This is a genomic window from Geodermatophilus obscurus (genome assembly GCF_900143215.1).
GTDB lineage: Bacteria > Actinomycetota > Actinomycetes > Mycobacteriales > Geodermatophilaceae > Geodermatophilus > Geodermatophilus obscurus_A.
Genome location: NZ_FRDM01000014.1, coordinates 1 through 106,909 on the forward strand (window position 1 = coordinate 1; position 106,909 = coordinate 106,909).

The 106,909-nt window shown below is 72.5% G+C and carries 119 protein-coding genes and 4 tRNA genes; 94 read left to right on the top strand and 29 right to left on the bottom strand.

The features are described 5' to 3' along the window. Positions 1 to 768: thiamine pyrophosphate-binding protein (locus BUB17_RS14020; protein WP_244277214.1), on the top strand; the 768-nt coding region annotated here is incomplete at its 5' end. Between the two features lie 141 nt (positions 769 to 909). Here BUB17_RS14020 and BUB17_RS14025 read toward each other — a convergent pair. Continuing rightward, positions 910 to 2,184 (bottom strand): isochorismate synthase, encoded by a 1,275-nt coding sequence (locus BUB17_RS14025; protein WP_083606334.1) that lies wholly within the window; start codon positions 2,182 to 2,184, stop codon positions 910 to 912. A gap of 35 nt (positions 2,185 to 2,219) precedes the next feature. On the opposite strand from BUB17_RS14025, the gene BUB17_RS14030 reads away from it, so the two are divergent. The 18 genes from BUB17_RS14030 to BUB17_RS14115 all read left to right on the top strand — a co-directional run bounded on the left by BUB17_RS14030 (position 2,220) and on the right by BUB17_RS14115 (position 23,251). Further along, positions 2,220 to 2,945 (top strand): demethylmenaquinone methyltransferase, encoded by a 726-nt coding sequence (locus BUB17_RS14030; RefSeq protein WP_072918964.1) that lies wholly within the window; start codon positions 2,220 to 2,222, stop codon positions 2,943 to 2,945. Positions 2,946 to 3,152: 207 nt separating this feature from the next. Further along, the gene (locus BUB17_RS14035; RefSeq protein ID WP_072918966.1) at positions 3,153 to 4,412 is read left to right on the top strand and encodes a geranylgeranyl reductase family protein; all 1,260 of its coding nucleotides are present in this window, start codon (positions 3,153 to 3,155) and stop codon (positions 4,410 to 4,412) included. Between the two features lie 46 nt (positions 4,413 to 4,458). Continuing rightward, a complete protein-coding gene (locus tag BUB17_RS14040) occupies positions 4,459 to 4,821 on the top strand; it encodes an NADH-quinone oxidoreductase subunit A (RefSeq protein WP_432416389.1) in 363 nt (120 codons plus the stop codon). An 11-nt stretch (positions 4,822 to 4,832) separates the two neighbouring features. Then, a complete protein-coding gene (locus BUB17_RS14045; RefSeq protein ID WP_072918970.1) occupies positions 4,833 to 5,513 on the top strand; it encodes a NuoB/complex I 20 kDa subunit family protein in 681 nt (226 codons plus the stop codon). Beyond that, positions 5,510 to 6,247: an NADH-quinone oxidoreductase subunit C gene (locus BUB17_RS14050; protein WP_072918972.1), complete on the top strand. Its 738-nt coding sequence runs from the start codon at positions 5,510 to 5,512 to the stop codon at positions 6,245 to 6,247. The genes BUB17_RS14045 and BUB17_RS14050 overlap by 4 nt, the downstream gene beginning before the upstream one ends. 10 nt (positions 6,248 to 6,257) lie before the next feature. Then, positions 6,258 to 7,580: an NADH-quinone oxidoreductase subunit D gene (locus tag BUB17_RS14055; RefSeq protein WP_141243028.1), complete on the top strand. Its 1,323-nt coding sequence runs from the start codon at positions 6,258 to 6,260 to the stop codon at positions 7,578 to 7,580. Beyond that, complete coding sequence (gene nuoE, locus BUB17_RS14060) at positions 7,577 to 8,644, top strand: NADH-quinone oxidoreductase subunit NuoE (RefSeq protein WP_072918976.1); 1,068 nt, start codon at positions 7,577 to 7,579, stop codon at positions 8,642 to 8,644. Before BUB17_RS14055 ends, nuoE begins: the two co-directional genes overlap by 4 nt. Before the next feature lie 3 nt (positions 8,645 to 8,647). After that, the gene (nuoF, locus tag BUB17_RS14065) at positions 8,648 to 9,976 is read left to right on the top strand and encodes an NADH-quinone oxidoreductase subunit NuoF (RefSeq protein WP_072918978.1); all 1,329 of its coding nucleotides are present in this window, start codon (positions 8,648 to 8,650) and stop codon (positions 9,974 to 9,976) included. Further along, on the top strand, positions 9,973 to 12,471 hold the full coding sequence (locus tag BUB17_RS14070; protein ID WP_083606335.1) for an NADH-quinone oxidoreductase subunit G: 2,499 nt from the start codon (positions 9,973 to 9,975) through the stop codon (positions 12,469 to 12,471). The genes nuoF and BUB17_RS14070 overlap by 4 nt, the downstream gene beginning before the upstream one ends. Then, positions 12,468 to 13,928 (top strand): NADH-quinone oxidoreductase subunit NuoH, encoded by a 1,461-nt coding sequence (nuoH, locus tag BUB17_RS14075; RefSeq protein ID WP_072918981.1) that lies wholly within the window; start codon positions 12,468 to 12,470, stop codon positions 13,926 to 13,928. Before BUB17_RS14070 ends, nuoH begins: the two co-directional genes overlap by 4 nt. Beyond that, positions 13,921 to 14,586: an NADH-quinone oxidoreductase subunit NuoI gene (gene nuoI / locus BUB17_RS14080; protein ID WP_280173880.1), complete on the top strand. Its 666-nt coding sequence runs from the start codon at positions 13,921 to 13,923 to the stop codon at positions 14,584 to 14,586. The genes nuoH and nuoI overlap by 8 nt, the downstream gene beginning before the upstream one ends. Beyond that, positions 14,583 to 15,416: an NADH-quinone oxidoreductase subunit J gene (locus BUB17_RS14085; protein ID WP_072918983.1), complete on the top strand. Its 834-nt coding sequence runs from the start codon at positions 14,583 to 14,585 to the stop codon at positions 15,414 to 15,416. Before nuoI ends, BUB17_RS14085 begins: the two co-directional genes overlap by 4 nt. Continuing rightward, positions 15,413 to 15,712 (top strand): NADH-quinone oxidoreductase subunit NuoK, encoded by a 300-nt coding sequence (gene nuoK, locus BUB17_RS14090; RefSeq protein ID WP_072918985.1) that lies wholly within the window; start codon positions 15,413 to 15,415, stop codon positions 15,710 to 15,712. Before BUB17_RS14085 ends, nuoK begins: the two co-directional genes overlap by 4 nt. Before the next feature lie 16 nt (positions 15,713 to 15,728). Continuing rightward, positions 15,729 to 17,624, top strand: coding sequence for an NADH-quinone oxidoreductase subunit L (gene nuoL / locus BUB17_RS14095; protein WP_072918987.1), 1,896 nt, complete (start codon positions 15,729 to 15,731; stop codon positions 17,622 to 17,624). 66 nt (positions 17,625 to 17,690) lie between these two features. After that, the gene (locus BUB17_RS14100; RefSeq protein ID WP_072918989.1) at positions 17,691 to 19,322 is read left to right on the top strand and encodes an NADH-quinone oxidoreductase subunit M; all 1,632 of its coding nucleotides are present in this window, start codon (positions 17,691 to 17,693) and stop codon (positions 19,320 to 19,322) included. Continuing rightward, entirely contained in the window at positions 19,322 to 20,866 is a 1,545-nt protein-coding gene (gene nuoN, locus BUB17_RS14105; protein ID WP_072918991.1) for an NADH-quinone oxidoreductase subunit NuoN, read from the top strand. Before BUB17_RS14100 ends, nuoN begins: the two co-directional genes overlap by 1 nt. Then, entirely contained in the window at positions 20,866 to 21,924 is a 1,059-nt protein-coding gene (locus tag BUB17_RS14110; protein WP_072918993.1) for a polyprenyl synthetase family protein, read from the top strand. The genes nuoN and BUB17_RS14110 overlap by 1 nt, the downstream gene beginning before the upstream one ends. 106 nt (positions 21,925 to 22,030) lie before the next feature. Then, entirely contained in the window at positions 22,031 to 23,251 is a 1,221-nt protein-coding gene (locus tag BUB17_RS14115; protein WP_072918995.1) for a PQQ-dependent sugar dehydrogenase, read from the top strand. 60 nt (positions 23,252 to 23,311) lie between these two features. Here the strand turns inward: BUB17_RS14115 and BUB17_RS14120 are convergent, their stop codons facing one another. Next, the gene (locus BUB17_RS14120) at positions 23,312 to 23,971 is read right to left on the bottom strand and encodes a pyridoxamine 5'-phosphate oxidase family protein (RefSeq protein WP_072918998.1); all 660 of its coding nucleotides are present in this window, start codon (positions 23,969 to 23,971) and stop codon (positions 23,312 to 23,314) included. Between the two features lie 91 nt (positions 23,972 to 24,062). Here BUB17_RS14120 and BUB17_RS14125 point away from each other — a divergent pair, with 91 nt between their 5' ends. Beyond that, positions 24,063 to 25,436, top strand: coding sequence for an aminotransferase-like domain-containing protein (locus BUB17_RS14125; protein WP_072919000.1), 1,374 nt, complete (start codon positions 24,063 to 24,065; stop codon positions 25,434 to 25,436). A gap of 237 nt (positions 25,437 to 25,673) precedes the next feature. Continuing rightward, positions 25,674 to 26,180 carry a hypothetical protein gene (locus BUB17_RS14130; protein WP_072919002.1) on the top strand — a complete coding sequence of 169 codons (507 nt, stop codon included), beginning with the start codon at positions 25,674 to 25,676 and terminating at the stop codon, positions 26,178 to 26,180. Positions 26,181 to 26,264: 84 nt separating this feature from the next. On the opposite strand, the gene BUB17_RS14135 is transcribed toward BUB17_RS14130, so the two are convergent. After that, entirely contained in the window at positions 26,265 to 27,356 is a 1,092-nt protein-coding gene (locus BUB17_RS14135) for a 2-oxoacid:ferredoxin oxidoreductase subunit beta (RefSeq protein WP_072919004.1), read from the bottom strand. Further along, positions 27,353 to 29,323, bottom strand: a complete 1,971-nt coding sequence (locus tag BUB17_RS14140; protein ID WP_072919006.1) for a 2-oxoacid:acceptor oxidoreductase subunit alpha — start codon at positions 29,321 to 29,323, stop codon at positions 27,353 to 27,355. Before BUB17_RS14140 ends, BUB17_RS14135 begins: the two co-directional genes overlap by 4 nt. A gap of 201 nt (positions 29,324 to 29,524) precedes the next feature. Between BUB17_RS14140 and htpX the strand changes: the two genes are divergently transcribed. After that, positions 29,525 to 30,397 (top strand): zinc metalloprotease HtpX, encoded by an 873-nt coding sequence (gene htpX, locus BUB17_RS14145; RefSeq protein ID WP_072919009.1) that lies wholly within the window; start codon positions 29,525 to 29,527, stop codon positions 30,395 to 30,397. A 266-nt stretch (positions 30,398 to 30,663) separates the two neighbouring features. On the opposite strand, the gene BUB17_RS14150 is transcribed toward htpX, so the two are convergent. Both BUB17_RS14150 and BUB17_RS14155 read right to left on the bottom strand, forming a co-directional pair. Next, entirely contained in the window at positions 30,664 to 31,110 is a 447-nt protein-coding gene (locus BUB17_RS14150; RefSeq protein WP_244277215.1) for a MerR family transcriptional regulator, read from the bottom strand. A 52-nt stretch (positions 31,111 to 31,162) separates the two neighbouring features. After that, entirely contained in the window at positions 31,163 to 31,525 is a 363-nt protein-coding gene (locus BUB17_RS14155; RefSeq protein WP_083606340.1) for an ArsR/SmtB family transcription factor, read from the bottom strand. Between the two features lie 96 nt (positions 31,526 to 31,621). Here BUB17_RS14155 and BUB17_RS14160 point away from each other — a divergent pair, with 96 nt between their 5' ends. Genes BUB17_RS14160 through BUB17_RS14170 form a run of 3 tightly spaced genes read left to right on the top strand, consistent with a single transcriptional unit; the run spans position 31,622 to position 34,889 of the window. Further along, positions 31,622 to 33,040, top strand: a complete 1,419-nt coding sequence (locus BUB17_RS14160; protein ID WP_072919013.1) for an FAD-dependent oxidoreductase — start codon at positions 31,622 to 31,624, stop codon at positions 33,038 to 33,040. A gap of 10 nt (positions 33,041 to 33,050) precedes the next feature. Beyond that, complete coding sequence (locus BUB17_RS14165) at positions 33,051 to 34,277, top strand: MFS transporter (protein ID WP_072919014.1); 1,227 nt, start codon at positions 33,051 to 33,053, stop codon at positions 34,275 to 34,277. A gap of 48 nt (positions 34,278 to 34,325) precedes the next feature. Then, on the top strand, positions 34,326 to 34,889 hold the full coding sequence (locus BUB17_RS14170; protein WP_208983401.1) for a DinB family protein: 564 nt from the start codon (positions 34,326 to 34,328) through the stop codon (positions 34,887 to 34,889). Positions 34,890 to 34,948: 59 nt separating this feature from the next. Here the strand turns inward: BUB17_RS14170 and BUB17_RS28570 are convergent, their stop codons facing one another. The 8 genes from BUB17_RS28570 to BUB17_RS14210 all read right to left on the bottom strand — a co-directional run bounded on the left by BUB17_RS28570 (position 34,949) and on the right by BUB17_RS14210 (position 39,948). Next, positions 34,949 to 36,064, bottom strand: a complete 1,116-nt coding sequence (locus tag BUB17_RS28570; protein WP_432416390.1) for an arsenate reductase/protein-tyrosine-phosphatase family protein — start codon at positions 36,062 to 36,064, stop codon at positions 34,949 to 34,951. After that, positions 36,061 to 36,855 carry an ACR3 family arsenite efflux transporter gene (arsB, locus tag BUB17_RS14185; RefSeq protein WP_280173881.1) on the bottom strand — a complete coding sequence of 265 codons (795 nt, stop codon included), beginning with the start codon at positions 36,853 to 36,855 and terminating at the stop codon, positions 36,061 to 36,063. The genes BUB17_RS28570 and arsB overlap by 4 nt, the downstream gene beginning before the upstream one ends. A gap of 14 nt (positions 36,856 to 36,869) precedes the next feature. Further along, positions 36,870 to 37,187: an arsenic resistance protein gene (locus tag BUB17_RS28575; RefSeq protein ID WP_280173882.1), complete on the bottom strand. Its 318-nt coding sequence runs from the start codon at positions 37,185 to 37,187 to the stop codon at positions 36,870 to 36,872. Beyond that, entirely contained in the window at positions 37,184 to 37,558 is a 375-nt protein-coding gene (locus BUB17_RS14190) for an ArsR/SmtB family transcription factor (protein ID WP_072919020.1), read from the bottom strand. The genes BUB17_RS28575 and BUB17_RS14190 overlap by 4 nt, the downstream gene beginning before the upstream one ends. Before the next feature lie 185 nt (positions 37,559 to 37,743). After that, entirely contained in the window at positions 37,744 to 38,379 is a 636-nt protein-coding gene (locus BUB17_RS14195; RefSeq protein ID WP_072919022.1) for a methyltransferase family protein, read from the bottom strand. Then, positions 38,380 to 39,090, bottom strand: coding sequence for a cation diffusion facilitator family transporter (locus BUB17_RS14200; RefSeq protein WP_072919024.1), 711 nt, complete (start codon positions 39,088 to 39,090; stop codon positions 38,380 to 38,382). Further along, positions 39,087 to 39,476, bottom strand: a complete 390-nt coding sequence (locus BUB17_RS14205) for an ArsR/SmtB family transcription factor (protein ID WP_072919159.1) — start codon at positions 39,474 to 39,476, stop codon at positions 39,087 to 39,089. The genes BUB17_RS14200 and BUB17_RS14205 overlap by 4 nt, the downstream gene beginning before the upstream one ends. A gap of 82 nt (positions 39,477 to 39,558) precedes the next feature. Further along, positions 39,559 to 39,948, bottom strand: coding sequence for an ester cyclase (locus BUB17_RS14210; RefSeq protein ID WP_072919025.1), 390 nt, complete (start codon positions 39,946 to 39,948; stop codon positions 39,559 to 39,561). A gap of 227 nt (positions 39,949 to 40,175) precedes the next feature. Between BUB17_RS14210 and BUB17_RS14215 the strand changes: the two genes are divergently transcribed. After that, a complete protein-coding gene (locus BUB17_RS14215) occupies positions 40,176 to 40,736 on the top strand; it encodes a hypothetical protein (protein ID WP_072919026.1) in 561 nt (186 codons plus the stop codon). A gap of 18 nt (positions 40,737 to 40,754) precedes the next feature. On the opposite strand, the gene BUB17_RS14220 is transcribed toward BUB17_RS14215, so the two are convergent. Beyond that, positions 40,755 to 41,246: a YajQ family cyclic di-GMP-binding protein gene (locus BUB17_RS14220; RefSeq protein WP_072919027.1), complete on the bottom strand. Its 492-nt coding sequence runs from the start codon at positions 41,244 to 41,246 to the stop codon at positions 40,755 to 40,757. A 105-nt stretch (positions 41,247 to 41,351) separates the two neighbouring features. Between BUB17_RS14220 and BUB17_RS14225 the strand changes: the two genes are divergently transcribed. Further along, positions 41,352 to 41,433: transfer RNA gene (locus BUB17_RS14225), tRNA-Tyr, on the top strand. 55 nt (positions 41,434 to 41,488) lie between these two features. Here BUB17_RS14225 and BUB17_RS14230 read toward each other — a convergent pair. Continuing rightward, positions 41,489 to 41,920, bottom strand: coding sequence for a pilus assembly protein TadG-related protein (locus BUB17_RS14230; RefSeq protein ID WP_072919029.1), 432 nt, complete (start codon positions 41,918 to 41,920; stop codon positions 41,489 to 41,491). A 1,239-nt stretch (positions 41,921 to 43,159) separates the two neighbouring features. On the opposite strand from BUB17_RS14230, the gene BUB17_RS14235 reads away from it, so the two are divergent. The 7 genes from BUB17_RS14235 (at position 43,160) to BUB17_RS26880 (ending at position 47,383) form a co-directional block, all read left to right on the top strand. Further along, positions 43,160 to 45,700 (top strand): putative bifunctional diguanylate cyclase/phosphodiesterase, encoded by a 2,541-nt coding sequence (locus tag BUB17_RS14235; protein WP_244277218.1) that lies wholly within the window; start codon positions 43,160 to 43,162, stop codon positions 45,698 to 45,700. Between the two features lie 71 nt (positions 45,701 to 45,771). Beyond that, a tRNA-Thr gene (locus tag BUB17_RS14240) sits at positions 45,772 to 45,844 on the top strand. 57 nt (positions 45,845 to 45,901) lie between these two features. Beyond that, a tRNA-Met gene (locus BUB17_RS14245) sits at positions 45,902 to 45,975 on the top strand. Between the two features lie 112 nt (positions 45,976 to 46,087). Further along, entirely contained in the window at positions 46,088 to 46,252 is a 165-nt protein-coding gene (rpmG, locus tag BUB17_RS14250; RefSeq protein WP_012950506.1) for a 50S ribosomal protein L33, read from the top strand. 65 nt (positions 46,253 to 46,317) lie between these two features. Continuing rightward, positions 46,318 to 46,764: an FAS1-like dehydratase domain-containing protein gene (locus tag BUB17_RS14255; protein ID WP_072919033.1), complete on the top strand. Its 447-nt coding sequence runs from the start codon at positions 46,318 to 46,320 to the stop codon at positions 46,762 to 46,764. A gap of 49 nt (positions 46,765 to 46,813) precedes the next feature. Further along, positions 46,814 to 47,245, top strand: coding sequence for a MaoC family dehydratase (locus tag BUB17_RS14260; RefSeq protein WP_244277219.1), 432 nt, complete (start codon positions 46,814 to 46,816; stop codon positions 47,243 to 47,245). Continuing rightward, a complete protein-coding gene (locus BUB17_RS26880) occupies positions 47,246 to 47,383 on the top strand; it encodes a hypothetical protein (RefSeq protein ID WP_175561366.1) in 138 nt (45 codons plus the stop codon). It abuts the gene before it with no gap. 115 nt (positions 47,384 to 47,498) lie between these two features. Here the strand turns inward: BUB17_RS26880 and BUB17_RS14265 are convergent, their stop codons facing one another. Continuing rightward, positions 47,499 to 48,740, bottom strand: a complete 1,242-nt coding sequence (locus BUB17_RS14265) for a pyridoxal phosphate-dependent aminotransferase (RefSeq protein ID WP_072919035.1) — start codon at positions 48,738 to 48,740, stop codon at positions 47,499 to 47,501. Between the two features lie 272 nt (positions 48,741 to 49,012). On the opposite strand from BUB17_RS14265, the gene BUB17_RS14270 reads away from it, so the two are divergent. The 5 genes from BUB17_RS14270 (at position 49,013) to rplA (ending at position 52,069) form a co-directional block, all read left to right on the top strand. Further along, positions 49,013 to 49,085, top strand: a tRNA-Trp gene (locus BUB17_RS14270). A gap of 106 nt (positions 49,086 to 49,191) precedes the next feature. Further along, positions 49,192 to 49,743, top strand: coding sequence for a preprotein translocase subunit SecE (gene secE, locus BUB17_RS14275; protein ID WP_072919037.1), 552 nt, complete (start codon positions 49,192 to 49,194; stop codon positions 49,741 to 49,743). A 39-nt stretch (positions 49,744 to 49,782) separates the two neighbouring features. Then, positions 49,783 to 50,676 carry a transcription termination/antitermination protein NusG gene (nusG, locus tag BUB17_RS14280; protein WP_244277220.1) on the top strand — a complete coding sequence of 298 codons (894 nt, stop codon included), beginning with the start codon at positions 49,783 to 49,785 and terminating at the stop codon, positions 50,674 to 50,676. A 93-nt stretch (positions 50,677 to 50,769) separates the two neighbouring features. Next, positions 50,770 to 51,198, top strand: coding sequence for a 50S ribosomal protein L11 (gene rplK / locus BUB17_RS14285; RefSeq protein ID WP_012950499.1), 429 nt, complete (start codon positions 50,770 to 50,772; stop codon positions 51,196 to 51,198). Between the two features lie 151 nt (positions 51,199 to 51,349). Continuing rightward, the gene (gene rplA / locus BUB17_RS14290) at positions 51,350 to 52,069 is read left to right on the top strand and encodes a 50S ribosomal protein L1 (protein WP_072919039.1); all 720 of its coding nucleotides are present in this window, start codon (positions 51,350 to 51,352) and stop codon (positions 52,067 to 52,069) included. Positions 52,070 to 52,196: 127 nt separating this feature from the next. Here the strand turns inward: rplA and BUB17_RS14295 are convergent, their stop codons facing one another. Then, positions 52,197 to 53,258: a Kelch repeat-containing protein gene (locus tag BUB17_RS14295; RefSeq protein ID WP_175561367.1), complete on the bottom strand. Its 1,062-nt coding sequence runs from the start codon at positions 53,256 to 53,258 to the stop codon at positions 52,197 to 52,199. Between the two features lie 404 nt (positions 53,259 to 53,662). Here BUB17_RS14295 and rplJ point away from each other — a divergent pair, with 404 nt between their 5' ends. From rplJ to BUB17_RS14315, 4 genes are all read left to right on the top strand, one after another. Then, the gene (gene rplJ, locus BUB17_RS14300) at positions 53,663 to 54,262 is read left to right on the top strand and encodes a 50S ribosomal protein L10 (protein ID WP_072919044.1); all 600 of its coding nucleotides are present in this window, start codon (positions 53,663 to 53,665) and stop codon (positions 54,260 to 54,262) included. Between the two features lie 17 nt (positions 54,263 to 54,279). Continuing rightward, positions 54,280 to 54,675, top strand: a complete 396-nt coding sequence (rplL, locus tag BUB17_RS14305) for a 50S ribosomal protein L7/L12 (RefSeq protein ID WP_072919047.1) — start codon at positions 54,280 to 54,282, stop codon at positions 54,673 to 54,675. 661 nt (positions 54,676 to 55,336) lie between these two features. After that, complete coding sequence (gene rpoB, locus BUB17_RS14310; RefSeq protein ID WP_083606338.1) at positions 55,337 to 58,846, top strand: DNA-directed RNA polymerase subunit beta; 3,510 nt, start codon at positions 55,337 to 55,339, stop codon at positions 58,844 to 58,846. Between the two features lie 118 nt (positions 58,847 to 58,964). After that, on the top strand, positions 58,965 to 62,870 hold the full coding sequence (locus BUB17_RS14315) for a DNA-directed RNA polymerase subunit beta' (protein WP_072919049.1): 3,906 nt from the start codon (positions 58,965 to 58,967) through the stop codon (positions 62,868 to 62,870). Positions 62,871 to 63,003: 133 nt separating this feature from the next. Here BUB17_RS14315 and BUB17_RS14320 read toward each other — a convergent pair whose 3' ends face one another. From BUB17_RS14320 to BUB17_RS14330, 3 genes are all read right to left on the bottom strand, one after another. Next, positions 63,004 to 64,047: an LLM class F420-dependent oxidoreductase gene (locus BUB17_RS14320; RefSeq protein ID WP_072919051.1), complete on the bottom strand. Its 1,044-nt coding sequence runs from the start codon at positions 64,045 to 64,047 to the stop codon at positions 63,004 to 63,006. 125 nt (positions 64,048 to 64,172) lie between these two features. Beyond that, complete coding sequence (locus BUB17_RS14325) at positions 64,173 to 64,388, bottom strand: hypothetical protein (RefSeq protein WP_072919054.1); 216 nt, start codon at positions 64,386 to 64,388, stop codon at positions 64,173 to 64,175. A gap of 160 nt (positions 64,389 to 64,548) precedes the next feature. Beyond that, positions 64,549 to 65,523, bottom strand: a complete 975-nt coding sequence (locus BUB17_RS14330; RefSeq protein ID WP_072919056.1) for a hypothetical protein — start codon at positions 65,521 to 65,523, stop codon at positions 64,549 to 64,551. A gap of 549 nt (positions 65,524 to 66,072) precedes the next feature. On the opposite strand from BUB17_RS14330, the gene rpsL reads away from it, so the two are divergent. From rpsL to truA, 37 genes are all read left to right on the top strand, one after another. Then, complete coding sequence (gene rpsL, locus BUB17_RS14335) at positions 66,073 to 66,447, top strand: 30S ribosomal protein S12 (protein ID WP_012950487.1); 375 nt, start codon at positions 66,073 to 66,075, stop codon at positions 66,445 to 66,447. Between the two features lies 1 nt (position 66,448). Continuing rightward, complete coding sequence (gene rpsG, locus BUB17_RS14340; protein WP_012950486.1) at positions 66,449 to 66,919, top strand: 30S ribosomal protein S7; 471 nt, start codon at positions 66,449 to 66,451, stop codon at positions 66,917 to 66,919. A 99-nt stretch (positions 66,920 to 67,018) separates the two neighbouring features. Further along, positions 67,019 to 69,118 (top strand): elongation factor G, encoded by a 2,100-nt coding sequence (fusA, locus tag BUB17_RS14345; RefSeq protein ID WP_072919059.1) that lies wholly within the window; start codon positions 67,019 to 67,021, stop codon positions 69,116 to 69,118. Positions 69,119 to 69,291: 173 nt separating this feature from the next. Further along, positions 69,292 to 70,485 (top strand): elongation factor Tu, encoded by a 1,194-nt coding sequence (tuf, locus tag BUB17_RS14350; protein WP_012950484.1) that lies wholly within the window; start codon positions 69,292 to 69,294, stop codon positions 70,483 to 70,485. A gap of 164 nt (positions 70,486 to 70,649) precedes the next feature. Further along, on the top strand, positions 70,650 to 70,955 hold the full coding sequence (gene rpsJ, locus BUB17_RS14355) for a 30S ribosomal protein S10 (protein WP_014742859.1): 306 nt from the start codon (positions 70,650 to 70,652) through the stop codon (positions 70,953 to 70,955). 15 nt (positions 70,956 to 70,970) lie between these two features. Then, positions 70,971 to 71,636 carry a 50S ribosomal protein L3 gene (rplC, locus tag BUB17_RS14360; protein ID WP_072919061.1) on the top strand — a complete coding sequence of 222 codons (666 nt, stop codon included), beginning with the start codon at positions 70,971 to 70,973 and terminating at the stop codon, positions 71,634 to 71,636. After that, the gene (gene rplD / locus BUB17_RS27835) at positions 71,633 to 72,607 is read left to right on the top strand and encodes a 50S ribosomal protein L4 (protein ID WP_244277221.1); all 975 of its coding nucleotides are present in this window, start codon (positions 71,633 to 71,635) and stop codon (positions 72,605 to 72,607) included. Before rplC ends, rplD begins: the two co-directional genes overlap by 4 nt. Then, entirely contained in the window at positions 72,604 to 72,906 is a 303-nt protein-coding gene (gene rplW, locus BUB17_RS14370; RefSeq protein WP_072919063.1) for a 50S ribosomal protein L23, read from the top strand. The genes rplD and rplW overlap by 4 nt, the downstream gene beginning before the upstream one ends. Positions 72,907 to 72,949: 43 nt before the next feature. After that, the gene (gene rplB / locus BUB17_RS14375) at positions 72,950 to 73,783 is read left to right on the top strand and encodes a 50S ribosomal protein L2 (RefSeq protein ID WP_072919065.1); all 834 of its coding nucleotides are present in this window, start codon (positions 72,950 to 72,952) and stop codon (positions 73,781 to 73,783) included. Between the two features lie 23 nt (positions 73,784 to 73,806). Beyond that, entirely contained in the window at positions 73,807 to 74,088 is a 282-nt protein-coding gene (rpsS, locus tag BUB17_RS14380) for a 30S ribosomal protein S19 (protein WP_012950478.1), read from the top strand. Positions 74,089 to 74,108: 20 nt separating this feature from the next. Beyond that, complete coding sequence (gene rplV / locus BUB17_RS14385; RefSeq protein ID WP_072919066.1) at positions 74,109 to 74,585, top strand: 50S ribosomal protein L22; 477 nt, start codon at positions 74,109 to 74,111, stop codon at positions 74,583 to 74,585. After that, positions 74,585 to 75,529 (top strand): 30S ribosomal protein S3, encoded by a 945-nt coding sequence (gene rpsC, locus BUB17_RS14390; RefSeq protein WP_072919068.1) that lies wholly within the window; start codon positions 74,585 to 74,587, stop codon positions 75,527 to 75,529. The genes rplV and rpsC overlap by 1 nt, the downstream gene beginning before the upstream one ends. Positions 75,530 to 75,533: 4 nt before the next feature. Then, positions 75,534 to 75,950 (top strand): 50S ribosomal protein L16, encoded by a 417-nt coding sequence (gene rplP, locus BUB17_RS14395; protein ID WP_012950475.1) that lies wholly within the window; start codon positions 75,534 to 75,536, stop codon positions 75,948 to 75,950. After that, positions 75,950 to 76,183, top strand: coding sequence for a 50S ribosomal protein L29 (gene rpmC, locus BUB17_RS14400; protein ID WP_072919070.1), 234 nt, complete (start codon positions 75,950 to 75,952; stop codon positions 76,181 to 76,183). Before rplP ends, rpmC begins: the two co-directional genes overlap by 1 nt. Then, entirely contained in the window at positions 76,180 to 76,479 is a 300-nt protein-coding gene (gene rpsQ, locus BUB17_RS14405) for a 30S ribosomal protein S17 (RefSeq protein ID WP_072919072.1), read from the top strand. Before rpmC ends, rpsQ begins: the two co-directional genes overlap by 4 nt. A 223-nt stretch (positions 76,480 to 76,702) precedes the next feature. Further along, the gene (rplN, locus tag BUB17_RS14410; RefSeq protein ID WP_072919076.1) at positions 76,703 to 77,071 is read left to right on the top strand and encodes a 50S ribosomal protein L14; all 369 of its coding nucleotides are present in this window, start codon (positions 76,703 to 76,705) and stop codon (positions 77,069 to 77,071) included. Positions 77,072 to 77,073: 2 nt separating this feature from the next. Further along, positions 77,074 to 77,439 carry a 50S ribosomal protein L24 gene (gene rplX, locus BUB17_RS14415; protein ID WP_432416391.1) on the top strand — a complete coding sequence of 122 codons (366 nt, stop codon included), beginning with the start codon at positions 77,074 to 77,076 and terminating at the stop codon, positions 77,437 to 77,439. 4 nt (positions 77,440 to 77,443) lie between these two features. After that, positions 77,444 to 78,028, top strand: coding sequence for a 50S ribosomal protein L5 (gene rplE, locus BUB17_RS14420; protein WP_072919078.1), 585 nt, complete (start codon positions 77,444 to 77,446; stop codon positions 78,026 to 78,028). Between the two features lie 20 nt (positions 78,029 to 78,048). Then, a complete protein-coding gene (locus tag BUB17_RS14425; protein ID WP_012950469.1) occupies positions 78,049 to 78,234 on the top strand; it encodes a type Z 30S ribosomal protein S14 in 186 nt (61 codons plus the stop codon). Between the two features lie 171 nt (positions 78,235 to 78,405). After that, entirely contained in the window at positions 78,406 to 78,810 is a 405-nt protein-coding gene (gene rpsH, locus BUB17_RS14430) for a 30S ribosomal protein S8 (RefSeq protein ID WP_425432555.1), read from the top strand. Between the two features lie 12 nt (positions 78,811 to 78,822). Continuing rightward, a complete protein-coding gene (gene rplF / locus BUB17_RS14435) occupies positions 78,823 to 79,362 on the top strand; it encodes a 50S ribosomal protein L6 (RefSeq protein ID WP_072919080.1) in 540 nt (179 codons plus the stop codon). Then, positions 79,362 to 79,772, top strand: coding sequence for a 50S ribosomal protein L18 (gene rplR / locus BUB17_RS14440; RefSeq protein ID WP_072919169.1), 411 nt, complete (start codon positions 79,362 to 79,364; stop codon positions 79,770 to 79,772). Before rplF ends, rplR begins: the two co-directional genes overlap by 1 nt. A gap of 40 nt (positions 79,773 to 79,812) precedes the next feature. Next, positions 79,813 to 80,427 carry a 30S ribosomal protein S5 gene (gene rpsE / locus BUB17_RS14445; protein ID WP_072919083.1) on the top strand — a complete coding sequence of 205 codons (615 nt, stop codon included), beginning with the start codon at positions 79,813 to 79,815 and terminating at the stop codon, positions 80,425 to 80,427. 1 nt (position 80,428) lies between these two features. Then, positions 80,429 to 80,611: a 50S ribosomal protein L30 gene (gene rpmD / locus BUB17_RS14450; protein WP_072919085.1), complete on the top strand. Its 183-nt coding sequence runs from the start codon at positions 80,429 to 80,431 to the stop codon at positions 80,609 to 80,611. A gap of 13 nt (positions 80,612 to 80,624) precedes the next feature. Continuing rightward, positions 80,625 to 81,068 (top strand): 50S ribosomal protein L15, encoded by a 444-nt coding sequence (gene rplO / locus BUB17_RS14455; RefSeq protein WP_072919087.1) that lies wholly within the window; start codon positions 80,625 to 80,627, stop codon positions 81,066 to 81,068. A 178-nt stretch (positions 81,069 to 81,246) separates the two neighbouring features. Next, complete coding sequence (secY, locus tag BUB17_RS14460; RefSeq protein ID WP_072919089.1) at positions 81,247 to 82,557, top strand: preprotein translocase subunit SecY; 1,311 nt, start codon at positions 81,247 to 81,249, stop codon at positions 82,555 to 82,557. After that, entirely contained in the window at positions 82,557 to 83,171 is a 615-nt protein-coding gene (locus BUB17_RS14465; RefSeq protein WP_072919091.1) for an adenylate kinase, read from the top strand. The genes secY and BUB17_RS14465 overlap by 1 nt, the downstream gene beginning before the upstream one ends. A 15-nt stretch (positions 83,172 to 83,186) precedes the next feature. Continuing rightward, entirely contained in the window at positions 83,187 to 84,047 is an 861-nt protein-coding gene (gene map / locus BUB17_RS14470) for a type I methionyl aminopeptidase (RefSeq protein WP_244277222.1), read from the top strand. Between the two features lie 285 nt (positions 84,048 to 84,332). Further along, the gene (gene infA / locus BUB17_RS14475; protein WP_012950459.1) at positions 84,333 to 84,554 is read left to right on the top strand and encodes a translation initiation factor IF-1; all 222 of its coding nucleotides are present in this window, start codon (positions 84,333 to 84,335) and stop codon (positions 84,552 to 84,554) included. Between the two features lie 70 nt (positions 84,555 to 84,624). After that, positions 84,625 to 84,738, top strand: a complete 114-nt coding sequence (gene rpmJ, locus BUB17_RS14480) for a 50S ribosomal protein L36 (RefSeq protein WP_012950458.1) — start codon at positions 84,625 to 84,627, stop codon at positions 84,736 to 84,738. Positions 84,739 to 84,752: 14 nt separating this feature from the next. Continuing rightward, positions 84,753 to 85,133 carry a 30S ribosomal protein S13 gene (gene rpsM, locus BUB17_RS14485; RefSeq protein ID WP_072919093.1) on the top strand — a complete coding sequence of 127 codons (381 nt, stop codon included), beginning with the start codon at positions 84,753 to 84,755 and terminating at the stop codon, positions 85,131 to 85,133. Between the two features lie 96 nt (positions 85,134 to 85,229). After that, positions 85,230 to 85,637, top strand: a complete 408-nt coding sequence (gene rpsK / locus BUB17_RS14490; protein WP_012950456.1) for a 30S ribosomal protein S11 — start codon at positions 85,230 to 85,232, stop codon at positions 85,635 to 85,637. A gap of 35 nt (positions 85,638 to 85,672) precedes the next feature. Beyond that, entirely contained in the window at positions 85,673 to 86,299 is a 627-nt protein-coding gene (rpsD, locus tag BUB17_RS14495; protein WP_072919096.1) for a 30S ribosomal protein S4, read from the top strand. Between the two features lie 204 nt (positions 86,300 to 86,503). Further along, on the top strand, positions 86,504 to 87,580 hold the full coding sequence (locus BUB17_RS14500; protein WP_072919098.1) for a DNA-directed RNA polymerase subunit alpha: 1,077 nt from the start codon (positions 86,504 to 86,506) through the stop codon (positions 87,578 to 87,580). 153 nt (positions 87,581 to 87,733) lie between these two features. Next, a complete protein-coding gene (gene rplQ, locus BUB17_RS28580; protein WP_072919101.1) occupies positions 87,734 to 88,417 on the top strand; it encodes a 50S ribosomal protein L17 in 684 nt (227 codons plus the stop codon). Then, complete coding sequence (locus BUB17_RS14510; protein WP_072919103.1) at positions 88,414 to 88,812, top strand: hypothetical protein; 399 nt, start codon at positions 88,414 to 88,416, stop codon at positions 88,810 to 88,812. Before rplQ ends, BUB17_RS14510 begins: the two co-directional genes overlap by 4 nt. Before the next feature lie 79 nt (positions 88,813 to 88,891). Continuing rightward, complete coding sequence (gene truA, locus BUB17_RS14515; protein ID WP_244277224.1) at positions 88,892 to 89,668, top strand: tRNA pseudouridine(38-40) synthase TruA; 777 nt, start codon at positions 88,892 to 88,894, stop codon at positions 89,666 to 89,668. A 7-nt stretch (positions 89,669 to 89,675) separates the two neighbouring features. Here truA and BUB17_RS14520 read toward each other — a convergent pair whose 3' ends face one another. Both BUB17_RS14520 and mobA read right to left on the bottom strand, forming a co-directional pair. Beyond that, a complete protein-coding gene (locus BUB17_RS14520; RefSeq protein WP_072919105.1) occupies positions 89,676 to 90,338 on the bottom strand; it encodes an SDR family oxidoreductase in 663 nt (220 codons plus the stop codon). A gap of 9 nt (positions 90,339 to 90,347) precedes the next feature. After that, positions 90,348 to 90,965, bottom strand: a complete 618-nt coding sequence (gene mobA / locus BUB17_RS14525; RefSeq protein ID WP_072919107.1) for a molybdenum cofactor guanylyltransferase — start codon at positions 90,963 to 90,965, stop codon at positions 90,348 to 90,350. A 31-nt stretch (positions 90,966 to 90,996) separates the two neighbouring features. Here mobA and fdhD point away from each other — a divergent pair, with 31 nt between their 5' ends. Further along, positions 90,997 to 91,842 carry a formate dehydrogenase accessory sulfurtransferase FdhD gene (gene fdhD / locus BUB17_RS14530; RefSeq protein ID WP_072919109.1) on the top strand — a complete coding sequence of 282 codons (846 nt, stop codon included), beginning with the start codon at positions 90,997 to 90,999 and terminating at the stop codon, positions 91,840 to 91,842. A 62-nt stretch (positions 91,843 to 91,904) separates the two neighbouring features. Here the strand turns inward: fdhD and BUB17_RS14535 are convergent, their stop codons facing one another. From BUB17_RS14535 to moeA, 4 genes are all read right to left on the bottom strand, one after another. Further along, a complete protein-coding gene (locus BUB17_RS14535) occupies positions 91,905 to 92,342 on the bottom strand; it encodes a DUF6578 domain-containing protein (RefSeq protein WP_348537045.1) in 438 nt (145 codons plus the stop codon). A 68-nt stretch (positions 92,343 to 92,410) separates the two neighbouring features. Then, positions 92,411 to 92,905: a MogA/MoaB family molybdenum cofactor biosynthesis protein gene (locus BUB17_RS14540; protein WP_072919113.1), complete on the bottom strand. Its 495-nt coding sequence runs from the start codon at positions 92,903 to 92,905 to the stop codon at positions 92,411 to 92,413. Then, entirely contained in the window at positions 92,902 to 93,372 is a 471-nt protein-coding gene (gene moaC / locus BUB17_RS14545) for a cyclic pyranopterin monophosphate synthase MoaC (RefSeq protein WP_072919115.1), read from the bottom strand. Before moaC ends, BUB17_RS14540 begins: the two co-directional genes overlap by 4 nt. Then, positions 93,369 to 94,562 (bottom strand): molybdopterin molybdotransferase MoeA, encoded by a 1,194-nt coding sequence (gene moeA, locus BUB17_RS14550; protein WP_083606339.1) that lies wholly within the window; start codon positions 94,560 to 94,562, stop codon positions 93,369 to 93,371. Before moeA ends, moaC begins: the two co-directional genes overlap by 4 nt. A 165-nt stretch (positions 94,563 to 94,727) precedes the next feature. Here moeA and BUB17_RS14555 point away from each other — a divergent pair, with 165 nt between their 5' ends. From BUB17_RS14555 to BUB17_RS14610, 12 genes are all read left to right on the top strand, one after another. Beyond that, entirely contained in the window at positions 94,728 to 95,282 is a 555-nt protein-coding gene (locus tag BUB17_RS14555) for a beta-class carbonic anhydrase (protein WP_072919175.1), read from the top strand. A gap of 120 nt (positions 95,283 to 95,402) precedes the next feature. Continuing rightward, positions 95,403 to 95,846: a 50S ribosomal protein L13 gene (gene rplM, locus BUB17_RS14560; RefSeq protein WP_072919118.1), complete on the top strand. Its 444-nt coding sequence runs from the start codon at positions 95,403 to 95,405 to the stop codon at positions 95,844 to 95,846. Next, positions 95,843 to 96,262: a 30S ribosomal protein S9 gene (rpsI, locus tag BUB17_RS14565; protein WP_072919120.1), complete on the top strand. Its 420-nt coding sequence runs from the start codon at positions 95,843 to 95,845 to the stop codon at positions 96,260 to 96,262. Before rplM ends, rpsI begins: the two co-directional genes overlap by 4 nt. Positions 96,263 to 96,273: 11 nt before the next feature. Next, positions 96,274 to 97,617 carry a phosphoglucosamine mutase gene (gene glmM / locus BUB17_RS14570; RefSeq protein WP_072919123.1) on the top strand — a complete coding sequence of 448 codons (1,344 nt, stop codon included), beginning with the start codon at positions 96,274 to 96,276 and terminating at the stop codon, positions 97,615 to 97,617. 75 nt (positions 97,618 to 97,692) lie between these two features. Further along, positions 97,693 to 99,555, top strand: coding sequence for a glutamine--fructose-6-phosphate transaminase (isomerizing) (gene glmS, locus BUB17_RS14575; RefSeq protein ID WP_072919124.1), 1,863 nt, complete (start codon positions 97,693 to 97,695; stop codon positions 99,553 to 99,555). A 145-nt stretch (positions 99,556 to 99,700) separates the two neighbouring features. Beyond that, the gene (locus BUB17_RS14580) at positions 99,701 to 100,093 is read left to right on the top strand and encodes a holo-ACP synthase (protein ID WP_072919177.1); all 393 of its coding nucleotides are present in this window, start codon (positions 99,701 to 99,703) and stop codon (positions 100,091 to 100,093) included. Further along, positions 100,090 to 101,547, top strand: coding sequence for a bifunctional ADP-dependent NAD(P)H-hydrate dehydratase/NAD(P)H-hydrate epimerase (locus BUB17_RS14585; protein WP_072919127.1), 1,458 nt, complete (start codon positions 100,090 to 100,092; stop codon positions 101,545 to 101,547). The genes BUB17_RS14580 and BUB17_RS14585 overlap by 4 nt, the downstream gene beginning before the upstream one ends. Positions 101,548 to 101,620: 73 nt before the next feature. Beyond that, positions 101,621 to 102,757, top strand: coding sequence for an alanine racemase (gene alr / locus BUB17_RS14590; protein ID WP_072919128.1), 1,137 nt, complete (start codon positions 101,621 to 101,623; stop codon positions 102,755 to 102,757). Next, a complete protein-coding gene (locus BUB17_RS14595) occupies positions 102,757 to 103,950 on the top strand; it encodes an alpha/beta fold hydrolase (protein WP_072919130.1) in 1,194 nt (397 codons plus the stop codon). The genes alr and BUB17_RS14595 overlap by 1 nt, the downstream gene beginning before the upstream one ends. After that, positions 103,947 to 104,570, top strand: a complete 624-nt coding sequence (locus tag BUB17_RS14600) for a uracil-DNA glycosylase (protein WP_072919132.1) — start codon at positions 103,947 to 103,949, stop codon at positions 104,568 to 104,570. Before BUB17_RS14595 ends, BUB17_RS14600 begins: the two co-directional genes overlap by 4 nt. Further along, positions 104,567 to 105,022 carry a tRNA (adenosine(37)-N6)-threonylcarbamoyltransferase complex ATPase subunit type 1 TsaE gene (gene tsaE, locus BUB17_RS14605; protein ID WP_072919135.1) on the top strand — a complete coding sequence of 152 codons (456 nt, stop codon included), beginning with the start codon at positions 104,567 to 104,569 and terminating at the stop codon, positions 105,020 to 105,022. The genes BUB17_RS14600 and tsaE overlap by 4 nt, the downstream gene beginning before the upstream one ends. Continuing rightward, on the top strand, positions 105,019 to 105,462 hold the full coding sequence (locus BUB17_RS14610) for an NUDIX domain-containing protein (protein WP_072919179.1): 444 nt from the start codon (positions 105,019 to 105,021) through the stop codon (positions 105,460 to 105,462). Before tsaE ends, BUB17_RS14610 begins: the two co-directional genes overlap by 4 nt. Here BUB17_RS14610 and BUB17_RS14615 read toward each other — a convergent pair whose 3' ends face one another. Both BUB17_RS14615 and BUB17_RS14620 read right to left on the bottom strand, forming a co-directional pair. Next, positions 105,463 to 105,879 carry a TA system VapC family ribonuclease toxin gene (locus BUB17_RS14615; protein ID WP_072919137.1) on the bottom strand — a complete coding sequence of 139 codons (417 nt, stop codon included), beginning with the start codon at positions 105,877 to 105,879 and terminating at the stop codon, positions 105,463 to 105,465. Positions 105,880 to 105,885: 6 nt separating this feature from the next. Further along, on the bottom strand, positions 105,886 to 106,107 hold the full coding sequence (locus BUB17_RS14620; protein WP_072919139.1) for an antitoxin: 222 nt from the start codon (positions 106,105 to 106,107) through the stop codon (positions 105,886 to 105,888). A gap of 75 nt (positions 106,108 to 106,182) precedes the next feature. Between BUB17_RS14620 and tsaB the strand changes: the two genes are divergently transcribed. Continuing rightward, the gene (gene tsaB / locus BUB17_RS14625; protein ID WP_072919141.1) at positions 106,183 to 106,821 is read left to right on the top strand and encodes a tRNA (adenosine(37)-N6)-threonylcarbamoyltransferase complex dimerization subunit type 1 TsaB; all 639 of its coding nucleotides are present in this window, start codon (positions 106,183 to 106,185) and stop codon (positions 106,819 to 106,821) included. The last annotated feature ends 88 nt before the right edge of the window (positions 106,822 to 106,909 follow it).

Here is a 106,909-nt window from a genome sequence, read left to right on the forward strand (position 1 = left end):
TCCCCGGGCGACACCGCGTGGCGGGACGCTGGCTCCCCGGGCGACACCGCGTGGCGGGACGCTGGCTCCCCGGGCGACACCGCGTGGCGGGACGCCTGGCGCGCGGCCGCGGACGGAGTGGGGACGGCGGTCGACGGCGTGCTCGACGCGCTGCCCGGGCTGACCGCCGGGCTGCTCGCCCGCGACCTCGTCGCCGCCCTGCCCGACGGCGCGCTGCTGGTGCTCGGCTCGTCGACCCCGGTGCGCGACGTCGACCGGCTGGCCGTTCCGCGCGCGGGGCTCACCGTGCTGGCCAACCGCGGGGTCGCCGGCATCGACGGCACGGTCTCCACCGCCGTCGGGGCCGCGCTGGTCCACTCCCGTGGCGATCTCCGCGGAGATCGCCGGGCGTTCGCGCTGCTCGGCGACCTCACGTTCCTGCACGACCTGCAGGGCCTGCTGGTGGGGGAGGGCGAGCCCCGGCCGGACCTCACCCTCGTCGTCCCGGACAACGACGGCGGCGGCATCTTCGCCCAGCTCGAACCCGGGCAGCCGCGGTACGAGGCCGGCTACCGGCGGGTGTTCGGCACGCCGCACGGCCGCGACCTGGTCGCCGTCGCGGAGGCGCTCGGCTGGCCGGCGGAGCGGGTGTCCTCGTCGGCCGAACTCCGGGACGCCGTCGCCGCGGGCGGACCCCGGGTGGTCGTCGTCCGCACCGACCAGCGCGCCGAGGCCGAGCTGGCGACCCGGCTGCGGTCGGGCGCCGCCGAGGCGCTGGGCGGAGCCTGAGTCCCAGGCGCCCGCGTCGCTGATCGAGTGTGCAGTTGCGGGGGGCGACACGCGCAGACGCTCCGTGCCGGGGGACCGCAACCGCCCACTCGGCAGCTCGACTCCTCTGCGCCAGTGCAGTCGGGGTGGGCGCCGCGCCGGTCAGCTCTCCAGCGCGGCCTGGAAGGCGGCGAACTTCGCCTGGGTCTCGGCCAGCTCGGCGGCCGGGTCGGAGCCGGCGACGATGCCGCAGCCGGCGAACAGCCGTGCCGAGGCCGGGTCCCGGTCCGAGAGCTCCGCGCAGCGCAGCGCCAGGCCGAACTCGCCGTCCCCGTGGGCGTCCACCCAGCCGACCGGGCCGGCGTAGCGGCCGCGGTCCATGCCCTCCAGCTCGCCGATCAGCGCGGCGGCGGCGTCGGTCGGGGTGCCGCAGACCGCGGCCGTCGGGTGCACCGCACCGACCAGCTCGAGCAGCCCGGCGCGGCCGCGGGCGCCGCTGCGGCGCTGGACACCGGTGACGTCGGTGGCCAGGTGCCGCACGTTGGCCAGCGTCAGCAGCTCCGGCTCGTCGGGCGCGGTGAGCGTCGTGCAGTAGGGCTCCAGCGCGCGCACCAGCGACTCGACGGCGAGGGCGTGCTCGGCGCGGTCCTTGGCCGAGGCGAGCAGGCCGGCGGCCAGCCGCTCGTCGTCGGCGCCGGCGCCGCGGGGGGCGGTCCCGGCCAGCACCCGCGACGACAGCTGCCGGCCGGTCCGGCGCAGCAGCAGCTCCGGCGTCGCACCGAGCAGACCGTCGACGGCGAAGGTCCAGCAGTCGGGGAAGCGGGCGGCGAGCCGGGCGAGCAGCGCGCGCGGGTCCAGCGGCGCGTCGGCGGTGACCAGCAGGTCGCGGGCCAGCACGACCTTGGCCAGCTCGCCGGCGTCGATCCGCTCGACGGCCGCGCCCACCTTCGCGCACCACGAGGCCGGGTCGAGCGCACCGTCGGCGTAGCGCAGCCGCCCCAGCGCGGACGGCGCGGTCGCGGGCGCGGCGGACAGCACGTCGGCGGGGTCGGCGTCCCCGGTGGTGGTCACCCAGGCCAGGCCGTCCCGCCGGCCGACGACGACCTCGGGGACGATGAACACCGACGTCCCGGCAGCCGGGTCGAAGGCGATGCTGGCGAACACGACCGGCCCCGAGCCGGGCACCCCGGCCCGGTCGTCGACGTCGAGACCGGCGCTGTGGGCCTCCCACCACGCGGCCGCCTCGGCCAGGGCCCGCGGGCCGGTGACCTCCAGCCGGGCCGCCTCCCCCCAGCCGACCAGGCCCTCGCCGCGGCGCACCCAGGACAGGGCGCCGGCGGCCGGGAGCCGGTCGAGCAGCGCGGGGGGGTCGAGCAGCGGGGTGGTCGTGACGACGGGCGTGACCGCACCAGGGGTGGTCACTGCTGCCACGCTCACCAGCCCAGAGTAGGCAGCCCGGTAGCGTCGCGGTCGTGGGAGACCGGCGAGACAGCGCACACACCGCCGGGGTCCGGGCCGGTCTGGACAAGCGGCCGGCCGACGTCGCGGCCATGTTCGACCGGGTCGCGGCGCGTTACGACGTCACCAACACGGTCCTCTCCGGCGGCCTCGACGCCTCCTGGCGGCGCGCCACCCGCGAGGCCCTGGATGCCCGCCCGGGGCAGACCGTGCTCGACGTCGCCGCCGGGACGGCGGTGTCCACAGTCGAGCTGTCGGCCGGCGGGGTGCACGCCATCGCCTGCGACTTCTCCCAGGGGATGCTGCGCGCGGGCGCGGCCCGGCCGGTGCCCAAGGTGGCCGGCGACGCCATGGCGCTGCCGCTGGCCGACGAGAGCGTCGACGGCGTGGTCATCTCCTTCGGCCTGCGCAACGTCGCCGACCCCGACGCCGCGCTGCGCGAGTTCGCCCGGGTCACCCGCCCCGGCGGCACGCTGGTGGTCTGCGAGTTCTCCAGTCCCACCTGGGCGCCGTTCCGCACCGTCTACACCGAGTACCTGATGCGGGCGCTGCCGCTGATCGCCCGCGCGGTCAGCAGCAACCCCGACGCCTACGTCTACCTGGCCGAGTCGATCCGGGCCTGGCCCGACCAGCCGGCGCTGGCCGCCCGGCTGCAGGAGGCCGGCTGGGCCGACGTCGCCTGGCGCGACCTCACCGGCGGCGTCGTGGCGCTGCACCGCGGCCGCAAGCCGCTCGCCTGAGTGAGGACCCCCTCCACCCCTCGCACGCTCGGGGCGGTACCCGGAAGGGGGCCGACGCTGGGGCGGGTGGGACGAGACGGAACCGTGACGTACCAATCCCAGGTGCCCACTTGTCACCAAGGTCACACCCCGGCCTAGAGTGGTGACCGGGCCGCCTTGTGAAGCAATTCACAAAGTGGCGGGGGAACTCGAACGGAGGGAGCCGAGGTGGACGACGGCGACCGGCGGGCCGACGTGCTCGTCGTCGGCGCCGGCCCGGCGGGGTCCTCGGCCGCCTGGCAGCTGGCCCGGGCCGGCCTCGACGTCGCCGTCCTGGAGAAGGCCCGACTGCCCCGCGAGAAGGTCTGCGGCGACGGGCTGACCCCGCGCGGGGTCAAGGCGCTCGACGACATGGGCGTCGACACCACCGGCTGGGTCCGCCACAGGGGGCTGCGGGTCACCGGCGGTGGCCAGGTGGTCGAGGTCGACTGGCCGGTCCTGGACCGCTGGCCGTCGTACGGCCTGATCCGCAGCCGCCGCGACCTCGACGCCCGGCTGGCCGACCACGCCGTCGCGGCCGGCGCCCGGCTGGTGCAGGAGGTCACGGTCACCGGCCCGCTGCTGGACGACGCCGGCCGGGTCGCCGGCGTGCACGCCGCAGAGGGTGCGGACCGGACGCCGGCCACCTGGCGCGCGCCGCTGGTGGTCTCCGCGGAGGGCCTCTCGGGGCGGCTGGCCAAGGCGCTGGGCCTGTTGCGGCGGGAGGACCGGCCGCTCGGCGTCGCCGTCCGCCGGTACGTGTCCTCCCCGCGCACGGACGACGAGTACCTCGACATCTCCTTCGACCTGTCCAGCGGCGGCCCGAGCGCGGACTCGATGCCCGGCTACGGCTGGGCGTTCGGCATGGGCGACGGCACCAGCAACGTCGGCTTCGGCCTGCTCGACACCCGCCGCGGCACCGGCGCCGAGCCGCGGGCGGTGCTGCGCGAGTGGCTGGCCACCCTGCCGGCCGAGTGGCAGCTCGGCGAGGAGCACGCGGTCACCCCCCTGCGCGGTGCGGGCCTGCCGATGGCCCTGCACCGCGGGCCGGCCTACACCCGCGGGCTGCTCCTGGCCGGCGACGCCGCGGGCACGGTCAACCCGTTCAACGGCGAGGGCATCAGCTACGCGCTGGAGACCGGCCGGATGGCCGCCGAGACCGCCGCGGAGGCGCTGGCCGCGCCGGAGGGGCTCGCGCGGGAGGCGGTGCTGCGCCGGTACCCGGCCCGGCTGCGCGCGGAGTACGGGCGCCACCACCGGCTGGGCACCGGCTTCCTGGCGCTGCTGGCTCGGCCGGACCTGGTCCGCTTCGCGACCGCGCACGGCCTGAAGCGACCGGCGCTGGTGGCCAGGGCGCTGCGGCTGATGGGCAACCTCTCCGACGGCCGGGACGGCGACCGGTTCGACCGCGCCGTCGCCGTCCTGACCCGCCTGGCTCCGGCGGTCTGACGTGACCGCTCCCGACCCGATCCCCGACGGCGAGAGGTAGACGCTGGTGCTCTCGGTGTACATGCCGATCGTCGGCCTGTTCGTGCTGGCCGCGGCGTTCGCGCTGTTCTCGGTGACGGTGGCGCCGTTCGTCGGCCCCCGCCGGTACAACCGGGCCAAGCTGGCCGCCTACGAGTGCGGCATCGAGCCGGTGGACCAGCCGCTCAGCGGCGGCCGCTTCCCGGTCAAGTTCTACCTGACCGCCATGTTGTTCATCGTCTTCGACATCGAGGTCGTCTTCCTCTACCCGTGGGCGGTCGCCAACGACGCGCTGGGGCTGTGGGGGCTGTTCGCGATGGCCGTGTTCATCGGCACCGTCTTCATCGCCTACGCCTACGAGTGGCGGCGCGGCGGGCTCGAGTGGGATTGAGGAGCTGACCTGTGGGACTCGAGGAGAAGCTGCCGAGCGGCGTCCTGTTGACCAGCGTGGAGAAGCTGGTCAACTGGACCCGCAAGTCGTCGCTGTGGCCGGCCACCTTCGGGCTGGCCTGCTGCGCGATCGAGATGATGGCCACCGGCGCCGGCCGCTACGACCTGGCCCGGTTCGGCATGGAGGTCTTCCGGGCCTCCCCGCGGCAGGCCGACCTGATGATCGTCGCCGGGCGGGTCAGCCAGAAGATGGCCCCGGTCCTGCGCCAGATCTACGACCAGATGCCCGAGCCCCGCTGGGTGCTGGCGATGGGCGTGTGTGCCAGCTCCGGCGGGATGTTCAACAACTACGCGATCGTGCAGGGCGTCGACCACGTCGTCCCGGTGGACATGTACCTGCCCGGGTGCCCGCCGCGGCCGGAGATGCTCACCGACGCGATCCTCAAGCTGCACCACAAGATCATGCACGAGCCGCTGGGGCCGAGGCGGGCTCGTGAGCTGGAGCAGGCGCGGGCCGAGGGGCGGGCCGAGGAGCTGTACGTCGAGATGCCGTCCAGCGTCCGGGCCGACAAGGCGGCGCGCGAGGCCTACCAGCGGGCGGCGGCCGAGCGGCGCACCGGCCAGTTCGCCATGGAGCAGCGCGGCGGCGACGCCGTCCTGCTGCCCGAGCCGTACGTGCGGGGGAACCGGTGACCGGCCCCGGGGACCGCAGCGGCACGGACGCCGAGCAGGGCGCCACCGCGCCCGGCGGCGGGTTCCGCAAGGGTGCGTTCGGGGTCAGCGGCAGCGGCGACACCTCCGGCTTCGGCGGGCTGGTCCGCGTCGAGCCCGGCGGCGCGGTCGCGCTGCACTCCACCGAGCGGCCGTACGGCGGGTACTTCGACGAGGTCACCGACGCGCTGATCGACGCCGTCGGCCAGGCCACCTACGACGCCGCCGTGCAGCGGGTGCTGGTCGACCGCGGCGAGATCACCTACTTCGTCGCCCGCGAGCACCTGCTGACCCTGGTGCGGGCCCTGCGCGACGACGAGGCGCTGCGCTTCGAGCTGTGCAGCAGCGTCTCCGGCGTCGACTACCTGGACAGCGGTGGCCCGGCGGCAGGTCCCGGCCGGCCCCGGTTGCACGTCGTCCTCCACCTGACCTCGATGACCTACCGGCGGCGGATCCGGCTGGAGGTCGCGGTCACCGCCGAGGACCCGCACGTCCCCTCGGTGACCTCCGTCTACCCGACGGCGGACTGGCACGAGCGGGAGACCTGGGACATGTTCGGCGTCGTCTTCGACGGCCACCCGGCGCTGACCCGGATCCTCATGCCCGACGACTGGGACGGCCACCCCCAGCGCAAGGACTACCCGCTCGGCGGGGTTCCGGTCGAGTACCACGACGCCACGATCCCGCCCCCCGACACCCGCAGGTCCTATCGATGAGGGGCCAACGATGAGCACCACGTACGACCCCTACGCCGGCTCCCGGGAGACCACCGAGGGCCGCGTCTACACCGTCACCGGCGGCGACTGGGACCAGACGCTGGGCGCGGAGGCTCAGGGCGAGGAGCGCCTCGTCGTCAACATGGGCCCGCAGCACCCCTCCACCCACGGGGTCCTGCGGCTGGTGCTCGACCTCGAGGGCGAGACGGTCACCAAGGCGCGGGTGGTGATCGGCTACCTGCACACCGGCATCGAGAAGAACACCGAGTACCGCAACTGGACGCAGGGGACGACGTTCGTCACGCGGATGGACTACCTGTCCCCGCTCTACAACGAGGCCGGCTACTGCCTCGCTGTCGAGAGATTGCTGGGCATCGAGGCGCCGCAGCGCGCGCAGACGATCCGCGTGCTGGTCATGGAGCTCAACCGGATCGCCTCGCACCTGGTCGCGCTGGCCACTTTCGGCATGGAGATGGGCGCGCTCACCGGGATGACCAACGGCTTCCGCGAGCGGGAGCTGGTCCTGGACCTGCTCGAGGAGATCACCGGGCTGCGGATGAACCACGCCTACATCCGCCCCGGCGGGCTGGCGCAGGACCTCCCGCCCGGCGCGGTCGAGCACATCCGGGAGTTCCTGCAGGTCATGCCGGACCGGGTCGCCGACTTCCACAAGTTGCTCACCGGCCAGCCGATCTGGCAGGCCCGGCTCAAGGACGCCGGCTACCTCGACGTCACCGGCTGCGTGGCCATGGGCGTCACCGGGCCGGTGCTGCGCGCGGCCGGGCTGCCCTGGGACCTGCGCAAGGTCGAGCCCTACCTGGGCTACGAGACCTACGACTTCGAGGTGCCGACCGCCGACACCTGCGACGCCTGGGGCCGCTACCTGGTCCGCATGGCCGAGGTGAACGAGTCGCTGAAGATCATCGAGCAGGCGCTGGACCGGCTGGCGCCGGGGCCGGTCATGGTCGAGGACAAGAAGATCGCCTGGCCCGCGCAGCTGTCGCTGGGGCCCGACGGCATGGGCAACTCCCTGGAGCACGTGAAGCACATCATGGGGCAGTCGATGGAGGCCCTGATCCACCACTTCAAGCTGGTCACCGAGGGCTTCCGGGTGCCCGCCGGCCAGGTCTACGTGCCCATCGAGTCGCCCCGCGGCGAGCTGGGCTACCACGTGGTCAGCGACGGCGGCACCAGACCGTGGCGGGTGCACGTGCGCGACCCCAGCTTCGTCAACCTGCAGGCGACGGCGGCGATGAGCGAGGGCGGCATGATCGCCGACGTCATCGCCGCGATCGCCTCGCTCGACCCGGTGATGGGCGGGTGCGACCGATGAGTGCCCTGCCGGGGAGCGCCGAGGGCACGGCGGTCACCGGGCTGGACTCCAGCCCGGTCGAGCCCGCCGCCGCGGACCTGCCGCCGCTGACCGAGCAGGTCCGGCTGGAGGCGCGGGAGATCATCGCCCGCTACCCGCAGCCCCGTTCCGCACTGCTGCCGATGCTGCACCTGGTGCAGAGCCACCAGGGCTACGTCACCCCCGAGGGCGTCGCGCTGTGCGCCGAGGAGCTGGGGCTGACCAAGGCCGAGGTCGGTGCGGTCGCGACGTTCTACACGATGTACAAGCGCCGTCCCACCGGCCGGCACCTGGTCAGCGTCTGCACCAACACCCTGTGCGCCGTCCTCGGCGGGCAGCGGATCTTCGACGCGCTGTCCCGCGACCTCGGCGTCCACCACGACGAGACCGCCGCCGACGGCTCGGTCACCCTGGAGCACGCCGAGTGCCTGGCCGCCTGCGACTACGCGCCGGTGGTCACCGTCGACTACGAGTTCTACGACCAGCAGGACCTCGACAGTGCCCGCGAACTGGTCGCGGCACTCCGCCGTGGCGAGAAGCCGCACCCCACCCGCGGGGCGCCGCTGACCGACTTCCGCGGCGTCTCCCGCCAGCTGGCCGGCTTCGACCAGTACGGCGACCAGGTCGCCCGAGCGGCCGCGGTCGACGCCGAGGGCGCGATCGGCCCGACGCTGGCCGGGTTGCGGCTGGCCGCCGAGCGCGGTGAGTCGGCCCCGCCGATGCCCGGGCCCACGCAGCCGCCCGCCAACACCGTAGAAGGACCCCGTCCTCCCCACCCTTCGCAGGCTCAGGGCGGGGCCCGGGACGGGGCCGGCGAGACGACGCAGCCCTCCGGTCGCACCGGCGAGACGCCGGAGGAGGAGGCCGCCGACGCCCGCGTCGCGGCCGCGGACAACCCCGCCGAGCGGGCCGGCGCCGCGCAGGCCCACCCCGACAAGGGCGCCGAGTACGGGCAGCCGCGGGGCCGGCAACACGCCGGCACCGAGAACCCGCCCGCCGCCGAGCCCGCCACCGGCACCACCCCGACCCAGAGCAAGGAGTCCTGAGCCGTGCCTCTCGCACCCGTCCTCACCTCGCGCTGGGCCGAGCCGCAGTCCTGGCGGCTGTCGACCTACGAGCGCCTCGACGGCTACACCGCTCTACGCACCGCGCTGTCCATGCCCCCCGACGAGTTGGTCGGCATGGTCAAGGACTCCGGGCTGCGCGGCCGCGGCGGCGCCGGCTTCCCGACCGGTATGAAGTGGAGCTTCATCCCGCAGCCCAAGCCGGGGGAGACCCCGACCGGTCCGGCCGCGATGCCCAAGTACCTCGTGGTCAACGCCGACGAGGGCGAGCCGGGCACCTGCAAGGACCTGCCGCTGATGATGGCCGACCCGCACTCGCTCATCGAGGGCGTGATCATCTCGGCCTACGCCATCCGATCGCACCTGGCGGTCATCTACGTCCGCGGCGAGGCGGTGCACGCCCACCGCCGGCTGGTCAACGCCGTCCGCGAGGCCTACGAGGCGGGCTACCTCGGCACGGACATCCTGGGCTCGGGCTACGACCTGGAGCTGATCGTGCACGCGGGCGCCGGCGCCTACATCTGCGGTGAGGAGACCGCGCTGCTCGACTCGCTCGAGGGCTACCGCGGCCAGCCGCGCCTCAAGCCGCCGTTCCCGGCCGTGGCCGGGCTCTACGGCGCCCCCACAGTGATCAACAACGTCGAGACGCTGGCCAGCGTGCCGTTCGTCGTCCGCGGCGGCGCGGACTGGTTCAAGGAGTTCGGTCCGGAGAAGTCGCCCGGTCCGAAGATCTTCTCGCTGTCGGGCCGCGTCGTCCGCCCCGGCCAGTACGAGGCCCCCATGGGGACGACGATGCGCGAGCTGCTGGAGATGGCCGGCGGCGTCCGCCCCGGGCACCAGCTGAAGTTCTGGACGCCGGGCGGCTCCTCGACGCCGTACTTCACCCCCGAGCACCTCGACGTCCCGCTCGACTTCGACTCGGTGGCCGCCGCGGGTTCCATGCTCGGCACCACCGCGCTCATGGTCTTCGACGAGACCGACTCGATCGTCGAGGCCACCCTGCGGTTCACCGAGTTCTACGCGCACGAGAGCTGCGGCAAGTGCACCCCGTGCCGCGAGGGGACGTACTGGCTGGTGCAGATCCTGCAGCGCCTCGTCGACGGCCGGGGGACGGCGGCCGACCTGGACCTGCTCACCGACACCTGCGACAACATCCTGGGCCGCTCCTTCTGCGCCCTCGGTGACGGCGCGACCAGCTGCATCTCCAGCTCGCTGAAGTACTTCCGCGACGACTACGTCGCGCTGCTGCCGCCGGAGGAACAGGCCCGCCTGGGCCGCAGTCTCCGGCTCGAGCCCGTCGGAGTGGCCTCGTGACGACGCCCCAGCCCGCCCCGGCCACCGCGCCCGCGGTGCCCGGCCCGCAGACCCCGCCGGACGCCGTCCACTGCTCGATCGACGGCTTCGACGTGGCGGTGCCCAAGGGAACGCTGATCATCCGGGCGGCCGAGCAGATCGGCGTGCAGATCCCGCGGTTCTGCGACCACCCGCTGCTCGAACCGGTCGGCGCCTGCCGCCAGTGCCTGGTCGAGGTGGAGGGCCAGCGCAAGCCGGTCGCCTCCTGCACCATGCCGGTCACCGACGGGATGGTGGTGAAGACCCAGCTCACCAGCCCGGTCGCCGACAAGGCGCAGCAGGGCACGATGGAGCTGCTGCTGATCAACCACCCGCTGGACTGCCCGGTCTGCGACAAGGGCGGCGAGTGCCCGCTGCAGAACCAGGCGATGAGCAACGGCCGGGCCGAGAGCCGGTTCGTCGACGTCAAGCGCACCTACCCCAAGCCGCTGCCGATCAGCAGCGAGGTGCTGCTCGACCGCGAGCGCTGCGTGCTCTGCGCCCGGTGCACCCGGTTCTCCCAGCAGGTCGCCGGCGACCCGTTCATCGAGCTGTTCGAGCGCGGCGCGCTGGAGCAGGTGGCCATCTACGAGGACGAGCCGTTCTCCTCCTACTTCTCCGGCAACACCACGCAGATCTGCCCGGTCGGCGCGCTGACCAGCGCCCAGTACCGGTTCCGCTCCCGCCCGTTCGACCTGCGCAGCGAGCCGAGCGTCTGCGAGCACTGCGCCTCGGGCTGCGCGCAGCGCACCGACTACCGCCGCGGCAAGGTGCTGCGCCGGCTGGCGGGAGAGGACCCGGCGGTCAACGAGGAGTGGAACTGCGACAAGGGCCGGTGGGCGTTCCGCTACGCCACCGCCAACGACCGGCTCACCACGCCGCTGGTCCGGCGGGACGGCGTGCTGGAGCCGGCGTCCTGGCCCGAGGCGTGGGCGGCGGCGGCCGAGGGGCTGCGCGCCGCGCGGGACGCCGGCGGGGTCGGGGTGCTGCCCGGCGGCCGGCTGACCGTCGAGGACGCCTACGCCTACGCCAAGTTCGCCCGGGTGGCGCTGGGCACCAACGACGTCGACGCCCGCGCCCGCGCCCACTCGGCCGAGGAGCTGGCGTTCCTGGTGGCGCACGTCGCCGGCACCGGCCCGGCCAACGGGGCGGTCACCTACGACGACCTGAGCAGCGCGCCCGCGGTGCTGCTCGCCGGTCTCGAGCCGGAGGAGGAGTCGCCGATCGTCTTCCTGCGGCTGCGCCGGGCGGTGCGCACGAACCGGCTGGCCGTCTACGACCTCGCCCCGTTCGCCACTCCCGCCGCGGAGAAGCTGCAGGCCACGGTGCTGGCCACCCGCCCCGGCACGGAGGCCCGATCGCTGACCGCGCTCGCCGAGGGCAGCTGGGGCGGACCCGCGGTCGAGGCGCTGCGGCAGCCGGGTGCGGTCGTGCTCGCCGGCGAGCGGCTGGCCGAGTCGCCCGGCGCGTTCTCCGCCCTGGTCGCGCTGGCCCGCGCCACCGGTGCGCGCGTGGCCTGGGTGCCGCGGCGGGCCGGTGAGCGCGGAGCCGTCGAGGCCGGCGCGCTGCCGGCCCTGCTCCCCGGCGGGCGCCCGGTCACCGATGCCGGCGCCCGCGCCCAGGTCGCCGCCGCCTGGGGGGTCGGCGAGCTGCCGGACACCCCCGGCCGCGACACCACCGGCATCCTCACCGCGGTCGTCCACGGAGAGCTCGCCGGCCTCCTCGTCGGCGGCGTCGACCCGGCCGACCTCCCGGATCCGGGCCTGGCCGAGGCCGCCCTGGTCCGGGCCGGTTTCGTGGTCAGCCTGGAGATGCTCCCCAGCGCGGTCACCGAGCACGCCGACGTCGTCCTGCCGGTGGCCGCCGCCTCGGAGAAGGCCGGCGCCTACCTGGACTGGGAGGGCCGGCTGCGCCCGTTCGACACCACGCTGCACGGCGCCGGGCAGCTGCCCGACGGTCGCGTGCTGCAGGGCCTCGCCGAGTACATGGCCGACGAGATGGACGTCGACCTGCGGCTGCCCGCACCCGAGGTGGCCCGTGCCGAGCTCGCCGCCCTCGGCGTCGTCGCCGAGCGTCCGCGGGTTCCGGGTCTGGACGTCGTCCCGCCGGGTGACCCGGAGCTCGCCGACGACCAGGCGGTGCTCGCCTCCTGGCGGCAGCTGCTGGACGTCGGGACGCTGCAGCGCGACGAGCCGGAGCTCGCCGGCACCGCCCGCCCGCCGGTCGCGCGCCTCGGCAAGGACACCGCACGCCGGCTGGGCCTGGCCGACGGCGACCGGGTCACCGTCTGCGGCGCGATGGGGGAGATCAGCCTGCCGGTGCTGGTGACCGAGATGCCCGACCAGGTGGTCTGGCTGCCGATGCGCTCACCGGGCAGCGAGCTGCGGACCCGGCTGGGCACCCCGCCCGGCGGCGTCGTCCGCCTGGCGACCACGTCCTCACCCACCCCGGCCACCCCGACGGGAGGTGCGGAGTGATCCTCGCCGCCGCGGCCAACCAGCCGACCCTCGAGGACTTCGGCAACGACGTCTGGTGGATCGTCCTCATCAAGGTCGTCGGCGTCTTCGTCGTCCTCGTGTTGCTGACGCTGTTCGCCATCGTCTTCGAGCGCAAGGTCGTCGCGCGGATGCAGCAGCGGATCGGCCCCAACCGGGTCGGGCCGCGCGGCTACCTGCAGAGCCTCGCCGACGGGCTGAAGCTGGCGTTCAAGGAAGACATCATGCCGGCGATGGCGGACAAGCCGGTCTACTTCCTTGCCCCGGTCCTGGCCACCGTCCCGGCGTTCCTGGCCTTCTCGGTCATCCCGCTCGGCCCGGTGGTCAGCATCTTCGGCCAGCAGACGCCGCTGCAGCTCACCGACGCCCCCATCGGGGTGCTGATCGTCCTCGCCTGCTCGGCGATGGGGATCTACGGCATCGTCCTGGGCGGGTGGGCGTCCGGCTCCACCTACCCGCTGCTCGGCTCGCTGCGCAGCGCGGCCCAGATGATCAGCTACGAGATCGCGATGGGGCTGTCCATCGTCGCGGTCTTCCTCTACGCGGGCTCGATGTCGACCTCGGAGATCGTCGCGGCGCAGGCCGACGGCAACGAGGTGTCCTTCTTCGGGCTCGAGTTCACCGGGCCGAGCTGGTACGCCGTCCTGCTCCCGGTCTCGTTCGTCATCTACGCCATCGCGGTCGTGGGGGAGACCAACCGGGCGCCGTTCGACCTCCCCGAGGCCGAGAGCGAGCTCGTCGGCGGCTTCCACACGGAGTACTCGTCGCTGAAGTTCGCGCTGTTCTTCCTCGCCGAGTACATCAACATGGTCACCGTCTCGGCGCTGGCCGCGACGCTGTTCCTGGGCGGCTGGCGGGCGCCGTGGCCGATCTCGATCTGGGACGGCGCCAACTCCGGCTGGTGGCCGCTGCTGTGGTTCTTCCTCAAGGTCGTCGCGGCGCTCTTCGTCTTCATCTGGTTGCGCGGCACGCTGCCCCGGCTGCGCTACGACCAGTTCATGCGCTTCGGCTGGAAGGTGCTCGTCCCGGTCGCCTTCGCCTGGATCCTCGCTGTCGCGACGATGCGCGCAGTGGCCCGCGAGGCCAACCTGTCGACCGGCCAGGTGGCGCTGTTCGTCGGCGTGCCGATCGCCCTGCTGGTCATCGCCGGGCTGCTGCTCGCCAGCCGGGCCAGCAACCGGGACACCCGCCTCGCGGCACGGGAGGCCGCGGCGGGCTCCAACCACCCCACCGAGCCCGAGGTGCTGCCGCCGCCCGGGCCGCGCCGCCGGCCGGGCGGTCCCAGCCGGGCCGAGGGCGGCTTCCCCATCCCGCCGATGGACCTCGCCGTCCCGCCGTCGCCCCGGCTGCACCGCCGCGACGCGGTCGCGCCCGAGGGCGCCGTGGTGGGCACCGGACGGCGCAGCACCGCCACGATCGAGGAGGACGTCGATGACTGAGCACCGCGACGTGGACCGCCGCTCGCCGGATCCCCACGACCCCGGCCACGACATGGTGGCGCAGACGAAGCACGAGCTGGAGCGCCGTGGCCGCGACGCGGGGCCGGTCAAGCGGTCCAGCTGGCTGCCCGGCCCCGGTCAGGGCTTCGGGGTCACCTTCGCGCAGATCTTCCGCAAGGTGACCACCGAGGAGTACCCCGAGGTCCCGAAGGTGACCAAGCCGCGCTACCACGGGCGGCACGTGCTCAACCGGCACCCCGACGGGCTGGAGAAGTGCGTCGGGTGCGAGTTGTGTGCCTGGGCGTGCCCGGCCGACGCCATCTACGTGGAGGGCGGCGACAACACCGAGGACGAGCGCTACTCGCCCGGCGAGCGCTACGGGCGCGTCTACCAGATCAACTACCTGCGCTGCATCTTCTGCGGCCTGTGCATCGAGGCCTGCCCCACCCGCTCACTGACCATGAGCAACGACTTCGAGCTGGCAGACGACAACCGGGCGGACCTGATCTACACCAAGGAACAGCTCATGGCGCCGTTGCTGCCGGGTATGGAGGCCCCGCCGCACGCCATGCGGCTGGGCGAGGACGAGAAGGACTACTACGTCCGGACGCCGGACCCCGCGTCGCCTGCCGAGCCGGTCACCGTGGAGCAGCCGTGAACGACGTCGTCATCGGCACCGGTGAGGCCGTCGTCTTCTGGGTGCTCGGCCCGATCTCGCTGGCCGGGGCGCTCGGCATGGTGCTCTCCCGCAACGCCGTCCACTCGGCGCTGTGGCTGATCAACACGATGCTGGCGCTGGGCGTCTTCTACGTCGTCCAGGAGGCGCCGTTCCTGGGGGCGGTGCAGATCATCGTCTACACCGGCGCGATCATGATCCTCTTCCTGTTCGTGCTCATGCTGGTCGGGCGCGACTCCTCGGACTCGGTGGTCGAGACCCTCCGGGGCCAGCGGGTCGCCGCGATCGTGCTGGGTCTGGGCTTCGCCGGGCTGGTCGGCGCCGGGATCGCCCGGGCCACCCAGGACCTCCCGGTCGCCGGCCTCGCGGCCGTGCAGGGCGCGGAGACCAGCAACATCGAGGCGATCGCCGGGCTCCTCTACAGCCGCTACCTGCTGGCCTTCGAGGTCACCGGTGCGCTGCTGATCACGGCTGCCGTGGGCGCCCTGGTCCTGACGCACGTGGAGCGGGAGGCGGGGGAGCGGCGCACGCAGAAGGAGCTGTCGCGAGCGCGGTTCCTCACCGGCCGGGCGCAGACCCTGCCCGGCCCCGGCGTGTACGCCCGGGCCAACTCCGTCGCCGCGCCCGGTCTGCTGCCTGACGGGCGGCTGGCCGAGGACAGCTTCGCGACCGGCATCGAGCCCCAGGAGGTCGAGCAGATGCCGCGCCCCGCCGGCCGCGCTCAGCTCGGCAGCCCGGACGCCGCTCTCGGCACCCTCGACCCGGCGCCCAGTGACGTCCCGGGTGGCCGTGAGGGCGGTGACCATCGGTGAGTCTGACCAACTACCTGGTGCTCGCCGCGATCCTGTTCACCATCGGCGCGGTCGGCGTCCTCGTGCGGCGCAACGCGATCGTCGTCTTCATGTGCATCGAGCTGATGCTCAACTCGGTGAACCTCACGCTGGTCACCTTCGCCCGGGCGAGCGGCACCATCGACGGCCAGATCATCGCGCTGTTCGTCATGGTCGTGGCCGCCGCCGAGGTCGTCATCGGTCTCGCGATCATCATGTCGATCTACCGGACCCGCCGGTCGGCGTCGGTCGACGACGCCAACCTGCTCAAGTACTGAGGGACGGGGACCCGGGATGGACACCGCACCGGCCGACGGGCTGATCACCTCCGCCTGGCTGCTCATCGCGCTGCCGCTGGCCGGCGCCGCCGTGCTGCTGCTCGGGGGACGGCGCACCGACCGGTGGGGGCACCTGCTGGGCACCGGCACGGTCGTCGCGGCCTTCGTGCTCGGCCTGCTGTGCACGCTGCAGCTCGACGGCCGGCGGCTCGACGTCGAGCTGTTCACCTTCATGGCCACCGGGTCGCTGGACGTGCAGGCCGGCCTGCTGTTCGACCCGCTCTCGGCGGTCTTCGTCCTGCTGATCACCGGCGTGGGCGCGCTGATCCACGTCTACTCGATCGGCTACATGGCGCACGACCCGCGCCGTCGGCGGTTCTTCGCCTACCTGAACCTGTTCGTCGCGGCGATGCTGCTGCTGGTCCTCGGCGACAACTTCGTGGCCCTCTACGTCGGCTGGGAGGGCGTGGGCCTGGCGTCCTACCTGCTCATCGCCTTCTGGCACGAGCGCCCGTCGGCGGCGACCGCCGCGAAGAAGGCGTTCATCATGAACCGGGTCGGCGACGTCGGGCTGGCGTTGGCGATCTTCCTGATGTTCGCGCAGCTGGGCACGGTCGCCTACGACGGCGTGTTCGGCGCGGTCGGCACCCTGGCCGGCGGCACGGTCACCGCGATCGGGCTGCTGCTCCTGCTCGGCGCGTGCGGCAAGTCCGGCCAGTTCCCGCTGCAGGCGTGGCTGCCCGACGCCATGGAGGGCCCGACCCCGGTGTCGGCGCTGATCCACGCGGCCACCATGGTCACCGCCGGCGTCTACCTCATCGCCCGCTGCGCACCGATCTACGACGAGACGCCCACCGCGCGGGCCGTCGTCCTCGCCGTCGGCGCGATCACGCTGATGATCGGCGCCATCGCCGGCTGCGCCCAGGACGACATCAAGAAGGTGCTGGCCTACTCGACGGTCAGCCAGATCGGCTACATGTTCCTGGCCGTCGGGCTCGGCCCGGTCGGCTACGTCGCGGGGCTGGCGCACCTGCTCACCCACGGCTTCTTCAAGGCCGGCCTGTTCCTCGGTGCCGGCTCGGTCATGCACGCGATGAACGACGAGGTCGACATGCGCCGCTTCGGCGGGCTGGCCTCGCGGATGAAGGTCACCTTCGTGACGTTCGGGCTGGGCTACCTGGCGCTGATCGGCTTCCCGTTCCTGTCCGGCTTCTACACCAAGGACGCGATCATCGAGGCCGCGTTCGACCGCGGCGACGGTTGGGGCTACCTGCTCGGCGGGGTCGCGATCCTGGCCGCCGGGCTCACCGCCTTCTACATGACCCGGCTGATGCTCATGACCTTCTTCGGCCGCCCCCGGTGGGAGCCCGGCGTCCACCCGCACGAGTCGCCGTCGGTGATGACCGCGCCGATGGTGCTGCTCGCCGTCGGCTCGGTCCTCGCCGGCTTCCTGCTGGTCGTCGCCTTCCCGCTGGAGGCGTGGCTGACCCCCGTCTTCGGCGAGCCCGAGGCGGCCGAGCACGTCGTCGCGCCGCTCGTGGTGAGCATCCTCGTCACCGTGGTGATGGCGCTCGGCGTGCTCACCGCCTGGCTGTTCGTCGGCCGCCGCGAGGTGCCGGTGACCGCGCCGGTGCGGGTGTCGGCGGTGACCCGCGCCGCCCGCCGCGCCCTCTACGCCGACGCGGTGAACGAGTCGCTGTTCATGCGGCCGGGCCAGTGGCTGACCCGCGCGCTGGTCTTCGTGGACAACCGCGGGGTCGACGGCGCGGTGAACGGGCTGGCCGCGACGCTGGGCGGCTCGTCGTCCCGGCTGGGCCGCACGCAGACCGGGTTCGTCCGCTCCTACGCGCTGTCCATGCTCGGCGGCGCGGTGGTCGTCGCGGGTGCGCTGCTGGCGGTGACGGCCGGGTGACCGGGTCCCTGCACAACCGAGAGGCGACGTCGTGACCTGCCGAGCCGGAGCTTGCGGAGGCGAGCCATGAACACCTTCCCCTGGCTCCTGACGATGATCGCCGTCCCGGCGGTCGGGGCGGCCGTCGTCGCGGCGCTCCCGCGGGGCCGCGACGAGAGCGCCAAGCGGGCCGCACTCGGGGTGAGCCTGCTGGTGCTGCTGCTCGCGGTGCTGGCGACCGTGGCCTTCGACGCCGGCGGTGAGCGGTTCCAGCTGACGACGTCGGTCTCCTGGATCCCCGACTTCGGCGTCGACTTCGCCCTCGGCGTCGACGGCATCGCGCTGGTGATGCTGCTGCTCATCGGTGTCCTGGTGCCGGTGGTGGTACTTGCCTCCTGGCGCGACGAGCCCACCGGGCACCGGTCGATGAAGACCTTCTTCGCCTGGCTGCTGCTGCTCGAGTCGCTGATGGTCGGCGTCTTCGCCGCCACCGACGTCTTCCTCTTCTACGTCTTCTTCGAGGCGATGCTCGTCCCGATGTACTTCCTGATCGGCAGCTTCGGCGGGCCGCGCCGGCAGTACGCGGCGGTCAAGTTCTTCCTCTACAGCCTGGTCGGCGGGCTGGTCATGCTGGCCGCCGTCATCGGGCTGTACGTGGTCAGCGCCAACGAGCTGGGCGAGGGGACGTTCGCCTTCGACGCGCTGCGGCAGGTCGAGATCGACCCGGGTGTGCAAAAGCTGCTGTTCCTCGGCTTCTTCGTCGCCTTCGCGATCAAGGCGCCGCTGGTGCCGTTCCACACCTGGCTGCCCGACTCCGGTGCCGAGGCGCCGATCGGCGGTGCGGTGCTGCTGGTCGGCGTCCTGGACAAGGTCGGCACCTTCGGCTTCCTCCGCTACTGCCTGCCGCTGTTCCCCGACGCCTCGCGCGACCTCGCGCCGTACGTGCTCACCCTGGCCGTCGCCGGCATCCTCTACGCCGCGCTGCTGGCGATGGGGCAGTCCGACCTCAAACGCTGGGTGTCCTACACCTCCATCGCGCACTTCGGCTTCATCGCGCTGGGCATCTTCGCCTTCACCACCGAGGCCGGCACCGGCGCCGTGCTCTACATGGTCAACCACGGCATCGCGACCGGGCTGCTGTTCCTGGTCGTCGGCATGCTCATCGCCCGCGGCGGGTCGCGGCAGATCGGCGACTACGGGGGTGTCGCCGCGCAGGCACCGCTGCTGGCCGGGGCCTTCCTCGTCGCCTGTCTGGCCGCTCTCGCGCTGCCGGGCACCAACAGCTTCGTCAGCGAGTTCCTCGTGCTGGTCGGGTCGTTCCCGACCCGGCCGGTGTTCACGGTCCTCGCGACGGTCGGCATCATCCTGGCCGCGCTGTACGCACTGCTGGTCTACCAGCGCACCATGCACGGCCCGCCGCGCGGCGTGCTGCTCGAGCCGTCGCCGGAGACCTCCGCGCCCACCGCCGGTGCCGGGGGCGGAGCGACCGCGACCACCCTCGAGGCCCCGGCGGCCGCGCCCGCCCGGCTTCGGGTGCGTGACCTCTCCCGCCGCGAGCTGGCCGTCGCCGCGCCGATGGTCGCGCTGATCATCGCGCTCGGGGTCTACCCGCAGCCGCTGATCGACCTGATCGAGCCGGCGGTCGCGGCCACCATGAGCGACGTCGGGGCCGATCCGGCCGGCGTCTCCCCCCAGGCTCCCGTCGAGGGGACGGACTGATGATCGAGGCCCCGGACCTCTCCCTGGCCGCGCTGGCCCCCCTGCTGTTCGTCTTCGGTGCCGCCTGCGTCGGCGTCCTCGTCGAGGCCTTCGCGCCGCGGGAGAGCCGGCACCCGGTGCAGGTCGCCGTCGCCCTCGTCGGCACGCTCGGCGGGCTGGTCACCAGCCTGCTGCTGGCGGGGGAGGGGCTGGTGACCGCCGGCGGTGCGCTGGCCGTCGACGGCCCTGCGGTCTTCCTGCAGGCCACCATCGCCGGCCTCGGCGCGCTGTCGCTGCTGCTGTTCGCCGAGCGCTCGCTGGACCCGGCCCGGTCGGCCTTCGTCGCCGCCGCGGCCGTGCCCGCGGGCAGCCCGCGCGACCGCGAGCTGATGACCGCCCCGCGCGTACAGACCGAGGTCTACCCGCTGACCACGTTCGCCATCGGCGGCATGATGCTGTTCGTCGCGGCCAACGACCTGCTGATCATGTTCGTCGCCCTCGAGGTGCTCAGCCTGCCGCTGTACCTGATCAGCGGGCTGGCCCGCCGCCGCCGGCTGCTGTCGCAGGAGGCGGCGGTCAAGTACTTCCTGCTGGGCTCGTTCGCCTCGGCCTTCTTCCTCTACGGCCTGGCGCTGGTCTACGGCGCCACCGGCAGCATCCGGCTGTCGGCCATCCGTGAGTCCGCCGCGGGGGCCGGCGGCGGCGTCCTGCTGGTGCTGGGCCTGGCCCTGCTCGTCGTCGGGCTGATGTTCAAGGCCAGCGTGGCGCCGTTCCACGCCTGGACGCCGGACGTCTACCAGGGCGCCCCGACGCCGGTCACCGCCTTCATGGCAGCCTGCACCAAGGTCGCGGCCTTCGGGGCGATCCTGCGGCTGCTCTACGTCGCCTTCGGCACCAGCGAGTGGACCTGGCGGCCGCTCGTCTACGGCATCGCGATCGTCTCGATGGTCGTCGGCGCCGTCCTGGGGCTCACCCAGACCGACCTCAAGCGGATGCTCGCCTACTCCTCGATCGCGCACGCCGGCTTCCTGCTCACCGGCGTGATCGGGTACGGCAGCGGCGCCGACGGCACCGGTTCCGGGCTCGGCCCGACGATGTTCTACCTGCTGGCCTACGGCCTCACGACCATCGGCGCCTTCGCGGTGCTCACGCTGGTGCGCGACGGTGACGGTGAGGCCACCCACCTGTCGAAGTGGGCCGGGCTCGGGCGCCGTTCGCCGCTCACCGCGGCGGTCATGGCGCTGTTCCTGCTGGCGCTGGCGGGCATCCCGCTCACCAGCGGGTTCACCGGCAAGTTCGCCGTCTTCCGGGCCGCGATCGACGACGGGGCCTGGCCGCTGGTGGTCGTGGCGCTGCTGGCCAGCGCCGTCGCGGCGTTCTTCTACCTGCGCGTCATCGTGCTCATGTACTTCTCCGAGCCGGCCGTGGACGGCCCGACGGTGGGCGTTCCCGGCCTGCCGACGACGATCGTGCTGGCCGTGACGGTCACCGCGACGGTTGTGCTGGGCGTCGTGCCCGGGGCGGTGCTCGATCTGGCGGAGCAGGCGGCTAGATTCGTCGGTTGATGACCGGAGCCAGCGCCGCCGTCGGCGGGGACACCCCGACCGACACCTGGCAGCGGACCTCGACCCCCGCCTCGACGATCGGCCCGTGGCTGCCCGAGGGCGATCTCGGTGTCCGGCTCGCCGGGGGGCTGGGTCGGGTCGAGGAGGCGCTGCGCACCGCCGTCGGCAGCGAGCACGATTTCGTGCGGCAGGCGGCCGGGCACCTGGTCGCCGCCGGCGGCAAGCGCTTCCGCCCGCTGCTGGCGCTGCTCGCCGCCGAGCTCGGCGATCCGCACGCGCGGGGGGTCACCGAGGCCGCGGTGGTCTGCGAGCTCACCCACCTGGCCACGCTGTACCACGACGACGTCATGGACGAGGCCGTCGTCCGCCGCGGGGCGCCCAGCGCCAACAGCCGGTGGTCCAACAGCATCGCCATCCTCACCGGCGACTTCCTGTTCGCCCGCGCCTCCGACCTGCTGGCCGACCTCGGCCCCGAGGCGGTGCGCATCCAGGCGCGGACCTTCGAGCGGCTGGTCACCGGGCAGATCCGGGAGACCGTCGGCGCCCAGCCCGGTGACGACCCGGTCGCCCACTACCTCGACGTGCTGGCCGACAAGACCGGCTCCCTGGTGGCCACCTCGGCGCGCTTCGGCGCCTCCTTCGCCGGGGTGGACGTCGAGCTGGTCGGCGCCCTCACCTCCTTCGGCGAGGAGGTCGGCGTCGCCTTCCAGCTCTCCGACGACCTCCTCGACATCGTCAGCCGGGACGGCGCGTCGGGGAAGGCGCCGGGCACGGACCTGCGGGAGGGCATCGCCACGCTGCCCGCGCTCTTCGCGCTGGCCGGCGACGACCCGGCCGAGCAGCGGCTGCGCGAGCTGGTCGCCGGCCCCATCGCCGACGACGCCGAGCACGCCGAGGCCCTGGAGCTGCTGCGCTCGTCGGCGGCGCTCCGGCGGGCCACCGAGGTGCTGCGCGAGTACGCCGACCGGGCGCAGGCGCGGCTGTCCGGCGTCCCCGAGGGGCCGGTCCGCGAGGCACTCTCGGCGCTGTGCGACTACGTCGTCACGCGCACCAGCTGAGAGAGGACCCCGTGGAGGACTCCCCTGACCCCGCCGTCGAAGGACCCTCCTGCCTCCCACCGTTTCGTGGAAGGGCCCCGTCCTCCTCACCGTTCGCGAGCTCACGGTGAGCCTCCGGACGGGGCCGGCCGCACTCGGCACGGGGGCCGTCCTGCTGCTGTCCGCGTGCTCCGCGACGGCCGGGGAGCACGCCGACGCCGCACCGACCGAGCAGTCCGCACCCGGTCCGACGACGTCCGCGCCTGAGCCCGACCCGGCAACCGAGCCGCGCCCGGCGCTCGACGTCGCCGTCGTGGCCGAAGGCCTGGACCACCCCTGGGACGTCGCCCAGGCCCACGACGGCACCCTGCTGCTCGACGAGCGGGGCGGCGGGCTGACCGCGGTGCTGACCGACGGCACGGTGCGCGCGCTGGACGCCGACTTCGGCGACCTGTTCGCCACCGGGGAGACCGGGTTGATGGGCCTGGTGCTCGACCCCGGGTTCGCGCAGGACCGCCGCTTCTACACCTGCCAGGGCGTCGAGGAGGACGGCGGCGCGGAGATCCAGGTGACCGCCTGGACCGTCGACCCGGGCTGGACGACGGCTACCCGCGTCGCCGACCCGCTGATCGACGACATCCCGGTCAACGAGCGCAGCGGCCGGCACGGCGGCTGCCGGCTGCGCTTCGACGACACCGGCGCTCTGCTCGTGGGCACCGGCGACAACGCCGTCGCCGACAACGCCCAGGACCTCGGCACGGTCGCCGGCAAGGTGCTGCGGGTCGACCCGGGCACCGGGGAGGCGGCCGCCGGCAACCCGTTCCTCGGCCGGGCGGACGCCGACCCGCGGGTGTGGACCTACGGGCACCGCAACGTGCAGGGGCTGGCGGTGCGGCCCGGCTCGGGCCAGGTCTACGCCGCCGAGCACGGACCCCGCCGGGACGACGAGGTGACCCTGCTGCGCCCCGGCGGCAACGGCGGCTTCGCGCCCCGGGGTCCGGGCTACGGCGAGTTCGTGCCGATGACCGACCTCTCCCTGCCCGACGCGATGCCTGCCACCTGGGCGTCGGGGGACCCCACCATCGCTCCCTCGGGCGCGACCTTCCTGTCGGGCGGGCAGTGGCAGGGATACGAGGGCTTGCTGCTGCTCGGCGTCCTCAGGGACCGCGGCGTCCTGGCCCTGCGCGTGGCGGACGACGGCACCCTGCTCGAGCAGTTCCGGTTGCCCGAGCTGGAGGGCACGTACGGCCGCATCCGCAGCGTGCAGCAGGGCGGGGACGGTGCGCTGTACGTCACCACCGACAACGGCGACGGCGAGGACCGCCTGCTGCGGGTCACCCCGCGCTGAGCGGCCCCGTCCCGGGCCCCGCCCTGAGCCTGCGAAGGGTGGGGAGGACGGGGTCCTTTCTCAGACTGCCCGGTCCCGGATCCGGGCCGGCACCGGCACCCCGGACGGCAGCAGCGGGCACGGTTCGGGCTCGCCGACGACGGTGCGCAGCGGCAGCACGCCCGCCCACACCGGTGCGGCCAGGTCGCGCTCGTCGTCGCCGGGCGGGCCGGTCCGCACCTTGACGCTGGCCTCGGTCAGGTCGAGGGCGAGCAGCGCGGTGGCGGCGAGCTCCCGGCGGTCGGGCTGCCGGGTGGCGGTCCAGGAGCCGGGGGCCAGCTGCTCGGTGAGCGCCTGCAGGCCCAGCAGGCGCTCGTCCGGGTCGCTCACCGGACGGGCGACGCCGTGGACGACGGCGCAGCGGTAGTTCATCGAGTGGTGGAAGGCCGAGCGGGCGTAGACCACGCCGTCGACGTGGGTCACCGTGAAGCAGACCGGCACACCCGCACCCGCGGCGCGCAGCGTCGCCGCACCGGTGGAGCCGTGCAGGTAGAGGGTGTCGCCCCGGCGCCCGTAGCCGGTCGGCAGCACGACCGGTGAGCCGTCCAGCACGACGCCCAGGTGTCCCACCAGACCGGCGTCGAGGACCGCGTACAGCTCGGTGCGGTCGGTCCGGGCGCGCGTCGCTCCTCGACGGATCGTGCTGCGGGGCGTGGGGGAGAGCGGTGGTGCGGTGTCCATGGGCCCACCGTGCCCGGTGCGGTGGCCTCGTCCAAGGGCCAATACGCTGCCCTTCCGGCAGGCCACTGCCGGTGGCCGGAGGAGGTGCGGGGTGGTCGACGTCCCGCCGGTGGTGCTCGACCGCGGGTCGGGGACGCCGCTGTCGGTGCAGTTGGCCGACGCGCTGCGGGCGGCGACCGTGGGCGGCACGCTGCGCCCGGGCGACCGGCTGCCCTCCACGCGGGAGCTGGCGGTCGCCCTCCGGGTCAGCCGCACCGTCACCGCCGCCGCCTACGACCAGCTGCTGGCCGAGGGCTGGGCGGACGGGCGCCGTGGCGTCGGCACTTTCGTCGTCGGGGTGCAGACCGCCGCGCCCACCTGTCCCCCCGCGCCCCCGGCGGCTCCCCGGGTGACCGCAGCGCCGATCGACCTGCGGGCCGGCGCGCCCTGCCTGGAGGTGCTGGACCGCTCGGCCTGGCGGCGTGCGTGGCGCGCCGCGGGGGACCCCGCTCCCGACGCCGGCCCGGAGCCGGCCGCCGACCCGGGCTTCCAGCGCGCCGTCACCGAGCACCTGCTCCGGCACCGTGGCCTGGCCGCCGTGCCCGGGGACGTGCTGGCCACCGCCGGGACATCGGCGGCCGTCGCGGAGGTGGCCCGGCTGCTGCCGCCCGGCAGCCGGGTGGGGGTCGAGGACCCGGGCTACCAGCGGGTGGTGGGCGCGCTCCGGGACGTCGGGGTCCCCGTGGTGCCGCTACCGGTGGACCGTGACGGCCTGGTCGTCGACGCGGTCCCCGCGGGGCTGGCGGCGGTCTACTGCACGCCGGCGCACCAGTACCCCCTCGGCCGCCGGCTGTCCGCGGCCCGCAGGCTCGCCCTGGTCGCCCGGGCCCGCGCCGAGGGCTGGTCGGTGCTGGAGGACGACTACGACGGCGAGCTGCGGTACGACGTCGCGCCCCTGCCGCTGCTGGGCGCCCTCGGGCCGGACGTCGCGGTGCACCTGGGCACGAGCAGCAAGATCGTCAGCCCCACGCTCGGCGTGGGGTGGATGGTGGCGCCGCCGGAACTGCGCGCCGCGCTGGTCGCCCGGCGGACCGCGACCGGCACCCGGCCCGCGCGGGCCGGGCAGCGGGTGTTCGCCGCGCTCGCCGCGAGCGGCGACCTCGCCCGGCACCTGCGCCGGCTCCGGCGGGAGCTGGTCGTCCGGCGCGCGCAGGTGCTGGCGGCGGTGGCCGCGGGCGGAGGGCAGGCCGAGGGTGACCCGGCCGGCGCCCACGTGCTCGTGCCGCTACCGGACCGGGGGGCCGAGGCGGCGGTCGTCGCCGGGGCGGCCGCGGCCGGCGTCGCGGTCGACGGTCTCGGGCGGCACTGGACGGGACCCGAGCCGCACGCGGCCGGACTGGTCGTGGGGTTCGCCGCCCCGACCCGCGCCGACCTCGGCCGCGCCCTGCCGGTGCTGACCGGCGCGTTGCGCGACGTGCTGAGCTGAGTCCGGGGACGACGATCGGCGACCGACCTCTCGCTGCCCCGGAGCGCCGCCGGGCGCGCTGCGGCAACAGCGACGGCACCGACCGACTGCTTCGAGTCACGCCGTGCGCGAGATCCGGCTCCAGCTCGACCTGTTCCCCGTGACGTGGTTGTGATGTCCGGCCCGTCTTGGGGAGGGTCGCGGCCGTCATTGCACTCGAGGCCGCACGGATGCGGCCGCCGAGAAGGGAAGATCTCCATGAACAGTCGACGTCTGCTCCTCGCCATCCCCGCCGCCACGGCGCTGGTCCTCGCCGGAGGCTCACCCGCGTTGGCCGGCGGCGACGGGCACCACGACGACGACACCTGGGCCAAGGTCATCGAGATCGCGGACGAGGCCGAGCTCGAGGACGACGGCGAGGTGTTGCAGGTCACCTTCGAGTACAAGTGCGAGGAGGAGGACGAGGACTCGGTCACGGCCGACGTGGAGGCCAAGAACGAGGACGAGGACCTCAGCTACTCGAAGGACGAGGAGGACCTCGACTGCAACGGTGAGAAGAACGAGATCACCGTCGACCTCGACAGGGACGATGACTCCGGGAAGGCCGAGGAGGGCGACAAGGTCGACGTCACGGTCACCATCAACGAGAACGGCGATGAGCTCGACTCGAAGACCAGGGAGGACGTCGAGGTCGTCGACGAGGAGAACGGCGACGACGGCGACAAGCACGACGACGGCGACAAGCACCCCCACGGCGGGCACTGACCCCGGGCACGGCCTGCCGTCCTGATCACGGATGCACGAGGGGCGCCCGGGGACGACGGTCCCCGGGCGCCCCTCGCGTCGTTCTCAGGCCGAGACGGTCCAGGTGTCGCTGCCGGCGAGCAGTGCGCCCAGGTCTGCCGGGGAGGAGGTGCGGGCCTCCTCCACCTGGTCGGCCATCATCTTGTCGTAGGTCGGCTTCTGCACCGACCGGAAGACGCCCATCGGGGTGTAGCGCAGGTCCTGGCTGGCCAGCCGCGACAGCGCGAAGGCGTACGACGGGTCTTCCCGGGTGGCGTCGTGCACGACGATCTCGTTCGCGTCCACCTGGTTGGTCTCGGCGATCCGCAGGCCGCCGAACTCGTCGCGGACCACGCACGAGGCGCCGTCGGGACCGAACACCAGCGGCTGGCCGTGGACCAGCGGGATCGACCACTGCACGCCGGTGGTCGGGTCCTTGAGCAGGTCGAACGCGCCGTCGTTGAAGATGTTGCAGTTCTGGTAGATCTCGACGAGCGCGGTGCCCTGGTGCTCGGCGGCCTGCCGCAGCACCTCGGTGAGGCCCTTGCGGTCGGAGTCCATGGCCCGGCCGACGAAGGTGGCGTCCGCGCCCAGCGCGAGCGACACCGGGTTGAACGGGTGGTCCAGCGAGCCCATCGGGGTGGACTTGGTGACCTTGCCGACCTCGCTGGTGGGCGAGTACTGGCCCTTGGTGAGCCCGTAGATCCGGTTGTTGAACAGCAGGATCTTCAGGTTCACGTTGCGGCGCAGCGTGTGGATCAGGTGGTTGCCGCCGATGGACAGCGCGTCGCCGTCCCCGGTGACGACCCACACCGACAGGTCCGGGCGGGACGCGGCCAGCCCGGTCGCGATCGCCGGCGCACGGCCGTGGATCGAGTGCATCCCGTAGGTGTTCATGTAGTACGGGAAGCGCGACGAGCAGCCGATGCCCGACACGATGACCATGTCCTCGCGCGCGATGCCGAGGCTGGGCAGGAAGCTCTGGACCGCGTTGAGGATGACGTAGTCACCGCACCCGGGGCACCAGCGCACCTCCTGGTCGGTCTTGAGGTCCTTGGCCTTGAGCTGGTTCTGCTTCTCGCCCTGGGTCTCCAGCGAGCGCGCGATGGCGTCGGCGATGGGGCCCTCGGCCGGCATGCCGAGTTCGACGGTGGTCATTCCGCGCCTCCGGTGGGGTCGGCGGCGATCGGGGCGCCGCTGGTGGAGTCGATGACGTCCTGCACGACCGCGGCGAGCTCGGCGGCCCGGAAGGGCAGCCCGCGCACCTGCGTGTGGCTCTGGACGTCGACGAGGTACTTGGCGCGCAGCAGCATGGACAGCTGCCCGAGGTTCATCTCCGGGCAGATCACCCGGTCGTAGCGGCGCAGCACCTCGCCGAGGTCGGCCGGGAACGGGTTGAGGTGGCGCAGGTGGATCTGCGCGACCGGCCGGCCGGAGCGGCGGATCCGCCGGCAGGCGGCGCCGATGGGCCCGTAGGTCGAGCCCCAGCCGATGACAGCCACGCTGGCCGTCTCACCATCGGGGCCCGCCGGGTCGTCGACGTCGGTGGGCCCGATGCTCGCCGCGATGCCGTCGACCTTGGCCTGGCGCAGCCGGGTCATCAGGTCGTGGTTGGCCGGGTCGTAGGAGATGTTGCCGGTCTTGTCGGCCTTCTCCAGACCGCCGATGCGGTGCTGCATCCCTGACGTGCCCGGGATGGCCCACGGGCGGGCCAGGGTCTCCGGGTCGCGCAGGTAGGGCTGGAACTCCGGCGTCCCGTCGGGAGTGGTGGCGTTGGGCTCGCTGGCGAACTCCACCCGCAGGTCCGGCAGGTCCTCGGTGTCCGGGATCTGCCACGGCTCGGCGCCGTTGGCCAGGTAACCGTCGGACAGCAGCATGACCGGCGTGCGGTAGGTCAGCGCGATCCGCGCGGCCTCGAGCGCGGCGTCGAAGCAGTCGGCGGGGGAGCGCGGCGCGACGACCGGCAGGGGCGCCTCGCCGTTGCGGCCGAACATCGCCTGCAGCAGGTCCGACTGCTCGGTCTTGGTCGGCAGGCCGGTCGAGGGGCCACCGCGCTGCACGTCGACGACGACCAGCGGCAGCTCGGTCATCACCGCCAGACCCAGCGCCTCGGACTTCAGCGAGACGCCCGGCCCGGAGGTCGTCGTCACGCCGAGGGCACCGCCGAAGGAGGCGCCGATCGCCGAGGCGATGCCGGCGATCTCGTCCTCGGCCTGGAAGGTGCGGACGCCGAAGGCCTTGTGCCGGGACAGCTCGTGCAGGATGTCCGACGCCGGGGTGATCGGGTAGGCACCGAGGAACACCGGCAGGCCGGAGCGCTGCCCGGCGGCGACGAGGCCCAGCGCCAGCGCCTGGTTGCCGGAGATGTTGCGGTAGCGCCCCGGCGCCATCGGCGCGGGCTTGATCTCGTAGGAGACCGCGAAGGCCTCCGTCGTCTCGCCGTAGTTGTAGCCGGCCCGGAAGGCGGCGATGTTGGCTGCGGCGATCTCGGGCTTGCGGCGGAACTGCCGCTCGAGGAAGCGGACGGTCCCCTCGGTGGGCCGGTGGTACATCCAGCTCAGCAGGCCGAGGGTGAACATGTTCTTCGAGCGCTCGGCCTCCTTCTTGCCGAGACCGGAGTCGGCGAGCGCTTCGAGGGTGAGGGTCGTCAGCGGCACGCTGACCAGCTGCCAGCCCTGGAGGGAGTCGTCCTCGAGCGGGTTGGTGGCGTAGCCGACCTTGGCGAGGTTGCGCGGCGTGAACTCGTCGGCGTCCACGATCAGCAGCCCGCCGCCGGGGAGGTCGGAGAGGTTGGACCTGAGCGCGGCCGGGTTCATGGCGACCAGCACGTCCGGGGCGTCGCCCGGCGTCATGATGTCGTGGTCGGCGAAGTGCAGCTGGAAGGAGCTGACACCCGGCAGGGTCCCCGTCGGCGCGCGGATCTCGGCCGGGAAGTTGGGCAGCGTGGAGAGGTCGTTGCCGAAGGACGCCGTCTCGCTCGTGAACCGGTTGCCGGTGAGCTGCATGCCGTCGCCGGAGTCGCCGGCGAGCCGGATGACGACGCGGTCGAGCTCGACGACGCTCTTGACGAAGGGCGTCGAGCTCCCCGCCGTGCTGGCGTCGACGGACGGGTCTGTCGTGGTCATCAGTGGTGCACCTCCACCGGCCGAGGTTACGTGTCTGTCACATTCCGCGGACCTGTGATGCGGGTGACAGTGGATCGGCCGGAGAGCCCGGCACCTGGCAGCACCAACCCGGCGGAGTGCGACCCCATTCCGTGACCGCGGTCGCACCTCGACGGGGGAGGTACGGGGGAACGGCCTCCAGGGGCGCCGCGTTGGTGGGACGTGCAGCGCTGGAGCAACGGACTCAAGACCGCGGTGCTCCTCGGCCTCATGGGCGGCCTCATCCTCCTGATCGGCGGGGCCGTCGGCGGCCGGGGCGGGTTGTTCGTCGCCCTGCTCATCGCCCTCGCGGTCAACGGGTACGCCTACTTCAACTCCGACAAGCTCGCGTTGCGGGCCATGCGGGCGTTCCCGGTGACCGAGACCCAGGCGCCGGCGCTCTACGCGATGGTGCGCGACCTGGCCACCGAGGCCCGGCAGCCGATGCCGCGGCTCTACGTCAGCCCCACCGACCAGCCCAACGCGTTCGCGACCGGCCGGAACCCGCGCAACGCGGCCGTCTGCGTCACGCAGGGCATCCTCGAGCTGCTGGACCGCCGGGAGCTGCGCGGCGTGCTCGCGCACGAGCTGTCGCACGTCTACAACCGCGACATCCTGATCAGCTCCGTCGCCGGCGCCATGGCCACGGTGATCACCTACCTGGCGCACATGGCGATGTTCGCCTCGTTGTTCGGCGGCCGGTCCGAGGACGACCGCGGCGGCGGCAACGCACTCGGCAGCCTGCTGCTGGTGTTCCTCGGCCCGCTCGCCGCCGGCCTGGTGCAGATGGCGGTCAGCCGCAGCCGGGAGTACCAGGCCGACGCCTCCGGCGCGGTCCTGTCGCGGGACCCGCTGGCGCTCGCATCGGCCCTGCGCAAGATCGCCTCGGGCGCGGCCGCCCGGCCGCTGCCCCAGGAGGACCGGCTGGTGACCCAGAGCCACCTGATGATCGCCAACCCGTTCCGCGGTCAGGGCCTGGCCTCGATGTTCGCCACCCACCCGCCGATGCCGGAACGGATCGCCCGGCTCGAGCAGATCGCCCGGGAGCTCGAGTGAGGCCCCCCGCTGCCCACCCCTCGCAGGCTCGGTGGAAGGACCCCCAGCCCCCCACCACTCGCACGCTCACGGCGGGACCCTGCAGGGGGCCGGGACGGGGCCGCGGCGAGCCGCTGGACGGGGCCGGCGGGACGGCCCTCGCGGGAGCGCTGAAGCCCTGCTCGGGCCGGGACGAGCATGGTGGGGGGTCCGGCAGCCGCCTCTCGATCCGGCGCGGCGGTCAGCATTCGCAGTCGCATGTCCCGTCGCAGCAGTCGGAACCGCAGTCACCCGTCAGCTCGAGCACGGGGAGTCACCTCCCTCCGCGGGCGGGCACCCCGTGCCGGGGCTCGGTGGAGGGCAGGAGGCGGTGGGCGAGGCGTCCGCCATGGCCGCCATCTCGGCGCGCAGCGCCGCCAGTCGGGCGATCTCGGCTCGATCTCGACGAGGCGCCTGCGGAGCAGGTCTTCCGCAGGCTCGCAGGGGCAGGTGCCGGTGTCGCGGACGGTCAGCAGGGTGCGGATGTCGGCCAGGCGCGAGCCGAGGCGCTGTGCGCCCTGGATGAATCTCAGCCGATCGAGCGCGCCGACGTCGTAGCTGCGGTAGCCCGCGGCGGTGCGCTCGGGCGCCGGCAGCAGACCGGCCCGCTCGAAGTCGCGGATGGTGTCCGGCCGCACTCCCACGGCAGTCGCCGACTCCGTGACCCGCAGTCCCCGTGCCGCCGTGGTGGTCATGCGGCGGACCCCAGACCTTGGACCGCGGTCCCAAGGTCAACCCGCGAGTCGACTATCCCGAGCAGCAGGCGTCGGCGCCCTCGGGCGTGAGGGCGGCGAGGGTCGCCAGCAGCTTGACGGGTCCGGCGAGGGCCTCGCAGCACAGGGAGTAGACGTTGCTGCGGCCCTTGGGGGTGATGGTCACCAGGCCCTGCTCGCGGAGCGGGGCGAGGTGGTGGCTGACCAGGGTCTGGCTCATCCCGCTGAGCTCGGTGAGCCCGCGGACCGAGCGGGGGCCCTCGGCCAGCAGGAGCAGCAGGTGCAGCCGGTTCGGATCGGCCAGGGCCTTGAGCTGCGGAGCGAGCAGGCGGGCCCGATCAGCAGCGGAGGTGAACGCCTCGGGGTCGAGAAGGCGGACGTCGAGCTCCTGGCGCATGAGCATGATTATTACACGCGGAGGTTGTTGTCAACAGCGTTCGTTGTTACCGTCGCGGCCATCGACAGACGTCGAAGTGTCGAGGAGTGGATCGGGATGGATGCCGTGGACACAACGCTGCCGGTCGTGGTCATCGGAGCTGGCCCGGTTGGACTGACTGCGGCTGTGCACCTGCTGGAGCGCGGGTTGGAGCCCCTGGTGCTGGAAGCCGGCGACCAGGTCGGCGCGGCCATCCGGAAGTGGGGCCACGTGCGCCTGTTCTCCCCGTGGGAGTACGACGTCGACGCGGTTGCACTGCGCCTCCTCGAGGCCCACGGCTGGGAGTCGCCCGACCGCGACGAACTCCCGACCGGTGCCGAGCTGGTCGAGTCCTACCTGGCTCCGCTGGCAGCCACGCCCGAGCTCGCCGGGCGCATCCGCACCGGCACCCGGGTGCTCGCGGTCAGTCGCCTGGGCGTGGACAAGACACGCACCGTGGGCCGTGAGGGCCGCCCGTACGTCGTCCGGACGGTGCGCGACGGCCAGGTCGTCGACATCGCCGCCCGGGCGGTGCTCGACGCGTCAGGAACGTGGGGGAGGTCGAACCCCCTCGGCGCCGCCGGGCTGCCGGCCATCGGCGAGGACCAGACCGGTCCGTGGCTGGTCGGCCCGCTGCCCGACGTGCTGGGCGCCGATCGCAAGCGCTTCGCCGGCAAGCACACCCTCGTGGTCGGCATGGGCCACTCGGCGGCCAACACCCTGCTGGCGCTGGTGCAGCTGCGCGAGGAAGAGCCGGACACCGAGATCACCTGGGCGATCCGCGGCCGTTCCCCGGCCCGCCTCTACGGCGGGGGGGACGCCGACGGCCTGCCGGCGCGCGGCCTGCTCGGCTCGACGCTCAAGGCGGCCGTTGCCAGCGGCGCGGTCACGCTCATCCGCGAGTTCACGGTGACTTCCCTGGCCCCGCCGACCGACGGGACCGGGCAGGTGACGGTCGCCGGCACCGGGCGCGACGGAGAGCCGGTGAGCCTCCAGGCCGATGCCATCGCTGCCGCCACGGGCTTTCGCCCCGATCTCGAGATCCTGCGCGAGGTCCGCCTCGGTCTCGATCCCGGGGTCGAGGCGCCTGCGGCGCTGGCGCCGCTGATCGACCCGAACTTCCATTCCTGCGGCACCGTGCCGCCGCACGGCGAGGCGCTGCTGGCGCATCCCGACGAGGGTTTCTACATCGTCGGCATGAAGTCCTACGGCCGGGCGCCGACGTTCCTGCTGGCCACCGGCTACGAACAGGTCCGCTCCATCGCCGCGGCGCTCGCCGGAGACAGCGAGGCCGCCGAGCGCGTGGAGCTCGCGCTGCCGGCGACCGGCGTCTGCTCGACCGACCTCGGTGAAGCGGAGGCAGCCGAGGCAGGGGGAGTGGGCTTCGCGACCGGCTCGGAACACGGCTACTCAGCCGAAGAGCCGGTGGCAGCCAGCAGCTGCTGCGGCAGCGCGACGGCGCCGGTCCCGGTGCCGTCGCCCTCCTGTGGAGGCTGAACGCCGGGCCATGGGATCAGCGCAGCCCGCCGCGGCGGTGTCCGGGAGCTCTCGGCACCCGCCGCGGCGGGCGCTGGCCGGACTGTGCATCACCCAGGTCACCAGCTGGGGCGTCCTCTACTACGCCTTTCCGGTCGCCCTGGCCTCGATCACCGCCGACACCGGCTGGTCGGCCACCGCCACCACAGCGGCCTTCTCCGCCGGCCTGGTGGTCTCGGCGCTGGTCGGGATCCCCGTCGGGCGCTGGCTCGACCGCTACGGGCCCCGCCGCGTGATGACCGCAGGCTCCGTGCTCGCCGTTCCGTCCACCGTCGGCATCGCGCTGGCGCCGAACTACGCGACGTTCCTGGCGGCCTGGCTGGTCGCCGGGGCCGCGATGGCCGCGGTGTTCTACCAAGCGGCGTTCGCGGCGCTCACCCGCTGGTACGGTGACCGCCGGGTCCGGGCGCTGACGGCACTGACTCTCGTCGCGGGCCTGGCCAGCACGCTGTTCGCGCCGCTGACCAACGCGCTGATCGAGGCCCTCGGCTGGCGCGGCACCTACCTGGTGCTCGCCGCGGTGCTGGCGGTGGTCACGATCCCGCTGCACGTCTTCACGCTGACTGCGCCCTGGGTGCAGGAGGGCATCCCTGAGTCCTCACCGCGCCACCGGGCCCGCCGGATCCCCCTCGAGGTGCGCAGCGGCGAGTTCCTGGCCCTGTCGGCAGCACTCACGCTCACCGCTTTCGGGCTCTACGCGACGAGCCTGACGGTGATCCCGCTACTCACCGGGCGGGGCTTCTCCGCGTCGCTGGCAGCGACCACCCTCGGGCTCCTGGGTGCCGGCCAGCTGCTCGGCCGCATCGTCTACGGACCACTCTCTGCCCGCACCACCCCGACCGGGCGAGCGGTGATCCTCATCGGGGCCTCGGCGCTGGCCATCGGGCTCCTCGGAGCGCTCACCGGCCCACCGGCTGCCCTCATCGGCGCTGCAGTCGCCCTCGGCGCGGTCCGCGGGGCCTGCACCCTGCTGCAGGCAACGGCGGTCGCGGACCGGTGGGGTACGGCGCGCTACGGCACCCTGTCGGGCTTCTTCGCCGCTCCCATCACCGCAGCGACCGCGCTCGCGCCCTGGGCGGGCACGGCGCTGGCCGAGGTCGTCGGCAGCTACGCGGCGGCCTTCTCGCTCCTGGCCGGCGTCGTCCTGGTCGCCGCGGCGCTGGCCTGGCGGGCCGCCTCCGAGCGACCAACACCGTGACGGCGCGAGGCCTTGCGACCACGCGCCAGGTGGGCTCACCGTGGCCGGGTGAGGCGCCAATCCGCCGCTGGCCGGCCGCCTGCCGAGGACCCGGTGGACCGGGCCGCCATCAGCGGTGAGATGGAGCAGGCCCTGGCCCGGCTGCACGCGCTGCTCGCCACTGCCGACGCCGGTGACCTGCGCCGTGGCAGCCACGGCACCCGGTGGACCAACGAGCAGCTGATGTACCACATGGTCTTCGGATACCTGATCGTCCGGACCCTGCTGCCGCTCGTCCGCGTGGTCAGCCGGCTGCCGCCGGCGGTCGGCCGCGGGTGGGCCGCACTGCTGGACTCCACCACCCGGCCCTTCCACGTCGTCAACTACTGGGGGTCGGTGGGCGGCGCCCGGGTGTTCAACCACTTCCGGATGGGACCACTGGCGGACCGCACCATCGCCGCGCTGCAGCGGAGTCTGGCGCGGGAGAAGGAGGCGGCCCTGCACCGCGGCATGCCGTTCCCGGCCGGTTGGGATCCGTACTTCGGCCATCTGACGCTGGCCGAGGTGTACCGGTACGCAACCCGGCACTTCGAGCACCACCGCCGCCAGCTGACCCTTGGTACCGGCCCCTGACCGCTGGCGTGTTGGGGTGCGGCGGCCTGCGGCGCGCGCGGGACGAGAGGGGTGTCGGCTCAGCGGCCGGGAGCCGAGGGCACCTGGAGTTCGGTGAGCAGGCCGCGGATGCGGGTCTCGATCCCGTCGCGGATGGGGCGCACGGACTCGACGCCCTTGCCGGCCGGATCCTCGAGGGCCCAGTCGACGTAGCGCTTGCCGGGAAAGATCGGGCAGGCGTCGCCGCAGCCCATGGTGATGACGACGTCCGAGGCCTCGACGGCCTCCGTGGTGAGCACCTTGGGCCGCTGATCGGTGATGTCGATGCCGACCTCGCGCATCGCCTCGACCGCGGACGGGTTGATCCGGTCGCCCGGCATGGACCCGGCGGAGCGGACCTCGACGGCGTCGCCGGCGAGGTGGCGCAGCCAGCCGGCGGCCATCTGGGAGCGGCCGGCGTTGTGCACGCAGACGAACAGGACGCTTGGCTTGTCAGCCACGGTGGAATCTCCTCGGGGTCGGTGAGCCGGCGCGGTCATCGCGAGGCGCCAGCGGGGTGCAGTTCGGCAAGCAGCGCCCGTACACGAGCGTCGATGTCGGCGCGGGATGGCGCGGACCTCACCAACGGAATGACCGGCGGGGTCCCGGACCTGCCAGTCCAGGTAACGCTTGCCCGGGTAGACCGGGCAGGCGTCGCCGCAGCCCATCGTGACGACCACGTCGGCGGCGCGGGCGACGTCGTCGGTCAGCGGCTTGGGGAACTCGGCGCCAAACTCGACGCCGACCTCAGCCATCGCCTCGACGACGGCGGCATCGATACTCGCCGTCGGCTGCGAACCGGCCGAGCGGACGTGCACGCGGTCCCCGCCGTGCTGCGCCATCAGCGCCGCGGCCATCTGCGAGCGCCCGGCGTTGTGCACGCAGACGAAGAGGATCTCGCAGACGTCGCTGTCGATGACGCCCTTGGCCTGGGCCAGCGCGGTGAGGCGCTCGGTGGCGAAGCGCCCCGCGAGCACCGGCAGGTGCGCGGTCACCGTCGCCGTGCGGGCCGGCGCCGTGTAGGACTCGAAGACGTAGCGGTCGATGGTCTCGCGGGCGAAGACCCCGGCGAAGCGGACCGCCAGCTGGTCAACCAGGCGGTGCAGCGTGGCCTCGGGCACCAGCAGCCCGGGCAGGGCCTTGTCCTCGCGGGTCATCGAGCACTCCTCACTGCAGCATCAGGGACGGTGCGGTCGCCGGGGAACCAGCGCCGAGCGGCCCACAGGGCGACGTAGACGAGCGCGACGAGCACCGGCACCTCGATCAGCGGCCCGACCACGCCGGCCAGCGCCTGGCCGGACGTCACGCCGAAGGTGCCGATGGCGACGGCGATAGCGAGCTCGAAGTTGTTGCCCGCCGCGGTGAAGGCGAGCGTGGCCGTCTTGGCGTAGCCCAGGCCCAGGCGCATGCCGAGCAGGAAGCTGCCGCCGAACATCAGGAAGTAGTAGGCCAGCAGCGGCAGCGCGATCCGCGCGACGTCCCAGGGCTGGGAGGTGATCGCATCGCCCTGCAGCGCGAAGAGCATGACAATGGTGAAGAGCAGCCCGTAGAGGGCGATCGGGCCGATCCTGGGCAGCACCCGGCTCTCGTAGTACTCCCGCCCGCGGGCCCGCTCACCCAGGGTGCGGGTGAGGAAGCCGGCCACCAGCGGGATGCCGAGGAAGACCAGCACCGACACCACGATGGCCCAGACGCTGAACTCTGCCGACGACGTCGACAGCCCCAGCCACCCGGGCAGCACCTGCAGGTAGAACCAGCCCAGCGCCGCGAAGGCCAGGATCTGGAACACCGAATTGATGGCCACCAGAACCGCTGCCGCCTCGCGGTCACCGCAGGACAGGTCGTTCCAGATCAGCACCATCGCAATGCATCGCGCCAGGCCAACGATGATCAATCCCGTCCGGTACTCGGGCAGGTCGGGCAGCAGCAGCCAGGCGAGGGCGAACATGAGCGCCGGGCCGATCAGCCAGTTGAGCGCCAGGCTCGCGCCCAGCAGCCTGCGGTCCCGGTCACCCGGTCCAGCTCGGAATACCGGACCTTGGCCAGCACCGGATACATCATCAGCAGCAGCCCGATGGCGATCGGCAGGCTCACGTTGCCCACCTCGACCGCCGACAGGGCGTCGTCGAGGCCGGGGATGAGGCGGCCCAACAACAGGCCGGCGGCCATGGCGGCGACGATCCAGACCGGGAGCAACCGGTCGAGGGTGGACAGGCGCTGGAGGACCGGGGCGTCGACGTCGGTGCCCGGGCGGGCGGTCTCGCCGACGGTGTCGCTCATGCGCTCGCACCCGCCAGGGCGGGCGAGCTGAACACGTTGGCCACCGCCGAGAGCGCCGCGGGGCGCACGGCGTAGTAGACCCACACGCCGCGCTTCTCCCGGTCCAGGATCCCCGCGGAGTGCAGCACCTTGAGGTGGTGGCTGATCGTGGCCTGGGTCAGGTCGAAGGCCTCGTTGAGGTCGCACACGCAGGCCTCACCGGCCTCGCTGGAGGCAATCAGGCTGACCATGCGCAGCCGCACCGGGTCGGCCAGGGCCTTGAGCAGCGCGGCCAGCTCCTCGGCCTGTTCGCTGCTCATCGCCGAGCCGGTCAGGGGTGTGCAGCAGGCGAAGCCGGGGTCGCTCATCGTCTCGCTCCCATCGAGGGTCATCGATGGGGATCGTAATGACATCCGTCGATGTGATGAACCTCGATGGGTGAACCCAGTCGTCCGAGGACAGCCGCAGCCGCTCAGGCGGTACGCGCTCGAGGTGCCTGCCAGGGCTCCGGTCGTGGGTCATGACGTACTCGATGTGAGCCCTCCGGCCGCGGTCGCAGCGGGCATCGGCGCGAGGGTCACGGCCAGCTGCGGGGTGTGACACCGGAAGTTGTCAGGCGGCCTACGCCGGGGATGAAGCGGCCGGTCGCCGCGGCGTAGCGCGCGTAGCTGCCGCCGTGGGTGGTGAGCAGGTAGGGCTCTTCGATGAGACGCACCTGCATCTCGACAGCGGCCGCCAGGCACACGAGGGCGGCCACCGACAACCACGTCGGCACCATCAGGGTCAGACCCAGCTGGGCGACCACCATCGCCGTGAAGATCGGATTGCGGACCAACGCAAAGAGGCCACCGGTCACCAGCTCGGTGCGCTCGGTCTCCTTGACCCCGATGCGCCACGACGAGCCCATCCCGGTCTGAGCGGCGAGCACACCGGCGAAGCCGACGAGAGCGAGCACCAGGCCGACGAGGCCGGCGGCGTCGACCGACGATCCGCTCGGGCGAGCCGCGACGTCGACGACGGCGAGAGCCAGCGCGGTGAGGCCGAGCACGAGGGCGGCGACGAGGGAGATGCCGGCCCACCACCGCAGCGAGCCGGGCTTGCCGGAGATGCCGTGAAAGCCCGACGAGCCGGTGCGTCGCAGCTGCAGCACGGTCCGCAGGCCGAAGGCGACCGCCGATCCCACGAGGTAGATCAGCAGCGCAGTGATGGCCACTCAGGCGTTCCGGTCGGAGTAGCAGCAGGCGCAGCCGGGGGAGCAGGCGCAGTCGTCGTGGGCGCCGTCGGCATGAGCGAAGAGCGCCTCGGTCGGCGAGCAGCAGCTGTCACCGCGCCAGGCCTCGCGGCCCTCCTTGAGGGCGATGCCTGCGATGACGAGGGCGGCAATCGGGTCGGCCCAGGACCAGCCGAAGAGGCTGTTGAGCGCCAGCCCGACGAGCAGGACGCCGGAGAGGTAGGTGCACAGCAGCGTCTGCTTGGAGTCGGCGACGGCCGAGGCCGAGCCCAGCTCTCGGCCCGCTCGGCGCTGGGCGCAGGACAGGAAGGGCATGACCGCCAAGCTCACCGCGGCGAGCACCAGGCCCACCGTCGAGTGCTCGGCTCCGCCGGAGCCGAGGAGGGACCGCAGCGCGTCGAAGGTGACGAAGGCAGCCAGGGCGAAGAACGAGACGGCGATGACCTTGAGGGTCGCCCGCTCGCGCGCCTCGGGGTCACTGCCGGCGAACTGCCACGCGACGGCCAGCGCCGAGGACACCTCGATCACCGAGTCGAGCCCGAAGCCGATGAGTGCCGACGACGAGGCGGCGGTGCCGGCAGTGAGGGCGACGACGGCTTCGATCAGGTTGTAGGTGATCGTCGCTGCGACCAGGAAGCGGATGCGCCGCGCGAGAGCCGCGCGGCGGTCGGCACTCAGCGTCGCGGTCGTCACGACTCGGCCCCCGCGCGAGCTGCAACGCCGTAGGTGGGGCAGAGGTCGACGGCGTCGCCGGTGAGGGCCAGCAGCCGCTCGGCGGCAGCGAGCAACTCGAGCAGTTCGTCGCGTGTCGTCAGCGAGAACATCGACGCGCGCCCCTGTGGCCGGGACTCGACGAGGCCGCAGTCGCGCAGACAGGCGAGGTGCTTGGAGACCGTCGACTGGGCGAGGCCCAGGTGCTTGGTCAGCTCGACGACGCGGTGCTCACCGAGGGACAGGTGGCGCAGGATCGCCAAGCGCGTCGGATCCGAGAGGCTGTGGAACAGAGACGCCGCCGGCGAGAGCCCGGAGGTCTCGAGCAGAGGAGCCTCGGTGCTGCCGTGACGTTGGGGCGCTTTCATCGACACCAGGCGATGTTATCGCCAAGTGTCGAATCTTCGTCGAGATCGGTGCAGGCGTGGCTGCCGCGTCGCCCGGTGCCCGTCAGGCAGGTGCGCCACCGGCGCGTAGCTGGCGGCGTCGGTCGTCGTTGTCCTCCAGTCCCCACCAGTCGACGATGCGGCCGCCGCGAACGGTGAACCAGTACACCTCTCGTACATCGCGGAAGGCCCGACCGGTGCCGGGCCGACCCATCCACGGCCCGGAGTGGGTGCCCGAGCAGCGGAAGTGGCCGACCACGGTGTCGCCCTCGCCGACCAGGGCGACGGTCTCCATCCGCACGTCCGGGAACGCCGTCCGGAAGGGGGCCACCCACTCGCGCGCCGCTGCGGCGATCTCCGACGCGTACAGCTCCTCGACCGCGGCGAGGTTCCCGCGGTTGATGACTTCAGTGACCGCGCGGGCCACCAGCCGCTTGTTGTCCTCGACGCTCACAGCTACCGCCGTCCGATCCGCGCGGCCATCCACAGAGCGCAGCGCCGGCAGACGTAGACCTCCGACGTGCCGCCCAGCTCGTGCACCGTGGTGCGCGGCAGATCCCGGCCGCAGCAGCCGCACATCACCGACTCCTCGGTCGGGGTCGTCCGACGACGCCTTGGCAGCCTCACCGCAGGACCTGTACCAGCTGCTCCACCGTGGGGGCCACCGATCAGAGGGAGCGCGTGGCACTCGTGGTGGACACCGGCGAAGAGTCCGACGAGCTCGACGCCGCCACTCGCGAACAGTCGGTGGTCGCCGACCGGGTCGATGACACCCAGGTCGCCACGACCCGCGCCGGGCAGCGCATCACCGCCGGGGACCGGATCGCCACCCGACGCAACGACCGCGCCCTGGCCGTGGCCAACCGCGACACCTGGACGGTCACCGCCGTCGAACGCCGCGGCGAGCTCACCGTCGTCCCTGGCGAGGCCACCGCAGCCGCCCCGGGGGAGCGCATGCTGCCGGCCGACCACGTCACCGAACACGTGCAGCTCGCCTACGCCTCCACCGCGCACGGCGCCCAGGGCGACACCGTCACTGCCGCGAACGTCGTGATCGGGGAGCACACCGGCGCCGCCTCGGCCTACGTCGGGACGACCCGCGCGCACACGTCCAACACTGCCCACCTCGTCGCGACCGACTTGCCGAGGACCGCACGCGCGCCGCAGCCGGCGACCGATGGCCGCCGCGCTGGGCGCACGTGCGGACTCCCCGCGGACCGAGACGCTGTGACGACGCGCTGACCTCCCCAACAGATCGGATCAGCGGTAGTTGTCGAACTGCAGGGCGACGTCGAGGTCCTTGCCGCGCAGCAGCTGCTGGACCGCCTGCAGGTCGTCCCGCTTCTTCCCGCTCACCCGCAGCTGGTCGCCCTGGATCTGGGCCTGGACGCCCTTGGGGCCCTCGTCCCGGATGATCTTGGCGATCTTCTTGGCCGTGTCGGACTCGATGCCCTGCTTGATGCGGGCGCCGATCTTGTAGCTGCGACCGGAGGACTGCGGGTCGTCGGCGTCGAGGGCCTTGAGCGAGATGCCCCGCTTGACGAGCTTCTCCCGGAAGACGTCGAGGGCCGCGGTCACCCGCTCCTCGGTGTCGGCGCTCAGCGTCACGCCTTCCTCGCCCGCCCAGGCGATCGAGGCGTTGGTGCCCCGGAAGTCGAACCGCTGCGAGAGCTCCTTGGCGGCCTGGTTGAGGGCGTTGTCGACCTCCTGGCGGTCGACCTTGCTCACCACGTCGAACGACGAGTCGGCCATGTGTCGGTTGCTCCTTCCCTCTGTCGTCCACCCGCCACGGTCGCGCCCTGAGGCCACGTCCGAAGCCGGTTCCCGGTGTCTTGTACGCTCTCCCGGTACCACCACGGCGGGTTGCCCGAGTGGCCAATGGGAGCGGACTGTAAATCCGTCGGCTTAGCCTACGAAGGTTCGAATCCTTCACCCGCCACATCCGGTACGCGCGGCCCCCGGACCTCAGCCGAGGTCGGGGGCCGCGGCGCGTCTCAGGAGGTGGTGGGGGCACGAGCGCCGGCGACGGCGGTGCGCTCCAGGGGCTGCCCGCCGAGGAAGAGCCAGCCGAACGCGATCTCGGCGTAGCGGGTGCACCGCACCGTCACCTCCACGCCGTCGGTCTCGGTGGACCAGGAGTGCAGCGCCGTCCGCCCGTCGGCGAGCTGGTCGGCCACGGCCGCCTGCGTGCTCGCGCGGGTCAACGGCAGCGCCGTCCCCACGCCGATGGCGTAGAGGGCCGCCTCGTCGGTGGCGTTGGCCGCGGCCAGCGCGGCACCGTCGCAGACCGACTGCACCTGCTGCTGCTCGAGGAAGGCGTCCGACGCCGCGATCGCCCCGAAGGTCATGAGCGCGGCCACCAGCCAGCACACCAGGACCAGGGGCAGCGTCGAGCCGCGCTCGCCGTCCTCTCCGTCCGGTCGCACGTGGCGCAGCGTAGGCCGCCGTCCGGCCCGTCCACGAGCCGTGGACGGCGATGTGGAGAGCTGTGGACCCGATCGGGGGACCCCTGGTGAGCCGGAGTCGCGCCTGTGGAGAGGCCGGCGCGTCGGGTCCTCGCGGCGCCGGCCGCCGCGGCATCGCCCCGGATGCGGGTCAGGGCTCCGGATGACGCCACGTCGCAGCACGTCGCGCTGCGTGACGGCAGAACTGATCGGCACCGCCCCGCGATCCTGGTGCTTGCTCCGGACGGGGGACGAACAGCGACCTCTCCGGCGCAGTCCGCCGGACGACGCTCCGTCCCGCGGTCCGGGGCTGCCGCTCCCGCCGGACACGTCGGTCCGCGGGCGCTCGCACCGCTCCTGTCCGTGGACGTGAGCCGGTCCGTTGGGGGAGGTGGGCAGGGGGCCCGTGCTCGCCGTACCCGCCCTCCTCCTCGGCCCTGCTGCCGCTCCTGGTTGCAGACCTGGAAGCGCTGGGTCGGTTCGGAACAGCAGCGATCCGCGCAGGACAGGGGTGACCGCGCTCGGTCCAGAGTCCGGGATCCCTGCACGAGCCGGGACATCTTCGCCTGATGAGGGCGAGCGAGGGCGTCCCGGCTCCTGAGCGGTGGCCGGTCCGGGAGTGGTCCGAGTGCCGGCCTCGGTGGCGGGCCTTTAACCGATACGGGGAACCGATACGGGGAACCGATACGGGGAACCGATACGGGGAACCGATACGGACCAGCCGTCCGCCCGATGCACCACGCGTCCCTCGTGTCACCCCATAGCGTGACAGTACGCCTACTTATCGTCACCTTCTGTGACGGCATGACGAATCGCGACCCTGCTGTAATCCGCGTGGCGGATCGGACGCTTGCCCCGAAAGAGTGACGGGCAGCAATCTCTCAGGCGCGGTCCGTACCCAACGCTCTGCCCCCGCGCCTGGACGACTGCCATACGTGTTTGCAGTTCTTCAAGCCTGAGGAGGCGTCATGAGTGTTATCCAGTCTTCCGTTCAGTCCCGTGGCAGCCGGTGGAACCGTGGTAGCCGGTGGAACCGCGGCAGCCGGTGGAACCGCGGTAGCCGCTGGAACTGAGCTGCCGTCCCGTAGCGGTAGCGGGTCACTGACGCCCGCTACCCCTTTCGGGTGCCCGGGACCGGTCGCGCAGGCCGAGGGAGAGGTCATCGGCTGTTAGCCTCTCGCCGCACGTCTCCTCCCCCCAATCCCCGAGGACCGGGTGACCGTGGCCGAACTCGATCCGAGCGCGCCCGCGCGGTGGTCGGCGTTCCGCCAGCCATCTGTCGTGGCCGCCGGCGTCATCACGATGGCGCTGCCCTTCGTCGCCTACCTGCTGAGCGAAGCGATCAGCTCTGTGCGGCCGTGGGTGGTGGTGGCGTTCTTCGTCGCGTTCATCGTGGCCGAGTCCCTCACGCTTGCCGTCGAGATCCGCTCGCACACCATCGCCTGCTCCGTCGGTGAGGTGGTGCTGGTCGTCTCGCTCGTGGAGATGAGCGGCGCATGGACCGCGCTGGCGTACGCCGGGGCCATGTGGGCGATCAGCATCCGCGATCGCATCCCGGTCGCGAAGACCCTCACCAACGTCGCGATGTACATCATCCAGGTAGGCGTCGCCGTGGTCCTGCTGGACCGCCTGCCCGTCGGTCCGCTCGACGACCCGGTGACGTGGCTCTGTTACCTCGTTGCGGTCATCGCGGCGACGGCGGTGGGCACGGTGATCGTGGTAGCTGCGATCGCCATCACCCAGGGCGACCCCGGCCGGGCGATGCTGACCCGGCTCTTCGCCCCCGTGCTCGTCGTCTATCCGCTGTCGACGGTCATCGGACTCGCCGCCTCGCTGATGGTCGACCGGACCGCTTGGGCCTGGCTCCTCCTGCTCCCCGTTCTCCTCGCGCTGGCTCTGCTCTACCGGCGCTTCGCCCGGGTGACCCGCGAGAGCGAGCGCCTGGAGAGGGTCTACGAGTTCGCCCGCCGCGTGGAACAGGTCGGTGCGGACGAGGACGGTACGAGGCGGATCGTCGAGGCGGTCAAGGAGTTGCTGAACGCCGAGCGTGTGGCGCTCTGGCTACCGCCGTACCTGGACGAAGAGCCATGTCTGGTCGTCGCCTCGGACGACGGCCGCAGCTGGTACGACGGCCCGAGCGACCCTGACGATCTGTTCCGTCGGCGGGCCACCGAAGGTGCACACGACGGTCCGCTGCTGGTCTCCCCCGCTCGAGCGACCGAGGCCGAGGCTGCGGCTCTCGAACGCCGCGGTGCCCACGACCTGCTCGCCGCACCGGTGGCCACCGCCGCGGGAGAGCCCGGCTATCTGGAGATCTGCGACCGCCGCAGTGACGTCGTCTGGTTCTCCGACGGCGACCGGTCGGCGCTGGACTCCATGCTCACCCACGTCAACGCCGCGATCCGGCAGCAGCAACTGCTGACCCAGATCCGGTACGACGCCGACCACGACCGGCTCACCGGCCTGCCCAACCGGCAGCGCCTCGCGGTGGAGATCGACGAACTGCTCGCGGCCGACCCGGTCGCCGGGCGCGCGGGCCTCATCCTGGCCTCGCTGGACAACTACGCCGAAGTCACCGACACGCTCGGCCACGCGGCCAGCGACGAGCTGCTGCTGGTCACCGCCGGCCTGCTGCGCGAGCACGCCCCGCCGCAGGCGCTCGTGGCCCGCATGGAGGGTGAGCAGTTCGCCGTCCTGCTCCCCGGGCTGTCGCTGCCCGCGACCGAGCGGGCCGCCCGCCGGCTGCGCGAGGCCACCTCGACTCGCGTCCGGGTCGCCGGCCTGGACCTCGAGGTGACGCTGACCATCGGCGTCGCCGCCGCCCCGGTGCACGGCGCGGACTCCGGCACGCTCATGCAGCGGGCCGACGTCGCCCTGCTGGCCGGGGCCGGCAAGAGCGGCGTGGCCAGCTACCACCCGGTGCTCGACCAGCAGAGCCTGCGCCGCCTGCAGCTCGGCACCGAGCTCGAGCAGGCCATGGCCGACGGCGACATCAGCGTCGTCTTCCAGCCGATCATCGACGCCCGCACCTCCGACATCGTCTCGGTCGAGACGCTGGTGCGCTGGGCGCACCCGCGCTACGGGGCGATCGCGCCGGACGAGTTCATCCACCTCGCGGAGCAGATCGGCCGGATCGGTCCGCTGACCGACTACGTGCTCGACCTCGCGCTGGCCCGCTGTCGCCGCTGGCTGGACCGGGACATCGCGCTGTCGGTGGCGGTCAACCTCTCCGCCCGCTGCCTGACCGAGCCGGACCTGGTGGACCGGGTGCGCCGGGCGCTGCGCCGCCACGGCGTCCCCGGGGAGCTGCTGACCCTGGAGATCACCGAGGGCAGCGTCGTCGACGACTCGGTGCGCAGCAGCACCGTCCTGGCCGACCTGCACGCCCTGGGCCTGCGGCTGTCGATGGACGACTTCGGCACCGGCTACTCCTCGCTGTCCCAGCTGCGCCAGCTGCCCATCGACGAGGTGAAGATCGACAAGTCCTTCGTGCTGGGCATGTCGACCAGCCAGGGGGAGTCGTTCATCGCCCGCTCGATCATCGAGCTGGCCCACAACCTGGGCTTGCGGGTGGTGGCCGAGGGTGTCGAGGACGAGCTGACGCGCAACCTGCTCGCCGAGATGGGCTGCGACAAGCTGCAGGGCTTCCTGGTCAGCCGACCGCTGCCCGACCAGCGGCTGGAGAGCTGGATCCTGGCCCGCACCGGCGTCCGCTCGGCCGTCGCCGGCACGCCGCACCGGCGGCTGTTCGTGCGCTCCTGAGCGTCGGGCCGGGGACCCCCTGCGACAGGTTCCCGGAGGCGTCGGGTAGAGTTCTCGACGGCTCGAAGCCCGCCCCTTTAGCTCAGTCGGCAGAGCGTCTCCATGGTAAGGAGAAGGTCTACGGTTCGATTCCGTAAAGGGGCTCTGGAACGCAGTGGCCGCTCGGCCCGGTCGCCGAGACCGGGTCGCACGGTCACGTCCGGCGGTGTAGCTCAGCCAGGCAGAGCAAGCGGCTCATAATCGCTGTGTCACCGGTTCAAATCCGGTCACCGCTACTCACGACGGACCCCGCGACCCGGGGTCCGTCGGCGTGTTGCAGCACCGTGCGGGCACCCGCCCGCACGTTCCCGGGCCCCGGCCCGGTACCGACAAGGCGAGGAGCGCCCCGTGGCAGCCACCGACATCCGTCCGAAGATCACCCTGGCCTGCCAGGAGTGCAAGAGCCGGAACTACATCACCCGCAAGAACCGGCGCAACGACCCCGACCGGCTCGAGCTGAAGAAGTTCTGCCCGAAGGACCGCAAGCACACGATCCACCGCGAGACGCGCTGACGCGGTCTCGAGCCACCGCAGGGACCCGCTGAGCCAGCGGTCCCTGCGAGAGGGAGGGCGGGAGCATGGCACTCGATCCAACACTGGTCGGGCGCGGCTACCCGCCCTCCGCCGTCTACGAGGTCGGCCGGCAGAAAATCGCCGAGTTCGCCGACGCCATCGGAGCGGCCGATCCGGTGCACCGGGACACCGACGCCGCTCGCGCGGCCGGACACCCCGACGTCATCGCCCCGCCCACCTTCGCCATCGCCCTGACGCTGTCGGCCGCGGGCGTCGTCGTCGAGGACCCCGACGTCGCGCTGGACTACAGCCGCGTCGTCCACGGCGAGCAGCGCTTCACCCACCACCGGCCCATCCGTGCCGGCGACCGGCTCGTCGCCACCCCCACCATCGAGGCCGTGCGCAGCGTCGGCGGCAACGACCTGCTCACCACCCGGGTGGACGTCGCCACCGAGGACGGCGAACCGGTCTGCTCCGCCACCTCGATGCTCGTCGCCCGGGGGACCGCGTGAGCGACTCCACGACACGGCCGGCTCCGCCGGGCGGGAGCGAAGGGAGGGCATGGTGACCGCCACGGTCCGAGCCGCCGACGTCGGCGTCGGCACCGAGCTGCCCGAGCAGACCTATCCGGTCACCCGAGCCGACCTGGTCCGCTACGCCGGCGCCTCCGGGGACTTCAACCCCATCCACTGGAACGAGCGGGTGGCCACCGAGGTCGGCCTGCCCGGCGTCATCGCGCACGGGATGCTCACCATGGCGCTGGCCGCGCGCGCGGTCACCGCCTGGGCCGGTGACCCGGGCGCGCTGGTCGAGTACCACGTGCGCTTCGGCCGGCCGGTCGTCGTCCCCGACGACGACGCCGGAGCCCGGGTGACGGTCCGCGGGAAGGTGGGCGCGCTAGGCGAGGACGGCCGAGCCCGGGTCGACCTCACCGTCACCAGCGGCGGCGAGAAGGTGCTCTCGCTGGCCCGCGCCACCGTCCAGCTGGCGTGAGTGCGACGCGGCCGGCCGGGCTCGCGCTGGCCGCCGCCCTGCTGCTGCTCCCCCGCTGTCAGCGAGGTCGGCGCGGCGCTGGCCGACCTGCCCGCGGCGCTCGACGTCCTCACCGAGGCGGGCGCTCTCGACGACTGAAGGACCCCGTCCTCCTCACCGTGGAAGGACCTCGTCCTCCCCACCCTTCGCAGGCTCAGGGTGGGACCCGGGACGAGGCCTGCGGCGAGCCTCTGGACGGAGCCAGGGGCCGCTCTCAGCCGGCCGTGCCGAGGAGTCGCTGCATCCGGCTCACGCCCTCGACGAGGTCGTCGTCACCGAGCGCGTAGGACATCCGCAGGTAGCCCGGCGTGCCGAACGCCTCACCCGGGACGACGGCGACCTCCGCCTCCTCGAGGATGATCTCGGCGAGCTGCACGCTGTCCTGCGCCGTCCGGCCGGCGACCGGCCGGCCCAGCAGCGCCTTGACCGACGGGTAGACGTAGAAGGCGCCGCGAGGCTCGGGGCAGGCCACGCCGGGGATCTCGCGCAGCATCGAGACGATCGTGCGACGCCGCCGGTCGAAGGCCTCGCGCATCGTGGCCGCGGCCGACAGGTCACCGGTGAGCGCGGCGACGGCGGCGGCCTGCGACACGTTGGCCACGTTGGAGGTGGCGTGCGACTGCAGGTTGGTCGCGGCCTTGACGACGTCGGCCGGCCCGACGACCCAGCCCACCCGCCAGCCGGTCATCGCGTAAGTCTTGGCCACCCCGTTGACGACGACGCAGCGGTCGGCGAGCTCGGGGACGACGACCGGCATCGACGGCGCGGTGGCCCCGTCGTAGGTGAGGTGCTCGTAGATCTCGTCGGTGAGCACCCACAGCCCGTTCTCCAGCGCCCAGCGGCCGATCTCCTCGACCAGCTCGGGCGGGTACACGGCGCCCGTCGGGTTGGACGGCGAGCAGAACAGCAGCACCTTGGTGCGCGGCGTCCGGGCGGCCTCGAGCTGGGCGACCGACACCAGGTAGCCGCTCTCCTCGTCGGCCACGACGGGCACCGGCACGCCGCCGGCCAGGGCGATCGCCTCGGGGTAGGTGGTCCAGTACGGCGCAGGCAGCAGCACCTCGTCGCCCGGGTCGAGCATCGTGGCGAAGGCCTCGTACACGGCCTGCTTGCCGCCGTTGGTCACCAGCACGTTGGCCGGGGTGACCGGCAGCCCCGAGTCGCGGGCGGTCTTGGCGACGATCGCCTCCTTGAGCGCCGGCAGACCTCCCGCAGGGGTGTAGCGGTGCATCGCCGGCTGCCGGCAGGCGGCGACGGCGGCCTCGACGATGTAGTCCGGCGTCGGGAAGTCCGGCTCGCCGGCGCCGAAGCCGATGACCGGCTTGCCCGCGGCCTTGAGCGCCTTGGCCCTGGCGTCGACCGCCAGGGTCGCCGACTCGGCGATGGCGGCCACGCGGCGGGAGACGCGCCGGTCGGCGGGCGGGGCAGCGGACTCCGTGGGGGAGGCGGCGGTCATGGCCCCATCATGTCGGAGGACGACCTCCGCGGTCGCCTCCGTACCCCGTCGGGAGCCCCGCCGCCCGGCACGGAACGGTCACCGCCCGGCAGGTTGGCTGGCGGCCTCGGCGGTCCCGTACACTGGCGGCCCTGGGGCCACTGACCCCGCCACCGGCGTGCCCCGGAACCCTCGTGGGAACGGTGCCGTCCGGAGCGGGCCACGCGGTCCCGGGCGGCCCCGTCCCGGGCCCCACCCCGAGCGCGCGACGGGTGGGGGGACGAGGTCCTCCAAGGGGTGTAGCTCAATTGGCAGAGCAGCGGTCTCCAAAACCGCAGGCTGCAGGTTCAAGTCCTGTCACCCCTGCCCGTGCCGCCGGCACCTGTGCCGGCGGCGTGCACGACCGTACGACAGCACCACCGACCGTCGGCCTGAGGACAGCGGCCACCACCACCGAGGCGAGCGAGGCGCAGTGAGCGACGAGAAGCCGGCACGCGAGGGCGATCCCCGCGCCGCCTCCGACGCCGAGCCCACCGACGAGCAGCTCGACCGCGAGGCTCCCGGCGTGGCCGACGCCGCCGAGCTGGAGGCCGCCGAGGCCGAGGTCGCCGCTGAGGCGGAGACCGACGAGGACAAGGTCGTGGCCGCGCGGCCCACCGGCGCCCGCCGCGGGAGCCGGATCACCGCCGGGGACGACGAGGACGACGACGAGTCGGCGCCCCGCAGCCGTCGGGTCGCCCGCGAGCGCACGCCGTCCCGGCCCGCCGGGTCGGCCGCCGAAGGAGGCGCCACCCGGTCCCGCGCCGCCGCAGAACGCGATCGCGCCGCCGCGACACGGCAGCGGCGCAACCTCCGACGCTTCCTGCGCGAGGTCGTCGCCGAGCTGCGCAAGGTCATCTGGCCCGGGCGCCGCGAGCTGATCACCTACACGACCGTCGTCATCGTCTTCGTGGCCTTCATCGTCGCCCTGGTGGCCGGCCTGGACCTCCTCTTCGCCCAGGGTGTGCTCGCCGTCTTCGGCTGAGCCCACCCGCGCCTGCACCACCGACAAGGAAGAGACACCGTGACCGACCCCCGCGAGCCCTTCGACACCGACAGCGCCGTCGAGGCCATCGACCTCGACGACGCTCGCTTCGACGTGCGCGGCACGACGGACGTCGAGACCGGCGCCGGCGAGACCGGTGCTGCCGAGGGCTCCGTCGACACCGCCGACCAGGACGCCCTCACCGGCGTGGCCGACGTCGCGCCCGGCGTCGAGACCGGCGACCCCGCCAGCCTGGCGACCGACCCGCTCGCCGCCCCGGCGGAGTCCTCCGAGCTGGCCGACCAGGCCGAGGACGACGAGGAGGCCGACCCGGCCGAGGCCATGCGCAAGGTCCTGCGCAGCCAGTTCGGCGACTGGTACGTCATCCACTCGTACGCCGGCTACGAGAACAAGGTGAAGACCAACCTGGAGTCGCGCATCCAGTCGCTGGACATGGAGGACTACATCTTCCAGATCGAGGTGCCCACCGAGGAGGTCACCGAGATCAAGAACGGCAAGCGCACGCAGGTCAACCGGAAGAAGCTGCCCGGCTACCTGCTGGTCCGCATGGACCTCAACGACGAGTCCTGGGGTGCGGTGCGCAACACCCCCGGCGTCACGGGGTTCGTCGGGGCGACCTCCCGTCCCTCGCCGCTGAGCATCGACGAGGTCGTCAGCCTGCTCGCCCCCGCGGCCACCCCGCAGGCCGCCCGGACGGCGGAGACCACGAGCACCACCACCGCCGCCGCACCGACCACCGTCGTCGACTTCGAGGTCGGCGAGTCGGTCACCGTCATGGACGGCCCGTTCGCGACGCTCCCGGCCACGATCAACGAGATCAACGCCGAGCAGCAGAAGCTGCAGGTGCTCGTGTCCATCTTCGGCCGGGAGACGCCGGTCGAGCTGTCGTTCAACCAGGTCCAGAAGATCTAGGACCCCGGTGCCCCCCGACCCGCGCTCCGCTCGGGCCGGGACCCTGCACCGGGGCCTTCCAGCCCAGACCACGAAGGAAGAAGAAGGAAAGCGATGCCCCCCAGGAAGCGGTTGACCGCGGTCATCAAGCTCCAGATCAACGCCGGTGCGGCCACGCCAGCCCCGCCCGTCGGTCCGGCGCTGGGCCAGCACGGCGTCAACATCATGGAGTTCTGCAAGGCGTACAACGCCGCCACGGAGTCGCAGCGCGGCAACGTGATCCCGGTCGAGATCTCGGTCTACGAGGACCGCTCGTTCACCTTCGTCACCAAGACCCCGCCGGCGGCGCGCATGCTGCTCAAGGCGGCCGGTGTGGAGAAGGGCTCCGGCGAGCCGCACAAGACCAAGGTCGCCACGGTCACGCGTGACCAGGTCCGCGAGATCGCCCAGACCAAGATGGCCGACCTCAACGCCAACTCCCTCGACGAGGCGGAGAAGATCATCGCCGGCACCGCCCGGTCGATGGGCATCACCGTCCAGTAACAGAAGGACCCCGCTGCCCCCCCAGCCCTCGCTCCGCTCGGGCCGGGGCCCTGCACCGGGGCCGTTCCATCACCGCACCTGTGGGAGGGCCACGCCAGGCCCGCGCACCACAGGACTCCCGGCCGAGGCGCCGGGGGAGAGGACAACCACCATGGCGAAGCACGGCAAGAAGTACCGCGAGGTAGCCGCGAAGGTCGACCGCGACAACCTCTACACCCCGCTGCAGGCGGCGGGTCTGGCGAAGGAGACCTCGCCGACGGCGTACGACGCCACCGTTGAGGTGGCCATGCGCCTGGGCGTCGACCCGCGCAAGGCCGACCAGATGGTCCGCGGCACGGTCAACCTGCCGCACGGCACCGGCAAGACCGCCCGCGTCATCGTCTTCGCGACCGGCGACAAGGCCGCCGAAGCCGAGGCTGCCGGCGCCGACGTCGTGGGTTCCGACGACCTGATCGAGCGCATCCAGGGCGGCTTCCTGGACTTCGACGCCGCGATCGCCACCCCGGACCAGATGGCCAAGGTCGGCCGGATCGCCCGCATCCTCGGCCCGCGCGGCCTGATGCCGAACCCGAAGACCGGCACGGTGACCCCCGACGTCACCAAGGCGGTCAACGACATCAAGGGCGGGAAGATCAACTTCCGCGTCGACAAGCAGGCCAACCTGCACCTGGTGATCGGCAAGGCGTCCTTCGACGACACCAAGCTCGTGGAGAACTACGCCGCGGCGCTGGACGAGGTGCTGCGGGCCAAGCCGGCCGCGGCCAAGGGCCGGTACCTGAAGAAGGTCACCATCTCCACCACGATGGGCCCGGGCATCCCGGTCGACCCGAACCGCACCCGCAACCTGACGGTGGACGAGCCCACCGCCTGAGGAAGGACCCCTTCGCCCCCACCGCTCGCTGACGCTCGCGGCGGGGCCCTGCGAGGGGCCGCCCACGGAGGTCGCCGGGGGCCCCGTCGCGCACCGCGCGGCGGGGCCTCCGTCGTCTGCGCACCGGTCAGGGGACGAACAGCTCCGCGGTGGCGACGGCACCGCCGGCGCCGTCCACACCGCCCGTGACGAGCACCCGACCGTCCAGCAGCCGGACGGCGACGTGCCGGGCCCGGGCCGTGCCGGGAGTGGGGACGGCCGACCACGTGTCAGTCGTCGGGTCGTACACCTCCGCGCTCGGCACAGGACCATCGTCGTCGACCCCGCCGACGACCAGGACCGCCCCCGTGGCGACCAGAGTGGCGGTGTGCAGGCCCTCACGGGCAGTCGTCATGGGGGCGATCGCCGACCACGCCCCGGTCCCGGTGTCGCGACGTTCCCCCGTCCGGAGCACGCCGTCGATGCGGTTGTAGCCCCCGACGGTCAGGACGTCCCCGGAGGGCAGCCGCAACTGTGCGGGTTGGCCGTTGTCGTCGGTCTGACGGACCTGGGTCATGGGGCAGGCGGCTGACCACGTGTCGGTCGCCGGGTCGTAGATCTCGGTGAGGGCGATCCCGCCCTGGTTGAGCACGTTGACGCCGCCGGCCACGAGCACACGTCCGTCGGCGAGGAGCGTGGCCGGGTGGTTGTAGCGAGGACTGACCATGGGTGCGGCCGCCGTCCATGTACCGGACACCGGGTCGAGCAGCTCGCACGTCGCCAGGTCGGTGTTCCCCAGGCGGTCGTAGCCCCCGCACATCAGCACGGAGCCAGTGTCCAGCAGCACTGCGGTGGGGTCTTCCCGTGGAGCGCTGGACATCCCCGCACTCGACCACGTGCCCGTAGCCGGGTCGTACCGCTCGATGTCGCGGACGAAGCCGTTCTGGGCGTAACCGCCGAGCACGAGGACGCCGCCGCCGGGCAACGCGATGGCGGTGTGGTGGGCTCTGGCTGCCGACAGGCCGCCCGTCGGCAGCCACGTGTCGGTGAGCGGGTCGTACAACTCGGCGGTGGGCGTCTCCTGTCCGCCCGTGTCGCCCCCGGCGACCAGCACACGACCGCCGGGCAGCAGCGTGCCGGTGTGCCCGCTGCGAGGCGTGCTCATCGACGCCGCCGTCGACCAGGCGCCCGTCAGGACTGTCGTCGTCATGGCGATCCCCCCTGCGGTGTCGGTGCGCGCTCCAGCGCCTGCGGCCATTTACCCACCGACCCGTCAACGCCTCGTCACCGGAGGACCAGGGCGGCCCCGCGGTGGTGGTCCGCGGGCCCGGGCCCTGCAGTGGGACCCCGGCGGCGACGAACGGCAACTCCGCCGCGTCGCGTATGCTCGTCGGCGTTCCCCCACAGACCGCTGGTCGTCGCACGTCCGCGTGCGATCGAAGGTCCCGGATCCCGGGCGACCCGCGCAGGAGGACGGTTCGATCGACGTGGCGCTCTCGCGCCCGCGTCCTCGCCCCGTGCGCCTGCGCCGGGGCGTTCCTCGTCTCCGGGGCCAGTTGATCGCCCGCCGTCGCGCACCGGCCGGCGGTCCGCCCGACAGACGAGAGGAGGCCCATGCCCACGCAGGCGAAGGCCGCGGTGATCGACGAGATCACCGAGCGGTTCCAGTCGTCCAGCGCGGCGGTGCTCACCGAGTACCGCGGGCTGACCGTGGCCCAGCTGACCCAGCTGCGCCGTTCCCTCGGTGAGGGCAGCAGCTACGCAGTCGTCAAGAACACCCTGACGAAGCGGGCCGCGGAGCAGGTCGGTCACGCCGACCTCGCGCCGCTGCTCAACGGCCCGACCGCGATCGCCTTCATCGAGGGCGATCCGGTCAACGCGGCCAAGGCCATCCGTGACTTCGCGCGCGCCAACCCGCTGCTCGTCGTCAAGGGCGGCGTGGTCGAGGGCCGCACGGTCGGCGCCGCCGAGGTCACCGCCCTCGCCGACGTCGAGCCGCGCGAGGTCCTGCTGGCCAAGCTGGCCGGCGCGATGATGGGCAACCTCAGCAAGGCCGCGGGTCTGTTCCAGGCCCCGCTGTCCCAGGTCGCCCGTCTGGCCGCCGCGCTGCAGGAGAAGAAGCCCGCCGAGGGTGCCGACTCCGCCGCCGACACCGCTGCTGACACCGCCACCGACACCGCTGCCGCCGCGGACGCCGCGGCCAGCACCGACTGACCCCAGAAGGAGAGATCATGGCCAAGCTGTCCACCACGGAGCTGCTCGACGCGTTCAAGGAGATGACGCTGCTCGAGCTGTCCGACTTCGTGAAGCAGTTCGAGGAGACCTTCGAGGTCACCGCTGCTGCTCCGGTCGCCGTCGCGGCCGCCCCGGCCGCCGGTGGTGCCGGCGACGGTGGTGCCCCCGCCGCCGAGGAGCAGGACGAGTTCGACGTCATCCTCGAGGGCGCCGGCGACAAGAAGATCCAGGTCATCAAGGAGGTGCGCGGCCTGACCTCGCTCGGCCTCAAGGAGGCCAAGGACCTGGTCGACGGCGCGCCGAAGCCGGTCCTGGAGAAGGTCGACAAGGACGCCGCCGAGAAGGCCAAGGCCGCTCTCGAGGGCGCCGGCGCCACCGTCACCGTCAAGTGACCCGGTACCCGGCGATCTCGACGCCGGGTACGTCACGCGTCACCGTGACCCCCTCCCCGGCCACCTGACCGGGGAACGCACCACTCCGCACGACCCGCAGGGGCCGTCCTCCACCCGGAGGGCGGCCCCTGCGTCGTCCGCGTGCGTCCCCCGTCCGGGTGGATCCGGCGGCACGCCCGTCCGCGGGGTCCGGGACGCGCACGGTGCAGTCGTGCTGCCGGACGTCGCCGGGACCTGGGAGTCCAGCAGGCCGAGGCCGCTCACCACCACCTGACCGGCCCGCTGCGGCCGTCGTGGAGACCCGACGCGCGCGGCGTGGTGGCCCCACGACCGCCTCCGGACTGGCATCATGAGCGGGCCGTCCTCGACGGCCCGACCCGGCCCCGCCGGCCGGCTGCCCTCCCCGGGCGTGGTCCCCTCGCGTGCGGACCCCCGACGTGGACAGCCCGCTGCAGACGGGGTAAGGTTCTCTGTTGCGCTGCCCCCTGACTGCTTGCCCGCCGAGACGGGTCGCCTGGGGTGCCCGGGGGGACCGTCCTCCGGACGCCCGTCGACCGTCCCGGGCAGGACGAACGCGGACAGCCCCGCCATTACCGACGACGACCCAGGACGAAACAGCACCCACCGCCCGCACGTCGTGAGGTCCTTGGAAGGACGCATCTTGGCAGGCTCTCGCCCCACCAGCATCAACCCCCGCACCACCGACTCCGGGCCCTACGGCCAGCAGTCACAGGCCCCACAGGCCGGCCCCCGCACCGGTGAGGCCGACCAGCAGAAGATCCCCGGCGCGCCGCTGCGCGTCTCGTTCGCCAAGATCTCCGAGCCGCTCGAGGTGCCGGACCTCCTGGCGCTGCAGACCGCCTCGTTCGACTGGCTCATCGGCAGCCCCGAGTGGCGGGCCACCCTCTCGCCGGAGGAGCAGGCCGACGCCGTGGGTGGGCTGGCCGAGATCCTCGAGGAGATCTCCCCGATCGAGGACTTCAGCGGCTCGATGTCGCTGTCCTTCTCCAACCCGCGCTTCGAGGACGTCAAGGCGTCCCTCGAGGAGTGCAAGGACAAGGACATGACCTACGCGGCGCCGCTGTTCGTCACCGCCGAGTTCATGAACAACACCACCGGCGAGATCAAGAGCCAGACGGTGTTCATGGGCGACTTCCCGATCATGACGAACAAGGGCACGTTCGTCATCAACGGCACCGAGCGCGTCGTCGTCTCGCAGCTGGTCCGCAGCCCGGGCGTCTACTTCGACAAGACCCTGGACAAGACGTCGGACAAGGACGTCTTCAGCGCCAAGGTGATCCCCAGCCGTGGTGCGTGGCTGGAGTTCGACGTCGACAAGCGCGACACCGTCGGCGTCCGCATCGACCGCAAGCGCCGGCAGCCGGTCACCGTGCTGCTCAAGGCGCTGGGCTGGACCGAGGACCGCATCCGCGAGCACTTCCAGTGGTCGCCCACGGTGCTGGCCACCCTCGAGAAGGACCACATCGCCGGTCAGGACGAGGCGCTGCTGGACATCTACCGCAAGCTGCGGCCGGGCGAGCCGCCGACGCGGGAGAGCGCCCAGGCGCTGCTGGAGAACCTGTTCTTCAACGGCAAGCGCTACGACCTGGCCAAGGTCGGCCGCTACAAGGTCAACAAGAAGCTCCGCGTCGACGTGCCGCAGGGCACCAGCACGCTGACCGAGGACGACATCGTCGCCACGATCGAGTACGTCGTGCGTCTGCACGCCGGTGAGCCCGACCACGGCACCGACGACATCGACCACTTCGGGAACCGCCGGCTGCGCACGGTGGGCGAGCTGATCCAGAACCAGATCCGCGTCGGCCTCTCCCGCATGGAGCGCGTCGTCCGCGAGCGGATGACGACCCAGGACGTCGAGGCGATCACGCCGCAGACGCTGATCAACATCCGGCCGGTCGTCGCCTCCATCAAGGAGTTCTTCGGCACCAGCCAGCTGTCCCAGTTCATGGACCAGACCAACCCGCTCGCGGGCCTGACCCACAAGCGCCGCCTGTCGGCGCTGGGCCCGGGTGGTCTGTCCCGCGAGCGGGCCGGCATGGAGGTCCGCGACGTGCACCCGAGCCACTACGGCCGGATGTGCCCGATCGAGACGCCGGAAGGCCCGAACATCGGCCTGATCGGCTCGCTGTCGGCCTACGGGAGGGTCAACGCCTTCGGCTTCATCGAGACCCCCTACCGCCGGGTCCAGAACGGCGTCGTCACCGACACGATCGACTACCTGACCGCCGACGAGGAGGACCGCTTCGTCGTCGCCCAGGCCAACTCGCCGCTGGACGCCCAGGGCCGGTTCGCCGAGGACCGCGTCCTGGTCCGCACCAAGGGCGGTGAGGTCGACTACCTCGTGCCGGAGAACGTCGACTACATGGACGTCTCGCCGCGGCAGATGACCTCGGTCGCGACGGCGATGATCCCGTTCCTCGAGCACGACGACGCCAACCGCGCCCTCATGGGCGCCAACATGCAGCGTCAGGCCGTCCCGCTGCTGCGCAGCGAGGCGCCGCTGGTCGGCACCGGCATGGAGCTGCGGGCCGCCGTCGACGCCGGCGACGTCGTCGTGGCGGAGAAGGCCGGTGTGGTCGAGGACTCCACCGCCGACTACGTCACCGTCATGGCCGACGACGGCACCCGGCAGACCTACCGGCTGCTGAAGTTCCGCCGCTCGAACCAGGGCACCTCGATCAACCAGACCCCCGTCGTCGACGAGGGGCAGCGGGTCGAGGTCGGCCAGGTCATCGCCGACGGTCCGTGCACCGACGAGGGCGAGATGGCGCTGGGCAAGAACCTGCTCGTCGCCTTCATGCCGTGGGAGGGCCACAACTACGAGGACGCGATCATCCTGTCGCAGCGCCTCGTGCAGGACGACGTCCTGTCCTCGATCCACATCGAGGAGTTCGAGGTCGACGCGCGGGACACCAAGCTCGGTGCCGAGGAGATCACCCGGGACATCCCGAACGTCTCCGAGGAGGTCCTCGCCGACCTCGACGAGCGCGGCATCATCCGCATCGGTGCCGAGGTCGTCCCCGGCGACATCCTCGTCGGCAAGGTGACGCCGAAGGGCGAGACCGAGCTGACCCCCGAGGAGCGGCTGCTGCGGGCGATCTTCGGTGAGAAGGCCCGCGAGGTCCGCGACACCAGCCTCAAGGTCAAGCACGGTGAGTCCGGCAAGGTCATCGGCGTCCGCGTGTTCTCCCGCGAGGACGGCGACGAGCTGCCCGCCGGCGTCAACGAGCTGATCCGGGTCTACGTCGCCCAGATGCGCAAGATCTCCGACGGCGACAAGCTCGCCGGGCGCCACGGCAACAAGGGCGTCATCGCGAAGATCCTGCCGCAGGAGGACATGCCGTTCCTCGAGGACGGCACCCCGGTGGACATCGTCCTGAACCCGCTGGGCGTCCCCGGCCGGATGAACGTCGGCCAGGTCCTGGAGACCCACCTCGGGTGGGTCGCCAAGTCCGGCTGGCAGGTCGAGGGCACCCCGGAGTGGGCGGGCAACCTGCCCGACGCCGCGCGTTCCGCCGCTCCGGGCACCCGGACGGCGACGCCGGTGTTCGACGGCGCCCGCGAGGAGGAGATCGTCGGCCTGCTCGGCTCGACGATCCCCAACCGCGACGGCAACCGGATGGTGCAGCCCACCGGCAAGGCGCGGCTGTTCGACGGCCGCTCCGGGGAGCCCTTCCCCGAGTCGATCTCGGTCGGCTACGTCTACATCCTGAAGCTGCTGCACCTGGTCGACGACAAGATCCACGCCCGGTCGACCGGCCCGTACTCGATGATCACGCAGCAGCCGCTGGGTGGTAAGGCGCAGTTCGGTGGTCAGCGCTTCGGTGAGATGGAGTGCTGGGCGATGCAGGCCTACGGCGCGGCCTACGCGCTGCAGGAGCTGCTCACCATCAAGTCCGACGACATCCTCGGCCGCGTCAAGGTGTACGAGGCGATCGTCAAGGGCGAGAACATCCCCGAGCCGGGCATCCCGGAGTCGTTCAAGGTGTTGCTCAAGGAGCTCCAGTCGCTCTGCCTGAACGTGGAGGTCCTCTCCGGCGACGGCCAGGCGATCGAGCTGCGCGACACCGACGACGAGGTCTTCCGGGCCGCGGAGGAGCTGGGCATCGACCTGTCCCGCCGCGAGCCGTCGTCCGTCGAGGACGTCTGAGAAAGGACCCCCTCCGGGATCCCCTTCGCAAGCTCAGGGGAGTCCTGGAGGGGCCTTCCAGCCAAGACTTCACTCAGAGATCGTTCAGTAACGAAACCCCGGGAAAGGGGTCCACTCAGTGCTCGACGTCAACTTCTTCGACGAGTTGCGCATCGGTCTGGCCAGCGGCGACGACATCCGCCAGTGGTCGCACGGTGAGGTGAAGAAGCCCGAGACCATCAACTACCGGACGCTGCGTCCGGAGAAGGACGGTCTCTTCTGCGAGAAGATCTTCGGTCCCACCCGGGACTGGGAGTGCTACTGCGGCAAGTACAAGCGGGTCCGCTTCAAGGGCATCATCTGTGAGCGCTGCGGCGTCGAGGTGACCCGCGCCAAGGTGCGGCGTGAGCGGATGGGCCACATCGAGCTGGCCGCCCCGGTCACCCACATCTGGTTCTTCAAGGGCGTCCCCTCGCGCCTGGGCTACCTGCTCGACCTGGCGCCCAAGGACCTCGAGAAGATCATTTACTTCGCGGCCTACCTGATCACCTCGGTCGACGACGAGACGCGCCACCGCGACCTCCCGACCATCGAGGCCGAGATCAGCGCGGAGAAGCACAACCTCGAGAGCCGCCGCGACGCCGACGTGGAGGCCCGCCAGCAGAAGCTCGAGACCGACCTCGCCGAGCTCGAGGCCGAGGGTGCCAAGTCCGACGTCCGCCGCAAGGTGCGCGAGGGCGGCGAGCGCGAGATGCGCCAGCTGCGCGACCGCGCCCAGCGGGAGATCGACCGCCTCGAGGAGGTGCTCGACACCTTCCGCAAGCTCGAGGTCAAGCAGCTCATCGCCGACGAGGGCCTCTACCGCGAGCTCCGCGACCGCTTCGGTGAGTACTTCGAGGGCGGCATGGGCGCCGCGGCGCTGCAGAAGCTGCTCGCCGACTTCGACCTCGACGCCGAGGCCGCCTCGCTGCGCGAGACCATCCGCAGCGGCAAGGGCCAGCGCAAGCTGCGGGCCCTCAAGCGGCTGAAGGTCGTCGCGGCGTTCCAGCAGACGCGCAACTCGCCCATGGGCATGGTGCTCGACTGCGTGCCGGTCATCCCGCCGGACCTGCGCCCGATGGTGCAGCTCGACGGTGGCCGCTTCGCCACCAGCGACATGAACGACCTGTACCGCCGCGTGATCAACCGGAACAACCGGCTGAAGCGGCTGCTCGACCTCGGCGCCCCCGAGATCATCGTGAACAACGAGAAGCGGATGCTGCAGGAGTCCGTGGACGCGCTGTTCGACAACGGCCGCCGCGGCCGGCCGGTCACCGGGCCGGGCAACCGTCCGCTGAAGTCCCTGAGCGACCTGCTCAAGGGCAAGCAGGGCCGGTTCCGCCAGAACCTGCTCGGCAAGCGCGTCGACTACTCCGGCCGTTCGGTCATCGTCGTCGGCCCGCAGCTGAAGCTGCACCAGTGCGGCCTGCCCAAGCAGATGGCGCTGGAGCTGTTCAAGCCCTTCGTCATGAAGCGGCTGGTCGACCTCAACCACGCGCAGAACATCAAGTCCGCCAAGCGGATGGTGGAGCGTGCGCGGCCGGTCGTCTGGGACGTGCTCGAGGAGGTCATCACCGAGCACCCGGTCCTGCTGAACCGGGCGCCGACGCTGCACCGCCTGGGCATCCAGGCCTTCGAGCCGCAGCTGGTCGAGGGCAAGGCCATCCAGATCCACCCGCTGGTCTGCACCGCGTTCAACGCGGACTTCGACGGTGACCAGATGGCGGTGCACCTGCCGCTGTCGGCCGAGGCGCAGGCCGAGGCCCGGATCCTGATGCTGTCCAGCAACAACATCCTGAGCCCGGCCGACGGTCGTCCGATCACCGCGCCGACCCAGGACATGGTGCTGGGCCTGTACCACCTGACCACCCTGGTGCCCAGCCGGCACGAGGCCGACGGCGGTCAGCCGGCGGCCTACGGCTCCACCGCCGAGGCCATCATGGCCTTCGACAAGGGCGCGCTGGGTCTGCAGGAGCGGGCGCTGATCCGCCTGGACGAGGTGTTCGGCGTCGACAACGGCAAGGTCAACGAGCCGTGGGAGCAGCCGGAGGACTGGACCCCCGGTCAGCCGGCATTGGTGCGGACCAGCCTCGGCCGGGTGCTGTTCAACGAGGCCCTGCCCGAGGACTACCGCTTCGTCAACTACCAGGTGCCGAAGAAGGAGCTCGGGGCGATCGTCAACGACCTCGCCGAGCGCTACCCCAAGGTGCAGGTCGCGGCGACGCTGGACGCCCTCAAGTCGGCCGGCTTCCGCTGGGCCACCCGCTCGGGCGTCACGATCGCCATCGACGACGTCGTGACCCCGCCGGCCAAGCAGGAGATCCTCGACCGGCACGAGAACGAGGCCCGGCAGATCGAGCGCCAGTACGAGCGCGGCGTCATCACCGACGCCGAGCGTCGTGGCGAGCTGATCGAGATCTGGACCCGCGCGCGGGCCGAGGTCAGCCAGGCGATGGTGGACAACTTCCCGACCACCAACCCGGTCTGGGTCATGGTCAACTCGGGCGCCCGAGGCAACATGATGCAGATCAGCCAGATCGCCGGGATGCGCGGCCTGGTGGCCAACCCGAAGGGCGAGATCATCCCGCGGCCGATCAAGGCCAACTTCCGGGAGGGTCTGTCCGTGCTGGAGTACTTCATCTCCACGCACGGTGCCCGCAAGGGTCTGGCGGACACGGCGCTGCGCACCGCGGACTCCGGGTACCTCACCCGCCGGCTGGTCGACGTCTCCCAGGACGTCATCATCCGCGAGGAGGACTGCGGCACCGAGCGCGGCGTGGTCATGCCGATCGCGACCTCGGTCGACGGCGTGCTCACCCGTGACCCGCACGCGGAGACCAGCGTCTACGCCCGTGCCCTGGCCGCCGACGTGTCGGCCGAGGACGGCACGCTGGTCGCCCAGGCGGGGTCCGACCTCGGTGACGTGCTGATCAGCCAGCTGGTCGACGCCGGGATCTCGGAGGTCAAGGTCCGCTGCGTCCTGACCTGCGAGTCGCTGCTGGGCACCTGCGCCACCTGCTACGGCCGGTCCCTCGCGACCGGCAAGCTGGTGGACGTCGGCGAGGCGGTCGGCATCATCGCCGCCCAGTCGATCGGTGAGCCCGGAACCCAGCTGACGATGCGCACCTTCCACACCGGTGGTGTCGCGGGTGAGGACATCACCCACGGTCTGCCGCGTGTGGTGGAGCTCTTCGAGGCCCGGGTCCCGAAGGGCAAGGCCCCGATCGCCGAGCTGGCCGGCACCGTCCGCATCGAGGACGGCGAGCAGTTCCGCAAGCTCACGATCACCCCGGACGACGGCTCCGACGAGGTCGTCTACGACAAGCTGTCGCGCCGGTCGCGGCTGCGGGTCGATGACGGCGCCCACGTCGAGGTCGGCGAGCAGCTCACCGAGGGTGCGGTGGACCCGCACGAGGTGCTGCGGATCATGGGTCCGCGCGAGGTGCAGCTGCACCTGGTGCGCGAGGTCCAGGAGGTCTACCGCAGCCAGGGCGTGTCGATCCACGACAAGCACATCGAGGTGATCATCCGCCAGATGCTGAAGCGGGTGACCATCATCGACTCGGGCGCCACGGAGTTCCTCCCCGGTGCGCTGGTCGAGCGGACGCTGTTCGAGACCGAGAACCGTCGGGTCGTCGCCGAGGGCAACGAGCCGGCCTCGGCCCGCCCGGTGCTCATGGGCATCACCAAGGCCTCGCTCGCGACCGAGTCGTGGCTGTCGGCTGCCTCCTTCCAGGAGACGACCAAGGTGCTCACCGACGCCGCGATCCAGGGCAAGAGCGACAGCCTGCTCGGCCTCAAGGAGAACGTGATCATCGGGAAGCTGATCCCGGCCGGTACCGGCATCAGCCGCTACCGGAACATCACGGTCGAGCCGACCGAGGAGGCTCGCGCCGCCGTCTACACGATGGCCGGGTACGACGACGGGCAGTACTACAGCCCGGACGTCTTCGGTCAGGGCAGCGGCGAGGCCGTGCGCCTGGAGGAGTACGACTGGCGGGGCTGACCCCCGGTAGTGCACGAGAGGGCCCCGCAGGCGATCGCCTGCGGGGCCCTCTCGTCGTCACCCACACCCCACCGGACTCCACCGCGGCCGGGTGCCGTCCCCGGCTACCGCGGACCCGTTCCGGGCTTCCCGCTCAGCGGTCGGCGATCTTCCGCATGGTCTCCACGGTGCGGAGACGGCCCTCGGGGCTGTCGTCGAGGGGTTGCAGCACCAGCGTCGTCACGCCGGCCTCCCGGAAGGCGGCGACGCGTTCGGCGACGTGCGACTCGGGGCCGACCAGGGACACCGCCCGCACGAGCTCCTCGGGGACGACGGCGGCCGCCTCGTCCTTCCTGCCGTCGAGGTACAGGTCCTGGATGGTGCGGGCTTCGTCCTCGTAGCCGTACCGCCGGGCCAGGTCGTTGTAGAAGTTCCGGCCGCGCGCACCCATGCCACCGATGTAGAGCGCCAGCTGCGGCCGCACCAGGTCCAGCACGGGCTCCACGTCGTCTCCGATGGCGATCGGGACGCCGACCACGATCTGCAGTTCACCCAGAGCCGGGTCCCGCTTGGCCTTCCCGGCGGCCAGCGAGTCCCCCCACACGGAGCCCGCCCGCTCCGGCATGAAGAAGATCGGCTCCCACGCCTCGGCGATCTCGGCGGCCAGCTCGACGTTCTTGGGGCCGATGGCGGCGAGCATGACCGGGATCCGGTCGCGCACCGGGGTGTTGATCAGCTTGAGCGGCTTACCCAGGCCGGTGCCCTGGTCGGCCGGCAGCGGAACCGTGTACTTGGGCCCCTCGTGGACCAGCCGCTCGCGGCGCCACACCTGCCGGCAGATCTCCACGACCTCGCGGGTGCGCTGCAGCGGTGCGTCGTAGGGGACGCCGTGCCAACCCTCGATCACCTGGGGGCCGGAGGCGCCGAGCCCGAGGGTGAAGCGGCCGTCGGAGACGAAGTCCAGGCCGGCGGCGGTCATGGCCGTCAGAGCAGGAGTGCGGCTGTAGATCGGGAAGATCCCGCTCATCAGCTCGACCCGCTCGGTCACCGCGGCCAGGTAGCCCAGCTGGCTGACGGCATCGAAGGTGTAGACCTCCGCGACCGTCGCGAGGTCGAGGCCGGCGGACTCGAGTCCACGGATCTCCGCGGCGGTCTGGTGGAACCCTCCGCTGTAGCTGGCCTGGATGCCGATGCGCACGTCCACTCCTCGGGTCGACGGCGCCACCGTTGGCGCCGCGCCGACCGTATCGAGTGGCGGTTTCGGGCGGCCCTCCTGCAGGGTCCCGCCGCGAGCCTGCGAGCGGCGGGGGCAGGAGGGTCCTCTCAGAGCGGGCGGACGACCCCGACGACCTCGGTGACCACGCGAACCCCGTCGACGTCCCCCGGCACGCGCTCGGCCGCGTGCGCGTCAGCCAGGTCGACCTTGACGACGTAACCGCTGTCCCGGCGGGCCAGCCCGACACCGACGACCCCCGGGTCGGCCGCCAGCCGGTGGCTGAGGGCGCTCTTCGCGGCTCGGGCGGACGCGCGGTCGGTCATGCACCCATGGTGCCCCGTCGAGCGGCCGGAGAACAGGCCGCCGGCCCTGGCCAGGCCGGCGGCCCCCTCCAGGGTCCCACCGCCGATCGCGTCCGGGTCCGGCCTCGAGCCTGCGAGGGGTGGGGGCGGGGTCCTTCCATGGTGGGGGCAGGGGTCCTCGCTAGGAGGCGACCCACTGGAGGTCGAGGACCGACAGCACGGTCGCGAGCGGGTTGGCGTAGGTGACCCCGCCGCCCGTGCGGCCGCCGGTCTCGCTGCCCGCGAAGAGCAGCCCCAGCGGGCCCCGGTCGGTGCTGCGCCAGATGACCGCGCCGCTGTCGCCACCGGCGCTGAAGCTCCCCGCGACGCCGTCGATCTCCACCTGGTCGTCGAAGGTGTAGATCGCCCGGTCGTACTGGACGGCCACGCCGTCGACCTCCACGGCGCTGACCCGCCCGACCGTGTGGCCGGTGGTGCGCCCGACCTTCTCCACCTGCTCGTCGGGTTCGACGTCGTCCACCTGCAGGGCATCGGCACCGAGCGGCCCCCCGGGCAGCCGGCCCGGCTCCAGGGGGACCTCGGCGTCGACGACCGCCACCGCGGCGTCGACCAGGTTCGCCCGGCCGTCGGCGGTGAACCGCTCAAAGGCCGTCAGCGTGGCCACCCGGTCGGTCGCCGGGTCCCCGCCGTCGGCCGGGCCCGGCTGCAGCACCGGGTCGCCGACCGAGGCGGCGTCGCCGGTGGCCAGCACGTGCTTGTTGGACAGGACGGCCAGCCGGCCGCCGACCCGGACGAAGCCCCCCAGCGTCCCCGCCGTCACCGCTGGGTGGGCGATGGACAATCCCGGGAACAGCGGCCGGGTGCGCTGCTGGAGCTCCTCGGGGGTGGGGGAGGAGAGCGCGCGGACGGCGCCGATGACGCGGACGTCGACCTCGTCGAGCACCGCGTCGTCCAGGCCGGCCAGGAGCACGTCGGCGTCCTCCTTGGCAGCCAGCCGGATGGCCAGGTGCGCCTGGCCCGGGGCGACGGGCGCCAGGCCCAGGGCGGGGCGCGTCCACCGCGGACCGCCGGCGTCGCTGGCCGTCACCGGCTCGGCGGAGCGGGCCAGCCGGGCCGACAGGTGGGCCTTGAGCTCACGGGCGAGGTCGACGTGCACGTGTCCTCCGGTGGCGGTGGGTGGGCGTCCTGGTACCGACCGTAGGACCGGGGTCCGACAGTCGCGGGGGCCGGCCTCCTCGACCGGGGTGTCGGGATGGCGCTCGACCCCGTGTCCGCCGGGAGCCGCTACAGTCGCGCCACCTCCGGCCCGCACCGGGTCCGTCCGCCGGGAACACCAGGCGATGCGGACGACGTTGATCCCCGCGAACCCCCCGGTGGACAGGGCTCGACCGGGCCTGCCGAGCTGTGGTGGACCCGGCTTTGACCGGTCTCCAGCACGCGGGTATCGTGGTCAGCCGTGCCCAGGGTGCCCTGGGCCTGCTCCCGTTCGCGGTGCGCCTGCCGACAGGTGGTGGCGCCGAGTCGCGGGGGGCGACCGATCCGGTTCGAACCGCCGGCCGGTCCTGGGAAGGGCGACACGCCCGACCGCGGGGACCGGTGGTGGGTCACGGCCGGAGGTGGGTACGGCCCCGGCAGGACCGGCATCCGGCACAGCAGAGCACCGTCCACAGCACGACCCAGCGCAGGTAGGAGATCCAGGCCACCCATGCCCACGATCAACCAGCTGGTCCGCAAGGGCCGCGAGGACAAGGTCGAGAAGACCAAGACCCCGGCGCTGAAGGGCTCCCCTCAGCGTCGTGGCGTGTGCACCCGCGTGTACACGACGACGCCGAAGAAGCCGAACTCGGCGCTGCGCAAGGTCGCTCGCGTCCGCCTCACCAGTGGCATCGAGGTGACCGCCTACATCCCGGGCGTCGGCCACAACCTGCAGGAGCACTCGATGGTGCTCGTGCGCGGCGGTCGCGTGAAGGACCTCCCCGGCGTGCGTTACAAGATCATCCGCGGCTCGCTCGACACCCAGGGTGTCCGCAACCGCAAGCAGGCTCGCAGCCGCTACGGCGCGAAGAAGGAGAAGAGCTGACATGCCGCGCAAGGGCCCCGCACCGCGCCGCCCGCTGGTCGCCGACCCGGTGTACCAGTCGCCGCTGGTGACCCAGCTGGTCAACAAGGTGCTCGTCGATGGCAAGCGCTCGGTCGCCGAGGCGATCGTCTACGGCGCCCTCGAGGGCTGCCGCACCAAGACCGACACCGACCCGGTCGTCACGCTCAAGCGCGCGCTGGACAACGTCAAGCCGGCCCTCGAGGTCCGCAGCCGCCGCGTCGGTGGTGCGACCTACCAGGTCCCGGTCGAGGTCCGCGCCTCGCGCAGCACCACCCTCGGCCTGCGCTGGCTCATCCAGTACAGCCGGGCTCGCCGCGAGAAGACCATGACCGAGCGTCTGATGAACGAGCTGCTCGACGCGAGCAACGGTCTGGGCGCCGCGGTGAAGCGTCGCGAGGACACCCACAAGATGGCCGAGTCCAACAAGGCCTTCGCGCACTACCGCTGGTAAGTGCCACCCCGGCCGGCGCTGCCGGCCCCCGCGGCCGGCGGGTGTTCCGGGCCACCACCCCGACCCCGCACGCGGACCCGATCCACAGAGGAGAGACACATGGCCGAATTCAAGGCCACCCTCGCCAACACCCGCAACATCGGGATCATGGCGCACATCGACGCCGGCAAGACCACGACGACCGAGCGCATCCTCTTCTACACCGGTATCAACTACAAGATCGGTGAGGTCCACGACGGCGCGGCCACGATGGACTGGATGGAGCAGGAGCAGGAGCGCGGCATCACCATCACGTCCGCCGCGACGAAGTGCTCCTGGAACGGCTACGACATCAACATCATCGACACCCCCGGGCACGTCGACTTCACCGTCGAGGTGGAGCGGTCGCTGCGGGTGCTCGACGGTGCTGTTGCGGTCTACGACGGCGTCGCCGGCGTGGAGCCGCAGACCGAGCAGGTGTGGCGGCAGGCGGAGAAGTACGGCGTCCCGCGCATGTGCTTCGTCAACAAGCTCGACCGCACCGGCGCGAACTTCTTCCGCTGCATCGACATGATGGTCGAGCGGCTGGGCGCCAACCCGCTGGTGCTGCAGTTGCCGATCGGTGCCGAGGCCGACTTCGTCGGCGTCGTCGACCTGGTGCAGATGCGCGCGCTGACCTGGCGCGGCGAGACCGCCATGGGCGAGGACTACGCGGTCGAGGAGATCCCGGCGGAGCTGGCCGACCAGGCCGCCGAGTACCGCGAGAAGTTGCTCGAGGGCATCGCCGACTTCGACGACGAGCTCATGGAGGCCTACCTCGGCGGCGAGGAGATCTCCGTCGAGCGCCTGAAGGCCGCGATCCGCAAGGCGACCATCGCCGCGCAGGTCAACCCGGTCCTCACCGGCACCGCCTTCAAGAACAAGGGCATCCAGCCCCTGCTCGACGCCGTCACCGACTACCTGCCCAGCCCGCTGGACGTCGAGGCGATCGTCGGCACCGCGCTGGACGGCGAGACCGAGGTCCTCCGGCACGCCGACGAGAGCGAGCCGTTCTCGGCGCTGGCCTTCAAGATCCAGACCGACCAGCACCTCGGCAAGCTGACCTACGTCCGCGTGTACTCCGGCAAGCTCTCCTCGGGGTCCCCGGTGCTCAACAGCACCAAGGACCGCAAGGAGCGGATCGGCAAGATCTACCAGATGCACGCCAACAAGCGCGAGGAGCGCGAGGGCGTGGGCGCCGGCCAGATCGTCGCGGTCGTCGGCCTGAAGCAGACCACCACGGGTGACACGCTCTGCGACCCGCAGAACCCGGTCATCCTGGAGTCGATGACCTTCCCCGCGCCGGTCATCTCGGTCGCCATCGAGCCGAAGACCAAGAGCGACCAGGAGAAGCTCGGCACGGCCATCCAGAAGCTGGCCGAGGAGGACCCGACCTTCCAGGTGAGGCTCGACGAGGAGACCGGCCAGACGGTCATCTCCGGCATGGGCGAGCTCCACCTGGAGATCCTCGTCGACCGGATGCGACGTGAGTTCAAGGTCGAGGCCAACGTCGGCAAGCCGCAGGTGGCCTACCGCGAGACGATCCGCAAGGCGGTCGAGAAGTACGACTACACCCACAAGAAGCAGACCGGTGGGTCGGGTCAGTTCGCGAAGGTCCAGGTGACGCTGGAGCCGCTCGAGATCAGCGGTGACTCCGCCACCTACGAGTTCGTCAACGCGGTCACCGGTGGTCGCATCCCGAGGGAGTACATCCCCTCGGTCGACCAGGGCATGCAGGACGCCATGCAGTACGGCATCCTCGCCGGCTACCCGGTGGTGGGTGTCAAGGCGACCCTGATCGACGGCCAATACCACGAGGTCGACTCCTCGGAGATGGCCTTCAAGATCGCCGGCTCGATGGTCTTCAAGGAGGCCGCGCGCAAGGCCAGCCCGGCCCTGCTTGAGCCGATGATGGCCGTCGAGGTCGTCACGCCCGAGGACTACATGGGTGACGTCATCGGCGACCTGAACTCCCGGCGCGGGATGATCCAGGCGATGGAGGAGCGCTCCGGCGCCCGCGTCGTCCGGGCCCTGGTCCCGCTCTCGGAGATGTTCGGCTACGTGGGCGACCTGCGCAGCCGCACCCAGGGGCGGGCGAGCTACACCATGGTGTTCGACTCGTACGCCGAGGTCCCGCAGAACGTCGCCAAGGAGATCATCGCGAAGGCGACGGGCGAGTGAGCAACGTAGGGAGCGTCAGCGACCGACGAGCGGAGCGAGCCCGGAGCCGAGCCACGGACTCCGCCGAGGCGACCGGCGAGTGACCCGCCGGGCGGGGTACGTCCCCGCCCGGCCCCCAGCAAGCCCACCCCAGAGATCGCGCACGACTGCGACACCACGAGGAGAGGAACCCAGTGGCCAAGGCCAAGTTCGAGCGGACCAAGCCGCACGTCAACATCGGCACCATCGGGCACATCGACCACGGCAAGACCACGCTGACCGCGGCGATCACCAAGGTGCTGCACGACAAGTACCCGGACCTCAACGAGGCGTCGGCCTTCGACCAGATCGACAAGGCGCCCGAGGAGAAGGCCCGCGGCATCACGATCTCGATCGCCCACGTCGAGTACCAGACGGAGAACCGTCACTACGCGCACGTCGACTGCCCCGGGCACGCCGACTACATCAAAAACATGATCACCGGTGCGGCGCAGATGGACGGCGCCATCCTGGTGGTAGCCGCGACCGACGGCCCGATGCCGCAGACCAAGGAGCACGTCCTCCTGGCCCGCCAGGTCGGCGTCCCCTACATCGTCGTGGCGCTCAACAAGGCCGACATGGTGGACGACGAGGAGATCCTCGAGCTCGTCGAGCTCGAGGTCCGCGAGCTGCTGTCCGAGTACGAGTTCCCGGGCGACGACGTCCCCGTGGTCCGCGTCTCGGCGCTCAAGGCCCTCGAGGGCGACGCCGAGTGGGGCGACAAGCTCATGGAGCTCATGAACGCCGTCGACACGGCGATCCCCGAGCCCCAGCGCGAGATCGACAAGCCCTTCCTCATGCCCGTCGAGGACGTCTTCACGATCACCGGTCGCGGCACCGTCGTCACCGGTCGCGTCGAGCGCGGCATCGTCAAGGTCTCCGAGGAGATCGAGATCGTCGGCATCCGCCCGAACTCGACCAAGACGACCGTCACCGGCGTCGAGATGTTCCGCAAGCTGCTCGACCAGGGCCAGGCCGGCGACAACGTGGGTCTGCTGCTCCGCGGCATCAAGCGCGAGGACGTCGAGCGCGGTCAGGTCGTCGTGAAGCCGGGTTCGATCACCCCCCACACCAACTTCGAGGGTTCGGTCTACATCCTCTCGAAGGACGAGGGTGGTCGTCACACGCCCTTCTTCAACAACTACCGTCCGCAGTTCTACTTCCGGACCACCGACGTCACCGGCGTCGTGACCCTGCCGGCCGGCACCGAGATGGTCATGCCGGGCGACAACACCGAGATGACGGTCGAGCTGATCCAGCCGATCGCCATGGAGGAGGGCCTGCGGTTCGCCATCCGTGAGGGTGGCCGCACCGTCGGCGCCGGTCGCGTCACCAAGATCATCAAGTAACACCCCCGACGGGCGGCGGCGCACCCCTGCGCCGCCGCCCGTCCCGGGTGGCCCTGCCTGTGCGCAGTACCACCCATCCCGCTGGGGCCAGACCGGATGAGGTCTGCGACCACCCGGCGTTCCCAGCAAGAACAGACACCGATCGGCAGGAGCAGAAGACAGCGATGGCGGGACAGAAGATCCGCATCCGGCTGAAGGCCTACGACCACGAGGCGATCGACGCCTCGGCGCGGCGCATCGTCGACACGGTGACCAAGACCGGTGCGCGCGTCGTCGGCCCGGTGCCGCTGCCGACGGAGAAGAACGTGTACTGCGTCATCCGCTCGCCGCACAAGTACAAGGACTCGCGCGAGCACTTCGAGATGCGCACGCACAAGCGCCTCATCGACATCCTCGACCCGACGCCGAAGACGGTCGACGCGCTCATGCGCATCGACCTGCCGGCCTCGGTCGACGTCAACATCCAGTAAGGGCAGTCAGCAGACATGGCGAGCACATTCCGTGGTCTCCTCGGCGAGAAGCTGGGCATGACCCAGGTCTTCGACGAGAACAACCGCATCGTGCCGGTGACCGTCGTCAAGGCGGGCCCGTGTGTGGTGACCCAGGTGCGCACCCCCGAGGTGGACGGCTACTCCGCCGTCCAGCTCGGTTTCGGTGAGATCGACCCGCGCAAGGTGAACAAGCCCGAGGGCGGGCACTTCACCAAGGCGGGCGTGACGCCGCGGCGGCACCTGGTGGAACTGCGCACCGAGGACGCCGGCGAGTACACGGTCGGCCAGGAGCTGACCGCCGACGTGTTCGACGGCGTGGCCAAGGTCGACGTCATCGGCACCAGCAAGGGCAAGGGCACCGCCGGCGTCATGAAGCGTCACGGCTTCAAGGGCCTCGGCGCGGCGCACGGCACCCAGCGCAAGCACCGGTCGCCCGGTTCCATCGGCGGGGCCTCGACCCCCGGCCGCGTCTTCAAGGGCCTGCGCATGGCCGGCCGCATGGGCGCCGTCAAGACGACGACCCTGTCGCTGGCCGTCCACAAGGTCGACGCCGAGCGCGGGCTGCTGCTGATCAAGGGCGCGATCCCCGGTCCGAAGGGCGGCCTCGTGCTCGTCCGCTCGGCCGTCAAGGGTGGCCCCGTGGGGAGTGAGAACCAGTGAGCACGTCCATCAACGGCGGGGCGGCCGAGATCCGGACCGACCGGCAGGTCGACGTCCGAACCCCGGCGGGGGAGACCTCCGGCAGCGTGACGCTGCCCGGTGAGCTCTTCGACGCGTCGGCCAACGTCTCGCTGATGCACCAGGTCGTGGTGGCCCAGCTGGCGGCCGCGCGCCAGGGCACGCACGCGACGAAGACCCGTGGCCAGGTCAGCGGCGGTGGCACCAAGCCGTACCGGCAGAAGGGCACCGGCCGCGCGCGGCAGGGCTCGATCCGGGCACCGCAGTTCACCGGCGGTGGCACCGTCCACGGCCCGCAGCCGCGGGACTACTCGCAGAAGACGCCGAAGAAGATGAAGGCCGCCGCTCTCCGGGGCGCGCTCTCCGACCGGGCCCGCGAGGACCGCGTGCACGTGGTCAGCACCTTCGTCGACGGCGACGCCCCGAGGACCAGGGCCGCGCTGGCGACCCTCGAGTCCATCACCCGGGCCAAGCGGGTGCTCGTGGTCCTCGACCGCGACGACGTCCTCAACTGGGTGAGCCTGCGCAACGTGCCGCAGGTGCACCTGATCGAGGCCGGTCAGCTCAACACCTACGACGTGCTGGTCGCCGACGAGGTCGTCTTCACCGAGGCCGCGCTGGCCGAGTTCGTCGCCGGGCCAGCCAAGGGTCGCGGGGTCGCCAAGCCCGATCTCACGACGCCGGACGTGCCGGGCGCGATCCCGTCGATCCAGCCGGCCGAGGGCACCACCGACCTCGACCTGGGCGAGATCCCGGCCGAGCCAGCCCCGGCGCAGACCGCTGCGAGGACGGCCGCGCCGACGGCCGCATCGCCCGAGGACGCCGCGCCGGCGACCGCAGCCGAGGCTGCTGCGGCCCCGGCCGAGCAGGCCGAGGCCGCCAACGCGGGGGTCGACGCCACTGCGCCCACCGAGGACGGCACCACCGACGCGACCCCCGAGGAGAAGGCATGAGCGTCCGCGACCCCCGGGACGTCCTGCTGTCCCCGGTCATCTCGGAGAAGAGCTACGGGCTGCTCGACGAGAACCAGTACACGTTCATCGTCCTGCCCGAGGCCAACAAGACGCAGATCAAGATCGCGGTCGAGCAGGTCTTCAACGTGAAGGTCCTCGGCGTGAACACGATCAACCGCCAGGGCAAGCGCAAGCGCAGCCGGGGCAACAAGCTCGGCAAGCGCAAGGACACCAAGCGCGCCATCGTCTCGCTGGCACCCGGCGACCGCATCGAGATCTTCGGTGGTCCCGGCGCCTGAGCGCCCGGACCGATCGGACCAGAGACAGAGGAACTCCAGTCAGATGGCTATCCGCAAGTACAAGCCGACGACGCCGGGCCGCCGCGGCTCCAGCGTCGCCGACTTCGCCGAGGTCACGAGGGACCATCCCGAGAAGTCGCTGGTGCGGCCGCTGCACGGTCGTGGCGGGCGCAACGTCCACGGGAAGGTCACCGCGCGGCACCAGGGCGGCGGGCACAAGCGCGCCTACCGGGTGATCGACTTCCGCCGGGCCGACAAGGACGGCGTGCCGGCCAAGGTCGCGCACATCGAGTACGACCCGAACCGCACCTCGCGCATCGCGCTGCTGCACTTCGCCGACGGCGAGAAGCGCTACATCATCGCGCCGGCGCGGCTGAAGCAGGGTGACACGGTGGAGTGCGGCCCCGCGGCCGACATCAAGCCGGGTAACAACCTGCCGCTGCGCAACATCCCCGTCGGCACGGTGATCCACGCCATCGAGCTGCGGCCGGGTGGAGGCGCGAAGATCGCCCGCTCCGCGGGGACGAGCGTCCAGCTGGTCGCCCGTGAGGGCCGTCTCGCGCAGCTGCGGATGCCGTCGGGCGAGATCCGCAACGTCGACGTCCGCTGCCGCGCGACCGTCGGCGAGGTGGGCAACGCCGAGCAGTCGAACATCAACTGGGGCAAGGCCGGCCGCATGCGGTGGAAGGGCAAGCGCCCGACCGTCCGCGGTGTCGCCATGAACCCGGTGGACCACCCGCACGGTGGTGGTGAGGGCAAGACCTCCGGTGGTCGCCACCCGGTGAACCCGAAGGGCAAGCCGGAGGGCCGCACGCGCAAGCGCAAGGCCAGTGACGCCCTGATCGTGCGCCGCCGGCGCACCAACAAGAAGCGCTGAGCGGGTAGAGGAGTCCGACAGACATGCCACGCAGCCTGAAGAAGGGCCCGTTCGTCGACGACCACCTGCTCAAGAAGGTGGACGCCCAGAACGACAAGGGCACCAAGAACGTCATCCGGACCTGGTCGCGTCGTTCGACGATCATCCCGGACATGCTCGGCCACACCATCGCCGTCCACGACGGCCGCAAGCACGTCCCGGTCTTCGTGACCGAGGCGATGGTCGGGCACAAGCTCGGCGAGTTCGCGCCCACCCGCACCTTCCGTGGGCACGTGAAGGACGACCGCCGGTCCCGGCGCGGCTGACCAGGTAGAGAGAGATACCCATGACATCCCAGCTGGGAGAGGAGACGCAGACCGCCCGGGCCACCGCCCGGTTCGTCCGCGTCACGCCCATGAAGGCACGCCGGGTGGTGGACCTCATCCGCTACCTGCCGACCGACGAGGCCCTGGCCCTGCTGCGCTACGCGCCGCAGTCGGCCAGCGAGCCGGTCCTCAAGGTGGTCGCGAGCGCGGTCGCCAACGCCGAGCACAACCTGCGGCTCGACCCGGCCGCGCTGGTCGTCAGCGCTGCCTACGTCGACGAGGGCCCGACGCTCAAGCGGATCCGGCCGCGCGCCCAGGGCCGCGCCTACCGCATCAACAAGCGGACCTGCCACATCACCGTCGAGGTCGCGGAGGTCTCCTCCAGCACCGAGCTCGCCGGGAAGTCGCGCACGGCCCGCCGCCGCACCGGCCAGTCCGGCCCGGCCGCCCAGCAGACAGGGCAGCAGCAGAGCAACACGAGAGGAGGGACCCGCTAGTGGGTCAGAAGGTCAACCCGCACGGGTTCCGACTGGGCATCACCACGGACTACAAGTCCCGGTGGTACGCCGACAAGCTGTACAAGGACTACGTCAAGGAAGACGTGGCCATCCGCAAGCTCATGTCCAAGGGCATGGAGCGGGCCGGTATCTCCAAGGTGGAGATCGAGCGCACCCGTGACCGGGTCCGCGTCGACATCCACACCGCCCGGCCGGGCATCGTCATCGGCCGCCGCGGCGCCGAGGCCGACCGCATCCGCGGGGAGCTGGAGAAGCTCACCGGCAAGCAGGTGCAGCTGAACATCCTCGAGGTGAAGAACCCCGAGGCCGACGCGCAGCTGGTCGCCCAGGGCGTCGCCGAGCAGCTCTCCAGCCGGGTCAGCTTCCGCCGTGCCATGCGCAAGGCCATGCAGTCGGCCCAGCGCAGCCCGCAGGTCAAGGGCATCCGGGTGCAGTGCTCCGGGCGCCTGGGCGGCACCGAGATGAGCCGGTCGGAGTTCTACCGCGAGGGCCGGGTGCCGCTGCACACCCTCCGGGCGAACATCGACTACGGCATCTACGAGGCCCGGACCACCTTCGGCCGCATCGGCGTGAAGGTCTGGATCTACAAGGGCGACGTCAGCGGCTCGCGTGCCGAGCGGGAGGCCCTCGAGGCCCTCGCCGCGCGTCAGCAGCGCCGCGAGCGGGCCCAGCGCCCGCAGCGCCGTTCCGGTTCGTCGGGCACCACGGCCGGCGGGACCGAGGCCGGCCGCGCCGCCGCGTCCTCGACCGGCCCGGCCGTCGACACCACCGAGAGCGCCACGTCCACCAGCAGCGTGGCCGCGACCTCCGGCGAGGTGGCTCCCGAGCAGACCGTCGCTGAGAACGCCGGCGCCGAGGCCACCGCTGCGGCCGAGAACACGGCCGCGCAGAACACCACCCCGTCGACCGAGCAGGGGGTCTGACACCGTGCTGATCCCACGGCGCGTCAAGCACCGCAAGCAGCACCACCCGAGCCGATCGGGTCGTGCCAAGGGCGGAACCGAGATCAACTTCGGCGAGTACGCCATCCAGGCGCTCGAGCCGGCGTACGTGACCAACCGGCAGATCGAGTCCGCTCGTATCGCCATGACCCGCCACATCCGCCGTGGCGGGAAGGTCTGGATCTCCATCTACCCCGACCGTCCGCTCACCAAGAAGCCGGCCGAGACCCGCATGGGGTCCGGTAAGGGTTCGCCGGAGTGGTGGGTCGCCAACGTGAAGCCCGGCCGGATCATGTTCGAGCTCTCGGGCGTGGCCGAGCCGGTGGCCCGCGAGGCCATGCGCCGCGCGATCCACAAGCTGCCGATGAAGTGCCGCTTCATCACTCGTGAAGGAGAGGTGTGATGGCCGCCGGTCTGACCGCTCCCGAGCTGCGTGAGCTCTCCGCCGAGGAGCTCGCCACGCGGCTGCGCGAGTCCAAGGAAGAACTGTTCAACCTGCGGTTCCAGGTGGCCACCGGCCAGCTGGACAACAACCGGCGGCTGCAGACGGTCCGCCGCGACATCGCCCGGATCTACACGATCATGCGCGAGCGCGAGCTGGGCCTCTCGGTCGCCCCGAACGAGGGTGTGGCATGAGCGAGCCCCAGGAGACGCAGACCGCGTCGGGCCCCGGCCTGGCCGGCCGTGGCTACCGCAAGGTCCGCGAGGGCCTCGTGGTCAGCGACAAGATGGACAAGACCATCGTCGTCGAGGTCGAGGACCGCGTGAAGCACGGTCTCTACGGCAAGGTCATCCGTCGCACCAGCAAGCTGAAGGCCCACGACGAGCAGCAGGTCGCCGGCGTCGGTGACCGGGTGCAGATCATGGAGACCCGGCCCACGTCGGCCACCAAGCGGTGGCGGCTGGTCGAGGTCCTCGAGAGGGCCAAGTAGGACCGATCGGGTCCCCTCGTGGCCCCGTGGGAGGCGCCCTCCGGGGCGGGTCCGGGAGCGAGTACCCTGGACCACTGGTGCGCTCTCGGGGGTGCGCGCCCATCCCGGTACCCGTGCTCGGACGCACCGGCGGCTTTCGCTGCCGGTGCGTCCGCACGTGGGTTCCGGACAGCCGGTTCACCGTTCCGGCCCGGCTGTCACATCTGAGATCAGGGAGTAGGACGTGATCCAGCAGGAGTCGCGACTGCGGGTCGCCGACAACACCGGTGCAAAGGAGATCCTCTGCATCCGGGTGCTCGGCGGGTCGGGGCGACGCTACGCGGGCATCGGCGACGTCATCGTCGCCACCGTGAAGGACGCACTGCCCGGTGCAGGGGTCAAGCGGGGCGACGTCGTCAAGGCCGTCGTCGTCCGCACCGCCAAGGAGCGCCGTCGTCCGGACGGCTCCTACATCCGCTTCGACGAGAACGCCGCGGTCATCATCCGCGACAGCGGCGACCCGCGCGGTACGCGCATCTTCGGCCCGGTCGGCCGTGAGCTCCGCGACAAGCGCTTCATGCGGATCATCTCGCTCGCTCCGGAGGTGCTGTGACCATGGCTGCCAGGAAGGACACGACGGCCCACTCGAAGGCCAAGGCGCCGTCGATGAAGGTGAAGAAGGGCGACACCGTCGTGGTGCTGTCCGGCAAGGACAAGGGCGCCAAGGGCCGGGTGATCGCCGCCTACCCGAAGCTGCAGAAGGTCCTCGTCGAGGGCGTGGGCCGGATCAAGAAGCACACCCGCATCAGCTCGAACCAGCGTGGTGCCCAGTCGGGCGGGATCGTCACGCAGGAGGCTCCCATCCACGTGAGCAACGTGATGGTGATCGACTCCGAGGACAAGCCGACCCGGGTCGGCTACCGCAAGGACGAGGAAGGCCGCAGCATCCGGGTCTCGCGGCGCACCGGTAAGGACCTCTGACGCCATGAGTGCACCCACCCGTGAGCTGCCCCGCATGCTCGCCCACTACCGCGAGTCCATCGCTCCGGCGCTGCAGTCCGAGTTCGGCTACGAGAACGTCATGCAGATCCCGCGGCTGACGAAGATCGTCGTCAACATGGGCGTCGGCGAGGCGACCCGCGACGCCAAGCTGATGGACGGCGCGGTCCGCGACTTGACCGCCATCACCGGCCAGAAGCCGGCCGTCGTGCGGGCCCGCAAGTCCATCGCGCAGTTCAAGCTGCGCGAGGGCATGCCGATCGGCGCGAAGGTCACCCTCCGCGGCGACCGCATGTGGGAGTTCCTGGACCGGCTGCTGTCGCTGGCCCTGCCCCGCATCCGTGACTTCCGCGGGCTCAACGCCAAGCAGTTCGACGGTCACGGCAACTACACGTTCGGCCTGACCGAGCAGTCGATGTTCCGCGAGATCGACGTCGACAAGATCGACCGTCCGCGTGGCATGGACATCACGCTGGTCACCACCGCCACGAACGACGAGGAGGGTCGCGAGCTCCTCCGCCTGCTGGGCTTCCCGTTCGCCGGCCAGCCCGTCGTGACCACCACCCGCTGAGCGGGGGAGGAGACACCCAGATGGCCAAGAAGGCGCTGATCAACAAGGCGGCCCGCAAGCCGAAGTTCGCGGTCCGCGGTTACACCCGGTGCCAGCGGTGCGGTCGCCCGCACTCGGTCTTCCGCAAGTTCGGCCTGTGCCGGATCTGCCTGCGGGAGATGGCGCACGCCGGCGAACTGCCGGGCGTCAGCAAGTCCAGCTGGTGAACTAGAAGGACCTGCTCCTCCCCACCGCTCGCAAGCTTGCGGCGGGCCCCGGGAGCAGGCCGTGCCATCCACTCACTAACGCACCACCGATCGCCGAGAGGCCCGCGCGCCAAGTCCCCGAGACCCGGCGCATGAGGAACCGCGGCGAGAGAGGCAACACCCGACATGACGATGACCGACCCGATCGCGGACATGCTGACGCGGATCCGGAACGCCAACCAGGCGTACCACGACTCTACGACCATGCCGTCGTCCAAGCTGAAGACGCACATCGCCGAGATCCTCCAGCAGGAGGGCTACATCGCCGGCTGGACCGTCAACGAGGTCGAGAAGGACGGCACCACCCGCAAGGAGCTGGTGGTGGACCTCAAGTACGGCCCCAACCGTGAGCGGAGCATCGCCGGCGTCCGGCGCGTCTCCAAGCCCGGTCTGCGGGTGTACGCCAAGTCCACCGCGCTGCCGAAGGTGCTGGGCGGCCTCGGGGTGGCCATCATCTCCACCTCGACCGGGCTGCTGACCGACCGCCAGGCGAACAAGAAGGGCGTGGGTGGGGAAGTCCTCGCCTACGTCTGGTGAGGAGCGAGTGACATGTCGCGGATCGGACGACTGCCGATTCCCGTGCCCGGTGGCGTGGACGTCACCATTGACGGCCAGACGCTGAGCGTCAAGGGCCCCAAGGGCACGCTCAACCACACCGTCGCCTCGCCGATCACCGTCGAGCGCGGCGAGGACGGCACGCTGCAGGTGCAGCGGCCTGACGACGAGCGTGAGAGCCGGGCCCTGCACGGGCTGTCGCGCACGCTCGTCGCCAACATGATCACCGGCGTCACCGAGGGCTACACCAAGACCCTCGAGATCGTCGGCGTCGGGTACCGCGTGCAGGCCCGCGGGTCGGACCTCGAGTTCGCCCTGGGCTACAGCCACCCGGTGCCGGTGAAGGCCCCCGAGGGGATCACCTTCACGGTCGAGTCCCCGACCCGCCTGCGGGTGACCGGGATCGACAAGCAGCTGGTGGGCCAGGTCGCGGCCAACATCCGCGGGCTGCGCCGTCCGGACCCGTACAAGGGCAAGGGCGTGCGCTACCAGGGTGAGGTCGTCAAGCGCAAGGTCGGGAAGACGGGTAAGTGATGGCACAGACCGAGAAGAGCGGTGCTCGGGTGCACAAGCCCGTCGGCACCGACGTCAGCACCGCGCGGCGGGTCTCCCGCCTGCGCCGGCACACCCGCCTGCGCAAGCGCGTGGGCGGTACCCCGGAGCGCCCGCGCCTGGTGGTCAAGCGCAGCTCGCGGCACATCCACGTCCAGGTCGTCGACGACACCGTCGGTCATACCCTGGTCAGCGCCTCGACGCTGGACGCCAGCCTGCGCACCGCCGAGGGCGACAAGTCCACGCTGGCCCGCCGGGTCGGCGCCCTGGTGGCCGAGCGCGCCAAGGCCGCCGGCATCACCGCGGTCGTGTTCGACCGGGGCGGCAACCGGTACCAGGGCCGCATCGCGGCGCTGGCCGACGGCGCCCGCGAGGGAGGGCTGGACTTTTGATGAGCCACACCGCGAACCAGCAGATCGAGAGGGACGTCTGATGCCAGGACCACAGCGACGCGGCGGCGGCGCCGGCGGCGGCAACGACCGCCGCGACCGTCGTGACGGCGGGCGGGGGCCCGGCGGCGCACCTGCCGAGAAGAGCAACTTCATCGAGCGCGTGGTGGCCATCAACCGCGTGTCCAAGGTCGTCAAGGGTGGTCGGCGCTTCAGCTTCACCGCCCTGGTGATCGTGGGCGACGGCGACGGCACCGTGGGCGTCGGCTACGGCAAGGCCAAGGAGGTGCCCGCGGCGATCGCCAAGGGCGTCGAGGAGGCCAAGAAGCACTTCTACAAGGTGCCGCGCATCGCCAGCACCATCCCGCACCCCGTGCAGGGTGAGGCGGCTGCGGGCGTCGTGCTGCTCAAGCCGGCCAGCCCCGGTACCGGTGTCATCGCCGGTGGCCCGGTGCGTGCCGTGCTCGAGTGCGCCGGCATCCACGACGTGCTCTCCAAGAGCCTCGGGTCGTCGAACCCGATCAACATCGTGCACGCCACCATGCAGGCGCTGAAGGACCTCGTCCGTCCCGAGGAGATCGCGGCCCGCCGCGGACTGCCGCTCGAGGACGTCGCTCCCGCGGCCATGCTGCGGGCGCGTGCAGGCCAGGGGGTCTGACATGGCGCAGCTGAAGGTCACCCAGATCCGGTCGGTGATCGGCACGAAGCCCAACCAGCGCCAGACACTGCGCTCGCTGGGCCTCAAGCGGATCAACGACTCGGTCGTCCAGGAGGACCGTCCCGAGATCCGCGGGATGGTCGCGACGGTGCCGCACCTGGTCACCGTCGAAGAGATCAGCTGAGCAGGGACACACGATGACTCTCAAGGTCCACCACCTGCGTCCGGCTCCCGGCGCGCACACCCCGAAGACCCGCGTGGGTCGCGGTGAGGGCTCCAAGGGCAAGACGGCCGGTCGCGGCACCAAGGGCACCGGCGCGCGTGGCAACACCTCCGCGCGCTTCGAGGGCGGGCAGACGCCGCTGCACATGCGGCTGCCCAAGCTCTCGGGCTTCAAGCGGCCGAACAAGGTCGTCTTCCAGGTCGTCAACCTCGACCGGATCGCGGCCCTCTTCCCCCAGGGCGGCTCGGTCGACCCGGACACCCTCGCCCGAGCCGGCGCCGTGCGGCGCGGGCAGCCGGTGAAGGTGCTCGGAACCGGTGACCTGGGCGGTGTCGAGGTGCACGTGCACGCGCACGCGTTCTCCGCGTCGGCCGCTGAGAAGATCAGCGCGGCCGGGGGCAGCACCTCCCGCATCTGACCGCCGACGACCCCCGGGCGCAGCACCACCGCCCCGGGGGTCGTCTGCTGCCCGGCCCGGTGCACGAGCGCCGGCGGGCCCGGGGGACGACGACGCCGCGCCGCGCCCGTGTCGACGGGTGCCCGGACGACCGTCCCTCGCCGTTGCTAACCTCATCCGACCGAGTAGGGGAGGGCACGTGCTGCAGGCGTTCGCTGCGGCGTTCCGGACGCCAGACCTCCGGCGCAAGCTGCTGTTCTCCCTGGCGATCATCGCCGTGTACCGCCTGGGAGCCGCGATACCCGGCCCCGGCGTCTCGGTCGAGGCCATCAACAGCTGTCTCGAGCAGGCGCAGGCCTCCGACCAGCGCGACCTCTACTCGCTGGTGAACCTGTTCTCCGGCGGTGCACTGCTGCGGCTGTCGGTCTTCGCGCTCGGGATCATGCCGTACATCACGGCGAGCATCATCGTGCAGCTGCTGGTCGTGGTGATCCCGCGATTCGAGCAGCTGAAGAAGGAAGGGCAGTCGGGTCAGGCGAAGCTGACCCAGTACACCCGCTACCTGACGATCGCCCTCGCCGTCCTGCAGAGCACCGGCATCATCGCGCTGGCCCGCAGTGGCCAGCTGTTCCCGGGCTGCTCACAGGACATCATCCCGTCGAACTCCATCTGGACGACGATCGTCCTGGTGGTCGCCCTGACCGCCGGCACCGCGGTGATCATGTGGCTGGGCGAGCTGCTCACCGAGAAGGGGATCGGCAACGGCATGTCCGTGCTGATCTTCACCTCGATCGCCGCGCGCATCCCCGCCGAGGGCGGCGCCATCCTGCAGACCCGCGGCGGCATCGTGTTCACGCTGGTGTGCCTGCTGGCGCTGGTTATCATCGGTGCCGTCGTCTACGTCGAGCAGGCCCAGCGCCGCATCCCGGTGCAGTACGCCAAGCGGATGGTCGGCCGCCGCATGTACGGCGGCACGTCGACCTACCTCCCGCTGAAGGTCAACCAGGCCGGCGTCATCCCCGTCATCTTCGCGTCCTCGCTGCTGTACCTGCCGCAACTGCTCACGCAGCTGCAGGGGAACGAGACCGGTCCGGTGCGCCAGTTCTTCGAGAACTACGTCATCGACCAGAGCAGCCCGGTGCACGTCGCGCTCTACTTCGGGCTGATCGTCTTCTTCACGTACTTCTACGTGTCGATCACGTTCAACCCCGAAGAGCGCGCCGAGGACATGAAGCGCTACGGCGGCTTCATCCCGGGCATCCGCCCCGGTCGGCCCACTGCGGAGTACCTGCAGTACGTGCTGTCCCGGATCACCCTGCCCGGGTCGCTCTACCTGGGCATCGTGGCCGTGCTGCCCAACTTCTTCCTGTCGGTCACGCAGGAGGGGCAGAACCAGAACTTCCCGTTCGGGGGGACCGCGGTCCTCATCATGGTCGGAGTGGGGTTGGAGACGGTGAAGCAGATCGAGACGCAGCTCAACCAGCGCAACTACGAAGGGTTCCTGAAGTAGTGCGCGTCGTGCTGCTGGGCCCTCCCGGAGCGGGCAAGGGGACCCAGGCGCAGGTCATCGCCGACCGGCTCGGGGTCCCGGCCATCTCGACCGGTGACATCTTCCGCGCGAACGTGAGCGGCAGGACCGAGCTCGGGTTGCAGGCCAAGACCTACATGGACGCCGGCGACCTCGTTCCCGACGAGATCACCGTGGCCATGGTCAAGGGGCGACTCACCGAGGACGACGCCAAGGGCGGCTTCCTGCTCGACGGCTTCCCGCGCACCATCGCCCAGGCCGAGCAGCTGCGGAACTCGCTGCGCGAGCTCGGTCAGGCGCTGGACTGCGTGCTCGAGCTGGTCGTCGACGAGGACGAGCTGGTGCGCCGGCTCTCCGGGCGCCGCGTGCTCGTCGATGGCGAGTGGGTGCAGCGGGACGACGACAAGCCCGAGACCGTGCGGCACCGGCTGCACGTCTACCGGGAACAGACCGCCCCGCTGTCGGGTTGGTACGACTCCGAGGGACTGCTGACGCAGATCGATGCCATCGGTGCGGTCGAGGAGGTCACCCAGCGGGCGATGAGCGCGCTGGAGGCCTGCGGAGGCGCGCGTCCCCACGGGCCGAGCGCGGGCTGAGGACAGGCGGCGCACATGACGGCCGGTGGCATCCTCGGCCGGATCCCGCTGCTGGCGAAGTGGAGTGGACGGATGATCCAGATCAAGACGCCGCACGAGCTGGAGCTCATGCGCGCAGCGGGGCTCGTCGTGGCCGGGGCCATCGCAGCCGTCCGCGCCGCCGTCCGGCCCGGTGTCACCACCGGTGAGCTGGATGCCATCGCCGAGGACCACATCCGCACCGCCGGGGCCGTGCCGTCCTTCCTGGGCTACCACGGCTTCACCGGCAGCATCTGCGCGTCGATCAACGACGAGATCGTGCACGGCATCCCGAACCGGGGTCGGGTCCTCGCCGAGGGTGACAACATCTCGATCGACTGCGGGGCGATCCTGCAGGGGTGGCACGGCGACTCGGCGGTCACCGTCACCGTCGGCCCGCCGTCGGCGGAGGACGCCGCGCTGCTCGACGTCACCGAGCGGTCGATGTGGGCCGGGCTCGCCAAGGCGCTGGCCGGTGGCCGGCTGACCGACATCAGTCACGCCGTCGAGCAGACGATCACCGCGGAGCAGCACCCGTACGGGATCGTCGACCACTACGGCGGGCACGGCATCGGCACCGAGATGCACCAGGACCCGCACGTCCTGAACTACGGCCGGGCCGGTCGTGGACCCCGGCTGGTGCCGGGGCTCGCGCTGGCGATCGAGCCGATGGTCACCGTGGGCGACCCGGCCACCGTCGAGCTCGAGGACGGCTGGACCGTGGTCACCAAGGACGGGTCCCGTGCGGCCCACTTCGAGCACTCCGTCGCCATCACGCCCGAGGGTCCGTGGGTCCTCACGGCCGAGGACGGCGGTGTCGCGGGGCTGGCTCCGTTCGGGATCACCCCCCGCACCTGAAGAACGGCCACCCTGCCCCCCACGCCCCGCAGGCTCGGCGCGGGCCCCTGCAGGGTGGCCGTTCCAGCACCTCACGAGGGCGGGTTGGAGTGCCTCGTCGCAGCGGGGTACAGTGGCCGATGGCGCTTGCGCCGCCCTGTTGTCGTGCTGTGGCCGTACGACCCGGGGCGCCCTCGCGGGAGCGTCTGCACCACCTGTTCTGTACACCACCGAGCGCGTCCGCCGGGTCCCGGCATGGGCGCGGGAGGACACCAGCACCACCGAGTCAGGGAGGCCGTGTCGGGCATGGCGAAGAAGGACGGGGCCATCGAGGTCGAGGGTCGCGTCGTCGAGCCGCTGCCCAACGCGATGTTCCGGGTCGAGCTGCAGAACGGGCACCGGGTGCTCGCCCACATCAGCGGCAAGATGCGCCAGCACTACATCCGCATCCTGCCCGAGGACCGCGTGGTCGTGGAGCTCTCGCCCTACGACCTGACCCGCGGTCGCATCGTCTACCGGTACAAGTAACCGCCGCTGCGCGCCGCCCGACGGGCCGGCGCGCTCGGCGCACGATCGACAGGAATGAGGGGCGGCACCGGTGAAGGTCCAGCCGTCGGTGAAGAAGATCTGCGACAAGTGCAAGGTGATCCGCCGGCACGGCCGGGTCATGGTCATCTGCGACAACGCCCGCCACAAGCAGCGGCAGGGCTGAGGGAGTACCTGGACATGGCACGACTGGCCGGCGTCGACCTCCCCCGCGACAAGCGGATGGAGATCGCGCTCACCTACATCTACGGCATCGGCAAGACCCACGCCAAGGAGACCCTGGCCGCGACGGGCGTCAGCCCCGACCTGCGCGTCCGGGACCTCGGTGACGAGGACCTGCTGAAGCTGCGCGACTACATCGACGAGCACTTCCGCGTCGAGGGTGACCTGCGCCGCGAGGTGGCCGCCGACATCCGCCGCAAGGTGGAGATCGGCTGCTACCAGGGCCTGCGTCACCGCCGCGGTCTGCCCGTCCACGGGCAGCGCACCCGCACGAACGCGCGCTCGAGCAAGGGCCCGCGCAAGACCATCGCCGGCAAGAAGAAGGCCGGCAAGAAGTAAGCCGTGAGGCGTGTCGTCGCACGACCCGTGAGGGCGGGAACGACGGCGCGCCCCTCGCGCTCATCTGGCCACTGAACTGAAGGAAACCGGAGAGACATGCCTCCCAGGGCTCGCGCCGCGGCTGGTGCCAAGAAGGTCCGCCGCAAGGAGAAGAAGAACGTCGCCCACGGTGCCGCGCACATCAAGAGCACCTTCAACAACACGATCGTGTCGATCACCGACCCCACCGGGAACGTGATCAGCTGGGCCTCCGCCGGCCACGTCGGCTTCAAGGGTTCGCGCAAGTCCACGCCGTTCGCCGCGCAGATGGCTGCCGAGAACGCCGCGCGCAAGGCGCAGGAGCACGGCATGCGCAAGGTCGACGTCTTCGTCAAGGGCCCCGGCTCCGGCCGTGAGACCGCCATCAGGTCCCTCCAGGCCACCGGCCTCGAGGTCGGCCAGATCCAGGACGTGACCCCGCAGCCGCACAACGGCTGCCGCCCCAAGAAGCGCCGCCGGGTCTGACCGGCCACTGACGAGACGAACGAGGAGTACCTGACGTGGCCCGTTACACCGGAGCCGACTGCCGCATGTGCCGGCGCGAGAAGATGAAGCTGTTCCTCAAGGGCAGCAAGTGCGAGTCACCGAAGTGCCCGATCGAGATCCGGCCTTACCCGCCGGGCGAGCACGGCCGTGGCCGCAGCAAGGACAGCGAGTACCTGCTCCAGCTTCGTGAGAAGCAGAAGGCGCGTCGCATCTACGGCGTCCTGGAGAAGCAGTTCCGCGGCTACTACGAAGAGGCCAACAAGAAGTCGGGCAAGACCGGTGAGGTCCTGCTGCAGATCCTCGAGTCGCGCCTGGACAACGTCGTGTACCGGGCCGGCTTCGCCGAGTCCCGCGACATGGCCCGCCAGCTGGTGCGCCACGGTCACATCCGGGTCAACGGCCGCAAGGTCGACATCCCGTCGTACCGGGTCAGCTCCAACGACATCATCGAGGTCGCCGAGAAGTCGCGGCGGATGCTGCCCTTCGAGATCGCCCAGGCCCGCGCCGGCGAGCGCCCCGTGCCGCCGTGGCTGGAGGTCATCAGCAGCCAGCTGCGCGTGCTCGTCCACAGCGTCCCGGCCCGCCAGGTGATCGACACCCCGGTCCAGGAGCAGCTGATCGTCGAGCTCTACTCCAAGTAGTAGTAGGACCCCTACCCCCACCGTAGAAGGACCCGTCCTCCCCACCCCTCGCACGTTCGGGGGCGGGACCCGGGACGGGGCCGGCGGCGGGACCCTGCAGGGGGCCCACGGCTCCGGCGGGCGGACAGATGTCCGCCAGGGCCTGCACCACCCCCTCACGGCGTCATATGGCGGTCGCCGGAGGACCTGGAGGAGAACACCACCATGCTCATCGCACAGCGCCCCACCCTCACCGAGGAGACGATCACCGAGTCGCGCTCGCGGTTCGTCATCGAGCCCCTCGAGCCGGGCTTCGGCTACACCCTCGGCAACTCCCTGCGCCGCACCCTCCTCTCCTCGATCCCCGGTGCTGCTGTCACCAGCATCCGGATCGAGGGCACCCTGCACGAGTTCACCACCGTGCCGGGCGTCAAGGAGGACGTCACCGAGATCATCCTGAACCTCAAGGGTCTGGTCGTCAGCTCCGACTCCGACGAGCCGGTGACCATGTACCTGCGCAAGCAGGGCCCCGGTGAGGTCACCGCCGCCGACATCGCGCCCCCGGCCGGTGTCGAGGTGCACAACCCCGAGCTGCACATCGCCACGCTGAACGGCAAGGGCCGGCTGGAGATCGAGCTGGTCGTCGAGCGGGGCCGCGGCTACGTGCCGGCGCCGCAGAACAAGCAGCCCGGCCAGGAGATCGGCCGGATCCCGGTCGACTCGATCTACTCGCCGGTCCTCAAGGTGACCTACGCCGTCGAGGCCACCCGTGTCGAGCAGCGGACCGACTTCGACCGCCTCGTCGTCGACGTCGAGACCAAGCCGTCGATCGCCCCGCGCGACGCGATCGCCAGCGCCGGCTCCACGCTGGTCGAGCTCTTCGGCCTGCTGCGCGAGCTGAACATCGACGCCGAGGGCATCGAGGTCGGCCCGAGCCCGGCCGAGGCCGCCGACATCGCCAACTTCTCGATGCCGATCGAGGACATGGACCTCACCGTCCGGTCCTACAACTGCCTCAAGCGCGAGGGCGTGCACACCGTCGGGGAGCTCGTCACCCGCTCCGAGGCCGACCTGCTCGACATCCGGAACTTCGGGGCCAAGTCCATCGACGAGGTCAAGATGAAGCTGGCGGCCATGGGCCTGGCGCTCAAGGACAGCCCGCCCGGGTTCATCCCCACCTCGGTCGAGAGCTACGACGAGGGCTACGAGACCGACGCCTACCAGGGCCACGGCGACTTCGCCGCCGGCTACGACCCGGTGCAGTACGACGACGGCTCCTACCAGGAGACCGAGCAGCTCTGAGAAGGGCCGGACGGCGGGGGAACCCGCCGTCCGGACCTCCTGCCGGGCCCGCCACACTGGCTCGGACGCACCACCCGCGCTCCGCGCACGAGACACCAGCACAACACGGAACGCAGCCGGCACCGCGGCCCGGCAGCCTGAGGAAGGACCGACATGCCCACCCCCACCAAGGGCCCCCGTCTCGGCGGTTCCCCCGCGCACGAGCGGCTGATGCTGGCCAACCTGGCCACGTCGCTGTTCGAGCACGGGCGGATCACCACCACCGAGGCGAAGGCCAAGCGGCTGCGTCCCCTGGCCGAGAAGCTGGTGACCTTCGCCAAGCGCGGTGACCTGCACGCCCGCCGTCAGGTGATGACGACGATCCGGGACAAGGACGTGGTCCACACCCTGTTCGCCGAGATCGGGCCGCGCTTCGCGGACCGTCCGGGCGGCTACACCCGCATCACCAAGGTGGGCCCGCGCAAGGGCGACAACGCCCCCATGGCGGTCATCGAGCTGGTCGAGGGTCAGACCGTGGCCCAGCAGGCCGTCGGCGAGGCCGAGCGTGCCCGTGGCACCCGCTTCGCCGGGGGTGCCGGTGCCGCTTCCGCCGCCGGTGAGGTCACCGCGGACGCGCTGGAGTCCGCGGACAGCGCGGACAGCGCGGACTCCGCCGACTCGGCCGACAGCGCGGACTCGGCCGACTCGCCGGACGAGGTGGCCACCGACGCCGAGGCCATCGACACCGACGACGCCGCGGGCGCGACCGCGGCGAGCGACGTGGACGCCACCGCTGAGACCGTGGCCACCGACGCCGAGTCCCCGAACGACGCCGAGGGCACGGACGGCGCGCGGTGAGCGAGCGGGAGAACCCGGGCGAGGGCGCCCCGGCCGGTGCTGCCGGGGTCTCCGCCGGTGGCGGTGACCAGGGCGCGACCTTCGAGGGCGAGACGACCGGTCCCGGCGGCGACACCTCGCCGGCCGTGACCTCATCCGACCCCGCCCACCCCACGGTCGACCCCGAGGCCCAGGCGGTCGTCGCGGACGTCTTCAATCCCGACGGCGAGCGTCAGGACGACGCCGACGTCACCTCGGAGCCGCAGCGCGAGAACGTCGCCGTCGTCGACGACCCGGCGCTCTCCCCGGACGTGGCCCGCGCGGCCGCCGCCGAGGTCGAGGCCGCCGAGCTCGGTGACGCCGCGACCGCCGGCCTGCAGGCTCCCGGGGGCGAGGCCGCTCCCGACCCCCGGTGAGCGGTCGCTGACCACCCACCGCACTGCCGACGAGCCCGCCACCGCACCCGGTGGCGGGCTCGTCCGTCTCCGCCTCGGGATCGCCTACGACGGCACCGCGCTGCACGGCTGGGCCCGTCAGCCGGCGCAGAGGACGGTGCAGGGCGACCTCGAGGAGGCCCTGGCCCGGGTACTGCGGCAGCCGGTCTCGCTGACCGTGGCCGGGCGCACGGACGCCGGGGTGCACGCCGCCGGCCAGGTCGCGCACGCCGACGTCCCCCGCGCGGTGTGGGCGGAACAACGGTCCCGGCTGGTGCGCCGGCTGCGCGGTGTGCTCCCGGCCGACATCGCCGTCCACACGGTCGAGGAGGCGCCGCCGGACTTCGACGCCCGCTTCGGGGCGCTGCGCCGGCACTACGTCTACCGGCTCACCGACGCCGACAGCGGTCCGCCGCCGCTGCGCCGCGCCGACACTGTCGGCTGGCCCCGGCGGCTGGACGCCGACGCGATGGCGGCCGCCGCAGGACCGCTGCTGGGCCTGCACGACTTCGCCGCCTTCTGCCGCCGGCGGGAGGGCGCCACGACGATCCGCACGCTGCTGACCCTGGCGGTGACCCGCGAGGGCGACCTGGTGACCGTCCGGGCCTCCGCGGACGCCTTCTGCCACTCGATGGTGCGCAGTCTCGTCGGCGCCCTCACGGCGGTGGGGGAGGGGCGCCGCCCGCCGCAGTGGCCGGCGGCCCTGCTGACGAGCACGGAGCGCTCCGGCGAGGTGCCCGTCGTACCGCCCGGCGGGCTGACCCTGGTGGGGGTCGACTACCCGCCGGACGACGAGCTGGCGGCCCGCGCGGTGCTCACCCGGGGCCTCCGCTCCTGAGCCGGACTCACGGCAGCGCGGCCACGGCCTCCTCGATCGGGGTGTCGCCGCTGACCAGCTCGACGACCTCATCGGTCTTCCCGGCGTCCAGCAGCGCGACCAGCACTGCGGCGACGTCGTCCCGGGGGACCTCGCCGTGGTCGACACCGTGGGCCAGGGTGACCCGGCCGGTGCCCGGTTCGTCGGTCAGCCGGCCGGGCCGCAGGATCACCGTGTCGAGCGCGGGCCGGGGCAGGATCGCGTCCTCGGCGGCCAGCTTGGCCTGCAGGTAGACGGCGAAGACCGGGTCCATGCCCTGCGGCGTCCCCTGCCGGGCCTGCTCGACACCCATGGAGGACACCAGCAGGTACGGGCGGACCCCGGCCCGCTCGGCGGCATCGGCGAGCAGCAGGGCCGCCCCCTTGTCGACCGAGTGCTTGCGAGCCTCACCGCTGCCCGGACCGGCACCGGCGGCGAAGACGACGGCGTCCGCACCCGACACCACCTCGGTGACCTGCTCGACGGGGGCCTGCTCGAGGTCGAGGACGACCGGCTCCACCCCGTCGGTGCGGAGGTCGTCGGAGTGCGCGGGGTTGCGGACGATGCCGACTGCCGTGTCACCGCGGCCGGACAGCAGGCGGCCGAGACGGCGGGCGACCTGCCCGTGGGCCCCGGCGATGACGATGCGCATGGGGCGGCCCTACCCCTGGGGGCGGCGGGGTACCCGGCGGGGACCGAGCCGGGCGGCGGCGGCCCGGGCGCGGGCCAGGTCGGCCGGGGTGTCGCAGTCGGTCCACGGCGGCGGCTGACCGGACTCGACCTCGGGGTGCAGCCGCCGCACGGCCAGCGGGGCGAGCACCCGGCGCACCGAGGTGGGCCCGTCGACGTCGGCGACCGCGGCACGCAGGGCCGTCGTCCGCCACACCCCGAGCAGCAGCTGGTCCCGGCCGGTGTCGTCGACGACGAGCACACCGTCGCCGGTGAGCCGCTCGCGCAGCGCCCGGACCAGCCCGGCGGTGATGAACGGCAGGTCGCCGGCGAGCAGTGCCACCACCTCGGTCGGGACGTGCGCCAGGCCCGCCCGCATCGCGGCCACCGGGCCCCCGCGGGGCGGGGCCTCCCGCACGACGACGACGTCGGCCGGCACCGGCTGCGGCGGGCCGACGACGATGCGCGGTGCGGCGTCGGGGACGGCGGCCAGCACCGCCTCGAGGATGGGACGGCCGCCGACGTCCAGCTGCGGCTTGGCCTGGCCGCCCATCCGCGCCGCGCGGCCGCCGGCGAGGACGACGGCGGCGTAGGGCGGCAGCTCGGACACGGTGCGACCGTAGGGGTTACCGTCGCCAGCCGTGGGACGAGTCACGAGCCGGACGCCGGTGCTGCGGATCCGCGGCCCGGCACATAGCACGCGCCCGGACACCGTGGCGGCCGAGGAGCCGCTGGAGATCCGGCTGGCCGGCAAGGCGCTGGCGGTCACCATGCGCACGCCGGGCGACGACTTCGACCTGGTGCACGGCTTCCTCACCACCGAGGCGGTGATCGGGTCGGCCGACGACGTCGCCGGGCTGCGCTACTGCACCTCCGTCGACGCGGACGGCCGCAACACCTACAACGTCGTCGACGTCGACCTCGCGCCCGGGGTGGAGCCGCCGGACACCGCGCTGGACCGGAACTTCTACACGTCCAGCTCCTGCGGGGTGTGCGGCAAGGCCAGCATCGACGCGATCCGCACGAAGACGCGCCACGACGTCGCCGGGGACGCCGTCCGGCTGCCGCTGCCGACGCTGCTCGCGTTGCCCGACCGGCTGCGCGCGGCCCAGCAGGTGTTCGACAAGACCGGCGGGCTGCACGCGGCGGGCCTGTTCACCGCCGACGGCGAGCTGGTGGCTCTGCGCGAGGACGTCGGCCGGCACAACGCCGTCGACAAGGTCGTCGGCGACGCGGTTCGCGAGGGGCGGCTGCCGCTGGCCGGGCACGTGCTGATGGTCAGCGGGCGGGCGAGTTTCGAGCTGACGCAGAAGGCGGCGATGGCTGGCATCCCGGTGCTGGCCGCGGTGTCGGCGCCGTCGTCCCTGGCGGTCGAGCTGGCGGCCGACGTCGGCATCACCCTGGTCGGTTTTCTCCGCGGCGACGGCTGCAACGTCTACACCCGCACCGAGCGGGTCGTCCTGCCGGAGCAGTCGGATCAGCGTTGATCATGGGCTCGTTGCCGCGCTCGGCGGCGTGTCGACGCGTGTCGGCGGCAAGAAGCCCATGATCAACCGCGGGGCCCGTCGAGGGCCAGCCGTACCAGGACCCCGTCGTCCCGCCGGTCGACGTCCGGGTACCCGACCCGGCCCGAGCGGCGGTGGAACCACTTCGGTGCCCGGGTGACGGCCCGCAGGGCGAAGTCGCCAGGCACGGGCTCCTGGCTGCGAGGTCCGGTGCGCCGGTACGCCTGGGTGATCACGTGCCCGCCCACGACCGTTCCGGTCACCCTGGGCACGTCCGGCATGAGGCCGCCGTGCAGCTGGGCGACCAGGCGGCCCCGTGACGGGACGGAGCCCGGGTCCATGCCGTCCCACCAGGCCACGAGCGGGCCGCGCTCGAGGAGGACACCGTCGGTCACCCCGACTCCAGGAGGGCGACGGCGCCAGCTCACCTCCGTGCTGCCAGGTCCCAGCGGGTCGTCGACCCACGCGAGGCGCCACACCACTCCGTCGCCTGGCCCCGTCCGGAGGCTCGCGCCGAGCTTGCGAGGCGTGCGGAGGACGGGGTCCTCTTTCAGTGGTCTCCGCCGCGCAGTTGCGAGACCACGTGGGGGAGCAGCGGGCCGAGAACGGCGAGGCCGTCCCTCACCCCGCCGGTCGAGCCGGGCAGGTTGACGACCAGCGTGCGCCCGGCGGTGCCGGCGATCCCGCGGGACAGCACCGAGGTCGGCACCTCGCCCTCCCCGTAGCGGCGCACCGCCTCGGCGATGCCCGGCGCCTCGCGGTCGAGCACCCGGCGAGTGGCCTCGGGGGTGACGTCGGTGGGGGACAGCCCGGTGCCGCCGGTGGTGACGACGACGTCCGCGCCGGAGCCGATCGCCTCCAGCAGCACCATCTCCAGCTCGGCGGCGTCGTCGGGGCGCACGTGCGGCCCCTCGACGGTGAACCCGAGCGCGCGCAGCCCCTCGGCGAGCGCCTGCCCGCTGCGGTCCGCGTAGACGCCGGCGGAGGCGCGGTTGGACGCGGTGACGACGACGGCGCGGGCGCCGTCCGGGAGCGCGGCGTTCACCGCCGCCACTCCCCGCTCTTGCCGCCGGACTTGGCCAGCAGCCGGACGTCGGTGATCGCGGCGCGCGGGTCGACGGCCTTGACCATGTCGATCACGGTCAGCCCGGCGACGGCGACCGAGGTGAGCGCCTCCATCTCCACGCCGGTGCGGTCGGCGGTGCGCGCGGTGGCGACGATCTCGACCGCGTCGTCGGCGACGGTCACGTCCACGGTGACGCCGTGCAGGGCGATCGGGTGGCACAGCGGCACGAGGTCCGGCGTCCGCTTGGCCCCGGCGATGCCCGCGATCCGCGCGACGGCGACGGCGTCCCCCTTGGGCACCCCCTCGCCGCGCAGCAGCGCCACCACCTCGGGGCCGACCAGCACCCGGCCGGCGGCCGTCGCCTCCCGGGCGGTGACCGGCTTGGCGGAGACGTCCACCATGCGGGCGGCGCCGGCCTCGTCGACGTGCGTGAGCCTGTCGCTCATTGCAGCGCTCCTTCGATCAGCACGACGTCCACCGGGGCGCCGGCGGGCAGTTCGGTGACGTCCTCGGGGACGACGACCAGGCAGTTGGCGCGCGCCAGGTGGGCGACCAGGTGGGACCCCGGCCCGCCGACCTGGGAGACGGTGCCGGCGTCGTAGCGGCCGCGCAGGAACTGGCGGCGACCGGCGGGGGAGCGCAGCGGCGCGGTGAGCGTCGCGGGGGCGCGCAGCCGGCCGGGTGCGGCGTGGCCGAGGGCGCGGCGCAGCGCCGGCCGGACGAAGACCTCGAAGGAGACGAAGGAGCTCACCGGGTTGCCGGGCAGGGTCACCACGGGGACGCCGTCCACCGTGCCGGCGCCCTGGGGGCCGCCGGGCTGCATCGCGACCTTGACGAACTCGACGGTGCCCAGCTCGCGGAAGGCGTCCTTGACGACCTCGTAGGCGCCGGCGCTGACCCCGCCGCTGGTGATCAGCAGGTCGGCGGTCGGGAGCTCGGCGCGCACGGTGGCGAGGAACTGACCGACGTCGTCGGGGACGAAGTGCAGCCGCCGCGCGGTCCCGCCGGCATCCTCGACGGCGGCCACCAGCAGCGCGGAGTTGGACTCGTAGATCTGCCCCGGCAGCAGCGGCCCGCCGGGGTCGACGAGCTCGCTGCCGGTGGAGAGCACCAGCACGCGGGGGCGGCGGTGCACCTCCACGGTCGTCGCGCCGACGGCAGCCGCGAGACCCAGCTGCGCCGCACCGAGCGGGGTGCCGGCGGTCAGCGCGACGGTCCCGGCGGTGATGTCCTCACCGGCGTGCCGCAGGTGGGTGCCGGCGACGGGGGCGTCGCGGATCTCCACGGCGTCGGTCCCGCCGTCGGTCAGCTCGACCGGCACGATCACGTCGGCGCCGGCGGGCAGCGGGGCGCCGGTCATGATCCGCTGCACGGTGCCGGGCTCGAGCGGGCGGACGTCGGTGCGCCCGGCCGGGACGTCGTCGGCGACCGGCAGCCGCACCGGGAGCGCGGCGAGCTCGGCCGAGCGCGCGGCGTAGCCGTCCATCGCGGAGTTGTCGAAGCCGGGCAGCGACACCCGCGCGGTCACGTCCCGGGCGAGGACCCGGTTGTGCGCGGCCGCCAGCGGCACCTGCTCCTCGTCCAGCGGGGCGAGGAGCGCCGCGACGACCGCCTGGTGTTCCTCGACCGTGCGCACGGGGCACATCCTGACCGATCGGCGCCGGGCGCACCGATGGCAGGACACCGCGAGCTCGACCCGCAGCTCGACCCCGGCGCCCTCGGTGCGGTCGTGCTCGGGGTCCGGGACGCTGAGCTGCCGGTTAGGGTCCGTGCGGACCGACGGGTGGAGCGAGGGGTGGGCATGAACGAGATCGACCGGATGCTGGCGGCCAACGCCGAGTGGGCGGCGCAGTTCCCCGGCTCCAAGGACGTGCGTCCGGCCCGCCGTGTCGCGGTGGTGGCCTGCATGGACTCCCGGATGCCCCTGTTCCCGATGCTCGGCCTCGAGGTCGGCGACGCGCACGTCATCCGCAACGCCGGCGGGGTCATCACCGAGGACGTCGTCCGCTCCCTGACCGTCTCGCAGCACGTGCTGGGGACCCGCGAGATCCTGCTCGTGCACCACACCCAGTGCGGTCTGCAGGCCACCGACGACAACTCCTTCGCCGACCTCGTCGAGCAGGCGACCGGGCGCCGCCCACCGTGGGCGGTGCGTGCCTTCCGCGACGCCGAGGACGACGTGCGCGAGTCGATGCGGCTGATCCACGAGAACCCGTACCTGCTCTCCCGCGACGTCCGGGGCACCGTCTACGACGTCGACACCGGGCTGCTGCGCGAGATAGAGGACCCCGCTGCCCCCCACCCCTCGCACGCTCGGGGCGGGTCCCTGCAGCAGGGCCAAGAGCCGGCGTCGTAGCTGCTGGTATCGTCATCGGCTGGCGCGCTGGCCGGCTGGTGCCCGCGTGCCGTCCTGTCTCCCGTGCTCGGTGAGGCGATCCCACCAGCCGATCCGACGACGACGGAGGACGCGAGCGCCGTGCGCACGTACACCCCGAAGCCCGGCGAGGTCAGCCGGGCCTGGCACGTCATCGACGCCACCGACGTGGTGCTCGGTCGACTCGCCAGCCAGACCGCGATCCTGCTCCGCGGCAAGCACAAGCCCCAGTACGCCCCGCACGTCGACGTCGGCGACTTCGTCGTCATCGTCAACGCGGGCAAGGTCGCGCTGACCGGCTCCAAGCGCGACGAGAAGATCGCCTACCGCCACTCGGGCTACCCGGGCGGCCTCAAGCGGATCAACGTCGGCGACCAGCTGCGCACGCACCCCGACCGCGTCATCGAGCGCGCGATCAAGGGCATGCTGCCGCACAACAGCCTGGGCCGTCAGATGCTCAAGAAGCTGAAGGTGTACGCCGGGCCCGAGCACCCGCACGCCGCCCAGCAGCCCCAGTCCTACGAGATCAAGCAGGTGGCCCAGTGACGACCGCCCTCACCGTGACCGACGCCGAGGGGCGTCCGGTGCAGACCGTCGGCCGGCGCAAGGAGGCCATCGTCCGCGTGCGCCTGCTGCCCGGCACCGGTCAGTTCCGGCTCAACGGCCGCACCATCGAGGAGTACTTCCCGAACAAGGTGCACCAGCAGCTCATCCGCGAGCCGTTCGTGACCGTCGAGCGGACCGAGCAGTACGACGTCGTCGGCATCCTCAAGGGTGGCGGCGTCAGCGGTCAGGCCGGCGCGCTGCGCCTGGCCATCGCCCGTGCGCTGGTCCAGGTCGAGGCCGAGGACCGTCCGGCGCTGAAGAAGGCCGGCTTCCTGACCCGCGACCCGCGCGTCACCGAGCGCAAGAAGTACGGGCTGAAGAAGGCCCGCAAGGCGCCTCAGTACTCGAAGCGCTGACCGGTACGCCCGTGGGTCGCCTCTTCGGGACCGACGGCGTCCGGGGTCGGGCCAATGCCGACCTCACGCCGGAGTTGGCCCTCTCGGTGGCACGTGCTGCCGCCGGTGTGCTCGCCGACCGCGACGGGACCCAGCGTCCCGTCGCGGTCGTCGGCCGTGACCCCCGCGCCAGCGGGGAGATGCTCGAGGCCGCCGTCGTGGCGGGCCTCGCCAGCGCCGGTGCGCAGGTGCTGCGGGCCGGGGTGCTGCCCACCCCGGCGATCGCGCACCTCACCGCGCACTCCGGCGCCGACCTCGGCGTGATGATCTCCGCCAGTCACAACCCGATGCCCGACAACGGCATCAAGCTGTTCAGCCGCGGCGGGCACAAGCTGCCCGATGCGGTCGAGGCGGCCATCGAACAGGCGGTGACCGCTGGGCAGACCGACGGGCCGCGCCCCACCGGCGCGGCGATCGGCCGGGTGCAGGACCTGCCGGACGCCGGTGCGGTGTACGTCGACCACCTGCTCACGGCCGTCGCCCGGCCGCTGTCCGGCCTCACCCTCGTCGTCGACTGCGCCCACGGCTCGGCTGCGGTGTGCGCGCCGGAGGTCTACCGGCGGGCCGGCGCGACCGTGCACGTGATCGGGGGCGAGCCCGACGGCTGGAACATCAACGACGGCATCGGCTCCACCCACCTCGGCCCGCTGACCGAGGCCGTGCGCGCGCACGGTGCCGACCTCGGCATCGCACACGACGGCGACGCCGACCGCTGCCTGGCGGTCACCGCCGAGGGCGACGTCGTCGACGGCGACGCGATCCTCGCGGTCTGCGCCCTCGGCCTGCACGAGCACGGCCGGCTCACCGGCGACACCGTCGTCGCGACGGTCATGAGCAACCTCGGCTTCCACCACACGATGCGCGACGCCGGCATCGCGGTGCACACCACCGCGGTCGGCGACCGGTACGTGCTCGAGGCGCTGCGGGCGCACGGGCTGAGCCTGGGTGGCGAGCAGAGCGGTCACCTGGTCTTCCTCGACCACGCCACGACCGGCGACGGGCTGCTCACCGGCCTGTCCCTGCTGTCCCGGATGGCGGAGACCGGCTCGTCGCTGGCGGAGCTGGCCTCGGTGGTGCAGCGGCTGCCGCAGACCCTGGTCAACGTGCCGGTGCGCGACCGGCTGGCGGTCGTGGAGAGCGACGAGGTCGCCGCCGCGGTCAACCGGTGCGAGGCCGAGCTGGGCGACGACGGCCGGGTGCTGCTGCGCCCCTCGGGCACCGAGCAGCTCGTGCGGGTGATGGTCGAGGCGCCCACCCAGGAGCGCGCCGACGCCATCGCCAGGCGCCTCGCCGACGTCGTCGCGGCGGTCGACTGACACACGCGTCACATCCGTCGCGTTCCACTCGTGTGAGGGACGGGTCCGGCCGGTCCCGCCGGTAACCTCGGTGGAATGTGCGGCATCGTGGGATACGTCGGCCCGCAGAACGCTCTGGACGTCGTCCTGGAGGGTCTGCGCCGGCTGGAGTACCGGGGTTACGACTCGGCGGGCGTCGCCGTCCTCGCTGACGGCGGGCAGGCGACGGCGAAGAAGGCCGGGAAGCTGGCCAACCTGGAGAAGGCCCTGGCCGACTCCCCGCTGCCCGAGTCGACGATCGGCATCGGGCACACCCGCTGGGCGACCCACGGCGGGCCGACCGACCGCAACGCCCACCCGCACCTGTCGGCGGACGGCAAGGTCGCGGTGATCCACAACGGGATCATCGAGAACTTCGCCGCGCTGCGCGCCGAGTGCGAGACGGCCGGCGTCGAGTTCGCCTCCGAGACCGACACCGAGGTCACCGCCCACCTGCTGGCGGCCACCTACGACGTGACCCCGGAGGGGCCGGGCCGTCTGGCCGAGGCGATGCGTGCGGTCAGCCGTCGGCTGGAGGGGGCCTTCACCCTGGTCGCCTCGCACGCCGACGAGCCCGACACCCTCGTCGCCTCGCGCCGCAACAGCCCGCTGGTCGTCGGCGTCGGGGACGGCGAGTACTTCCTCGGCTCCGACGTCGCCGCCTTCATCGCGCACACCCGCGAGGCCCGCGAGCTCGGCCAGGACCAGGTCGTCGAGATCGACCGCAACCGCGGGCTCACGGTCACCGCCTTCGACGGCGCCGTCGTCGAGCCCACCGCCTACACCGTGAACTGGGACGCCGCGGCCGCCGAGAAGGGCGGTCACGACTGGTTCATGCTCAAGGAGATCGCCGAGCAGCCGCAGGCGGTCGCCGACACCCTGCTGGGCCGGCTCGGCGACGACGGCCGGCTGGTGCTCGACGAGGTCCGGCTCACCGACCAGGACCTGCGCGACATCGACAAGGTCTTCGTCGTCTCCTGCGGCACCTCCTACCACGCCGGCCTGATCGCCAAGTACGCCATCGAGCACTGGACCCGCATCCCGGTCGAGGTCGAGGTGGCCAGCGAGTTCCGCTACCGCGACCCGGTGCTCGACCGGTCCACGCTGGTCGTCGTCATCAGCCAGTCCGGCGAGACGATGGACACCCTGATGGCGCTGCGCCACGCCCGCGACCAGAAGGCCCGCACGCTGGCCATCTGCAACGTCAACGGCTCGACCATCCCGCGCGAGTCGGACGCCGTCCTCTACACCCACGCCGGCCCCGAGATCGCCGTCGCGTCCACCAAGAGCTTCCTGGCGCAGATCGTCGCCTGCTACCTGGTGGGCCTCTTCCTCGCGCAGATCCGCGGCATCAAGTACACCGACGAGGTCGCCGCGATCGTCGAGGACATCCGCGAGCTGCCGCAGGCCGTCGAGCAGGTGCTCACCCAGATGGAGCCGGTGCGCGAACTGGGCCGGTCGCTGGCCGACGCCGACACGATCCTGTTCCTGGGCCGGCACGTGGGCTTCCCCGTGGCCCTGGAGGGCGCGCTGAAGCTCAAGGAGCTGGCGTACATCCACGCCGAGGGCTTCGCCGCCGGCGAGCTCAAGCACGGGCCGATCGCGCTGATCGACCAGGGGACGCCGGTCGTGGTCGTCGTCCCGTCGCCGCGCTCCCGGGAGTCGGTGCACGGCAAGGTCGTGTCGAACATCCAGGAGGTGCGGGCCCGCGGGGCGCGCACCATCGTGATCGCCGAGGAGGGGGACGACGACGTCCTGCCCTACGCCGACCACGTCATCCGGGTGCCCCGCACGCCCACGCTGCTGGCGCCGATCGTGACGACGGTGCCGCTGCAGGTGCTCGCCTGCGAGATCGCCGACACCCGCGGCTACGACGTCGACCAGCCCCGCAACCTGGCCAAGAGCGTCACCGTCGAGTGACGCTCGCGACGTTCAGGTGACCTGATCGTCGCGTGTCCTCCCCAGCCGTCCACGGTCGGGGAGGACGCGCTGCCCTGCGGGAGGACGGCGCCGGGGGGTCCGGGGCCGGACGGCGGCACGGACGGCGGCACGGCAGACTGTGCCGGTGATCATCGGGGTCGGGATCGACGTGGTGCCGGTCGACCGCTTCGCCGAGTCCCTGATCCGCACCCCGGGCCTGCGCGACCGGCTGTTCACCGCCGAGGAGCAGCAGACACCGCGGGGCACGCCGCGCACCGGTGAGTCGCTGGCCGCCCGGTTCGCCGCCAAGGAGGCGATGGTCAAGGCGCTGGGTGCGCCCGGTGACCTGCGCTGGCACGACGCCGAGGTGGTCACCGGCGAGAACGGCCGCCCGCGCCTGCAGGTGCGCGGCACCGTCGCCGGACGGGCGGCGCAGCTGGGCATCACCTCCTGGCACCTGTCACTGAGCCACGACGGCGGGATCGCGTCCGCGGTCGTGGTGGCCGAGGGCTTCCCCCGCGAGGAGGCGCAGCCGTGATCGGGCTGTACACGGCCGCCGAGGTGCGCGCCGCCGAGGAGCCGCTGCTGGCCGCCACCCCGGAGGGCACGCTCATGCAGCGGGCCGCGACCGGGCTGGCCACGTTCTGCCTCGGGCTCCTCGGGCGGGCACACGGCACGCGGGTCACCGCGCTCGTCGGCGCCGGCAACAACGGCGGGGACGCGCTCTTCGCCGGGGCGCACCTCGCCCGCCGCGGCGCCCGGGTCACCGCCGTCCTCCTCGACGCGGAGCGGGCGCACGCCGCCGGCCTGGCCGCGCTGCGCGCCGCGGGCGGGCGGGTCACCGGCCCCGACGGGGACACCGGCCTGGAGCGCGCCGACCTGGTCCTCGACGGGATCGTCGGCACCGGCGGCCGCGGGGGGCTGCGCCCGCCGGCCGCCGCGCTGGTCGAGCGGGCCGCCACCGGGCCGGGCCTCATGGTCGCCGTCGACGTCCCCAGCGGGGTGGACGCCGACACCGGGGTGGTGCCCGGGCCGGCCTTCCCCGCCCAGCACACCGTCACCTTCGGCGCGCTGAAGACCGGGCTGGTGGTGGGCGAGGGCCGCGGGTACGCCGGGGCGGTCCACCTCGTCGACATCGGGCTCGACCTCCCCCCGGCCGGCACGCACCAGCTCACGGACGCCGACGTCGCTCCGCGCATCCGCCCGCCGGGCAGCGACGACGACAAGTACACGCAGGGCGTCGTCGGCGTCGTCGCCGGCTCCAGGGCCTACCCGGGCGCGGCCGTGCTCTGCACGGGCGCGGCGCTGCGCGCCCGGCCGGGTCTGGTCCGCTACGCCGGGACGGCGGCCGCCGGCGTGCGGGCCGCGTGGCCGGAGGCGATCGTCACCGAGGGCCGGCCGGGGGACGCCGGGCGCGTGCAGGCGTGGGTGGTCGGGCCCGGGATGGGCACCGACGACGACGCTCACAGCGTGCTGGCCGAGGTGCTCGCCACCGACCTCCCGGTGCTGGTGGACGCGGACGCGCTGACGATGGCCGCGCAGCAGCCCGGCCTGGTCCGGCAGCGGTCGGCGCCCACCGTGCTGACCCCGCACGACCGCGAGTTCGCCCGATTCGGCTCCGAGGTGGGGCACGACCGGGTCGGTGCGGCCCGCCGGCTGGCCGCCGACCTGGGCGCCGTCGTCCTGCTCAAGGGCGACGCCACCGTCGTCGCCGCACCGGGCGGCACCGCGTACGTCAACGCGACCGGCACGCCGTGGCTGGCCACCGCCGGCACCGGCGACGTCCTCTCCGGCATCACCGGCGCGCTGCTGGCCACCGGGCTGCCGGCCGACGAGGCGGCGGCGGTCGGTGCGCACGTGCACGGGCGGGCCGGGCAGCTGGCCGCGGAGGAGGGGCCGCTGATCGCCGGCGACCTCGTCCGCCGGCTGCCGGCCACGCTGGCCCTCCTGCACCGGGCGCCCGCGGGGAGGCTGGGAGACTCGGGCACGTGACCGAGCCAGCGAGGTCACGCGGAGGCACAGCACGGATCGGCACGTCGTCGACGAGCGCCAGCGAGGAGGGGACGTGACGCACCCAGCCCGGGCCGAGGTGGTCGTCGACCTCGACACCATCGCCGCCAACACCGCCGCGCTGCGCGAGCGCGTCGGCCGGCCGCTGATGGCGGTGGTGAAGGCCGACGGCTACGGCCACGGCCTGGTGCCCTCGGCGCGGGCGGCCCTGGCCGGGGGAGCCGACGCGCTGGGCGTCGCGGTCCTGGAGGAGGCGCTCGCGCTCCGCGCGGCGGGCGTGACCGCTCCGCTGCTCGCCTGGCTGCACACCCCGGGCACCGACTACGCCGCCGCGTCGGCCGCCGACGTGGAGGTGTCGGTCAACGCCGAGTGGGCCCTCGCCGAGGTCGTCGCGGCCGCCCGCGCCACCGGCCGCACCGCGCAGCTGCACCTGTTCGTCGACACCGGGCTGTCCCGCGAGGGCGCGACCGAGGCCGACTGGCCCGGCCTCGTCGCCGCGGCCGCGCGGGCCCAGGCCGACGGGGAGGTGGCGGTGGTGGGGCTGTGGAGCCACATGGCCTACGCCGACGCCCCGACCCACCCGACGATCGGTGCGCAGGTCCGGGTCTTCGAGGAGGCCGTGGCGATCGCCCGTGCGGCGGGGCTGACCGGGGCGCGGCTGCACCTGGCCAACTCCGCGGCCACGGTCGCGCTGCCGGGCACCTGGTACGACATGGTCCGCCCGGGGATCGCCGTCTACGGCCTGGACCCGCTCGGCGGGGACCCGGCCGCCCACGGGCTCCGGCCGGCGATGACGGTGCGCGTCCGCGCCGCGCTGACCAAGCGGGTGCCTGCCGGGGTCGGCGTCTCCTACGGCCACACCTACTTCCCGGAGACCGAGACGACGCTGCTGCTGGTGCCGGTCGGCTACGCCGACGGCGTGCCGCGCGCGGCGGGCAACCGGGCGTCGGTCCTCGCCGCCGGCGCGCGCCGGACCATCGCCGGACGCGTGTGCATGGACCAGTTCGTCCTGGACGTCGGCGACGCCGAGGTGCGGGCCGGCGACGAGGTCGTGCTCTGGGGGCCGGGGGACCGCGGCGAGCCGACGGCGCAGGACTGGGCCGACGCGATCGACACCATCCACTACGAGCTGGTCACCCGGATCGGCGGCCGCTTCACCCGTCGGTACGTCGGCTCGGCGGGGGCGGTCTGATGGCGACGCCCAAGCGCCCGGGGCGGCAGCCGCACCCGCACCACCGGGTCGGCGTCCTCGGCGCGGTCCTCGGTCTGGCCGCGGCCGGCACCGCCGTCGGGATCGCCGTCAGCCGGGCCGCCGCCCGGCGGGTGGGCGCCGAGCGGCTGGGCTCGAAGGCGGGGCTGCCACCGGGTGCCTCGGACGCCGAGCTGCGCGAGGACGACCCGCTCGGCCCGGAGTCCCGCCGTGCCGACCGCACCGCGCTGGTCCCCGCCGACGACGGCGTGCTGCTCGCGGTGGAGGAGGTCGGGCCGAGCGACGCCCCGCTGACCGTCGTCTTCTGCCACGGCTACTCGCTGTCGATGGCGTCGTGGACCTTCCAGCGGCGGGCGCTGGGCGCCGCGCTGGCCACCGCCAACGGCTCGCGCCCGACGGCGCGGCTGGTGTTCTACGACCAGCGCGGGCACGGTGCCTCCGGCCGCGGGCCTGCCGAGCACTCGACGATGGAGCAGCTGGGCCGCGACCTCGATGCGGTGCTGCGGGCCCGGGTGCCACACGGGCCGGTGGTGCTGGTCGGGCACTCCATGGGCGGGATGACGGTGATGGCGCTGGCCGAGGTGCGCCCGGAGCTGTTCGGGACGCGGGTGGTCGGGGCGGCGCTGATGAGCACCTCCAGCGGCAACCTCGCCGACCTCGACTTCGGCCTGCCCGAGCTGCTGACCCGGCTGCGGGCGGCGGTGCTGCCGATCGCGGCGTTCACGATGCGCCGCCGTCCCGGCTTCGCCGAGCGCACCCGCCGGCTGGCCGCCGACCTCATCTCGCACGTCACCTGGTCGCTGTCGTTCGCGTCGAAGGACGTCGACCCGGCGCTCGGCCGCTACGTCGACTCGATGATCGCCGGCACCCCGGTCGAGGTGATCGCGGAGTTCTACCCGGCGCTGGCCGGCCTGGACGAGACGGCGGCGCTGCAGCCGCTGCGCGGCGTCCCGGTGCTGGTGCTGACCGGGGACAAGGACACGCTGATCCCGCCGGAGCACAGCGACATGATCGTGGAGCTGCTCGGCGGGCTCGGCGCGCCGGGTGTCGAGCACGTCGTCGTCTCCGAGGCGGGCCACATGGTGCCGCTGGAGAAGCCGGACGAGGTGACGACGGCGCTGGCGGCGCTGCTGCGCCGGGTGGTCGCCGACCTCCCGACGGGAGCGGGACGGTGACCCGGCCGCTCCGCTCCGACGCGGCCGCCGAGGAGGTCGCCCGCACCGCGGCCGCGGCTCCCGACTGGGCGGCACTGGCCGCCGTGGCCCGCCCCTGCGTGGCCTGCCCCGAGCTGGCCGCCACCCGGCAGCACGTGGTGGTGGGCGACCCCCCGGCAGGCGGGCGCCCACGGTTCGCCCTGGTCGGTGAGGCGCCGGGCGCGAGCGAGGACTCGACCGGCCGGCCCTTCGTGGGGAAGTCGGGTCAGCTGCTCGACCAGCTGCTGGCCGAGGCCGGGCTGCAGCGCGCCGAGGCCGCCGTGCTCAACATCGTGAAGTGCCGCCCCCCGGGCAACCGGACGCCGAAGGCGTCGGAGGTGGCCCGCTGCAGCGGCTGGCTGCGGCGCCAGCTGGAGCTGCTGGACCCGCCGGTCGTCGTCGCGCTGGGGCTGTCGTCGGCCAAGTGGTTCCTCGGCCCGCGCACCGTGCTGGCGCAGGCCCGTGGCCGGGCGCACGACGTCGACGGCCGGGCCGTCTGGGCCACCTACCATCCGTCGGCGGCGATCCGGTTCGGCCCGCGGGGGGCGCCGCGAGCCGGGCTGCTGGCCGACCTCACCACGGTGGCGGGGACCCTGGCATGAGGCGCGAGCACGTGCTGCCGACCCCGGGCGACACCCGGGCGCTGGGCGCCGCGCTGGCCGGGGTGGTGCGCGCCGGCGACCTGGTCGTGCTGGTCGGGCCGCTCGGTGCGGGGAAGACCGCGCTGACGCAGGGCCTCGGCGAGGCGCTGGGGGTGCGGGAGCCGGTCACCTCCCCGACGTTCGTCATCGCCCGTGTGCACCGCGGCGGCCGGCTGCCGCTGGTGCACGTCGACGCCTACCGCCTCGGCGGGGTCGCCGACGTCGACGACCTCGACCTCGACGCGTCCACCGAGGGGTCGGTGACCGTCGTCGAGTGGGGGCAGGGGCTGGTCGAGCAGCTGGCCGACGAGCACCTCGAGGTGCGGCTGGACCGCCGCGACGACGACGTCCGGACGGCGCTGCTCGTACCGCACGGCCTCGGCTGGGAACAGCGCCTGGACGGCTCGGCCTGACCGGGCACCACGTCGTCGCCGGGCACCACGTCGTCGCCGGGGTCCTCGTCCGCGGGACCACGGTGCTGATGGGCCACCGGTCGCCGGAGCGCCGCTGGTACCCCGACGTGTGGGACCTCCCCGGCGGCCACGTCGAGCCGGGGGAGGACGAACCGGCGGCGCTGGCCCGGGAGCTGCGCGAGGAGGTCGGCGTCGTCCCCCGCGGCCCGGTGCCGCTGACCCGGATCGGGGACGGCGAGCTGCGCCTGTCACTCTGGGTGGTCCGGGAGTGGGACGGCGAGCCGCGCAACCTGCAGCCGCACGAGCACGACGCGCTGCGCTGGGTGACCGCCGCGGACCTGCCCGGACTGCGCCTGGCCCACCCGGCCTACGTCGAGGTGCTCCGGCGGGCGGTCGAGCCGGGGGCACCGCGCTCTCCGTCGAGTGAGCCCCCTCCCTGACTACAGGGCCGTGAGCAGTTCGACGTCACGGTGGCCGGCCAGGGTGGCCAGCCCCGCGTCGAAGGTGACCATCCCGACGCCGTGCCGACGGGCGAGCGTCACCAGGTGGGCGTCGGTGACCTGACGGTGCCCGGAGACCGGCGGCACGTCGTCGTCGACCATCGAGACCTCGTCGCCGAGGAACCGGTGGCCCGGTGCCCGGCGCAGGGCTGCGAGGACCTCGCGAGCGGTCGACGTGGCGATGGCGTTCGGCAGCACCTTCGGGTTGGACGACACCCGGACGAAACCGCTCTCGGTGACCGGGCACGTCGCCCACCCGTTCGCAGCACGGGCGGCGAACCAGGAGCGGATGGCGACGTGGTGCACGTGTGAGTCCCACGCCAGCGCGACGAGAGCGTTCACGTCCAGCAGGGCCACGGCGTCTCAGTCCTCGTCGAGGGCCCGGCGGACCATCGCGGCGGTGATGGCGGGACTCCCGGAGGGGACGCGGATGACCGGGAGGCCGCCTTCGGTGTCCACCCGCGCGGGCGTGAGCCCTCGCCGGGCGAGCTCGGAGACCACCGAGCCCAGCGAGCGACGTTGCTCCGTGGCCAGCTCCCGAGCAGCCGCGACGACGTCGTCGTCCAGGTCCAGAGTCGTGCGCACCCCGCTGATGCTACCGCATCAACGCATCACCCATGCTCGTCCAGGCAGTCGCCGTGGCCACTACGCTGGGCGGTCGTGCTCGTCCTCGCCCTCGACACCGCCACGCCGACGCTGGTCGCCGGCCTCGCCCGGTGGTCCCCGGACGGCGCGACCGAGGTGCTCGCCGAGCGGGCGGTGCCGTCGGGCAACCGGCACGCCGAGCTGCTCACCGTCGCCGTCACCGACGTGCTGCGCGACGCCGGGCTCGCGCTCGCCGACGTGGACGCCGTCGTCACCGGGCTGGGCCCCGGACCCTTCACCGGGCTGCGCGTCGGGGTGGTCACCGCGGCCGCGCTGGGCGACGCCCGCGGGCTCCCCGTCGTGGGCGTCTGCTCGCTGGACGCGGTCGGCTCCGGTGCGCGCACGGTCGTCACCGACGCCCGCCGCAAGGAGGTCTACTGGGCCGCCTACGCCGCCGACGGCTCGCGCTCGGACGGCCCGGGCGTGGTCCGCCCGGAGGAGCTGGCGGTCGCCGGCCCGGTCGTGGGGGAGGCCCGGTTCGCCGAGCGGCTGGGCGTCGAGGTCACCCCGGCCGAGGTGACGGCAGCAGGCCTGGTCCGGGCGGCGGCGCCGCAGCTGCTCGACCCGTCGTCCGCCGCGCCGCTGGTGCCGCTGTACCTGCGCCGCCCGGACGCCGTCCCGCCGACGTCGTTCAAGCCGGTGACGACCACGTGAGCGAGCGTGCGAGCTCACGCATGAGTGGAGCAGCGGCGCGCACCTGGCTGACGAGCGCCAGCGAGGAGGGCACGTGAGCGAGCGTGCG

Coding starts and splice junctions, on each gene's coding strand:
- BUB17_RS14055 (WP_141243028.1), top strand. CDS start 6,258: ATGAGCACCACGTACGACCCCTACGCCGGCTCCCGGGAGACCACCGAG.
- nuoE (WP_072918976.1), top strand. CDS start 7,577: ATGAGTGCCCTGCCGGGGAGCGCCGAGGGCACGGCGGTCACCGGGCTG.
- nuoI (WP_280173880.1), top strand. CDS start 13,921: ATGACTGAGCACCGCGACGTGGACCGCCGCTCGCCGGATCCCCACGAC.
- nuoL (WP_072918987.1), top strand. CDS start 15,729: ATGGACACCGCACCGGCCGACGGGCTGATCACCTCCGCCTGGCTGCTC.
- BUB17_RS14100 (WP_072918989.1), top strand. CDS start 17,691: ATGAACACCTTCCCCTGGCTCCTGACGATGATCGCCGTCCCGGCGGTC.
- nuoN (WP_072918991.1), top strand. CDS start 19,322: ATGATCGAGGCCCCGGACCTCTCCCTGGCCGCGCTGGCCCCCCTGCTG.
- BUB17_RS14110 (WP_072918993.1), top strand. CDS start 20,866: ATGACCGGAGCCAGCGCCGCCGTCGGCGGGGACACCCCGACCGACACC.
- BUB17_RS14120 (WP_072918998.1), bottom strand. CDS start 23,971: ATGGACACCGCACCACCGCTCTCCCCCACGCCCCGCAGCACGATCCGT.
- BUB17_RS14130 (WP_072919002.1), top strand. CDS start 25,674: ATGAACAGTCGACGTCTGCTCCTCGCCATCCCCGCCGCCACGGCGCTG.
- BUB17_RS14135 (WP_072919004.1), bottom strand. CDS start 27,356: ATGACCACCGTCGAACTCGGCATGCCGGCCGAGGGCCCCATCGCCGAC.
- BUB17_RS14140 (WP_072919006.1), bottom strand. CDS start 29,323: ATGACCACGACAGACCCGTCCGTCGACGCCAGCACGGCGGGGAGCTCG.
- BUB17_RS14150 (WP_244277215.1), bottom strand. CDS start 31,110: ATGACCACCACGGCGGCACGGGGACTGCGGGTCACGGAGTCGGCGACT.
- BUB17_RS14155 (WP_083606340.1), bottom strand. CDS start 31,525: ATGCGCCAGGAGCTCGACGTCCGCCTTCTCGACCCCGAGGCGTTCACC.
- BUB17_RS14160 (WP_072919013.1), top strand. CDS start 31,622: ATGGATGCCGTGGACACAACGCTGCCGGTCGTGGTCATCGGAGCTGGC.
- BUB17_RS14165 (WP_072919014.1), top strand. CDS start 33,051: ATGGGATCAGCGCAGCCCGCCGCGGCGGTGTCCGGGAGCTCTCGGCAC.
- BUB17_RS28570 (WP_432416390.1), bottom strand. CDS start 36,064: ATGACCCGCGAGGACAAGGCCCTGCCCGGGCTGCTGGTGCCCGAGGCC.
- arsB (WP_280173881.1), bottom strand. CDS start 36,855: ATGTTCGCCCTCGCCTGGCTGCTGCTGCCCGACCTGCCCGAGTACCGG.
- BUB17_RS28575 (WP_280173882.1), bottom strand. CDS start 37,187: ATGAGCGACACCGTCGGCGAGACCGCCCGCCCGGGCACCGACGTCGAC.
- BUB17_RS14190 (WP_072919020.1), bottom strand. CDS start 37,558: ATGACCCTCGATGGGAGCGAGACGATGAGCGACCCCGGCTTCGCCTGC.
- BUB17_RS14205 (WP_072919159.1), bottom strand. CDS start 39,476: ATGAAAGCGCCCCAACGTCACGGCAGCACCGAGGCTCCTCTGCTCGAG.
- BUB17_RS14220 (WP_072919027.1), bottom strand. CDS start 41,246: ATGGCCGACTCGTCGTTCGACGTGGTGAGCAAGGTCGACCGCCAGGAG.
- BUB17_RS14255 (WP_072919033.1), top strand. CDS start 46,318: ATGGCACTCGATCCAACACTGGTCGGGCGCGGCTACCCGCCCTCCGCC.
- BUB17_RS14260 (WP_244277219.1), top strand. CDS start 46,814: ATGGTGACCGCCACGGTCCGAGCCGCCGACGTCGGCGTCGGCACCGAG.
- BUB17_RS14265 (WP_072919035.1), bottom strand. CDS start 48,740: ATGACCGCCGCCTCCCCCACGGAGTCCGCTGCCCCGCCCGCCGACCGG.
- rplK (WP_012950499.1), top strand. CDS start 50,770: ATGCCCCCCAGGAAGCGGTTGACCGCGGTCATCAAGCTCCAGATCAAC.
- rplA (WP_072919039.1), top strand. CDS start 51,350: ATGGCGAAGCACGGCAAGAAGTACCGCGAGGTAGCCGCGAAGGTCGAC.
- BUB17_RS14295 (WP_175561367.1), bottom strand. CDS start 53,258: ATGACGACGACAGTCCTGACGGGCGCCTGGTCGACGGCGGCGTCGATG.
- rplJ (WP_072919044.1), top strand. CDS start 53,663: ATGCCCACGCAGGCGAAGGCCGCGGTGATCGACGAGATCACCGAGCGG.
- rplL (WP_072919047.1), top strand. CDS start 54,280: ATGGCCAAGCTGTCCACCACGGAGCTGCTCGACGCGTTCAAGGAGATG.
- BUB17_RS14325 (WP_072919054.1), bottom strand. CDS start 64,388: ATGACCGACCGCGCGTCCGCCCGAGCCGCGAAGAGCGCCCTCAGCCAC.
- rpsL (WP_012950487.1), top strand. CDS start 66,073: ATGCCCACGATCAACCAGCTGGTCCGCAAGGGCCGCGAGGACAAGGTC.
- rpsG (WP_012950486.1), top strand. CDS start 66,449: ATGCCGCGCAAGGGCCCCGCACCGCGCCGCCCGCTGGTCGCCGACCCG.
- fusA (WP_072919059.1), top strand. CDS start 67,019: ATGGCCGAATTCAAGGCCACCCTCGCCAACACCCGCAACATCGGGATC.
- rpsJ (WP_014742859.1), top strand. CDS start 70,650: ATGGCGGGACAGAAGATCCGCATCCGGCTGAAGGCCTACGACCACGAG.
- rplC (WP_072919061.1), top strand. CDS start 70,971: ATGGCGAGCACATTCCGTGGTCTCCTCGGCGAGAAGCTGGGCATGACC.
- rplW (WP_072919063.1), top strand. CDS start 72,604: ATGAGCGTCCGCGACCCCCGGGACGTCCTGCTGTCCCCGGTCATCTCG.
- rplB (WP_072919065.1), top strand. CDS start 72,950: ATGGCTATCCGCAAGTACAAGCCGACGACGCCGGGCCGCCGCGGCTCC.
- rpsS (WP_012950478.1), top strand. CDS start 73,807: ATGCCACGCAGCCTGAAGAAGGGCCCGTTCGTCGACGACCACCTGCTC.
- rplV (WP_072919066.1), top strand. CDS start 74,109: ATGACATCCCAGCTGGGAGAGGAGACGCAGACCGCCCGGGCCACCGCC.
- rpmC (WP_072919070.1), top strand. CDS start 75,950: ATGGCCGCCGGTCTGACCGCTCCCGAGCTGCGTGAGCTCTCCGCCGAG.
- rpsQ (WP_072919072.1), top strand. CDS start 76,180: ATGAGCGAGCCCCAGGAGACGCAGACCGCGTCGGGCCCCGGCCTGGCC.
- rplX (WP_432416391.1), top strand. CDS start 77,074: ATGGCTGCCAGGAAGGACACGACGGCCCACTCGAAGGCCAAGGCGCCG.
- rplE (WP_072919078.1), top strand. CDS start 77,444: ATGAGTGCACCCACCCGTGAGCTGCCCCGCATGCTCGCCCACTACCGC.
- BUB17_RS14425 (WP_012950469.1), top strand. CDS start 78,049: ATGGCCAAGAAGGCGCTGATCAACAAGGCGGCCCGCAAGCCGAAGTTC.
- rpsH (WP_425432555.1), top strand. CDS start 78,406: ATGACCGACCCGATCGCGGACATGCTGACGCGGATCCGGAACGCCAAC.
- rplF (WP_072919080.1), top strand. CDS start 78,823: ATGTCGCGGATCGGACGACTGCCGATTCCCGTGCCCGGTGGCGTGGAC.
- rplR (WP_072919169.1), top strand. CDS start 79,362: ATGGCACAGACCGAGAAGAGCGGTGCTCGGGTGCACAAGCCCGTCGGC.
- rpsE (WP_072919083.1), top strand. CDS start 79,813: ATGCCAGGACCACAGCGACGCGGCGGCGGCGCCGGCGGCGGCAACGAC.
- rpmD (WP_072919085.1), top strand. CDS start 80,429: ATGGCGCAGCTGAAGGTCACCCAGATCCGGTCGGTGATCGGCACGAAG.
- rplO (WP_072919087.1), top strand. CDS start 80,625: ATGACTCTCAAGGTCCACCACCTGCGTCCGGCTCCCGGCGCGCACACC.
- map (WP_244277222.1), top strand. CDS start 83,187: ATGACGGCCGGTGGCATCCTCGGCCGGATCCCGCTGCTGGCGAAGTGG.
- infA (WP_012950459.1), top strand. CDS start 84,333: ATGGCGAAGAAGGACGGGGCCATCGAGGTCGAGGGTCGCGTCGTCGAG.
- rpsM (WP_072919093.1), top strand. CDS start 84,753: ATGGCACGACTGGCCGGCGTCGACCTCCCCCGCGACAAGCGGATGGAG.
- rpsK (WP_012950456.1), top strand. CDS start 85,230: ATGCCTCCCAGGGCTCGCGCCGCGGCTGGTGCCAAGAAGGTCCGCCGC.
- BUB17_RS14500 (WP_072919098.1), top strand. CDS start 86,504: ATGCTCATCGCACAGCGCCCCACCCTCACCGAGGAGACGATCACCGAG.
- rplQ (WP_072919101.1), top strand. CDS start 87,734: ATGCCCACCCCCACCAAGGGCCCCCGTCTCGGCGGTTCCCCCGCGCAC.
- BUB17_RS14520 (WP_072919105.1), bottom strand. CDS start 90,338: ATGCGCATCGTCATCGCCGGGGCCCACGGGCAGGTCGCCCGCCGTCTC.
- moaC (WP_072919115.1), bottom strand. CDS start 93,372: ATGAGCGACAGGCTCACGCACGTCGACGAGGCCGGCGCCGCCCGCATG.
- BUB17_RS14555 (WP_072919175.1), top strand. CDS start 94,728: ATGAACGAGATCGACCGGATGCTGGCGGCCAACGCCGAGTGGGCGGCG.
- glmS (WP_072919124.1), top strand. CDS start 97,693: ATGTGCGGCATCGTGGGATACGTCGGCCCGCAGAACGCTCTGGACGTC.
- BUB17_RS14595 (WP_072919130.1), top strand. CDS start 102,757: ATGGCGACGCCCAAGCGCCCGGGGCGGCAGCCGCACCCGCACCACCGG.
- tsaE (WP_072919135.1), top strand. CDS start 104,567: ATGAGGCGCGAGCACGTGCTGCCGACCCCGGGCGACACCCGGGCGCTG.